We start from the raw sequence: 115343 nt of genomic DNA on the forward strand, positions 1-115343 counted from the left end.
TCAGACATTACTGCACCTGTTGCTGCAACAACTTGAGCGTTCTCGCCAACATAAGGTACGAAGTTTAGGTAAGCTACGAATTCGTTAACAACCAGTTTCTGACCGATGAAAGAACCAGCAACTGTTGCTTCAGCCCATGGCACACCGATTAGGAATGCTAGAGGAGCGAATAGCCAACCTAGAAGAAGTTCTAGAGTTAGGTTTTCCATACCGAACCAACCGCCAACGCCACCTAGGATACCGTTGATTAGAGCGATTAGACCGATGAATGCTAGTAGCATTGCACCTACGTTTAGAGCTAGTTGTAGACCAACTGAAGCACCGCCCGCTGCTGCGTCGATAACGTTAGCTGGCTTGTCGTCACCACCGTCGATTTCCGCGCCTAGATCTTCTTGAGGCTTGTCAGTTTCAGGTTTGATGATTTTAGCAAATAGAAGACCACCAGGTGCTGCCATGAATGATGCTGCTACAAGGTACTCTAGAGGTACACCCATAGATGCGTAACCTGCTAGTACACCACCAGCAACAGACGCTAGACCACCACACATTACTGCAAATAGCTCAGACTGAGTCATTTTTGGTACAAACGGACGTACCACTAGAGGCGCTTCAGTTTGACCAACGAAGATGTTAGCTGCTGCAGACATTGACTCGGCACGTGAAGTACCTAGTGCTTTTTGTAGACCGCCACCAAGAATCTTGATAACCCATTGCATTACACCAATGTAGTAAAGTACAGAGATAAGCGCAGAGAAGAAGATTAGCGTTGGAAGTACTTGGAAAGCAAAGATGAAACCGATACCGTCAACAGAGAAGTTAACTAGGCTGCCGAATAGGAAACCAGTACCGTCTTTACCGTAGTCGATAACGTTCTGTACACCAGCAGAGAAGCCAGCTAGTAGGTCACGACCCCATGGTACGTAAAGAACGAAACCACCGATGATGAATTGGATAGCAAAAGCGCCACCCACAGTTCTTAGATTGATAGCTTTGCGGTTATCAGACAGTAGTAATGCAATTCCTAGCAATACTGCCATACCGACTAGGCTCATAAACAGGCTCATAGTTTATGACTTCCTTATATGTTATTTGTTGGCGTGTTACAAAATGGAGCTCAAAAGCGGGGGCAATTATACTCATCCGTCCATTGATAAAGTAATGCCGTCCTCACAGTTTCTAATAAGATTCATCATGCGTTCACTCATTAACGTGAACGAGATCACCATTCAAGCGTTCTACACTCACCAAATGAACAATTTCTTTCGAAATTATTCACAAATGTTGAAGGCAAAATTGCTATTTTTCCAAACGATTTCAGCAATCGTTTGCTCTGGCAATCCTTTCAAGCTTGCGAGACAGGACAATATTTCACCTAACATCTTAGGATGATTGTTCTTGCCTTGGTACCCATTTAATGGCATGTCCGGAGAATCCGTTTCCAAGACGATATTTTCAACAGCCAACTGCGCAACAGCCTGCCTAGTTTTCATCGCTCTCGGATACGTAATAACCCCACCCACACCAATGTAAAAACCGCACTCGACAAATTGCATAGCTTGCTGATAGCTACCAGAAAAACCGTGCAATACACCGCCAAACTTGAACTGCTTCTGCTTAAGAATCTGTAGCAAACGGTTATGCGTTTTTCGGCTATGTAAAATGAGAGGTAGCTTAAACTCGATAGCCAGTTCGACTTGCTGAACGAAAAGCCGCTCTTGCAGTTCCATGTCGACATCAATCATGGCATCTAAACCACACTCTCCTACCGCGACACATAAATCCTGTTGCCGTTCTAATAGTAGACGCAATTCGGTAACTTGGTGCTCACTTTGCTGATTTAAAAATAAAGGGTGCATTCCAAGCGCGTAGTAGACGCCGGTGTGGTGCTCTGCGAGAGATATCACTTTTTGCCAGTTAGACATGCCTATGGAAGGCAATAAGACGCGCTCGACTTGATGCCTTCGAGCCGTTTCTAAATGGTCAGCAAAGTGTTCAGAAAAGCACTCAAAATCAAGGTGGCAGTGCGTATCAAAAAGGCGCATCATCGCTGCGCCTTTTTGGTAGTTTCTACTGAGGATTGTTCTGGTTCACTTCGGTAAGGAACACAGCTACGTTTATGCTCTGGTGTCAATCCCAATGACAAACACCACTGATCGTACTTAGCTAACCATCGTTTAAACCAGCTCAACATTTCAGCGCCTTCTATTACTGTTCTTCTCGTTTGAAAACTAACTCTGTTGGTGTTGACTCATCTTCAACAAAGTAATAGCCCGCAGTGTCAAATTTCGTTAAATCAGCCACACTAGAGATACGTTGCTCAATGATATAACGCGCCATCATGCCCCGTGCTTTTTTAGCGTAAAAACTGATCACTTTATACTGGCCGTTTTTACAATCTTTAAAGACAGGCGTGATCACCTGCGCGTCCAACAACTTAGGTTTTACTGCTTTAAAATATTCATTTGATGCTAAGTTGATAAGTACATTGTCACCTTGGGCACTAATCGCCTCATTGAGCTTATCGGTAATCACATTGCCCCAAAACTGGTACAAGTTGCTCCCTTTACCATTGGCGAGTTTGGTGCCCATCTCTAAACGGTAGGGTTGCATCAAATCTAGAGGTTTTAACAAGCCATAGAGACCCGATAGCATGCGCAGATGTTTTTGCGCGTATTCAAAGTCATCTTCACTTAGTGACTCCGCATCCAATCCCGTGTACACATCCCCTTTAAACGCGAGAATTGCTTGGCGTGCGTTGTCAGTCGTGAACTCTTCACTCCACTCTTGAAAACGGCCTACATTCAAATCAGCAATCTTATCGCTGACCTTCATTAAGCTGGCGACATCTGCAGGAGTCAGCTTGCGACAAACATCAATTAACTGTTTGGAATATTCAACTAACTCCGGCTGAGTAAACTTCTCAATCGCCAGAGGAGATTCATAATCTAACGTTTTCGCAGGAGAAACGACAATTAACATGACTTTATACTCTATCCATTTATCTGTTTTATTGAGTTTAGGGTACAAAAAAAGCCATGCGATGTCTGCATGGCTTTTTGAATCGTAGTAATAGGTTTTATTTATTACCTAACAAACGCAACAAATATGACGACTATAACTAGTCTTTGTTGCTTTTATCCCAGATACCATCTTCAAGTTGAGACTTTAGCTCAGGGAAGTCGTTTGAATCAAACGTAGGGACTTTGCCTTCATCAAGTTGACGATTGTAATCTTTAGCAAGTTTGATCACGATGCCAGACAACAGAAGAATAGCAATCAAGTTGACTATCGCCATCAAGCCCATTGAAACATCAGCAAGAGCCCACACTACTGGTAGAGAAGCGACTGCACCAAACATCACCATGCCAAGCACGATAATACGGAAGATGCCAAGACCTGCTTTATGGTTGTGCTCTAAGAAAATCAAGTTAGTTTCAGCGTAAGAGTAGTTAGCAATAATAGAGGTAAAGGCGAAGAAGAAAATCGCTACCGCAACAAAGATACTACCCCAGTCACCAACCTGAGAACTCAACGCCGTTTGAGTCAGCTCGATACCGGTAATTTCACCGTGAGGAACATATTCACCAGACATTAGGATGATGGCAACCGTAGCTGAACAGATAACGATCGTGTCCATAAATACGCCCAACATCTGTACATAACCTTGAGAGGCTGGGTGTGGCGGATATGGCGTTGCTGATGCAGCCGCGTTAGGTGCGGAACCCATACCAGCTTCATTTGAAAATAGACCGCGTTTAACACCGTTAATCATCGCCTGAGCAATGGCATAACCTAAACCACCTGCAGCCGCTTCCTGTAAGCCAAACGCGCTCTTAAAGATTAACGTCAGAACCGCAGGAAGCTTTTCGATGTTAATCACCATGACAAACATAGCGAGAAGTAGGTAAGCCAGCGCCATAACAGGAACAATCAGTTCTGCGACACGAGCGATACGCTTGATACCGCCAAAAATAACAATCGAAGATAGCAGGACAACCACAATACCAACGTAAGTATCATCCCAACCGAATGCATTGTGCATTGCATTGGCAATAGAATTGGCTTGTACCGCGTTGAAAACCAAACCAAACGCAATGATTAAGAATACCGAGAAGAGAACCCCCATCCAGCGCATACCTAGGCCTTTTTCCATGTAGTATGCTGGGCCACCGCGGTAGTTACCGTCATCATCTTTGGTTTTGTATAGCTGAGCTAGGGTACTTTCCGCAAACGAAGTTGCCATACCCAGCATTGCGATTAGCCACATCCAGAAGATAGCGCCAGGGCCACCTGCGGTCAGAGCAACGGCAACACCCGCCATGTTACCCGTGCCAACACGCGCCGCTAAACTCGTACAAAGTGCTTGGAAAGATGAGATACCTGCTTTATCAGCTTTACGGCTGTTTTTCAGTACCGAGAACATGTGACCGAAGTGGCGAAACTGGATGAAGCCCAAGCGGACTGTAAAATAAATTCCCACACCGACCAGAAGATAAACAAGAATTGAACCCCAAAGCAGGTCATTCATTAAATTAATTAAGTCTGTCATAACATCCTCATATTGAGATTTCGCTGATCTCTGCTTCCCAGCCATCCATCTAACTGCCCCACTAAGTGTCAATATTGCTTAGCGTTGATATAGTTGTTCTATGCAGTTTAGACCTGTAAAACTCGCCTCATGCTTCCATTTTACGTATCAGCGTATTTTTTGACGGGCGGATAATGCAGCGAAGAAGAACAAAAATCAATATGCAAATGGATGTATTTATTTGTTATTTTTCACTATATAGTCACCAACAATTAACACATAACAATGCATTTTCCACACAAAAACAAAACAATTACTCTAAAAAATTACAACAACCAACATATTCCGAAACATATTATTTTGATGAGCATTTCATCATTAAGATTCCTTACCACGCAAGGCGTTGAGTTAATGTAACAAGGTATAAATCACCTAGACCTATTCTGCTCATAGACACATAGCCAACTGACTCTCACCAAGATGAAGCGTTGTACAGCGAGTTAACAACCTAGCGATGGCAAATTAGCGCCAACTTGCCACCTAACCGAACAAAAAACAACCAATCACACCCTTTCAATTTGTGACTCGCTAGCACAATATCAGCAAAAACTTCATTGAAACGTAACAAATGAGAAACGAATCAAGGTTACGGTTGATTTAGATATGGTATTAAAAAATGACCCCATTTAGAGGGACAAAAATCATAACGAGGTAGCTTATGGAAGGCTTAAACTTTGAAGAAATGTACGAACAGGATTTTCCAAAAGGACGAGTTGGCCGTTCAAAACCGGTTAAGCGTAAATGGCGAGAGATCGAAGCGATAAAAGATCGTCAGCGACTACAAAGAGAGTTAATGGATATGGATATCGGCTTTGATGATTTAGAGAAAGTTGAATTATAAAAAAGAGGCGATTTCGCCTCTTTTTTACTTTTTTATATTAAATGCACTCGTGTTCGGTTTGATGAACACGTTCGGCTAACTCTTTGTACTGTTCAGCAATTGTAGTGCCAAAGACAGGATCATCTTCACAAACACTCCATTGCTGTTCTACGGCCTGCCAATCCTGCACCGTAAACTTATCAATCAGATAAGGGAATATCGACTTCTCTTCTATTTCTAGGTGCGCTTTCTGTGAGTCCAGAAAACCCTCTAGTTGCTCGATAAACATATCTTGGGGGATCACGGCGTCCTGCAACACCATATCGACAACACCAAGAAACTCATGAGTCTTCTTGGACAAGGTCTCGTGCTCTAACTCCAGATTATCGATTTGGTGGTGGTGACCATAATGCTCTGTGTAGTAGTGATACAGAATGTCTTCTTTAGGGTGGTGAACTTTTTCTGAATGGTTAGCGAGATAGTCAACTAACTCTCTTAATACACGATAATTCACCGGGCGTTCACTTTTCAACTGCGTTAACTTATGACGTAGCAGAGCAAGTAAACGAACCATATAGCCATGCTCTCGACGTATCCTTTCAATCATCATAGCGACTCTCCTTAACACCTACATTTAATAAGTGTATAAGAGAACCGCTCTTCCCGCCTTGATAATGACCAAAATTTAGACAAACATCGAACAATATGAGACGGTCAGTCCACTTGTAGCGGCAAGCGCCATTCAATAGGCGTCAATCCTTGCTGAATCAATATCTGATTTGCTTGTGAAAAATGGCGACAGCCAAAAAAGCCTCGATGAGCAGAAAGCGGAGATGGATGAGGACCTGCCAAGACAAAATGCTTAGTGCGATCAATAAATCGACCTTTTTTCTGTGCATGCGCTCCCCAGAGAAGGAATACAACACCACTTTGATGTTGATTAACGGCTTCTATAACTCTGTCTGTGAACGTTTCCCACCCTGACTTAGCGTGAGAATGTGCCTTTCCTTGCTCTACCGTTAATACCGTATTCAATAATAAAACACCTTGTTCAGCCCAGCTTTGCAAATAGCCATGGGCTGGCACGTCAAACCCTTCGATATCTTGAGCGAGTTCTTTATACATATTGACAAGTGAAGGCGGTGTTTTTACACCAGGAAGAACAGAAAAACATAATCCGTGAGCTTGATTAGGGCCATGGTAAGGATCCTGCCCCAAAATCACCACTTTCACATCGCCAAACTCAGTCGATTTAAACGCGTTGAACACATCTTTCGCTGGAGGATAAACTACTTTGCCCGATGCTCTTTCACTTTCTACAAACGCTAAAGTCTGTTTAAAGTAATCTTGCTGTTTTTCAGCTCCGATAACATCGTGCCATGTGAGTTGAGACTTCATCCTCTATTCCTTCTACCTAAAACTTGCGCTTCAATTGTCGCAAAATAAGTAGAAGGAACAAAGAGAAGATTACTGCTTCTGTGGTGTACGGTAGTGACCCTGCCCCGTAATGTGACGATTTGGCGTAGGGTAACGAACAGGACGCGCAGCAGTATAAAAAGAAGAATAAGGCATAATGAACTCTCCATTGCATTGAACACAGAACAAGCCATGAAAAATTAATGCCAACATTTTCTTTTATTCAGTTTCACTTAATGCCTGATGATGAAACTCTCTTAGTTTGGCGATTTCTTGCGACCAAATTTCCGGGTCAATGGTCTCTAGAATCAGAGGTATACCATCAAATCTTGCATCTTTAGCAATATACTCAAAGCAGTGCCAGCCTATCTCTCCAACGCCTAAAGAGTGATGGCGGTCTACTTTGCCGCCTAACGCTATTTTTGAGTCATTAATGTGCATTGCCTTTAAATAGCGCATACCGACGATAGAATCGAACTCAGCAAACGTCGCGTCACAAGCAGCAAAACTACTCAAATCGTAACCTGCCGCAAATGTATGGCAGGTATCAATACAGACCCCCACACGCGATTTATCCTCCACCTGTTCAATAATCTCTGCTAGATGTTCAAATCGCCATCCCAAGTTGGTTCCTTGACCCGCCGTATTTTCGATAACGGCAACGACATCTGGAACCGCTTGGTGTGCAAGATTAATAGACTCGGCAATACGAGATAAACACTCTTCTTCTGAAATTTTCTTTAAGTGACTCCCAGGGTGGAAGTTGAGCAATGTTAGACCAAGCTGATGACAGCGCTCCATTTCATCAATAAACGCAGCCCGAGACTTAGCGAGTTTGTCCTCTTCAGGCGCACCCAAATTAATCAGGTATGAATCATGTGGCAATATCTGCTGCGCAGAAAAACCGAGCATTTTGCAGTTTGCTTTAAAAGCCGAGATGGTTTTCTGATCCAATGGCTTGGCCACCCATTGCCTCTGATTTTTCGTAAACAGAGCAAAAGCATTCGCGCCGATTTCACGAGCTCTGAGTGGAGCTTGATCAACACCACCCGCCGCAGAGACATGAGCACCAATAAATTTCTTTCCGTTGCTATTTTTTATCATTGTCATTTAATCACTTTACACTTTCAGAATGGCTACCAATTAACAAGTATTTAGTGCACTAGGTTCAATTTTTCAGCTAATTTTGTAGTAAATTTACAACAAAATGGTCACTTAAAAATTTTTTATACATTCAAATATATTGTAACCATGTTGTTTTTAAAGATTTTATTGATTTAGAACAATAAAATAACCTTCAATTATTTAATGTTTTTAGTTGTTATTTGACATAAATCAATACTATCATAGTGGATATTAGCTATATAATACGTAGCTCAACAAAATTCGAAAGTTAACACCAATTAACCACTAAGTGGACTAGGAGATAGTAATGATCCAAGGTATTCAAATCACTAAAGCAGCAAACGACGATCTACTTAACTCAATCTGGCTACTAGACAGCGAGAAAAACGAAGCACGTTGTGTTGCAGCAAACGCAGGCTTTGAAGCAGATCAAGTTGTTGCGATCAACGAACTTGGCGAGTACGAAAGCCGCGAAGTTGCTATCGAAACAGCACCACGCATCGAAGGTGGCCAACACCTAAATGTTAACGTTCTTAAGCGTGAAACTCTTGAAGATGCTGTTGCTCACCCAGAAAAGTACCCACAATTGACTATCCGCGTTTCTGGCTACGCAGTTCGTTTTAACTCACTAACAACTGAACAGCAACGTGACGTAATCGCACGTACTTTCACTGAGTCTCTATAATCTCAGTTTTTGAATTCGAAAAGGCGCTCATTGAGCGCCTTTTTTAATGTTTGCTCTATCTAAGCCACACGAGTGTAAGATACATTAACCCTATTCTTCCGCCACAGAATTGACAAGATGCTATTAGAAGGTATCGAAACCTTACTCGTTTTAAGCAAGGCGAAAACCATGAGCCGCACGGGCAGTCTGCTCTACATTAGCCAATCGGCCGTGAGTAAACGTATTGCCAATTTAGAAAGCAAGCTCGGTAAAAAACTGATCGTGCCAGATGGACGCAATGTTCAACTCACTCAGGATGCCCTCAATCTCATCAATAGTATTGGACCCGCTTTTAACGAGCTTCAGGGACTGATCAATGATCAACAGGTCATGGCGGATCAAAGCATGTTAAAACTCGATTGCTCGGAAACGTTGGTCGCGGGCTATTTGTCGACGGTTATCGCGGACTACTTTCAAATTGATCCCTATCTGACTCTAACCACTAACCACACACCAAGGATCGTTGAGCACGTTCAATCTGGGAAGGCGCACATTGGTGTATGTGCCGGTCATCTTTCCAAACAGAACAATCTGATGCAGTTTCACTTGATTGATGAAGCCTTCTATATCGTATCGAATCAAAAGCTTGCCGCCCTACCCAATACGATCATCACCAATGATCTTAATAATCCAGCGAACAGTTACCAACTCGATATTTTAACCCGTCTTAATATCAAGCCGATCATGCAGATGGACTCCTATTCAGCCGCCGCTCAACTAGCAATACAAGGAATAGCGCCAGCTTTAGTCCCAATCTCGGTGATCAAGGCGATGAAAATTGAGCCCAAATACTGCTCTCATTTCGAACAATTGAGCTCTCTATACCGCCCGATCCATATTTGCTGTCGAACGTCGTCTTATCAAAATCCAAGGATCAGAACATTGATAACAACCATTGCTGATGCTGTTCCCAAAGCAGCTTCAGTGCCATTAGCATAGACATGGTAATCACCAGAGGGCGGATCCATTTCTGCCCTTTGGTCACCACAACCTTTGCGCCTAGTTGTGCTCCGATAAATCCTCCTATCGCCATGACTAAACCGATCTCCCAGACAGGTAAGCCTGCCAGAACAAAAAACAGTAGCGCGGCAATATTAGACGTGAAGTTAAGCACCTTGGTTCGAGCGGTCGCATCCACCAGCGAAAAATGACCCAAAGCCACAAAACAAACGGTAAAGATAGAACCAGTTCCCGGACCAAAAAATCCATCATAGAATCCCACGCCTCCGCCAACGGAAAAGGCGAACATAGCTTCAGAGATCTTTGCCTGCCCTGAATACTGCTTGGTTTTTGGGGTAAGAAGGAAGTAGAGTGAGATAGCAACCAACAAAATCGGGATTAGGCTTGTTAAGACGCCAGCGTCGATATATTGCACCGCCTCAGCACCTACGGCTGAACCGATAAACGTACATGCTATCGCCAAACGCATTTCTTTAATGCTCACTAGGCCATTACGTACGAAATACCAGCTTGCGGAGAAGCTGCCAAACGAGCTTTGTAGTTTGTTGGTTGCTAGCGCTTGCGTAGGCGGAACACCAGCGGCAAGAAGTGCAGGCAGCGTAATTAAACCTCCGCCCCCAGCCATTGCGTCAATAAAGCCAGCAGTAGTCGCTGCGATGAAAAGAATCGTCAGTATTTCGAGTGTTAGTTCCATTCTCAATCAATTGGTTATCAAATATCTGTTAATCAAAATATCATCAAGTTAACAATTCACTTAGAGAAAGATTCGACTATAACCCATTCCATATTTTCAACAATGTTGAAATAAAAAAGCCCGCTCAAATGAGCGGGCAATGAGGTTGTCATATAAGCTCTGTTGCGAGCCTACTGATTTTTATTTCGCTTCGTTCGCCGCGACTCTTGCGTGCAGCTCTTGAACTGAAGTTACCGACGTTTTCGCGTCTGCAGTGTGTGCCATACACACTGCAAAAGCGGCGTTTAGCGTCGTTGTGTAGTTGACTTTCTCTGCCAGTGCGCCACGACGTAGTACTTTAGAATCCTCAATCGCTTGACGACCAGAAGCCGTGTTGACGATATAGGTGTACTCATTGTTCTTGATACGGTCAAGAATGTGTGGACGACCTTCGTGTACCTTGTTCACTAGACGAGGGTTAATACCCGCTTCACCTAGAATTACCGCTGTACCGTGCGTTGCATCTAGTTGGTAACCAAGCTTAGTGAGTTTAGAAGCAAGGTCCACTACACGCTGCTTATCGCCTTCACGAACAGACAGTAGCGCACGACCACCTTCAGGGTAAACCGCGCCACAACCAAGTTCTGCTTTAGCGTAAGCTTCAGCAAACGTTGCGCCGACACCCATCACTTCACCAGTAGAGCGCATTTCAGGGCCTAACAGTGGGTCAACACCAGGGAATTTGTTGAATGGTAGTACAACTTCTTTCACTGAGTAGTATGGTGGGATGATCTCTTTAGTGAAGCCCTGAGACTCTAGAGATTGCCCCGCCATAACACGCGCAGCGATTTTCGCTAGTGGTGCACCTGTTGCTTTCGATACGAATGGAACAGTACGTGCAGCACGTGGGTTGACTTCAATTAGGTAAACTTCGTTGTCTTTCACTGCGAACTGAGTGTTCATTAGACCACGTACACCAAGTTCGAATGCTAGCTTCTCAACTTGCTCGCGCATCTTGTCTTGGATTTCTTGGCTTAGCGTGTAAGCAGGAAGTGAACATGCCGAGTCACCTGAGTGAACGCCCGCTTGCTCGATATGCTCCATGATACCGCCGATAACCACACGCTCACCGTCACAGATAGCATCGATATCAACTTCCGTTGCATCATCTAGGAAACGGTCAAGAAGAACTGGCGACTCGTTCGATACGCTAACCGCTTCATTGAAGTAACGACGTAGGTCTTGCTCATCGTATACGATTTCCATCGCACGACCACCAAGTACATAGGAAGGACGTACAACAAGTGGGAAGCCAATTTCTTTCGATTTCTCAACCGCTTGTTCCATAGTCGTTACGGTCGCGTTTTCTGGCTGTAACAGGCCTAAACGCTCAACGGCTGCTTGGAAACGCTCACGGTCTTCGGCACGGTCGATTGCATCTGGGCTAGTACCAATGATAGGCACACCCGCAGCTTCAAGTGCACGAGCCAGTTTAAGTGGAGTCTGACCACCGTATTGAACGATAACGCCTTTTGGCTTCTCAACACGCACGATTGAAAGTACATCTTCCAGTGTTACAGGTTCGAAGTACAGACGGTCAGACGTATCGTAATCGGTAGAAACGGTCTCAGGGTTACAGTTCACCATGATAGTTTCGTAACCATCTTCACGTAGAGCTAGTGAAGCGTGAACACAACAGTAGTCAAATTCAATACCTTGGCCGATACGGTTTGGACCACCGCCAAGAACCATGATCTTATCTCTATCTGTCGGCTGAGCTTCACATTCGTCATCGTAAGATGAGTACATGTAAGCCGTATCAGATGAAAATTCAGCCGCACACGTATCTACGCGTTTGTATACTGGGTGAATATCATACTGGTCACGTAGACGACGGATTTCGCTTTCCGATACACCTAGGATTGAAGATAGGCGAGCATCAGAGAAACCTTTGCGTTTCATCTTACGCAGAACATCTTCCGTTAGACCAGCGAAGCCACCCGCTTTAACTTGGTTTTCTAGGTTAACAAGTTCTTCAATTTGAACAAGGAACCAACGGTCAATTTGCGTTAGGTTGAATACGCCATCAACTGACATACCTGCACGGAATGCATCAGCGATGTACCAGATACGCTCGGCACCAGCTTCTTTCAGCTCATGGCGAATAGTTGTTAGTGCGTCTGGCGCATCTAGGTCAACCATCTCGTCAAAACCATTTGCACCAACCTCTAGACCACGAAGTGCTTTTTGTAGAGATTCTTGTTGGTTACGACCGATCGCCATAACCTCACCAACAGACTTCATCTGAGTTGTTAGACGGTCGTTAGCACCTGCGAATTTCTCGAAGTTAAAACGAGGAATCTTTGTAACTACGTAGTCGATAGTTGGTTCGAATGATGCTGGAGTTGCGCCACCCGTGATGTCATTTTGTAGCTCATCAAGCGTAAAACCAACAGCCAGCTTCGCTGCAATCTTCGCGATTGGGAAACCCGTTGCTTTAGAAGCTAGAGCAGAAGAGCGAGATACACGAGGGTTCATCTCGATGATAACCATGCGGCCATCTTTCGGGTTGATACCAAACTGTACGTTAGAACCACCAGTTTCAACACCAATTTCGCGCAGTACCGCTAGAGATGCGTTACGCATCAGTTGGTATTCTTTGTCTGTCAACGTTTGAGCTGGAGCAACTGTAATTGAGTCACCCGTGTGGATACCCATTGGGTCGAAGTTTTCGATAGAACATACGATGATACAGTTGTCCGCTTTATCACGCACCACTTCCATCTCGTACTCTTTCCAACCGATTAGAGATTCATCGATTAGAAGTTCGTTTGTTGGAGAAAGGTCAAGACCACGACGACAAATCTCTTCGAACTCTTCTTTGTTATACGCGATACCACCACCGGTACCACCCATAGTGAATGAAGGACGAATAATACAAGGGAAGCCAACCATATCCAGTACAGCGTAAGCTTGTTCCATTGTTTTCGCCGTATCAGCACGTGGACACTCAAGGCCGATAGACTTCATCGCTTTATCGAAACGAGAACGGTCTTCTGCTTTATCGATAGCATCAGCCGTTGCACCAATCATCTCCACACCGAACTCGGCAAGGACGCCGTGCTTCTCTAGGTCTAGTGCACAGTTAAGCGCTGTCTGACCACCCATCGTTGGAAGCACCGCATCTGGACGCTCTTTTTCGATGATCTTACGCACGACTTCCCATTGAATTGGTTCAATGTAAGTTGCATCCGCCATGTCTGGGTCAGTCATGATGGTTGCTGGGTTCGAGTTAACAAGAATTACTCGGTAACCCTCTTCACGCAGTGCTTTACATGCTTGAGCACCAGAGTAGTCAAACTCACATGCCTGACCGATAACAATCGGGCCTGCACCTAGAATTAGAATACTTTTTATGTCAGTACGTTTTGGCATTCTCTACTACTCCGAATTAAGCGCTGTGTTGTTTGATTAGTTCGATAAAGTGGTCAAATAGCGGAGCCGCGTCATGTGGACCTGGGCTTGCTTCTGGGTGACCTTGGAAGCTAAATGCTGGCTTATCCGTACGGTGGATACCTTGAAGAGAGCCATCAAATAGTGACACGTGAGTTGCACGTAAGTTCTCAGGTAGTGTTGCTTCATCCGCTGCAAAACCGTGGTTCTGAGAAGTAATCATAACAACATTGCGGTCTAGGTCTTTAACTGGGTGGTTAGCACCATGGTGACCGAACTTCATCTTCACAGTCTTCGCACCAGAAGCTAGTGCTAGGATTTGGTGGCCAAGACAGATACCAAAGACTGGCAAACCTTTTTCTAGGAATACTTTTGTCGCTTCAATTGCGTAAGTACATGGTTCTGGGTCACCTGGGCCGTTCGATAAGAATACGCCATCAGGATTCAGAGCTAAGACTTCTTCCGCTGAAGTTTCCGCAGGAACAACGGTTAGGCGGCAGCCTCGGTCAACAAGCATGCGGAGGATGTTGCGTTTCGCACCGAAGTCGTAGGCAACAACATGATATGGCAACTCGCTATCGTCTTGCGCTTCAGGAAGTCCACCCTCAAGCGTCCACGAACCCTGTTTCCATTGGTACGCTTCTTTTGTTGTAACTTCTTTCGCAAGGTCCATACCTTTTAGGCCAGGGAATTCTTTTGCTTTAGCAAGAGCTAGAGCCTCGTCTAAGTTGTTACCAGCGACGATACAACCGTTCTGTGCACCTTTTTCACGCAAAATGCGAGTCAGTTTACGCGTATCGATATCAGCAATGCCGACGATATTTTGCGATTTAAGGTAATCAGAAAGGGATTGTTCGTTACGGAAGTTAGAAGCGATAAGAGGAAGATCGCGAATCACAAGGCCTTGTGCGTGGATTGAAGAAGATTCTTCGTCTTCGGTATTAGTACCGGTATTGCCAATGTGAGGATAAGTAAGGGTGACGATCTGTTGGGAATAGGAAGGATCAGTGAGGATTTCTTGGTACCCCGTCATCGAGGTATTAAAAACAACTTCACCAACGGATATACCATCTGCTCCAATGGAAACACCGCGGAACACTGTCCCATCTTCTAGGACTAACAGTGCTGATTTACTCAAGACAACCTCCAGAATAAAAATGCAAAAATAATAAATTTAACTGCAAATTTGCCTTCCTTGGCGCAATAAAAAAGCGCAAATAGGTATTTTAGACAAATTGGCGGTATTCTAAAGACGCTTGCGGTTCGTGTCAACATAGACATGAAAATAAATTTACTATTTAAAGTAGTTAAAACAAAAAATGGTTTTAGACCCCTAAAAAAACAAGTTTAGTCGCGATTAGCAATCGTGTTTATGAAAATAGGGTGAATCTCACTAACCATAACAGATTTCAGATCACACTTTTTTAGCCATGATTTACGCAAACGTTGCACCACTAAAGTTAACCTACACTTTTAAGGGGTTAATGCCAATAAATGACAATAATCGCCAAAAACACAACTAAACTCAACTACTCACTGCACTTAAATAAAGGGTATAGCTGACCCTAACTATGGACAGATACAAAAAGCGCCGGGACAACCCAGCGCATAATTATTTAATATTGGTTTATTGATTTGATCGTATTGACCCATTCACCCCAAATTAGAGTTCATTGAGTCCAAGTACATCTGTCATTGTATAAAAACCGGCTGGTTTCTCTTTTAGCCATACCGCCGCTTTCACAGCACCGTTGGCAAACGTCATTCTATCGGTCGCCTTGTGCGTAATCTCAACACGTTCACCAATATCAGCAAACATAGCGGTATGTTCACCAATGATGTCGCCTGCACGAATGGTTGCGAAGCCGATTTCATCTTTTGTACGTTCACCCGTAATACCCTCACGTGCGTATACGGCGACGTCATTCAGCTTATTGCCCATCGCTCCAGCAATTGCTTCGCCCATACCGATAGCAGTCCCTGAAGGAGCATCGACTTTATGTCGGTGGTGCGCTTCTACAATTTCGATATCGCAGTAATCACCCATTACTTTGGCGGCTTTCTCTAGAAGTTTAAATACTAGGTTAACGCCAACCGAGTAATTTGGTGCCATCACAACAGGGATCGCTTTAGCATGCTGATCAATCATTTCACGCTCTTGATCTGAAAATCCGGTTGTCCCGATCACAATGCACTTTCCGTGTTGCTTACAAAGTTCAATATTCGCCAGCGTGCTCGCGGGTGCGGTAAAGTCAATGATCACATCAAAGTTATCGACCTCTTTTGCTAGGTCATCTGTCAGAAAAACATCGAGCTTTCCTTCACCGCATAATTCGCCAATATCCACACCTACTAATGATGATTCAGGGCGTTCTGAGCCAGCTGCCACTTGAGCTTGCTGGTTTAAGTAAGTCGCTTTAACTAGATTGCGGCCCATACGACCCGCTGCTCCTGCAATTGCAATACGTACCATTGCATTTTCTCCATTCTTCGAATAGTTGTTCTTATAGCCAATTGGATAAAACTAACAGCATTAATAGGCGATGGCTAGTCGACTATGAAGTGCAAGTTAGCAAAACTCTTTTACTACTCGCTCTAGAACCGGAACATTGGCTTCAGGGAAGGTGTAATTAACAAGTTCATCTATCGCTACCCACAAACCCTGTTGCCCCTCTTTACCGTAGGGTTCACCTTCAAATTGAGTGACTGTAATGAAATCAAATTTGAGTGACTTATCCGGATAATCAAACTCCAAGTGTTCAAAAGGTTGCTGCTCAGTAGTCGTAATACCAATTTCTTCTTCAAGCTCTCGAATCATGGCCTGCTCGATGGTTTCACCCTGTTCAACTTTACCGCCAGGAAACTCCCAGAAGCCCCCTTTATGCTTGTCATCTGGACGTTTTGTAATGAATACCTGTGATTTATCGAGGTTAAAAATAATACCCGCGACAATATGGATTCTTTTCATCTGACTTCCTAATTACTTTTTTTGCCATACCCTGCAACGGGGCAGACTGTTCTAATTACAAACATTAGATACAAAAAGAGCCGCAAAAGCGACTCTTTATATTATCAATTTTCCATAGCAGCACGCGTTAAGGACAACAAGGCAATGCGGAGTTTACGTAAGTAAATAGGCACTGCCGACACTATCCTCAACCAAGACAAAACATTAGTTTATTTGTCCGTGACACTGCTTGTATTTTTTACCGCTACCACATGGGCATGGTTCGTTACGTCCCACTTTACGTTCATCACGAACGACCGGTTGGTGACCACCTTGCGAATCATCATTATCAGACAACTGATTATCAGCAGACGCATGTTGAGCTTGCGCACGTCGAGCGGCTTCTTCAGCTTGAGCACGACGCTGAGCTTCCATACGCTCTACTTCTTCTTGCTGTTGAACACGGACCTTAGAAAGAATCGTGATCACGTCAGATTTTAGAGAATCAAGAAGACCTTCAAACAGTTCAAATGACTCACGTTTGTATTCTTGCTTAGGGTTCTTCTGTGCATAGCCACGTAAGTGGATACCTTGACGAAGATGATCCATCGCCGCTAAGTGTTCTTTCCACAATGTATCTAGCGTTTGTAGCATGACAGATTTTTCAAAGTTACGGAGCACTTGCGCACCGACCACTTCTTCTTTCTGTTTGTAAACGGCTACCGCGGTATCTAGGATCTTCTCGCGCAATGCTTCTTCGTACAGTTTGTCGTCTTCCTCAAGCCACTGTTTGATTGGGGCATCGAGGTCAAAGTCATTTTTAAGACGCTCTTGAAGACCTTCAATATCCCACATATCTTCCAGAGATTGTGGTGGGATGTACTCATCAATCGTTGCAGACAGAACGTCAACGCGGTTTTGTTCGATCATTTCGCTGATGTCTTCAACATTCATCAGTTCATCGCGAAGTTCGTAAACAACCTTACGCTGGTCATTCGCCACGTCATCGTATTCTAGCAACTGCTTACGGATATCGAAGTTGCGACCTTCCACTTTACGCTGAGCTTTCTCAATCGAACGAGACAACATCTTAGATTCAATCGCTTCACCCTCATCCATACCACTTTGGATCAGGCTTGCCATACGATCAGAGGTGAAGATACGCAGCAGTGAGTCTTCCATCGATAGGTAGAAACGAGAAGAACCTGCATCACCTTGACGACCAGAACGACCACGTAACTGGTTGTCGATACGGCGAGATTCATGACGCTCTGTACCAATAATATGTAAACCGCCCGCTTCAAGAACTTGGTCGTGAACCACTTTCCATTCAGCTTTAATTGCATCAATCTGCTCTTGTGAAGGATTTTGCAATGCCTCCACTTTCGCTTGCCAGCTACCACCCAACACGATGTCGGTACCACGACCAGCCATGTTTGTCGCGATGGTGACTGCACCAGGAATACCTGCTTCTGCAACGATCTCAGCTTCTCGTTCGTGGAACTTGGCGTTCAGAACATTGTGCTTAATTTTGGCTTTCTTCAATGCGTTAGAAAGAAGCTCAGATTTTTCAATCGAAACCGTACCCACTAGAGATGGCTGACCTTTCTCAACACGTTCTTTAATGTCTTCGATGATCGCGTTGAATTTTTCCGCTTCGGTACGATAAACCACATCTGGCATATCATTACGAATCATTGGTTTGTTGGTTGGAATAACAACCGTTTCAAGACCATAGATAGACTGGAATTCGAACGCTTCTGTATCTGCGGTACCTGTCATACCTGACAGTTTTTCGTATAAACGGAAATAGTTCTGGAAAGTGATCGATGCCAGAGTCTGGTTTTCATTCTGGATCTTCACGCCTTCTTTTGCTTCTACCGCTTGGTGTAGACCTTCTGACCAACGACGTCCTGGCATTGTACGACCAGTGTGTTCGTCAACAATAACCACTTCACCATCATCAGTAACGATGTAATCGACGTTTTTCTCAAACAGTACGTGAGCACGCAGAGCTGCGTTCACGTGATGCAGTAGACTGATATTGGTTGGAGAGTAAAGTGTGTCACCCTCTTCCATCAGTCCATTTTTGATCATTAGCTCTTCAACAAATTCTTGACCCGTTTCAGTCAAGTGAACTTGCTTAGACTTCTCATCTACAGTGTAGTGACCGTCACCGCGGTACTCTTCTGAATCTTCTTTATCTTGTTTTTGTAGCTGTGGGATCAGAGTATTAATGCGAGTGTAGAGCTCTGAGCTGTCTTCAGCAGGACCTGAAATGATCAGCGGCGTACGCGCTTCATCAATCAGAATCGAGTCCACCTCATCGACAACAGCAAAGAAGCGTTCACGCTGTACGCGGTCTTCCGCACGGAAAGCCATATTATCGCGTAAGTAGTCGAAACCAAATTCGTTGTTTGTGCCGTACAGGATATCGGCTAGGTAAGCTTGCTTCTTCTCTGGTGGCGCCATGTTAGGCACGTTCACACCAACAGTCATACCTAGGAATTCGAATAAAGGACGGTTTGTTTCTGCATCACGTTTGGCTAGATAGTCATTCACCGTTACAACGTGGACACCTTTACCAGGAAGGGCATTTAAGTAGGCAGGTAAGGTTGCTGTCAGTGTTTTACCTTCACCTGTACGCATTTCTGCGATTTGGCCTGCGTTCAGTACCATACCACCGATGAGCTGAACGTCGAAATGGCGCATGCCATAAACACGCTTAGATGCTTCACGTACCGTTGCAAAAGCTTCTGGTAGTAATTTATCTAACGTTTCACCTTGTTCTAAACGCTGACGGAACTCAACCGTTTTAGCTTTTAACTCTTCGTCAGATAGAGCTTCAAACGTTGGTTCGTAATTATTAATCTCTTTTACAATTTTTCTCAGGCGTCGCAGTGTTCTGTCATTGCGACTGCCAATTACCTTTGTCAGTAGCTTAGTTATCATTTGCTATGAATCTCTCTTTATTTAGATCGGGCCCGATCTATTTCAATGCCTTCAGTCTCTAACAGTTTTTTACTAAGAATACTGAGATAAATCACGTAACTCAGATATTGAGATGAGAACTCTAGATTTCAAGGCTTATATCACTATAAGTGGCGCATAGTTTATGAAATTTTGCCTCCGACAACCAATAACAAGGTGATTTGTTTGAAGCATTCTTTATTTTTTGACGTTATATGATGGAAGTTTATTCGTTACCTCCCCTATCTTCGTTCCAATCCTTTGACTAAAATAGGGCTGACTATGGAACTTGAGGCTCATTATGAGAGACCATCGCCCGACGTTAGGTGACGAGATCATTGCCGATTCACGACTTTCACAGCTCCAACAGCACGCGAAAGAGATCATGACGATCAACAAAGAATTAAAGGCAATTCTGCCCAGAGGCGCGGAAGATCATTGCCGGGTGGCAAACATTCGCGACAATCAACTGATCCTCGAAGTTGCCAGTGCAGGGATCAAAATGAAGATCGACTATGAGCGTTTGCATATTCTTAATCAATTACGAGCAAAAGGTTTTGCTCGCCTCATTGGTGTGACGGTGCAGATCAACCCAGATCTTTATCGAAGTCGTGAAGAGAAAAAAGAGATATCAAAGCCTCGCGACCCTATCTCTGAAACAGCCGCTCAGTACTTAGAAATGATTGCCAGCGGTGCATCACCTAAAGTTAAGGCTCGTTTGGAGAGCTTAGCGAAGCTTGCTAAGAAAGATTAGTTTTATTGCAGGCATAAAAAAGCCAGACTCTCGTCTGGCTTTTTTAGCAATTTTTTACGCTAAAACCACATTAGGTTCAGCAAAAGCGACTGGTGAGGTAGCTTCTTCTTCGAATGTTACCCACTCCCAAGCTTCTTGATCAGCTAGAACAGAGCGAAGTAGTTGGTTGTTCAGACCATGGCCTGATTTGAACGCACGGAACTCACCAATAATTGGATGACCACACATGTAAAGATCACCAATTGCATCAAGAACTTTATGCGTCACAAACTCATTTTCGAAACGAAGACCTTCTTCATTCAAGATACGGTACTCATCGAGCACGATAGCGTTATCGAAGCTACCACCTAGAACTAGGTTCTGTGATTGAAGGTATTCAATATCACGCATGAAACCAAACGTACGTGCACGAGAGATTTCTTTCACGAAGCCTTGAGAAGAGAAGTCAAACAACAAATGTTGCTCATCTGCATCAATCGCTGGGTGATTAAATTCGATTTCGAAATCCATGCGGAAACCATCGAAAGGAACAAACTCAGCCCATTTATCGCCATCTTCAAAACGTACTGGCTTCTTAATGCGGATAAAGCGTTTCGCCGCGTTTTGCTCTTCAATACCAGCCTGTTGCAATAAGAATACAAACGGGCTCGCACTGCCATCCATAATTGGAATTTCTGGCGCGTCGACTTCAACAACGATGTTGTCAATGCCCATGCCAGCAAGAGCCGCATTTAAGTGCTCTACTGTAGAGATACGTACGCCTTGATCATTCACCAGCGCTGTACATAGCATTGTATCGCGAACAGATTCTGGATCCGCAGGAAAATCAACCGGTGGATTTACATCGGTACGGCGGTAAATAATGCCTGTATTTGCAGCTGCTGGGCGAAGAGTAAGTGTGACTTTACGACCAGAGTGGAGACCCACACCAGTTGTTTTCACTATTTCTTTCAGAGTACGTTGTCTGATCATCTACTTTGCCTCAGTAAAAATGCTACAAATCACGGTCAATGGTGATATTGACCGTGCATGCTACCACAAAATTGAACAGTGTCAAATTGCGATTGTATTAGTCAGCTTGACGACGTAAGAAGGCTGGAATATCTAAGTAGCCGCTTTCTTTGTCCGCTTTCGGCGCTGCACTTTGGCTTGCACTCGAACCAGACGACGCAGATGTCGTTGGCTGAGGAGTCACCTGTGGCTTGTCTTGCAAAGTTGGTGCCGTTTTCTCTTCCACTTTATTGACGGTTACATGCTGAGATGTCACCGCTTGTGGTTGAGTCTGTGGCTGAGCAACTGGCGCAACTTTCGCCTTACCGCCCGCAACTAGCGTGATGTCAGGTTTCTTCTCGTTACCAATACCCGTAGCAACAACTGTTACACGAATTTCATCTGCCATATCAGGATCAAGTGAAGTACCGATAACAACTGTAGCGTTATCTGATGCAAAAGCTTTTACTGTATTACCTACAGTTTCAAACTCGTCTAGACGCATATCTAGACCCGCAGTGATGTTCACAAGTACACCACGTGCGCCAGCAAGATCGATATCTTCAAGCAGCGGGCTTGAAATCGCCATTTCAGCCGCTTCTTCTGCACGGTCTTCACCTTTTGCAACACCGCTACCCATCATCGCATGACCCATTTCCGACATAACTGTACGTACGTCAGCAAAGTCGACGTTAATCATGCCAGGACGAGTAATCAGCTCTGCAATACCCTGTACTGCATTCTTCAATACATCGTTAGCACTCGCAAAGGCTTCAAGTAGTGTGATACCACGACCAAGTACTTTGAGAAGCTTTTCATTAGGAATCGTGATTAATGAATCCACATGTTTAGAAAGCTCTTCAATGCCTTGTTCAGCAAACGCTAGGCGTTTCTTGCCTTCAAAGCTAAATGGCTTAGTCACTACAGCAACAGTCAAGATATTGAGCTCTCTTGCTACTTCTGCAATTACTGGGGCTGCACCTGTACCAGTACCACCACCCATACCAGCTGCGATAAATACCATATCGGCACCACTCAGCTCTTCTTTAATTCGATCACGATCTTCGAGAGCTGCGTCACGCCCGACTTGTGGGTTTGCACCTGCGCCAAGTCCTTTTGTGATATCACCACCAATCTGAATAACGCTATTCACGCTGGTTTTACGAAGTGCCTGAGCATCAGTATTAATACTAATAAACTCAACACCTTCGATGGATTCACGTACCATGTGTTCAACGGCGTTACCGCCACCGCCACCAACCCCAACGACTTTAATTACTGCATCGTCAGACATTTCCATCATCGGTTCAAACATGTGTTATCTCCGTTTTTCCTGCTGCTCAGGTTAAAACTCTTTTTGTATCCAATTACGCAAACGACCAAATAAACCCGTTACAGAGGCACGAGAGGGCTCGTTATACTCAGTATCATCATTTACTCGTGCATCTCTTGCGTAATGAAGTAAACCAACTGCCGTAGAATGATACGGCTCTTTAACGTAATCAGTTAAGCCACTCACCTCTAACGGTTTGCCGACTCTAACTTGGTTGCGGAATACACGTTCCGCACATTCTACCAAACCTTCAATCTGTGCCGCTCCTCCTGTGAGCACCACTCCTGCGGCTAGGTGATGTTTAATCCCTTCTTCGCGCAGTTTTTCTTGTACGGTATCGATAGTTTGGTTAACCAGTCCCATAAGCTCAGTATAACGAGGCTCAATCACTTCAGACAAAGTCTGTCTTTGTAAACTGCGTGATGGGCGTCCGCCTACACTTGGAACGTTAACTGTATCATCTTTACTGACTAACTCACTTAGAGCACAGCCATATTTCACTTTAATTTCTTCAGCATCACTAACTGGGGTGCCGAAGGCAAAAGCGATGTCACTTGTCACTGCATTGCCAGCGTATGAAAACACTTCGGTATGACGCAATGCGCCGCCAGTCCAAATGGATACATCCATCGTACCAGCACCGATGTCTACAACACAAACACCAAGCTCTCGTTCATCTTCAGTGATCACAGCATTACTCGCTGCTAACCCTGAATAAACCAGATGCTCAACTTTGAGTCCACAACGCTCGACTGCTTTTATGATATTTCTCGCCATATCATTGTGACAAGAGATCAGGTGCACGCTCACTTCCATGCGCACTCCTGATAAACCTAGCGGATTTTTTATCCCTTCTTGATAATCAATCGTAAATTCTTGAGGGATAACGTGCAGAATGCGCTGTTCGTCACCAATCTTAATTGATTTGGCAGTATGAATCGCACGATCCATATCTTCTTGAGAAACCTCTTCATCCGAAATGGTTCCCATGCCTTTCTCAATTCGGCTAGCAATGTGACGCCCTGAAAGGGAGATAAACACATTCGTGATATCGCATTCTGCCATCAGCTCTGCTTGATCGACCGCTCGCTGAACCGATTTAACCACCGATTCAAGGTCATTCACGCCACCTTTATCCATCCCGCGGGAAGGACTGCTGCCTGCGCCAATAATATTGATTTGACCATCAGGCAATACTTCACCCACGAGAGCCGATACGGTTGCAGTGCCTATATCAAGACCAACAATAATGCTGTCATCAGCGGTCTTAGTCATCTGTATTCTCTTGCTCTAACTCTTGTTCTGGGAACCATCCAATTGAAGCTCCCGTATCATACCTGAGGTCGATGTAGCTTACTCGCTGAGCATCGCTACCCAAATTCTGATAAAGCGACACAAAGCGCTCTATCCGTTCCTGTAGTGACTCTTTGCCTAGCTCGAGGCGAATTCCGTTATCTAGGATAATCTGCCAAGCTCGGCGTTCATTCAACACCAAGGAAGTAATCGTTAAGTTAAGTGACTGAAACTTTGGACTGATCTCTCGCCACACTCGCAACACTTCTTCGCTACTGTTTTGAGGTCCATAAAGTTTTACTCGCTCTTCATCCAATTTGGCTATGTCACCGTCAAAAACTTGCCCATCTTCATTGAGTAGTGCATTGCCATTCCAGATAGCCTCTGCATGAAACTCAGTAAGAAAGACTTTAACCGTGTCAGGCCATTGTTTACGAATTGAGGCATGTGATACCCAGGGGATAGACTCGGCCATATTTTGTAGCACGTTAATATCCTGCGACATAAACGTCCCAACATGATCAAGCTGAGCAAATGCTCGCTGCACATCAGCTGCTGAAACGTAATGTAATTCACCCTGGAGTACGATTTTAGATAGTGGAAGACGCTGGTCGTCCCACATCCAAGAGATCGTAGAGTAAAGGAGAGAGCCTATTAACAACAACACCACCAGCAAGAATGCGCCACCTAGAGCGTGTTCTTTTACTAGTGGTTTAGAGGTTAAACGACGGCCTTCATTAAAAGCACTTTTAATCAAAGTCCATAGTCCTTGCCAATTAGCTCGCTTATTTTCCCTATCTCAATTCGTATATAGAGGCAAAAGCACTTACTTTAACCTTCGGATTATACTGGCGTCATAGAAAGTATCAAACACTGAAATTAAGAAATCGCCACTTAAAACGCAATAAGTGACGCAATTAGTCAAAATTCAATGTTTAATTCAAGCTTGAGACATCTTATCGATATTTAACTCAAGAGCTTCGAGCTGTTTCGCTACCTTACCAACATCACCCGCACCTTGAGTTAGTACTAAGTCACCATCTTGTAAAACATTAGCGAGAACTGAAGGTAAAGCCTTGCTATCTGGAACAAAAATCGGATCAATCTTACCGCGACTGCGAATAGTCCTACATAAAGAGCGTCCATCGGCTCCCGAGATAGGTTTCTCTCCTGCAGAATAAACATCCAACATGATCAGAACATCAACTTGTTCGAGTACATTGGCGAAATCATCGTAAAGATCTCGTGTTCGGCTATAACGGTGAGGCTGAAAAATCATAACGAGACGTTTATCCTGCCAACCATTGCGCGCAGCTTGAATGGTCACATCAACTTCCGTTGGATGATGTCCATAATCATCGACCAGCATGGCCTGACCATTACCGGTATTGAACTCACCAAGGTGTTCAAATCGGCGTCCTGTACCTTGAGTTCCGGCCATGGCTTTTAGAATAGCTTCATCACTGATGTCATCCTCAGTAGCAACCGCGATTGCCGCAGACGCATTCAGTGCGTTGTGCCTACCAGGAATATTGAGAGTAATATCTAAATCCGGTTTGCCATGGCGAATAACGGTAAATTTGCCTTGTTGCCCTTCTTGTCGGTAATGGGTAATACGTACATCCGCATCCTCAGAGAAACCATAGGTGATCACCTGACGGCTAATGCTTGGAACCAGTTCTCGTACAACAGGATCATCAATGCATACGATCGCTTGACCGTAAAATGGAAGGTTGTGAAGAAAATCGATAAATGTCTGCTTTAGAGTCTCAAAATCACCACCATAGGTATCCATATGGTCAGCTTCGATATTGGTAACGATGCTGACCATTGGCTGAAGGTGTAGGAATGAAGCATCACTTTCATCCGCTTCTGCAATTAAAATACGGCTCGAACCCAAACGGGCGTTAGTTCCCGCACTCTTAACAAGACCGCCATTAACGAACGTTGGATCTAAGCCAGCTTCTGAGTAAATTTGTGTGACAAGTGCAGTGGTGGTGGTTTTACCATGTGTACCAGCAACCGCTATGCCGTGGCGGAAGCGCATTAGCTCAGCAAGCATTTCAGCGCGACGAACGACCGGAATACGTGCTGCGCGCGCTGCAATTATCTCTGGGTTTTCTTCATTGATGGCAGTTGAAACAACGACAACACTCGCCTCTGAAACATTTTCTTTTGCATGGCCAATAAATACTGTCGCGCCTTTCTTAATCAGACGTTCTGTCGTCACATTAGCCGCAATATCTGAACCAGAAATTTGATATCCTTCATTCAGTAATACTTCGGCAATACCGCTCATACCTGCACCACCAATACCAATGAAGTGAATGCATTTTACGCGGCGCATCTCTGGCACCATAGCTCTAATCTGAGCCAAATCTTGAGTATGTTTAACTGTCATGATTCTTTCTCGTTATTTCGTCAGTGCAATAATGGCTTCAGAGACCACACTATCTGCATCTAACTTAGCAGCGTCTCGTGCTTTCTTTGCCATATCCAGCAAAGCCGCGCGATCTAACTGTTGAATTTCGTTCGCAAGTTTCTCTACGGTGAGTTCAGGCTGCTCAATCATTTTTGCTGCGCCACACTCTACCAAATGGTCAGCATTTAAGGCCTGTTGTCTATCTTTATGCATAAACGGGATAAAGATAGCCCCGACACCCGCTGCGGATACTTCAGATACGGTCAGCGCACCTGAGCGACACACAAGTAAATCGGCCCATTGATAAGCTGCGGCTACATCATCGATAAACTCGACCACTTCCGCGCTCTCGACTTGATGCTCGGCGTATGCTTGCGCCACTTCCTGCTGGTTGTTTTTACCAGCCTGATGGCGAATCTGATAGCCAGCGCCAAGCTTAGCCATCACTTCAGGTAACGTTCGGTTAAGGATCTGAGCACCTTGGCTGCCTCCCATAACCAAAATTCTGATATCACCATCACGCAGACTCATTCGGCTAGCAGGCGGTTCAATTGCCACCACATCTTCACGTACAGGGTTACCAACAACTGGTGCCGCAGGGAAAGCCCCTGGGAAAGCCTGAAAAACCTGACGAGCTATCTTAGATAGCCATTGATTTGTAAGCCCCGCGACTGCGTTTTGTTCATGCAGAACAACAGGAATACCAAGTGACCATGCAGCGATTCCGCCCGGCCCACTTACGTAGCCCCCCATACCAAGAACGGCATCTGGCTTCCAACGCTTCATATGAGCTCTAGCCTGAAACACAGCATTGATAATCTGCAATGGTGCGGCAATTAATCGACCAATGCCTTGACCGCGTAGACCTTTTACTTTGATAAAGTCGATCTCGATACCGTGTTTCGGTACTAAATCCGCTTCCATACGATCAGCCGTACCCAACCAGCGAATATCCCAACCTTGCGACTGAAGCTTTTTCGCTACGGCAAGTCCCGGGAAAACATGGCCGCCGGTCCCGCCAGCCATAACCATTAATCTTTTATTCGTTTTCATCTGTATTTAACTTTTGTTCTTGTGTTTCTGCACTACCCAATCGGCACTCATGATCGATACGCAGTAAAATGGAAACGGCAACAGCCATGACGATCAAACTCGAACCACCATAACTGATCAGAGGTAACGTCAAACCTTTGGTGGGTACCATACCCGCAGCGGCACCGACGTTTACTAGAGTTTGGAAAGCAAACCAAATCCCGATACCAAATGCTAAATAGCCACCAAAGAGTTGGTTGTTCTCAAATGCCTTACGACCAATATAAATCGCTTTTAACACCAAACTAAAAATCAGCATCAATACCAGTATAACCCCCACATAACCTAACTCTTCGGCAAGCACGGCGAAGACAAAGTCAGTATGCGCTTCTGGTAGATATTCCAATTTTTGAATTGAGTTGCCTAACCCTTGGCCGAACCACTCGCCACGGCCAAATGCCATCAAAGATTGAGTTAACTGATATCCGCTGCCAAATGGGTCATCCCACGGATCCATGAAAGAGGTAACACGGCGCATTCGGTAAGGTTCAATATAGATAAGCGTTGCAACAGCAACCAAACCTACGACCATCAAAGCAAGAAACTGAGTCAGCTTGGCTCCAGCAATAAACAACATACCAAACAGAGTAACCAACATCACGATGACGGTACCTAAGTCGGGCTGGAGCAACAGTAAACTCGCCAACGTTGCAAAGACGATGATCGGCTTGATAAAACCGCCGAAAAAGCTCGACCGAACTTCTTCACTCTTTCGCACTAGATAACCAGACATGAAGATGAACAACGACAGTTTGGCGACTTCTGCTGGCTGTAAGTTAAACAATCCTAATGGAATCCATCGCGAAGCACCGTTGACCGACTTACCCGCAACGAGCACGACGATGAGTAGTCCGATTGAAAGCAACAAAAGCCAAGTACTGAACTCTAACCAACGCTTGATCGGGACTTGGAGGATAACGGCCGAGGCGGAGATGGCCAGCACCAAGAAAATGGCGTGGCGAAACATAAAGTGAAAAGGTTGGTCAGTTAGCCGAGAACTGATTGGAAACGAAGCAGAGGTCACCATCACCAGCCCAGTCAGCATCAACCCCAAAGAGATCCATACTAACTGTCGGTCATACAGGGCTTCGGGTGACGATGTGGTCACCCAACGTTTGATGCTGCCAAAAACGTTTCGAATTTGCATAGTTCCCTACGTTATTTATGCGTAAGCTTTCGCTAGCTCAGTGAATGCATCTCCACGAGCCATAAAATTACTGAACTGGTCAAAGCTGGCACAGGCTGGAGAAAGTAATACCATATCTCCAGCAATCACATTGGGTGCTAACCACTGAATGATCTCTTCCATATTGTCAAAACGCTGAGCGCTTGGATGAAGCGGCATAAACTGGTCACCGTCCTCACCAAAACAGCACAATTGAAGCTTCAGAGGCTTGAGTATCGGTTCTAACTGGGAGAAATCAGCACCTTTACCGACACCACCCACTAAAAGATACAGAGTACCTTCCAGTTCAAGACCTGCCAATGCTGCCATAGTGCTGGCGACATTCGTCGCTTTCGAATCATTGACCCACTTAACACCACGATTATCGGCAACCACTTGGCAGCGATGTGTCAAACCGCTGTAAGATTTCAACGCAGCTAAGCCTTTTTCGATATCAACGCCGACTTGCGCTAACAAGGCTAATACCACTAATGCGTTGGCAACATTATGACGACCAACAAGTGAGAGTTCCGACGTAGGGCAAATAAGCGTGCCATTTACTGAAATATACTCGATACCATGCTGCGCAGTGACGGCAAACTGGGTTGGCTCAACCAGACTAAATTCGATCACGTTGTGTCCATCATGGTCTGGGTAGGTTTGTTTATCGTCAGCGTTGACCACACAAGCTTCAGCATGCTCAAAGATGCGCAACTTTGCTTGGCGATAATCTTCCATACCTTGGTAACGATCCATATGGTCTTCGGATAGATTCAAAAACGCCACCGCTTTTGGCGCTAGTGAGCGCGTCGTTTCTAACTGGAAGCTGGACAGTTCTAGAACATATAAATCCGCATCCAACGCGAGAAGATCTAACGCAGGCACACCAATGTTGCCACCTACACCGACTTTAAGACCCGCCGCTTTAGCAACCTGCCCTGTCCAATCCGTGACTGTACTCTTACCATTCGAGCCAGTAATGGCGATCACTGGTTTATCGACTTGCCACGCAAACAGCTCGATATCGCCAACAACAGGGATATTCTTGGCGAGCACCTGCTGAATTTCGGGCGTCGCTAAAGCAATTCCGGGATTAGTCACAACCAGATCAGCGTCAAGTAGCCAGTTCAGATTCCAACTTCCACTATGTAGTTCAATCCCCTGAGGTAAGGCTTCACTGCCCGGTGGGTTTTCACGCGTATCGATAACGCGAACATCTAGCGTTTTCTGTAATGAGGTTAAGTACTTAACGACAGAGAGCCCGGTGATACCGAGCCCTACAACAACGACTTTCTCAATACCTTGCCAACGATCCGTGGTCATGGTGTGAACTTCCTTATCGAACTTTAAGCGTTGCTAAACCAACAAGAACAAGAACAATAGAGATGATCCAAAAACGAACGATCACTCGTGGTTCAGGCCAACCTTTTAGCTCGTAGTGATGGTGAATGGGTGCCATACGGAAAATACGTTGACCACGCAACTTATAGGAACCGACCTGTAAGATTACAGAAAGCGTTTCCATTACAAAAACACCACCCATAATCACTAAAACAAATTCCTGACGAACCAACACTGCAATAGTACCAAGCGCACCACCTAAGGCGAGTGAACCCACGTCACCCATAAACACTTGCGCAGGGTAAGTGTTGAACCATAGGAAACCAAGTCCTGCGCCCACTATGGCGGTACAAACGACCACTAGCTCCGACGCTTGCGGGATGTAGGGAATATGGAGGTAATTCGCAAAGTTGACGTTGCCCGTCGCCCAAGCAATAGCCGCAAAACCGGCTGAAACTAACACCGTTGGCATAATCGCTAGGCCATCCAGACCATCGGTCAAGTTCACTGCATTACTGGTACCTACAATAACGAAGTAAGTCAGTACAATGTACATCAAGCCAAGTTGAGGCATGATCTCTTTGAAAAACGGTACCACTAGCTGAGTTGCTGCGGTGTCTTTACCATGCGCGTATAGAGCAAAAGCGACAACCAACGCAATGGCAGACTGCCAAAAGTACTTCCAGCGAGCAATCAAACCATCGGTGTTTTTACGCACGACCTTGCGGTAGTCATCAACAAACCCGACTGCACCGTAACCAATAAGAACAGCCAAAACTGCCCATACATAAGGATTTGAGAGATCCGTCCATAACAGAACCGTCGTTACGATGGCCGTCAGAATCATTATCCCGCCCATTGTAGGCGTACCGCGTTTGCTGAAGTGAGACTCAGGGCCTTCATTTCGAACCACCTGACCGATCTGCAATAACTGCAAACGGCGGATCATGATTGGCCCCATCCACAATGAAATACCTAACGCGGTCAGTACACTCACAATCGCACGAAACGAGAGGTACTCAAATAATCGGAAGAATGAAAAATATGGCTGTAGCAGCTCCGCGAGCCAAATAATCATGTATACATCTCCTTGACAGCAGTAGCGACTTTACTCATTCCAGCACTATTTGCCCCTTTGACTAGCAGTGTTTGTGGTTCTTGATGCTGTACTATCTGCTGTTTAATATAATCAATCATGCTCTGATGGCTATCAAAATGAAGACCATCACACTCATTGCTGATCGCTTTTGCATCAGCACCATAAGTGAGCACGTGTTCGAATTTGAATGGGGCTGCATGTTCTCCGACTTGACGGTGAAGTGCAAGACTTTCATCGCCTAACTCAGCCATATTACCCAAAATTAACCAACGAATTCCGTTGAAGCTCGCCAACAGATCCGCCGCGGCTTTCATCGCAGGTACGCTGGCATTATAACTATCGTCAATAAGCTTGATCTTGTCGTTGAGCTCAATCACCTCAACTCGACCTTTAACCTTGCTTAAATGAGCCAATCCGGTTTGTACCATTTCTAGATTGGCGCCAAGCTCTAACGCCAATGCTGTCGCCGCCAATGCATTAGCAACGTTGTGTTGACCAACAATGCCAAGTTTGACTGCAATCTCTCCAACCGGTGAAACCAGAGTAAAGCTCGCTTCACCACTCGCATTAAGCCCGATCTCTTTGGCAAAGTAGTCGGCATCTGAATCAACAACTGAAAAACGTTTTACCTGTTTGTCAGCGAGAACATCTTGCCAGTAATCTCCACCATGACTGTCTAAGTTGATAATCGCGACCGAGCCAGGTTTTAATCCTTGATAGATTTCACCTTTCGCTTGTTTTACGCCATCAAGAGAGCCAAAGCCTTCTAAGTGCGCCGCAGCAACATTATTGACTAACGCAACGTCTGCTTTGACCAGATTGGTCGTGTAAGCAATTTCTCCGATGTGATTCGCGCCCATCTCAATAACGGCATAGTCATCTTCAGGCGTTGAACGCAGCAACGTTAGTGGAACACCGATGTCGTTATTGAAATTCCCAGCGGTAAACAAAACTCGTCCTTGCTGCGCCATAATGCTCGCAACCATCTCTTTGACGGTTGTTTTACCGGCACTGCCGGTGATCGCAACAGTAGGAGTCTGACAAGCATGATGAACCAGTGAACCAAGCTGACCCAAAGCCAGTTTAGTATCTTTGACCAACAGTTGCGGAACATCACTGTCCACGACCCGACTGACCAACAGAGCACCTGCACCTGACTCTACCGCTTTTGCAACAAAGTCATGGGCATCAAAACGTTCGCCAACCAGTGCAACAAACAACGCACCAGTTTCAATCTCTCGTGTATCCGTTGATACAGATTCTATTGCCGTGTCATTACCAATTAGCTCAGCATCTAATGCTTCTGCGATTTGGCTTAACATCAAGGTAATCATAACGACGCCTCCAAAAGTTGTAGCGCAGACTCTCGGTCTGAATATTGGATAGTTTTGTCCGCCATCACTTGATAATCTTCATGCCCTTTGCCAGCCAGTAAGATAATGTCCAACTCGCTGCTATGAGCGAGGGCATGCTTGAGCGCATCAAATCGATTGTGCTCAATAATGGCTTGTTGGGGGTTATGCATTCCTTCCAGCATATCCTCTACGATTGCCGCAGGAGATTCACTACGTGGGTTATCATCGGTCAATATCACTTTATCTGCCAGACTTTCACCAATCGCAGCCATCATTGGACGCTTACCCTTATCACGATCACCACCACAACCAAAGATTGCCCATAGCTTGCCATGGCAATGAACACGAAGCGCTTGCAATGCTTTTTCTAATGCATCTGGGGTGTGCGCATAATCGACCACGACTTTCGCTTTGCCCTTTGCTGTAAATAGCTCCATTCGACCGAGTACTGGTTTTAAGGAACCAGCCACATCAAACAACGCTTGTTTGTCGATACCAAGTGCAAGTAGTGCGGTTAAGGCCACTAAGACGTTACTCGCATTGAATTCACCGATAAGAGCGACCGTAAATTCACCACGCCCAAACATCCCATCAATGGATAACGTTATTCCTGCTTCGCTATAACTTACACTTTGAGCCCATACTGCATTCGGGTAATCCGTTGGCTGAAGAGAAACCGCAATGGCCGAATCTAGGCGTTGAATCCAACAAGCCCCGACTTCGTCATCAACGTTAATCACCGCCGCTTTGCACTGATGTTGGCTAAATAGCGAAAACTTTGCCTCTGCATACTCTTCCATCGTGCCATGATAATCGAGATGATCACGACTAAGATTAGAGAACACGCCAACTTCAAACGGCAGAGTTTTAACGCGCCCTTGAACCAAGCCATGTGAAGAAACTTCTAACGCGGTGTATCGCGCTCCCTGCTCTTCTAATCGATACAGAGTTTGCTGAATTTCTACCGCATTTCCTGTCGTGTTGGCTGCGGGTTGCAGGTCGGAGAGAAAACCATTGCCTGTGGTACCCATTACTGCCGCTTTCTGACCAACAAGATCAAGCCACTGCGCCATAATCTGGGTAATCGTGGTTTTACCATTCGTTCCCGTTACGCCAATGAGCTTGTTTCTGTCCAGCGGATAAAGTTGGCTAGCGAGAGCGGATAGATGCTGATTGAGTTGGCTGATATAGACAACACTCACTCCAGAGACATTCGTTACCTCACCATGAGGATGCAACTCACACGCCTCAGCAATCACCGCATTTGCACCCAGTTCTATTGCTGAAGGGATAAAACGTCGACCATCAACGGCATGACCTTTAATCGCAACAAACGTCGTGCCTTGAGTGACTTTGCGGCTATCGAGTTCTAGTCGTTGCACGACCATACTGGCACTATCTTCAGCAGAAATATCCAACCACGGGGAAAGTAAGGCGGCTAAGGTCAGTTCCTTGGACATATCAAACTCACTTAATCTTGTTTAAATTTGTTTTCGTCAGGCGCTACATTCAATATCTGTAACGTCCCTTTTAATATTTCAGCAAAGACGGGGCCTGCTACAGAACCACCGTAGTAGTTATCACCTTGTGGTTCGTTGACCACCACAACCAAAGCGACTCTTGGATCGCTGGCTGGCGCTACGCCCGCAGTATAGGCAAAATATTCATCACCATAACCACCCGCTATCGCTTTACGTGAAGTACCTGTTTTTGCGGCAACTCGGTAACCAGGTACTGCTGCTTTCGTCGCTGTACCGCCAGGTTGTGTAACCGTTTCGAGCATCGCCAGTACTTTTCGAGCATTTTCTCTATCGATAACTTGTTTTGACAGATCTTGCTGATTGTTCTCGATAATATGAATGGGCTGATACTGACCTAAATTACCCAACGTGGCATAGGCATGAGCCAATTGAAGTGGCGTGATAGTGAGACCATAACCGAATGATAAAGTCGCGATTTCAAATTTTGACCAGCGACGACGATTAGGGAAAATCCCCTGTGTTTCACCAACTAGGTTGAGCCCTGACACTTCACCAAAACCCACCGAACTATACATACCTAACAAGGCTTCGAGTGGCATTTCTAACGCCAGTTTAGCCACCCCGATATTACTCGACTTTTTAAGAATGGTGGTTAAGTCAGCCTTACCGACTTTTGAGGTATCACGGACACGGCTTCCGCCAATTTGCATGATGCCGTCACCGGTATCAATCACCGTTTTGTCATCGGCAACACCGTTCTCTAAAGCCGCCAAAACAACAAAAGGCTTTACCGTTGAACCAGGTTCAAACGCATCGGTAATAACTCGGTTACGCATTTTGGCAGACTGAAGGTCTGAACGATTATTTGGGTTGTAAGAAGGAGCATTAACCATCGCCAAGACGGCTCCCGTTTTCACATCAAGGATAACGGCAGAACCCGAGGTTGCACGATAGTCAGCAACCGCCTGCTTAATGGCTCGGAACGCGATCGCCTGAATACGCTGATCAATAGTCAGCTCTAACGGCTTACCTTCTTCACGCTCTTCCAGGGAAATGTTTTCTACCACGCGTCCATAACGGTCTTTACGAATAATTCGTTTGCCTGCTTCACCAGTCAGCCATTTATCATAGCTGCGCTCAACACCTTCAAGACCATGACCATCAATCCCAGTCACCCCGACTAAGTGGGCACTTACCTCACCTGCTGGATAGTAACGTCTTGACTCAGCCTTTAGTCCGATGCCTGAAAGTTTCAATTCGCGAATGTAGTGCGCCATTGCAGGACTAACCTGACGCTGAAGGTAGATAAAGCGACGGTCTTTGTTGTCATTAATCTTATCGATCAGGCTTTGACGCTTAACGCCTAACACGTCAGCAAGTGCATACCAACGGTTTATATCGTCTAGACCACCCGCTTTGAAAATGGCCACTGGGTCCGCCCAAACCGCCTCAACAGGCACACTCACCGCTAAAGGTTCGCCATTGCGATCAGAAATGATGCCGCGAGCTGAATGCAGTGTTTTGGCACGAACCGAACGTAAATCACCCTGCTTGATCAAGTTGTCAGGTTCAATAATTTGGATATAAGCGATACGACCAGCAAGTGCTGCAAAGGCGCAAAAAACAAAAAATAGCACTACATAGAATCGCCAACGGATAAGATGAGTTGGCTGCGGCTCGGCTTTAGGCTCAGCGTGTTTTTCTTTCTTGCTCATGGGAGGTTAATAATGACTTCTTTATCGGAATCTGGACGCTTCATTTCCAGCTCTTGTTTTGCCACGGCTTGTACGCGGCTGTGCTCGGCTAATGCAGTTTCTTCAAGTAACAAATTACGCCATTCATTATCAAGCCTCTCACGTTCAACTAAGGCCTGATCTTTTTCGGTAATGGCTTGGCGTGTGTGGTGAGTAGTAAATACAACGCCCATCGCACTGGCAAAAATCAGCAAGAGGAAGATTAGCGGCACACGACCAACACTCAAAAGATCGAGTGCAATCAGCTTAGCGAGATTGGGCGTTGACTTACTCATTGTTTGTTATAGCTTTTCTGCAATACGTAGCACGGAACTGCGTGAACGTGCATTGTGTTCAACTTCTTGTTTTGACGGTTTAATTGCCTTACCTACCGCTTTTAAGTTCGCACTGCCTAAAGCTTTGATCTGCTCTTCAGTCATTGGGATACCGTGAGGCACTTCTGGTCCTTTACTCTCTTTACGAATAAAGCGTTTTACCATGCGGTCTTCCAGAGAGTGGAAGCTAATTACTGATAGTCGACCTTGAGGGGCAAGAATCTTTGCCGCACCTTTAAGCGCCGTATCGATTTCTTCTAACTCACTATTGATGTAAATACGGAAGGCTTGGAAAGCACGTGTGGCTGGATGCTTTTTCTCTTTGAAACTTTTTGGTGCTGCGTCTGAAATCAACTTGGCTAACTGACTTGTACGTGTCAGCGGTGTGTTTTCTTCATTTTCACGGTAGGCTACGATCGCTTTGGCAATGCGACGCGCATGCTTATCTTCACCAAACTCGCGGATAACCCAAGTAATATCATCCAAGTCAGCTTCCAGCAGCCATTGTGATACAGGGATACCGGACGTTGGATCCATTCGCATATCCAGTGGACCATCTTTCATAAAGCTGAAACCACGCTCAGCATCATCAAGTTGAGGAGACGAAACACCCAGATCCAGCAGGACACCATCCACTTTACCAACCAATCCATACTCTTCGGCATAGTCCGCCATACCAGAGAAAGGACCATGAATAATGGTAAAACGAGGATCGTCAATCTTGTTTGCTTCAGCGATAGCTTGTGGGTCACGGTCGATACTGTAAAGGCGACCATTTTCGCCCAACTTAGACAATATCGTACGGCTATGACCGCCACGACCGAATGTACCATCGATATAGATACCGTCAGGCTTTATTGCTAAGCCATCAATCGATTCATGAAGGAGTACGGATATGTGTTTAAATGCTTCGGTCATAGTTATCTCATGTGGCTGTCGCATTGACGGATTCAGATTCTCCAGTGTACTGATTTAGCGGCGTATCGCCACTATTAGCACATGAGAACTCGTGATTTAGCGCCAAGTTTAATGGTTCGGAAATAAATTTGGTCAATTAAAAGCAAAAAACCCATCATAACAACAAAGTTACGATGGGTCTCGAATAGGTGGAGCCGACACATAAGCCGGGTTCTGTTCCGCTTGCGCGGCGGTAGCCATTCGTCTAGGCCAGCAATCGCTCACTGGCTCGAGCAACCTACCCGCCTCCTTACGCGAGCAACGCAATGTGGAGGCCTATTTGGTCTTGCTTCAGGTGGAGTTTACCCTGCTACGAACTATTACTAGTCGTCCGGTGCGCTCTTACCGCACCCTTTCACCCTTACCTGTGCCCTAGGGCCATCGGCGGTCTTCTCTCTGCTGCACTTGTCGTAGGCTTGCGCCCCCCAGGCGTTACCTGGCACCTTGCTCTATGAAGCCCGGACTTTCCTCCCCTCTGTCAGTCTCCCGAAGGACGTCAACGTCAGTCTCCCAAAGGGACCTCAACGTCAGTCTCCCGAAGGACATCAACAAAGCAGCGACTACCCAGTCAGCTCCGAGGGCGGATTGTATAGACTAATCCACTAAGTGTCTAGCGAGATCACAAATATGATGCAAACGAGGCGTTAAGTGGTCAAGGAACAGACAGAACACGTTACTTCGCGAGATAAAAACTCTTAACTAAAGTTCTCCAATCCCCACTTATACAGCGCATTTTTCTTCAGGTTGTATATTTCTGCGGCCAATGCTGCGGCTTTTTTAAGGGGTAACTCTTTGGTCAAAATCGCCAGTGTACGAGTCGCTTCCTCTGGCAAGCTCTCTTCTTCACTCGAACGGTAACCATGAATCAACAGCGCCATTTCACCACGCTGCTGATTCTCATCAGCTTTAACCCATTCCACCAATTCACCCAGTGGCATGCCTTGAATAGTCTCAAAGGTTTTGGTCAGTTCACGGGCAAGAACCACTTCTCGCTCAGGCCCCAAAATGTCTAGCATATCCGCAAGTGAATCTAGGATGCGGTGAGGGGATTCGTAGAATACGCAGGTACGTTCTACTTTGGCGATTTCTAGGAACTTATCTTTCCGTCCCTTGCTTTTCGCAGGTAAGAACCCTTCAAAGCTGAATCTGTCAGAAGGTAATCCCGATGCGCTAAGCGCGGTAATCACCGCGCAAGCCCCAGGCAGTGGGACAACTTTAACGCCCGCCTGACGACATTGCGTGACAAGATGGTATCCTGGATCACTAATTAATGGGGTACCGGCATCAGAAACGAGTGCAATTGAGTGCCCAGCTAACAATTTGTCGACTAAGACTTGCGCTTTTTGTTGTTCATTATGATCATGGAGAGCATAAGTTTTAGTTTGAATATTGAAGTGAGAAAGCAACTTACCGGTATGACGTGTATCTTCTGCGGCAATAAGATCGACATTAGATAGCACTTCAATCGCTCGCTGAGTAATATCGCCCAGATTGCCAATTGGTGTAGGTACGATATAAAGGGTAGGAACCTCAGTTAGTAAGGTTTTGTTATCTGTCATTTGTTTACCATCACTTCAACGATTAATATAGACACAATTTTATACGGAATTAACAAAGAGCTCATGGCCATGAAAAACCACAAGCGTCTCAGTGTAACACGCTTACTGACTCCTGTAGCACTTGCTGTCACATTGGCAGCGTGTTCTTCTGCTCCAAAGGCGCCAACGAGTGTCGATATTACCCTCGACCCAAATCAGCCAATCCAGACCTATCTGATGCGTGCTGATAGCAGCCAAGGAAGCCTACAAAACGATTGGCTAATCATGGCACTGAAAGCCTCTGTCGATGCTGGAGACGCAACTCAAGCGGAGCTATTGATGAAACGCTTAGCTCGTCAATCTTTAACCGATATGCAGCAAGCCGAGTGGCAACTCGCTCGTGCAGAACTGCTTGTTGCTCAAAATCAGCACCAAGAAGCGCTCTCACAACTTAATTTCAGACCATCGTGGCAACTTGCCGATGAACAGTGGCTAAGCTACCACCAACTTCGCGCATCCCTATTCACTAAACAAGGTGATTTTTACAATGCCACTCGTGAACTATCGTTGAGCAGCGGCTACTTACCTGAAAGTGAGCAAGCTTTTGTTGCACAAAGTATCTGGAATAATTTAGGCCAATACACAGGAACTCAACTTGACACCTTCAAGCAACAAGAGACTGACCCAGTTATCGCTGGTTGGCTTGAAGTGACTGGCTTTACCAAAAACTATGCGAGCAACCTACCACTGCTGAAAAGCAGCTTAGAACAATGGTTAGCGGCGAATCCAACTCACCCTGCATCGCTATACACTCCGCAGGCAATTAATGAAATTTTGTCTCTTGAACTCGTTAAACCCGTCAACACAGCGCTACTGCTACCACTAAGTGGCAAGTTTGCTCAACAAGCTAAGTTAATTCGCGACGGCTTCATCCTTGAGATGATGAATGACAAGGAACGAGATCCTAACGCAACGCTCACGGTGATTGATACCAATGCAACAAGCGTAGCTGAATTAGAGTCTACCTTAGTTGAAAAGCAAATCGATTCAGTTGTAGGCCCGTTACTTAAAGAGAACATTGAGAAACTACAACAAGCTCAAGCAAACTTTACTTCAAGTTTACCGATGCTTGCGCTTAACATCCCTGATAATGTTGAAGCGGGAAACAACACTTGCTATCTCGCCCTTTCGCCTGAACAAGAGGTTGCTCAAGCTGCAAAACACTTAGCCAAACAAGGCTACCAATACCCGCTCATCCTTGCTCCTAATGGACGCTTAGGCTCACGTGTCGTGGATGCGTTTAAGGAAGAGTGGAGCAAATACAGTGACAACAAGGTGGCGGTAAACCTCTTTGGGGATAAACGCCAACTGCAACGTGACATCAATAAAGTATTCGGTTTGCAAGATAGCCAGCAACACATTGCTCAGATGGAATCGTTACTTAGTATCCCGCTGGAAAGCCAACCACGCAGTCGCCGCGATGTCGATGCAGTCTACATCGTTGCAAGCAGTGCTGAGCTAACGTTAATCAAACCATTTATCGAAGTAGCGATTAACCCAGATACGATCCCACCGAAACTCTACTCTAACTCACGCAGCAATAGTGGCCGTCAGCAGTACGAAGATCTAACTGGTGTGATGTACAGTGATATTCCACTATTGATTCAACCAGATGCTAGCCTGAAAGCGCAGATGGATAAATTATGGCCGAAAGATTCTAACGCAGAGAAGCGTCTGCAGGCCCTTGGTATGGATGCTTACCGCTTGATGGAACATCTACCTCAAATGAAAGTCGTTCAAGGCTACTCTATCGAGGGAAATACTGGCTTACTAAGTATCGACGATAACTGCGTCGTACAACGTGAGATCAGTTGGGCGGAGCATAGTGCCAACCAATAAAAGAGAGCACGGACAACACTACGAAGCCGCAGCACAAAAGTATCTTACTGGTTGCGGCCTCTCATTAATTGAGCGAAACTTCCTAGCCAAAGCTGGCGAGATAGACCTCATTATGCGCGATGGTACAACTATCGTCTTCGTTGAGGTACGCTATCGTAAAAGCCAGTCGTTCGGACATGCTGCGGAAACCGTCACGCCTAGCAAGATGCGCAAGCTAATAAAAACCGCAAATGTATGGCTAATGAAGAACGGCTTATCCGTTTACTCGACAGATTTTCGCTTTGACTTGGTGGCGATTCATAACCATGGCCACCAAATCGAATGGCTCAAAAACGTAATAACTCAAGGATAATCGATGCTAGACAGCATTAAAGACAGTTTTACTGAAAGTATTCAAATTCAAATTGCCGCAGCAGAAGCATTGCCTGATGCTATTACACATGCCGCACAAGCTATGGTTGCTAGTCTTCTTAATGGCAACAAAATCCTGTGTTGTGGCAACGGTGGCTCATCCTCGAACGCACAACAGTTTGTTTCTTGCCTTTTAAACCGTTTTGAAACTGAGCGCCCTAGCCTGCCTGCAATGGCCTTAACCGCCGATAACACGACGCTTACCGCAGTCGCAAACGACTACCACTACGAAGAGATTTTCTCTAAGCAAGTTCGCGCATTTGGTCAGACAGGTGACATTCTGCTGGCTATTTCGACCAGCGGGAATAGCAAAAATATCATCAAGGCGATGGAAGCTGCGGTGACAAGAGACATGACTATCATCGCCTTAACAGGCAAGGATGGCGGTGAAATGGCAGGATTATTGGGTGAGAACGATGTGGAGATTCGGATCCCATCTCACAGAACCGCAAGAATTCACGAAGTTCATATGGTGACGCTACACTGCTTATGCGATCTTATCGACCAAGTATTGTTTCCTGCACACGAAGACTAAATGATGAATTGGTTTAAACCTCTACTCTTATCTCTATTGCTCCTCAATCTCACCGGTTGCGCTGGTCTATTTGTTGCTGGCGCAGCAACGACCGCAGCAATCGTTATTGACCCTCGAACAACACAAGAGATCTGGAACGATAATAATATTGAGTTTGAAGTCGCGGGTATTGGTAACAAGCCCCCATTCAGAGGCAACGCCCGTATTACTGCCAGTTCATACAACGGCACCGTGGTTTTGATGGGACAGGCAAACAGCGATCAACTCAAGCAAGAGTTTGAATCACAAGCACGTAAAATCAAAGGCGTGAAAAACATTCACAATCAGCTGCGTGTGAAAGCACCCTTGTCTGTGGGCGAGATTAGCCACGATAGTTGGATAACGACTAAAGTGAAATCCGCTTTGCTGGCAAACTCGGAACTTAACGGTGTAAAAATCAAGGTGATCACCGAAGACAAAGAAGTCTTCTTACTCGGTTATGTTTCTCAGCAACATGCTGACATTGCAACCGAGTTAGCGCGCAACATCTCTGGTGTAAAACAGGTTGTACGTGCCTTTCACCAGCAGAGCTGAGCACAACAAATTGAGATGAAAAAAAGCAGCGCATCAGCGCTGCTTTTTTTATTTGACTACTCTTAGGCTTGGACGCCCTTTGGTCGGTCTTGGAGGCTCATCATCAGAGTTGAGGGACTCTCGTTCCACACTCTCGTCAGCAACAGACAAAGCGTTCTCTTCATCTTGTTCCTCATAGATCCCTTCTTCTTCATATTCGCCCATGTAAGCTTCTTCGGGTTCAAACATGGTACCTGCACCATTTTCACGGGCATAGATAGCTTGAACAGCATACAAAGGAACAATAACAGAATGGGGACGACCACTAAAACGAGCATTAAAGGTGATCGCTTCGTTTCCTAGCTCCAAGTTACCCACCGCTCTAGGAGCGATATTTAGGATGATTTGTCCATCTTGAACAAACTCCATCGGTACTCGGACACCTGGCAGTTCTGCTGCCACCACAACATGTGGCGTTAAATCGTTATCCACCAGCCAATCATAAAACGCACGAAGCATATATGGTCGGCGTGGTGTCATATTAACAATATCCATCGTCTCGCCAATTAACGAGCTAGACGCATTTCACGTTCAGCTTCCGTTAGAGAAGCTAGGAATGAATCACGTTCAAATACACGATTCATGTAAACTTTAAGCTCTTTAGAACCTGGACCAACTAGATCAATACCAAGTTGAGGTAGACGCCATAGTAATGGTGCTAGGTAGCAGTCGATTAGGCTGAATTCTTCGCTCATGAAGTACTCATACTCAGCGAAAACAGGGCCTAGAGTTAGCAGGTCGTTGCGCAGCTTGTTGCGAGCAGCTTCTGCTTCATCAGCAGTGCCTTTTACAATCTTTTCAGCAAGCGTGTACCAGTTTTTCTCGATACGGAAGATCATTAGACGGCTGTTACCACGAGCTACTGGGTATACAGGCATCAATGGCGGATGAGGGAAACGCTCATCTAAGTATTCCATGATGATCTTTGAGTCGTAAAGCGCTAGTTCACGGTCAACAAGTGTTGGTACTGTCTTATATGGATTAAGTTCGATAAGTTCAGCAGGTAGATTTGCTTCATCAACAAGCTCTACTTCTACACTTACACCTTTCTCTGCTAGAACAATACGAACCTGATGGCTATACATATCAGATGCACTTGAAAATAGAGTCATCACAGAACGTTTATTGGCAGCTACAGCCATGGAGCCCTCCAGCACACTTACAAAATAAAAACAATGGAGGCTAAGCCTCCATTGTTAAGTTAAAAATTTGGGAATTAGCACGGTATCGTAGCACAATTAGTGCACATCACGCCAATACTCTTTCTTCAGCAATACAACAACGATTGTAAAGATGATTAAGAAGCCCATAACCCACCAGCCAAGAGCGTGACGCTCAAGCTTCACTGGGTCACCTGAGTACTCAAGGAAGTTCACCAAATCGCGAACTGCATTGTCGTACTCTTCACGGTTAAGTTCACCGCTGCCATCAGCTTCTACGCCAACAACTTTTGTCACTTCTTTACCATCAACGACATGCGTTTCGTAAACTGGCTTAGGAATACCTTGTAGCTCTTCAAGAACGTGAGGCATACCAACGCTTGGGAAAACAATGTTGTTCACGCCAAACGGACGGCTTGGATCCTCGTAGAAAGAACGTAGGTAAGTGTATAGCCAATCTGTACCACGAACACGAGCAACAAGTGTTAGATCTGGCGGTGGAGCACCGAACCATTTCGCCGCTGACTTCTCTGGAATTGCGTTCTCCATCAAGTCACCCACTTTTGCTTCTGAGTCGAAGATTAAATTGTCTTTTAGCAAATCTAGAGGAATACCGATGTCACGACCAACTCGCTCGTAACGTTGGTATTGCGCTGAGTGACAGCCAAAACAGTAGTTCATAAACAGCTTTGCACCGTTTTGTAATGAAGCTTGGTCACTCAGATCGTTGTTTGCTTTTTCTAGTGGTACCTTCGCACCCGCTGCCATAGCCAGTGACGGCAGCATTGCAAATAAAATTACAATCCATTTTTTCATTTGAATGTCACCCTTTCTGGTAGTGGCTTAGTCGCTTCGTTCTTACTGTAGAAGTACAGCAGTACGAAGAACATGAAGTAAGCTAAGCTGAAGATCTGAGCTAGCAGCGTGTATGTTGGTGTTGCTGGCAACGCACCAAGCACACCCAACGCAATGAAGCTGATCGTAAACTGGATGATATTAAATAAATGGAACTTACTACGGTAGCGGTAAGAACGCACACGACAACGGTCTAGCCATGGTAGTACGAATAGAACCACAATCGATGCACCCATTGCGATAACACCAAGTAGCTTGTCTGGAACCGCACGCAGAATCGCGTAGAACGGAGTAAAGTACCAAACAGGAGCAATGTGCTCAGGTGTTTTCAGTGGGTTAGCCGCTTCAAAGTTAGGTGGCTCAAGGAAGTAGCCGCCCATCTCTGGGTTGAAGAACAACACGTAACAGAATAGGAACAAGAATCCTGCTACACCGACCATATCCTTAACCGTACCGTATGGGTGGAAAGGAATAGAATCAATGATGTCGTACTTCTTAGTGTAGTAATCGTGGAATTTAAACTGAGTCTGGTAATCGTCGCCCATCGTGCCTTTTGGCAGTTTAGTTTCAATACCATCAGGGTTGTTTGAACCCACTTCGTGCAGAGCTAGAACGTGTAGAACGATCAACAGCAACAGTACGATTGGTAGTGCGATAACGTGTAGAGCGAAGAAACGGTTAAGCGTCGCACCAGAGATAACGTAGTCACCACGAATCCAAAGTGTTAGGTCATCACCGATAACAGGAATTGCACCAAACAGAGAAATGATTACCTGTGCACCCCAGTAAGACATCTGACCCCATGGTAGTAGGTAGCCCATGAATGCTTCTGCCATCAACACGAGGAAGATTAGCATACCGAAGATCCATAGTAGCTCACGAGGCTTCTGGTAAGAACCGTAGATTAAGCCACGGAACATGTGCAGGTAAACAACAACGAAGAATGCCGAAGCACCCGTTGAGTGCATGTAACGTAGCAACCAACCGTACTCAACATCACGCATGATGTATTCGATTGACGCAAACGCGCCATCACCAGACGGTACGTAGTTCATTGTTAGCCAAATACCCGTTAGGATTTGGTTAACCAATACAAGCATCGCTAGCGAGCCAAATAGATACCAAAAGTTAAAGTTCTTTGGCATCGGGTACTCAGAAAGGTGCTTCTTGTACGCATTCATTGCGGGTATGCGTTTTTCTACCCAATCAAGTAGAGCTTGCATTATGCCTCCCCTTCTTCGTCAACACCGATAAGGATTCTGGTATCACTTAGGTACATGTGTTTTGGAACAACTAGGTTAAGTGGTGCTGGTACACCTTGGAATACACGACCAGCCATGTCGAACTTAGAGCCGTGACATGGACAGAAGAAACCAGACTTAACACCCTGAACTTGTTCAGCAAAACTGTCAGGTAAATAGGTTGGAGAACAACCAAGGTGCGTACAGATACCAACAGCGACAAAATACTCAGGCTTAATTGAGCGGTAAGCGTTTTGAGCATAAGTTGGTTGCTGTTCTTCTCCAGACGCAGGGTCACGTAGTTGACCATCAATTGCTTTCAGTCCATCGACTACGGTTTGTGCACGACGTACAACCCATACAGGTTTACCACGCCACTCGACACGTACCATCTGCCCTTCTTCAAGTTTACCGATATCAACTTCAACAGGGGCACCCGCAGCTTTGGCTTTTTCACTTGGGTTCCAAGATTTAATAAAAGGAACGGCGACAGCAGCTGCTCCCAAACCACCAACAACAGCTGTTGTAGCAGTTAAGAAACGTCTGCGACCGTTATTTAAAGGCGCATTGCTCATCCAAACATTCTCCCATTTGCTCCTTGTGGATTATTGTTATTCCGCTTAAAGAGCATGGCTAACAAAATACGAATTTAGTTGTATTTATTTGATGGGAAATGATAAATAAAACCCTACTTTTTGACAAGATAAAGCTACCTTTTTGTAACATTTGTGAGGCGAATCGCCAGTGACGTCACAAAAGCGGCGTAAGTACGACAAATCAAACAGTAAGTACGGGTGACAAAGGATTTTTTTGGGGCGGAAAAACAAAAAAGCCTGACATAATGCCAGGCTTTTTGGTGCCACATCCAATGCAAGCATTGGAAGCGAATCTTTTCGAAAAAAGATTAACGCTTAGAGAACTGTGGACGACGACGTGCTTTACGTAGACCAACTTTCTTACGTTCAACGCAACGAGCGTCACGAGTAACGTAACCAGCTGCACGTAGAGTAGGACGTAGAGACTCATCGTATTCCATTAGAGCGCGAGTGATACCGTGACGGATAGCACCAGCTTGACCAGAAATACCGCCACCTTTAACAGTAACGTATAGGTCTAGTTTCTCAGTTAGTTCAACTAGCTCAAGAGGTTGTTTAACAACCATGCGAGAAGTTGGACGACCGAAGTACTCATCAAGACTACGCTTGTTGATTACGATGTTGCCGCTGCCTGGTTTGATGAAAACACGCGCAGCTGAGCTTTTGCGACGGCCAGTGCCGTAGTATTGATTCTCTGCCATTTTCGAAATCCCCGATTAGATGTCTAGTACTTGTGGTTGTTGAGCAACATGGTTGTGCTCAGCGCCAGCGTAAACTTTAAGCTTACGGTACATAGCACGGCCAAGAGGACCACGTGGTAGCATACCTTTAACCGCTAGCTCAAGAGCCATCTCTGGCTTACGATCAATTAGCTTCTCGAAGCTGATTGATTTTAGGCCGCCAGGGAATTCAGAGTGACGGTAGTAAATCTTACCTTTAGCCTTGTTACCAGTTACAGTAACTTTCTCCGCGTTTACAACGATGATGTAATCACCAGTGTCAACGTGTGGAGTGTATTCAGCTTTGTGTTTGCCACGTAGGCGAGATGCAATTTCACTTGCTAGACGGCCAAGAGTTTTACCTTCAGCGTCTACAACGTACCAGTCGCGTTTTACAGTTTCTGGTTTAGCAACGAAAGTTTTCATGCTAATAATAACCCGTTCAATATTTAAATTTACACTTAAGGAGCAAGCTTGCTCCCACTGACTAAGAGTCCAGTCAACACCCCTTCGAGTGGTTGGCACTCTCGACCCGTTATGTCGAAATACCTTCGATAATCAAGGTCTGCAGTAACGGTGGGTCGCAGGATTATAGAGAAGTCAGTTGAAAAAATCACCTTTTTTTGGATAAAAATTTCATTTTTTTTCAAGCTCAACCCTTTAACCACAAGCCCGCTAAGCTAAATGCTCTTTCGCCAAATAATCATGGCTTTGCATTTCAATCAATCTCGACTGACAACGTTTGAACTCAAACTCAAGTAAACCACCGGCATAAAGCGCCTCCAATTCCACTTCAGCCGAGATAATAAGCTTAACGTTACGCTCGTAGAACTCATCAACTAAGGCGATAAAGCGGCGAGCTGCATCATCGATGCTTGCGTTCATCTGCTGAACATCAGCCAATAGCACGGTATGGTAAATACGCGATAGCTCTATATAGTCATTCTGGCTACGCGCAGATTTACATAACTGAGCAAAGGTGGCATGAAGCACACCTTCTGACGCTTGCACCACCTCAATCTGACGGTGATTAATGTCTATGACACTCACCCCTTTCTTACCTTCGCCAACCAGTTGCTCATAGTAGTGACAAAGGTTCTTATTGGCTTGCTCATCGAGGGGGGAGTGATAGATTTCTGCTTGTTCAAGTGTTCTCAAGCGATAATCAATACCACTATCTACATTAAGTACTATGCAATTTGCCTGAATCAGTGCAATCGCAGGGAGAAATCGAGCTCTCTGTAATCCGTTTCGGTAAAGGTCTTCTGGCGGAATGTTTGATGTCGCAACCAAAATGACACCACGCTTAAACAGTGCTTGAAACAGAGTCCCCAAAATCATGGCATCGGTAATATCTGAAACAAAAAACTCATCAAAACAGATGATCTCGGTTTCTGCCTTGAATTTATCAGCAACCAACTCGAGTGGATCATTAACATCCCCAAGTGCGTTCAACTCATCATGTACGCGGTACATAAAGCGGTGAAAGTGAACTCGCATTTTTTTGTTGGTTGGAAGTGCATCGAAAAAGGTATCAACTAGATAGGTTTTACCACGCCCAACCCCACCCCAGAAGTAAAGACCTTTAGGCGATTCTGGAAGCTTAGGCTGTTTATTACTGAACCAAGTTTTCCACCCTGATGGTTTTTCTATCGGGGTTTCTAGGTATTCAATGAATTCATGATAGAGCTTATCTAAGGCGGTTACCGCTTGTAACTGAGCAGCATCTTTCTGAAAACCGTGTTCTTTTATATCTTTGTTATAGATTTCTAGTGGCGTCATCGCTTCGATACCTAATGAAGAAGACTGTTAAACTGCTATGTAGAGCACATGCATTTTTCTTTATTGGCTTAAGCACTCATAGTACCATGTGATTTGAACATGTGTAACTAACCAGTAAAAAACATGTTAAATAACAATGATAAGGAGCAATTATGCCTTGGATTTACGCCCTTGTAGGCTTGCTTGTTGGGATGCTTTTAGGCGCTGTCATTTCACGTCTTACGACGCCCGGATATAAGAAGCAGAAGAACGTTCAGAAAGATTTGGATAAGGCCAAATTTGAATTAGAGCAGCAAAAACAAGATCTTGCTGATCATTTTGCACAGTCTGCTGAAATGCTCGACTCACTAGGTAAAGAGTACACTAAGCTTTATCAACACATGGCTAAAACCTCTGCGGAGTTACTGCCTAATCTTCCTGAACAAGACAATCCGTTTATCAAGAAGATTAGTCAACAATCAGAGGGCGATTCTCACGTTTTCGATTCTGATTCTACGGTTCAACCTCTTAGCGAAGCTCCAAAAGACTACGCAGCAGGTTCAACTGGATTACTAAAAGATCAGAAAAAAGAAATTCTAGACTCACAAGATGTGGTCTCTGCTAAAGCGTCATAACCCAATCGTTCTTTTGTGATGAACTTTACATCGTTTTTTGAGTCTTAAATTCCGATAAGTGCCCCTTTAATTCTTCTTGTGCGTATAAACGTTTGAATTTTGGGGGCTTAACTATATAGGAGTATCCGATGAAAAAACCTTTGCTTGCCTTAACCGTTCTCTCCCTAAGCCTAAGTTCAATCATCACGCCAATGCAGGCGACTGCTGCTTTACCGTTTACGGTTGATGGTGAACAACTGCCAAGCCTCGCTCCGATGCTTGAGAAAGTCACTCCCGCCGTAGTCAGTATCTCAGTTGAAGGCACTCAAGTGTCTCGCCAACAAATCCCTGAACAGTTTCGCTTTTTCTTCGGTCCTGATTTTCCAACTGAACAACTGCAAGAAAGGCCATTCCGTGGTTTAGGTTCTGGCGTGATTATCGATGCCAAGCAAGGCCATGTAGTGACTAACTACCACGTGATTAATGGTGCGGAAAAAATTCGCGTCAAACTTCACGATGGCAGAGAATATGACGCAGAATTGGTCGGTGGCGACCAGATGTCTGATGTTGCCCTGTTAAAGCTCGAAAAAGCGAAAAATCTTACCGAAATCAAGGTTGCAGATTCAGACAAGTTGCGAGTTGGCGATTTCACTGTTGCGATTGGTAATCCATTTGGTCTTGGTCAAACCGTGACATCTGGCATTGTCTCTGCACTGGGTCGCAGTGGTCTAAACATCGAGAACTTCGAAAACTTTATCCAAACCGATGCGGCGATCAACAGTGGTAACTCTGGTGGTGCTTTGGTCAACCTAAAGGGTGAGTTGATTGGTATTAACACCGCGATTCTAGGACCAAATGGTGGCAACGTCGGAATAGGTTTCGCGATTCCTTCCAATATGATGAATAACCTCACTGACCAAATCTTAGAATTTGGTGAAGTGAAGCGCGGTATGCTTGGTGTTCAAGGTGGTGAGATTACCTCTGAACTTGCAGAAGCCTTGGGCTATGAATCAAGTAAAGGTGCGTTTGTCAGCCAAGTGGTGCCAGACAGTGCAGCCGATAAAGCCGGCATTGAGGCTGGCGATGTGATCGTCTCGGTTAATGATAAAGCAATTAACTCATTTAGCGAACTTCGAGCTAAAGTCGCCACACTGGGTGCTGGTAAAAAGGTAACGCTGGGTGTCGTCAGAGATGGTAAGCAGAAGTCTTTTGATGTCACCCTTGGTGCGCAAACCAATGTTAAAACCACAGCCGACAAACTTCACGAAGGTTTGGCAGGGGCAGAGCTCACCAACACAACGGCCAGTGATAAAGTACAGGGTGTCAAGGTGTCAACCGTCGAAAAAGGTTCCAATGCGGAAGCTTATCAGCTGCAAAAGGATGACATTATCATCGGTGTAAACCGTCAAAGAGTGAAAAACTTAGCGGAGTTTAGAAAAATAGTTGAGAAACAGACAGGTGTTCTTGCACTCAACATTCAGCGTGGTGAACGAAGCATTTACCTTGTTATTCGTTAAATAACATTTCACTCAAAACGCGATATCGCTTTGAAAGGACAGCAGCTCAACCTGCTGTCCTTTTGTTATTTTCTCATCTAATGCTATTCTTCACCGACTAAAACACTTTATGACTATTGATGAGGAAAGCATGCTGCAATTCGTATTGCGTTCTGTAGGTTTGGGACTCGCTACCGCCGTCCTGCTATTGATCGCGGTTCCATCCTTGCGTTCCAACCTTGTTCCTGCAACGGTACAAACCAGCAATATTGATAGCACTCAGGTACAGATTTCATTCAATCAAGCCGTCCGTAAAGCGGCTCCTGCCGTGGTCAATATCTATAGCCGTAAGTACACCGAAGAAGACCGTTCGAAATTACTCACACAAGGGCTTGGATCGGGAGTCATTGTTAGTGAAAAAGGCTACATCATTACTAACTATCATGTTGTTGCTCAAGCCGACCAAATCATTGTCGCTTTACAAGACGGTCGAATAGCCGCGGCGCAGCTGGTTGGTAAAGACAGACGTACTGACATTGCCGTACTGCGTGTCGAAGGCGAAAACCTGCCAGTCATTCCTTTGAATCCAGACTACTCGCCAAAAGTTGGTGATGTTGTGTTGGCTATTGGAAATCCATATAACCTCGGCCAAACCACCACATTCGGTATTATTTCAGCGACAGGTCGTTCTTCAATTAGTGCAGACGGACATCAAGCCTTTATTCAAACAGATGCCGCGATCAACGAGGGTAACTCTGGAGGGGCTTTGGTCAATACTCAAGGTGAATTGGTCGGTATCAATACTGCTTCATTCCAGCAGGCAACGGAGTTGGAAACCTACGGTATCTCTTTTGCGATTCCTTTTGCACTCGCCAATAAAATAATGCAGAAAATTATTGCTGACGGTCGCGTTATTCGCGGCTATATCGGCATTGACGGGCAAGATATTAACTCAGTGACCTCTCGCCTGTTAGGTAGCGAACATCTCGGTGGAATTGTGGTTCTTGGGGTTGATCCTAACGGCCCTGCAGCGGAAGCTGGTTTTGAAGAGCAAGACATCATTCTTAAGATTGACGGACAAAAAATTAATGGCCGCCAGAGCGTCATGGACATAGTCACTGAACTTCGTCCTGGCACTGTCGTTGATGTTCTAATCCTGCATAAAGGACAAGAGAAGACACTTAAAGTTACGATAAAAGAAGATACCCGCGAATAACCGTGATGGTCATTCTACTTGGATAAGAAAAAACCCATGCCATGCATGGGTTTTTTTATCACTCTTGAACGTCAGGCTCTATGTCGCCAGAGCCAGCGGTTTCAATTTCAATCCGCGTCACTCTTTGTAGACCACGAGGTAGTAAACCACCACGTCGTCCTCTTTCGCCACGGAAGTTTTCTAGATCCGATGGTCGAAGACCGAGCTTGCGTTTACCTGCATAAAGCGTCACGGTGCTCTGCTGTGGTAGAGAAATCAAGTGAGAAACAAACTCTTCACGATCTTTGGCTTTTGCCGCCGGTATGTTGATGATCTTGTTACCTTTACCTTTGCCAAGCTGAGGAAGGTCTTTGATCGGGAACAGCAGCATACGCCCTTGGTTCGTGATCGCTAAGATCTCATCACTATCCAAATCTCCAATCGCTTTTGGTAGCAGTACCTCTGAGTTTTGAGGCAAGCTCACTAATGCTTTACCACTGCGGTTCTTCGACAATAGGTCGCTGCCTTTACACACAAAGCCATATCCGGCATCCGAGCCAACTAACCATAGTTGATCTTCTTCGCCCATGACAACATGGCGAATACTCGTCCCAGCATTGACATTCAGACGCCCTGTAATCGGCTCACCCTGAGTTCGTGCAGATGGTAGCGAGTGTGACTCTAGTGAGTAACTACGTCCATCACTGCCTAAGAATACCGCTTGCTGGTTACTCTTACCGCGCGCATGGGCAAGGTAATTGTCACCAGACTTGTAGTTCAGTGTGCCAGCATCAACATCGTGACCTTTCGCGTGACGAATCCAGCCTTTCTCAGAAAGAACAACCGTGATTGGTTCACTAGGTACAAGATCTCTTTCAGTCAATGCTTTCGCTTCAGCGCGTTCAACCATCGGTGAACGACGGTCATCGCCGTATTTTTCAGCGTCAGCTTGAATCTCTTTCTTAAGTAGAGTGTTAAGACGACGCTCAGAACCTAGCAGTAACTCTAGCTTATCACGCTCTTTTTCTAACTCTTCTTGTTCACCACGGATCTTCATTTCTTCTAGCTTGGCTAGGTGACGAAGTTTGGTGTCTAGAATCGCATCGGCTTGAATATCCGTGATGCCAAAACGTGCCATCAGCACGGCTTTTGGATCATCTTCAGTACGGATAATCTCAATCACTTCATCAAGGTTTAGATAGGCAATCAACAAACCTTCTAAGATGTGTAGTCGAGCAAGAACTTTATCTAATCGATATTGTAGACGGCGACGAACGGTTGTACGGCGGAATTCGATCCACTCAGACAGAATCTGAACTAATCCTTTCACCTGAGGACGGTTATCAAGACCAATCATGTTGAGGTTAACACGGAAGTTCTTTTCTAGATCCGTCGATGCAAACAAGTGATTCATCAACTGATCGCAATCCACTCGGTTGGAACGCGGTACAACAACAATTCGTGTCGGGTTTTCATGATCAGACTCATCACGAAGATCATCGACCATCGGCAGTTTTTTCGCACGCATCTGGCCAGCGATTTGCTCTAGAAGCTTGGCACCTGACACTTGGTGAGGAAGAGAGGTAATGACAATCTCATTGCCCTCTTTGTGCCAGACCGCACGCATCTTAATGCTGCCTCGTCCAGTGCGATAAATCTTATCTAGATCTGCCTTTGGAGAAATGATCTCTGCTTCAGTCGGATAATCAGGACCTTTAACAAAGTTCATGATATCGGCAAGTTCTGACTTTGGATTGTCGATCAAATGGATCGTTGCATCCGCCACTTCACGTACGTTGTGAGGTGGAATATCCGTTGCCATACCAACAGCAATACCTGTCACGCCATTGAGTAGAATGTGAGGCAAACGCGCTGGTAACATTTGCGGCTCTTTCATTGTGCCGTCAAAGTTAGGCTGCCATTCAACCGTACCCTGCCCTAGTTCTCCTAACAGTACCTCAGCAAACTTAGATAGTTTAGCTTCGGTATAACGCATCGCAGCGAACGATTTAGGATCATCTGGCGCACCCCAGTTACCTTGACCATCCACTAATGGGTAGCGGTAAGAGAATGGCTGAGCCATAAGAACCATAGCTTCATAACATGCTGAATCACCATGTGGGTGATATTTACCTAACACGTCACCAACGGTACGGGCTGACTTTTTGTACTTAGCAGAGGCTGAGAGACCCAACTCTGACATTGCGTAAATAATGCGTCTCTGAACCGGCTTTAAACCATCACCAATGTATGGCAAAGCACGATCCATGATTACGTACATTGAGTAATTTAGATAAGCGTCTTCAGTGAACTTGCGCATTGGCAACTGTTCAACGCCATCATATGTAATTTCTGTCGACATTCGTTAAACCTCTGCCATATCGCCGTTGCTTTGCAACCAAGAGCGACGGTCATCCGCTCGCTTCTTACCTAGCAGCATATCCATCATTTCCATCGTTGCTTCGCTATCGTCAATCGTTAACTGAACCAAACGACGAGTGTTGGGATCCATGGTCGTTTCACGTAGCTGAAGTGGGTTCATTTCACCCAGACCTTTGAATCGCTGCACGTTGATCTTGGCTTTCTTCTTCGACAAACGCTCTAAAATGCCTTCTTTCTCATCATCATCAAGCGCATAGAAAACCTCTTTACCACAGTCGATACGATAGAGTGGAGGCATCGCGACATAGATGTGCCCCGCTTCAACTAGCGAACGGAAATGGCGTGTAAACAATGCACATAGCAAAGTTGCGATATGAAGACCATCCGAGTCCGCATCGGCAAGGATACAAACTTTACCGTAGCGAAGACCGTCTAAGTTCTCGGTATCAGGATCGATACCTAATGCCACAGAGATGTCATGAACTTCCTGAGACGCTAAAACCTGATCAGGCGAGACTTCCCAAGTATTCAGGATCTTACCTCGTAGCGGCATTACCGCTTGAAACTCACGATCACGCGCCTGTTTAGCAGAACCACCTGCCGAGTCACCTTCGACAAAGAAGATTTCAGTGCGGTTTAAGTCCTGAACGGAACAGTCCGTCAACTTACCTGGCAAAGCAGGGCCTGAAGCGACTTTCTTACGTACAACCTTTTTACTCGCGCGCATACGACGATGTGCGTTGGCGATACAGACTTCTGCCAGTTGCTCAGCTAACTGAGGCTTTTCATTCAACCACAGGCTAAATGAGTCTTTAACGACACCAGAAACGAATGCCGCTGTCTGACGTGAAGAGAGTCTTTCTTTAGTTTGACCAGCAAACTGCGGATCTTGCATTTTCACCGACAATACGTAAGAACAACGATCGAAAACGTCATCCCCCGTCAGTTTCACGCCACGCGGCAGCAGATTACGGAACTCACAAAATTCACGCATTGCATCTAGCAAGCCTTGGCGTAGACCGTTAACGTGAGTACCGCCTTGTGCCGTAGGAATCAAGTTAACGTAACTTTCGGTGATCAGTTCACCACCTTCTGGTTGCCAGATCACGGCCCAGTTAGCAGCCTCGGTTTCAGCAGAAAACTCACCGGTATAAGGTTCTTCTGGTAGAACCGTGTACCCTTTGACACCTTCAGCTAGGTAGTCTTTAAGGCCATCTTCGTATAACCAACTGTAATCTTTGCCATTTACCTTATCGCTAAAGGTAATTTCTAAGCCAGGACAAAGAACCGCTTTTGCTCGTAGGTTATTGACTAGACGTGTAACAGAAAAATTTGCTGAATCGAAATACTTCGTATCCGGCCAGAAGTGAACACTGGTACCTTTGTTGCGACGCCCACAAGTGCCAGTCACGGTTAGGTCAGATACTTTCTCGCCATGTTCAAATGCAATTTCATACACTTGCCCATCACGACGAACGGTCACTTCAACACGCTTAGACAGCGCGTTTACTACCGAGATACCAACACCGTGTAAGCCACCTGAAAATTGGTAGTTTTTATTCGAAAACTTACCACCAGCGTGCAGCTTACATAGTATCAGTTCAACCCCTGAAACTTTCTCTTCAGGGTGGATATCTACAGGCATGCCACGACCATCATCGATCACTTCAAGTGATTGGTCGGCATGTAAAATTACTTGAACCTTTGAAGCGTGTCCGGCTAGCGCTTCATCGACACTGTTGTCGATGACTTCTTGGCCCAAGTGGTTTGGGCGCGCTGTATCCGTATACATCCCTGGTCGGCGACGTACTGGCTCCAAACCATTAAGAACCTCAATGGCCCCAGCATTATATTGTTCAGTCATAATACGGAATTTCGTTTTAGGTAATAAAAGGTTTACTTGGCAGGCGATTTAAATGCGTCGGCTTAAATGGCAACCTTGTCGGGTATCCGCAAGGTTAACGACGAAAATCCAAACACTTCAAATCCACACAAGTACTGGTGAGACATAGTCTGGAACAGACCCAATTATGTCAAGAGAGATAAGTAAGTAACAAGTAAAATTATGACTCTTCCCTCAATGAATATGTCATTGAGGGCGAAAGACGTTAGGTTCATCAAAAACTAACAAGACAGATTAAAGCGACAAGAATTCGATGATCTTAGCCGGATAACGCTCGAAGTTGACGAAGCTGTGATCACCACCTTGCTCGACGGTCTGCTTAGCACCACAAAAATGTTGCACTGCTTGACGATAATCGAGAACTTCATCCTCGGTTTGCTGGAGCAACCAAAAGTCCGACGGCGTTTTAATAACCGGAGTGTCGAGTTGCTTAAGTTGATCAATATGGTGATGCTCTAAAACATAACGCTCTTGGGTGTACGGGTTTTCTTGCTCACCAAGAAAATCCGCAAGCAGCTCATAAGGCTTGACCGCTGGGTTGACCACGACCGCTTTAAAGGCAAATTGCGCATTGAGCCACATCGAAAGATAACCACCAAGCGAGCTTCCTACCAAGCCAATCTGATAGTCATCTTTATATTGATTTACAATATCCAACAGATGCTGTGCAGCTTGCTCAGGAAAACAAGGTAAACGCGGTATCACTACCTTAATATCAGGACGATACTGTTCACAGTACTCTCGCATTACATTTGCTTTGAGTGATAATGGTGAACTGTTAAAACCATGAATATAAAGTAGTAAAGACGGTTTCATTTCCTTTCCTCAATAGCCAGCTGAAGTGAAATCAGGCTGGAAACTGCCAGCTGGTAAGCGTTTTACTTCTGTCGACACACTGCCATCGGCATGTAACTCAAGTTCACGCCAGCCAGGGGAAAGCGTATCCAACGCAAAGTCATCGCTATTAGGTTTAAACTGAACACAAGTCGATGGCGTAGCCATCACTCTCGCACCTTTATACACAACATTCATATCTTGATGCACATGACCACATAACACCGCTTTAACGCTGCTGTGTTTGTCTACCACTTGCCAAAAATCTTCAGCATCTTTCAATGTATGTTGATCTAACCAACGGCTACCAACCAACAGGGGATGATGGTGCATTAAAACGAGCGTATAACGCTCTGGATATTCGGTGAGCTTTTCATCAAGCAGTGTCAGTTGTTGATCGCTCAAGCGACCATGAGGTACACCGACAACCTGAGAATCAAGCAATATCATTTGCCACTTTTCACCGAGCAAGACATGTTCAACCTGTTGAATTTGAGGAGAAGGTAAGACCGAACCCATGCTCGGTTTAAAGTCATGATTGCCCGGTAACCAGAAACATGTTTTCTCAAGTGGTGCAATGCCTTGCTCGAATCTTTGATAGGAGCCAGCAGAGTGATCCTGAGAGATATCACCCGTTGAGAGAATCGCATCAAACGATCGCTTCTCCTGCACAATAGCGGCAATAACTGCACTAAAACTATCGAGAGTTTTAACACTGAGCAGGCTACCGTCCGCTGGCTCAAATAAATGAGTATCAGTAATCTGGAGTAGCTTTATACTGCCGCTATCTAAGGAACTTGACGTTACTTTCAAAACTAAAACCTAAATATTCAATGGAGTGCGACTGATACCCTGTTTCAAACAAAATGACAGCCAATCACCGAGAAAACGATTGAGTTGTACCTTTTCATCTTGTTGCAGCATCTTATCATTCGGGTAGTCGTATCGAGCATTCACACGTTTAAGATGTTCACAGCTACAAACTTCTGCTACGCGAGCATCGTGGTAGAGCCTGACAGACATTGTTGGCAATGGAAATACTGGAACGTCATCACTTTGACAAATGTCGACCAAAGTTGTGTACTTTGTGACTTCGACCACTTGAATCTGATACGTCATATAAGCAGCTTGATAGCAGCGCACGTCACCGACACTCGGCTGATTAGGCAGCAAAGCGTTCAATTTCGCGTAATTTGTCTCATATGTGCGCATCAGGTCAGATAAATCAACATGATACGGTTTTTTTAGTGCTAGTTGCGCCATTGTCTCTTCAAACGTTGCTGGTTAAGCTCCAACCATTGCAATGCAATAATGGAGGCACCATTTTCAAATTTCCCATCAATAACCCATTGGTAGGCTTGCTGGCGGGATACCACATGAACTCGAATATCCTCACCTTCATAGTCTAAACCATGAATCCCATTCGCTGTACTCGCATCAACTTGACCCACATACACATCAAGTTTTTCGGAACAACCGCCTGATGAAGGGTAATACGAGGTGACTTTCTCTAACTGACCTACTTCAATACCGGCTTCTTCTACCGCTTCACGTCGAACAACACTTTCAGCGTCTTCTTCGCGGTCTATCATGCCTGCGACGATTTCAAGCTGCCAAGGGCTGTCATGTTCAAGGGCGCCAACACGGATCTGTTCAATCAATACCACCTCGTCTCTAATCGGATCGTAAGGTAGCATCGCGGCTGCGTGTCCACGCTCGAACATTTCGCGCTCGATAGTTTCACTCCACCCACCTTCAAACAACTTATGTTTGAAGCGGTACTTAATCATTTTAAAAAATCCCTGAAACAGTGTTTCTTTTGAGATTATTTCCACATCTTGGCGAGTAAACTGCTTATGTTGCTGGTCAGACTGTTGCATTTGGCACCTCTCTGAGTGAATCTTATAGTTTACTCAGACCTAAGCGTAACTTCCAAGGACGTGGCTCAACTTTTCATACAATTTTTGCAGTTTAATTTAAATTGATGAATTATATTTATTGCACGGCTGGATAGTTAAGTGTAAAACTTTGCAAAGTTTTCGAGTGAATTGGCATCAATTGAGTTAAACTCTTGATGACTAATATTTTTCGTTTTTTGGCAGGAATTGAACCTATGAAGAAACTGCTTCCACTAGTTATCAGTGCAGCACTAGGCAGCCTAAGTACTCATGCTTTCGCTGATACTCTGGCAGACATTTACAATCAAGCAAAAGAGAATGACCCTCAACTTTTGCGCAAAGCTGCTGAACGCGATGCAAAGTTCGAAGCAGTAGCAGAAAACCGTGGAGAGTTATTACCAGAAATTAGTCTAACCGCAGGTTACAACCTAACACGTGGCGACACGGATTGGGACTCAGGTAGTACTAGCGACAACGATAAGAATGCCCTAACAGCTGGCATCAACTTCTCGCAAGAACTTTACCAACGTTCTAGCTGGGTGAATTTGGACATTGCAGAGAAGTTGGCACGCCAAGCAGATGCGTCTTACGCTGCAGCACAGCAAGCTCTGATTCTGCGTGTTGCAACCGCGTACTTTGATGTATTGCGAGCACAAGACAACCTTGAATTTGTTCAAGCAGAAAAAGCAGCGGTCGGTCGTCAGTTAGAGCAAACTAAACAACGTTTCGAAGTAGGTCTTTCAGCTATTACTGACGTTCATGATGCACAAGCTCAATACGACGCAGTGTTAGCAGATGAAGTTATAGCACAAAACGATTTAGTGAACAGCTACGAAGGTCTACGTGAAATTACTGGTCAAGAACACTCTAACCTTGATGTTCTTGATACTAAGCGCTTCTCTGCTAGCCGTACTTCAACTGCTATTGATACGTTAGTTAATGAAGCTCAAGAGAAAAACTTAAGCTTGCTATCTGCACGTATCGCGCAAGATGCAGCCAAAGACAGCATCTCGCTAGCAAGCTCTGGACACCTACCATCGCTAACACTGGACGGTGGATACAACTACAGTGATATTTCAGACAGCATCAACTCAGACGGCACAACCAATAACTTTAACATTGGCGTCAATCTGAATGTTCCACTTTACACTGGTGGTAAAATAAGCTCAAAAACCAAGCAAGCGGAATACTCCTATGTTGCTGCTAGCCAGCAACTAGAAGAAACTTACCGCAGTATTGTGAAAGATGTTCGCGCATTCAACAACGACATCAGCGCATCAATTGGAGCGCTGCGTGCTTATGAGCAGACCGTTGTTTCAGCACAATCAGCCCTTGAAGCAACAGAAGCGGGGTTTGATGTTGGTACACGTACCATTGTTGACGTTCTAGATTCAACTCGTCGTCTATACGATGCCAATAAGAGCCTGTCTAACGCTCGTTACAACTACATTCTAAGTGTCCTTAAGCTACGTCAAGCCGTTGGTACACTAAGCGAGCAAGACATCCTAGATGTTAATGCGGGTTTGAAGACTGCGAGCAAATAGCGCACTAATAATTCGATAAAAAAGGCTTGCTCCATTGGAGCAAGCCTTTTTATTTCTATCTGTCTGAGTTAGTAGACGGTATCTATCTTAACGTTTTTCTCAACTAACCAATCCACTTTGTCTTCGCGTTTGATATGTAATGCCACGTCAACTGGTTGATCCAAATCGAGGGGAATTTGCCACACAAACACCACTTCCCACTGGTTCTGATTATGGGTGCGTAGTTCGAGTAAATCTCCGTCGATAATCCAGCTCTGATCACCTTGCTGAATGGATACGCTTTCAACATCTAGCTCCGCTGGTAAGGGTTTGTCAGATTCTAGATAGAGCGCACCATGCAGAGTACTGTCTTGCACTTCGCCAATGGTTGGCATCTTATTGATCCAAAGATTACTTTTGAGTACTACAGTGGTATCGGCGAATTCCAACTGGTTGCCTTGCTCCCAGCCTACAGGTTGTGAAGTACAGCCCACCATTAACGCCACACCGAGTGAGAGTGCTGCTAACTTTTTCATTTGATTCACCTTTGTCGTTCCGAGTGGTGTTGTAACCATTCTTTCAAGATATGAATATCATTTTCATACTCATTCTTTATTTCTTCAACCCAATCGTCGATGTTTTCCCACCAAGTTGGAAAATCTGGCGATTGCGCTTTCTGCGCCACGCTCTGAATATGCTTTAATCCAATAGAGCCTGCCGCTCCTTTAATTTTGTGAGCTTCTGAAACTATACCTTCCTGATGCTTGGCGACCATGTTTGAGTCCAACACTTGCAAGTACTCTGGCATCATCTCTTCAAACATCTCTATGCTGCTAAGTACAGGCTCTGGCCCAACAATACTGACGTAGGACTCAAGCATATCTAGGTCAAGTATACGAGAATAGATCTCTCCACCTTCGGCGATAACTTCGGGCTCGACGGTTTCATACTTGGTTTGCTCTACCTCTCCTTGAGTAAACTTAGCCAGAACCTCTTGCACCGCAGTCACTGAAAGAGGTTTACTGATCGCATCATCCATCCCTTTATCAAGATACTCTTGTTTGTTCTTGAGGACATTGGCCGTCAAGGCTACCAATGGCGGCAGATCCGAGTATGTGCGTCTAAAGTATTCTGCAACATCAAACCCGGTCATGTCTGGTAGCTGGATGTCTAGGAACACCAAGTCGTAAATTTCAGGATCAAACATCTCCATCGCTTCCATACCTGTCATGGCAACAGAGACTTCATGCCCCATACTCTCTAGCAGCGAGCGGGCAACCGTAATATTGAGCTCAATATCCTCAACCATAAAGATATTGAGTTCTTGCGATGGTGCAGCCACTGCTGATAAAGACTCTTCAACTTCTGCCAATGGCACACTGATAGTGACGGTGAAAGTACTACCAAATCCTTCTTCACTCGATACGGTAATATCGCCGTTCATCATATTGATTAGCTGCTTTGACACGGCAAGACCGATACCGGTTCCAACTGCATGGAGGTTGTCTTTCCCAGACTTGACCTGATAGTACATGGCAAAGATTTTTTCGAGCTCAGCCTCTGGGATACCGATACCGCTATCCTCTATCTCCATCGTAATATGAGCGTGTTGGTCTTCTATCTCGGAGCTGACCGTCATCACCACACCACCCTCTTTAGTAAACTTCATCGCATTGCTGATGAGGTTCCAAAGTACCTGACGAAGACGAGTCGCATCGACTTCAATCGCACTCGGCAGTTCGCTCAGACGTTCCAGATCAAAGCGCAGCCCTTTCTGCGACGCCATCAATGCAGAGATGCTCTCCATTTCTGCGACAAATTCTTCAAAATTAAGTGTCGATGGATAAAGCTCGAGTTTGCGGCGGTCGAACTTGTCCATATCAATAATGTCGTTGAAGATATTGCCCAAGGTAATAGCACTGACGTTAATGGTCTGCATATGATTACGCTGCTCTTCGGTAAGTTGAGTATCAAGCAGCATTCGACTCAAACCAACGATACCGTTAAGAGGGGTGCGTAGCTCATGACTGATTGTCGATATAAATGTTGTTTTATCTCGGCTGGCTTTTTCTAGCGATTCTTCATGGCGTTTACGCTCTGTGATATCACGACCAAAACCCACCAGACCTAAGTGACGCCCCTCTTTGCTGTAGAAAGGGACTTTACGCAATTCGAAATAGTTTTTACGTCCATCGGGATACTCAAGCCACTGCTCATAGGTTAGCGCTTGATTATCAGAGAAAACTTTCTGGTCTGTATCAACAATTTGTTGAGCGACTTCTTTGCTGTAAACATCCCAAGGTGTCAGACCGACCAGTTGACTCTCTTTCTTACCCGTCAGCTCTTCCATTGCTCGGTTACAGCCGGAGAAAACGCCCTCTGCGTTGCGGTAATAGATAAGGTCAGGAGAAGCATCAATAAACGAACGTAGCAGCGCGGTTCTCTCCGCCAGTTCTACCTGTGTTTTCTCACGCTGATAGACCTCATTCTCCAGATCTTTCATCGCTTCTTCACGCGCTTCTTCGGCTTTAATACGCTCTTCAATTTCTTGATTGAGCTTGGCAATGTTTTGTTGAAGCTTGTGGTTGAGTTCCTGATCTCGTGAACGCATATCTTTCAATTTCGAGACAAGCTTGGAGAGACGTTGGCGCGATTCTTCCAGTTGATCGACAACCACCGATAGAAAATACACCGCCCAAGGAGTAATTAATAAGCCAAAGAAAACTGAGCGTACGATGTCGATGTCATCGACGTGCCCACTTAAAACAAGAGTAATTCCGACTTGGACAACAACAGCAAGTGCCACCAAGGCCAAAGCAAGAAGAATAGAAAAACGCAGGATGCCCAGTTTGACTAACAAATCGACATAATACTGAGCAAGATTTTTAATCGGCTTCATTGAGAACTCCGCACGGTAACAGTCGTTAAATATTACCTGTTTTCACTACCGACAGCTAAAGGAATCCTTCCAACAAAAAGTGCTAATTCTCTGATGTGTGATGCACACAGGTCTGATTGCGACCGTTGGCTTTTGCTTGGTACAAAGCACTGTCAGCCAAAGCGACAATCGTTTCGCTGCTGGTCATCGGTTTAGGCACAATCGAGACAAGACCGATACTGGTCGTGATCTGGTTGGATACCTCAGATTTCTGATGCTCTAGACCAAGTTCAGCCACACCTTCATGAATACGCTGAGCCACTAATAGTGCACCTTCTGTGGTGGTATTTGGCAAGATGAAACCAAACTCTTCCCCGCCATAACGAGCCACGCAATCGCTTGAGCGGGTTAGCACTTTCTTAAATACTTCCCCCACTTTGATCAGTGCTTCATCACCGCGTTGATGACCATAAAAGTCGTTGTAACCTTTAAAGTAATCAATATCACACAAGATAATCGTGAGTGGCTGCTGCTCGCGGATATGGAGATACCAAAGTGTTTCAAGTTGTTCATCAAAGCGACGGCGGTTTGAAATCTGAGTCAATCCATCAATAAAGCTCAGACGCTCTAACTCTTGATTGGCCTCTTCCAGTTTTTGTTCCGCTAGGTAACGCTCTGAAACATCACGGGCCATGATCAGCACACCATTGGTTCCAGAAGCAGGATCTCTGAATGGAGATTTCACCACGTCATACCAAATATATGCGCCCTTACTGCTGATCACGCGATCGATATAGCGCAACGACTTACCTTCATAGAGCACCTTTTTATCCGTTTCTGATAGTCGTTCGTAGCTATCATTTGGGATTACATCCTGCAGACGTTTGCCAATCAAATCATCAACTTCGGCAATTCCTAACGCTTTCACAAACGGCTGATTACATGCCTGATAGACCATGTTTTCGTTAAAGATACCGATAGAATCAGGGCTTGATTCGAGGATGTTTTGTAAGATCGTGTCGCGTTGTGCCAGCGCGACTTCAGTATCTCGGCGCTTCTCCATCTCGTCGCGCAAGTTTTTCTGCATATCGTGCCAATCCGTCACATCGTGGCTAATACACAGTGTGCCTAGCTTTTCTCCATCAGATGACAGCAAGATATTCTGATAACTTTCGAGCAAGCAGCTACGACCATCTGGCGTCACTGTCCAACGTCTTTGACTTGCCCGACCCTTAATCACACCTTGGATATCGGCAGTCCCCTCTTCTTCGCGATTATGCCAAAAGCGCTGAAACGCTCGGTTAGTTGAGATGATCTGGCCGTCATTGTTCTTGATAAAGACCAACTCAGACAAGTTGTCGAACGCACTTTTGATCATTGAAAGTGAATTGATCTCTTTCTTTAGTTCTTGATCGGTTAAATGATGCGGAGAGAAATAGAGTAACCAAGTCGTGCGGCGGCGAAACAGAGTTTTATGCCCAGAGACATCAAGTTTAATCGCTCTGGTTTGCGAAATAGGCCAGCTCAACATATGTGAAGAGAAACGCGAACCGGCAAACGGGGAGGTAATAGAAAGCAGAAACTGAGGTGTCACTAAATCAGGTAACATAAAGCTCTTACCCACTTTACGCACCCCTAAAACTTGGGTCGCAGCTGGGTTAGCAAGCATTAATTCACCAGTCTTACTGTCGATTAACAGCAATGCGTTGGGTGTTGTCTCGAGTAGTTCAATCAGGTGCGCCTGATTTTTCGCATAGATAGCGATTGCTGCAAAAGTAGCAAGTAGGATGACAACAAAGTCAAAACCGTGCCCGCGGGTAGAGTCCCACAACCAAACTAATACTTGCTCCATTTATAACTCTGACTCAATGAATAATCTTTATAAGGGTACAAAAGATATCAGCTTATTGCTTAATTATCAGCCTTTAATATCGGCCTTGTGTATTCAAATGGTTGATTTATCAAAGAGCCTTGCGCCCCTAACTGGTGTAGAGAACGACCGATCTCAGTCATGGCTAACCAACGGTTTTCACACCATAAAGGTGCCAACAACGTAGGTCTACGTGCTGCTGAGGAGACACGGTGATACACCACTTCGGGAGGTGTCATACGTATTAGCTCACTGGCAATCGACACGTATTCTTCGAGCTCTGGAGCTGACAACTTGCCCGCTTTCCATGCTTTGGCCATGGTGCTGCCTTCGACAATATGAAGACCATGAAGTTTAATGCCGTCCGTGCCAACCGCCAAAACTTGCTTCAGTGTCGCGATATTGTCTTCGCGTGTTTCTCTGGGTAAGCCCACAATCAGGTGCGTACAGACTTTGATGCCAAGTGCGCGCGCACGCTGGGTAATTTCAGCGTAACATTCGAAATCATGGCCTCGGTTGATGCGTTTTAGCGTCTGATTGTTTGCCGTTTGCAAACCGAGTTCCAGCCAGATTTCGTACCCTTGTTCGACGTAATTTGCCAACAGTTCAAGGACGGCATCAGGGACACAGTCAGGGCGAGTACCCACGCACAATCCCACAATGTCAGCCGCTTTCAATGCTTGCTCGTACATGTTTTTAAGAACCTGTACTTCGGCATAAGTACTGGTATAAGCCTGAAAATAGGCAAGGTAGCGCTTCGCTCTAGAAATCTCTCCAGCTCGATCGGTTAGCTGCTCATGGATACTTTTTATTTGCGCATCTTCATCAGCGAACGAAGCGACATTGCAAAATGTGCATCCACCGCGGCCAATAGTGCCATCTCGATTTGGGCAGCTGAATCCACCGTGCAGTGTCAGTTTATGAACTTTTTCCCCGTACCTTCTCTGTAAGTCTTGTCCAATAGTGTTGACCAGCTCGTGAAGTTGCATCTTTACCCTTGCCTAAAGCGAAATAAATATCATTAAGATCTATGTAATTTAATTACAATATTGAAAGCAATTTGGGAATAAATGTAACGCTTTCAAACGGGGTTGGTGTTATGCAAAGTCAATAAACATGCAGAAATAATGTGCCTCAAGCCAATTGTTAAGCAAAAGTTAAACATAATATCAATTTATAACGCAAAAAATCTGGGCAACAAGCACGACTTTTGATTGCATTTTGTGCTGAGTAAATTGTAGGATACTTACAGATTTTGCTGCATTTTGTGTTTTTTATTACATTAAAGTTTGGCAAAACATCGGTGAACTCCTATTCCTACCTATATAAATCACTAGATTGTGATACAAAAAAACTGGATTTCACCAAGGATTGTTTTTCTCGCCATATTTTTCAGCGAGAGACGGAATGGAATCAAAGTCGCCAGCTAGGCTGACTTCGAATCATAAAAATAAAGGACAGGACGTAGAACTAGTTTCGACTAGCCCAATTGCGCCTATTTGAACTGGAAGGATGTATCCATGGTAGATAGAGAGCAAACTTCACAAGGTCTGTACACTCCTGAATTGGAGCATGACGCTTGTGGTATCGGTTTTGTTGCTCACTTAAAAAACCGTAAATCGCACGAAGTAGTTACGCAAGCTCTTGATATGCTTGCAAGGATGGAGCACCGTGGTGGTCAAGGATGTGATCCTTGCTCAGGTGACGGCGCTGGTATCTTGCTACAAAAACCACACGAATTTCTGTTAGAAGAAGCCGTTAAGCTTGGTATCAAGCTCCCTTCTTTCGAGAAATACGGCGTTGGTGTGGTGCTTTTCCCAAAAGACGAACACAAACGCGCGCAATGTCGCGATATCCTAGAACGTAATGCTAAACGTCTAGAGCTCGATGTTATCGGCTATCGTGTCTTGCCAACAGACAACTCAATGATCGGTGCTGACCCTTTAAGCACTGAACCGCAATTCGAACACGTATTCATCTCTGGTGGCCCTGGCATCACGCCTGAAGAGCTAGAGCGTAAACTGTACGTACTGCGTAACTACACAGTTCGAGTCTGTCTAGAAAGTGTCTCTAACATTGGTGATGATTTCTACATCAACTCAATGTCATACAAAACACTTGTCTACAAAGGTCAGCTGACAACAGAGCAAGTACCACAGTACTTCCTCGATCTACAGAATCCAACGATGGTGACCGCACTTGCGCTGGTTCACTCTCGTTTCTCAACCAACACTTTCCCGAAATGGCGCTTAGCTCAACCTTTCCGTTACATCGCTCATAATGGTGAAATCAACACCGTTCGCGGTAACCTAAACTGGATGAAAGCACGCGAGGCGATCATCGAATCAGACCTGTTTACTCAAGCTGAAATCGATATGTTGTTGCCTATCTGTCAGGAAGGTGCTTCAGACTCATCTAACTTCGACATGGCGCTAGAACTTCTGGTTCTTTCGGGTCGTAGCCTGCCACACGCATTGATGATGATGATTCCAGAAGCGTGGCAAGAAAACAAAAACATGGATCCAACTCGTCGTGCGTTCTACCAATACCACGCAAATGTCATGGAACCATGGGATGGCCCTGCTTCAGTCTGTTTCACAGACGGTGTTCAAGTAGGTGCAACTCTTGACCGTAACGGCCTTCGCCCTTCTCGCTACACAGTGACAAAAGATGATTTCTTGGTCATGGCGTCTGAGTCAGGCGTTGTGGATATTGCACCAGAAAACGTCGAATTCCGTGGTCGCCTACAGCCGGGTCGTATCTTCGTTGCTGACCTAGAGCAAGGACGTATTATTTCTGATGAAGAAGTAAAAGACGGCATTGCATCAGCACAACCTTACGAAAAATGGGTAGCAGAGAATCTTCTCAGCCTGAAGAAACTGCCGGATGCGAGCAACGAATTCAGCCAACCGTCACCTGAAAAGCTTCTGCACAAACAGCAAGCATTTGGGGTGAGCTCAGAAGAAGTGAACGAGATCATCGTTCCTATGGCTCGTGATGGTAAAGAGCCGCTGTCGGCTATGGGTGCCGACTGGCCACTTGCGATCCTTTCGCATCAGTCGCAACATCTTTCAAACTACTTTAAGCAGTTGTTTGCTCAGGTAACTAACCCGCCTATCGACCCGATTCGTGAGCGTATGGTTATGTCTCTGAATACTTACCTAGGTAAGGATCAGAACCTTCTTGCTGAGTCACCACTGCACTGTCAAAAAGTTGAGCTTGAATCGCCAGTACTTTCAAACTCTGAGCTTGAAAAACTGCGTGCTATCGATAACGAGCACTTACAAGCTAAGACGTTAGATATCGTATTCCAAGCAAGTGAAGATGAAGGCAAGCTAGAGCGTGCACTGAAGCGTATCTGTCAATATGCAGAAGATGCCGTAATCGACGGTTACTCAATCATCTTGCTAACAGACCGCGCGGTAAACTCTAACCACGCAGCGATTCCAGCAATGCTCGCCGTTGGCGCTGTGCACCATCACCTGATCCGTAAAGGTCTCCGTGCTAAGTGTGACATCGTTATCGAGACAGGTGATGCTCGTGAGACGCACCACTTTGCGACTCTGATTGGCTACGGGGCAAACGCAATCAACCCATACCTAGTTATTGAGACTATGGTTGAACTGCAACGAACCAAAAAACTGGATCCTGAAACCAACATTCGAGAACTGTTCGAGAACTACCGTAAATCTATCAACGGCGGTCTATTGAAGATCTTCTCGAAAATGGGTATTTCAACCTTGCAGTCTTACCACGGTGCACAAATTTTTGAAGCTCTGGGTATCAGCAAGTCTGTTGTCGACAAGTACTTCACTGGTACGGTTTCGCGTATCCAAGGTCTTACTATTGATGACATCGCCAAAGAAGTGCTTGTACGTCACCGTATTGGCTTCCCAACACGTGAAATCCCTGTTCAAGTACTGGATGTTGGTGGTGTTTATCAATGGAAACAACGTGGTGAAAAACACCTGTTTAACCCTGAAACTATTTCACTGCTTCAACAATCAACTCGTAACAAAGACTATGTTCAGTTTAAGCAATATGCGAAAGCGGTTGATGATCAAGGCGATAACGCAGCAACGCTACGTAGCCAGCTCGATTTTGTTAAGAATCCAGCAGGTTCTATCCCGCTAGAAGAAGTGGAGCCGATCGAAAACATCCTTAAACGTTTTGCTACCGGTGCAATGTCATTTGGTTCGATCTCTTACGAGGCACACTCGACTCTCGCAGTCGCGATGAACCGCATTGGTGCTAAATCGAACTCAGGTGAAGGTGGTGAAGACCCTTCTCGTTTCGAACGTAAAGAGAATGGTGATTGGGAGCGTTCAGCAATCAAACAGGTTGCTTCAGGTCGTTTCGGTGTGACGTCTTACTACCTAACTAACGCCGATGAGCTACAAATCAAGATGGCTCAAGGTGCTAAGCCGGGTGAAGGTGGTCAGCTACCTGGTGATAAGGTTGATGACTGGATTGGTGCGACTCGTCACTCCACACCAGGTGTTGGTCTAATCTCTCCACCACCTCACCACGACATCTACTCAATTGAGGATTTGGCTCAGCTAATCTTTGATTTGAAAAACGCCAACCGTGCTGGCCGAGTTAACGTCAAGCTGGTATCAGAAGCAGGCGTAGGTACGATTGCCTCTGGTGTAGCGAAAGCGAAGGCGGATGTGGTTCTTATCGCTGGTTTTGATGGTGGTACAGGCGCATCACCAATGTCTTCGATTCGCCATACAGGTCTACCTTGGGAACTGGGTCTAGCAGAAACACACCAGACACTACTGAAAAATGGTCTGCGTAACCGTATCGTAGTTCAGTCAGATGGTCAGATGAAAACACCACGTGACCTAGCGGTAGCAACACTGCTTGGTGCTGAAGAATGGGGTATCGCGACAGCGGCACTGGTTGTTGAAGGTTGTATCATGATGCGTAAGTGTCATAAAAACACCTGTCCTGTTGGTATCGCAACTCAGAACAAGACTCTACGTGAACGTTTTGATGGTCGTGTTGAAGACGTCGTAACCTTCTTCCAATACATGGCAGAAGGCCTACGTGAAATCATGGCAGAGCTCGGTTTCCGCACCATCGATGAGATGGTTGGTCAATCGCAGAAATTGAAAGTTCGCGAAGATATTGGTCACTGGAAATACAAGAACCTCGATCTGTCTCCAGTACTGCACATTGAGCATGCCCGTGAAAACGATGGTGTCTTCAATCAGACTGAACAGAACCACAATTTAGAACAGGTTCTTGACCGCAAACTGATTCAAGCGGCAATCCCTGCGCTTGAGAAAGGAGAAGCGGTTAACGCTGAGTTCCCAATCATTAACACTGACCGTTCTGCGGGTACCATGCTATCGAATGAAATTTCGAAAGTGTACAAAGACCAAGGTTTACCAAAACCAATGAACGTTAAGTTCACAGGTTCTGCTGGCCAATCATTTGGGGCATTCCTAGCAAAAGGAGTGAAGTTCGAAGTTGAAGGCGATGCGAACGACTACTGGGGTAAAGGTCTATCCGGCGGTACGCTGGTTCTTTACCCAGACTCGAAGTCAACCATCGTCGCTGAAGACAACATTGTAGTAGGTAACGTATGTTTCTACGGTGCAACTTCAGGTGAGTCATACATTCGTGGGATGGCTGGTGAACGTTTCTGTGTTCGTAACTCAGGTGCAAAAGTTGTTGTTGAAGGTATCGGTGACCACGGTTGTGAATACATGACTGGCGGTGTTGCTGTCATCCTAGGTTCAACAGGTCGTAACTTTGCAGCAGGTATGAGTGGCGGTGTCGCTTACGTTTGGGATAAGTCTGGTGACTTTGAAACTAAGCTGAACCCTGAACTTGTCGACCTAGATCCAATCGAAGCTGAAGATCGTGAACTACTAAAAGAGATGCTCACTAAGCAGGTTCAATTCACAGGAAGTGAAGTAGCGAAGTCTTTCCTCGACAACTTTGAAGCAAGCCTAGAAACCATGGTTAAGGTTATGCCGCGCGACTACAAAGCGGTACTTCAAAAGCGTAAGGCAGCAGCTGAACAAGCACAAACGGAACAAGTGGAGGCAGTATAATGGGTAAGCCTACTGGATTTTTAGAACATGGTCGTGAGCTTCCAAAGAAGCTCGACCCATCAGTTCGTATTGAAAACAACAAAGAATTCGTTCTAAACGAAGAGTTTGGCGACAAAATCAATACTCAGGCTTCTCGTTGTATGGATTGTGGTGTGCCTTTCTGTCACAGCGGTTGTCCGATTGGTAACATTATTCCTGAGTTCAATGACGCGGTTTACCGTGACAGCTGGGAAGAAGCATGGAATATCCTAAGCTCTACTAACAACTTCCCTGAATTTACAGGTCGTGTATGTCCATCTCCATGTGAGAGTGCATGTGTTTTGGGTATCAACCAAGATCCAATCACCATCTGTAATATCGAGAAAACCATCGTAGAAACAGCGTACCGTGAAGGGTACGCAAAACCTAAGACACCTCGTTCACGTACAGGTAAAACCGTCGCTATCATCGGTTCTGGCCCTGCGGGTCTAGCCGCAGCAGAGCAATTGAACAGCGCTGGTCACTCAGTCACGGTATTCGAGCGTGACGAAAAAGTTGGCGGCTTACTGCGTTTTGGTATCCCTGACTTCAAACTGGGTATGGACGTGATTGATCGTAAGATCAACCTTATGGCAGACGCGGGCGTCGAGTTCAAGGTCAATCAACATATCGGCGTTGACATTAACGCTCAGCAACTACGTCAGGAGTTTGATGTTGTTCTGCTTACTGGCGGTTCAACGGTTCCTCGTGATTTGCCAGTACCAGGCCGTGAGTTAAAAGGCGTTTACTTTGCGATGGAATTCCTAGCTCAGAACAACCGCCGTGCTAACGACATGGATCTGAAAGGTGAAGAGATTCACGCTAAAGACAAGCATGTTGTCGTCATCGGTGGTGGTGATACTGGTTCTGACTGCGTGGGTACCTCAAACCGTCACAAAGCAGCAAGCGTAACTCAGGTAGAGATCATGCCGATCCCACCAGAAAAGCGCCCTGTAAATATGCCTTGGCCGCAATATCCAATGATCATGAAAACAACCACTTCGCACGAAGAAGGCTGTGAACGTCATTGGAACATTTTGACCAAGGAATTTATTGGCAACGATAAAGGTGAAGTGACGGGTCTGCGTATTGCTGACATCGTGTGGCAAGATGCACAACCGGGTCAACGCCCAGAGTTTACAGAAGTTGCTAACTCAGAGCGTATCATCCCGTGCGACATGGCGTTCTTGGCTATGGGCTTCTTACATCCAGAGCCAAACGGTGTTTTGGCACAGCTGGATGTTAAGCTAGATGAACGTGGTAACGTGGCGACCGACGGTTTTGCAACTAACCAAAAAGGTGTGTTTGCCGCCGGTGATATGCGTACAGGCCAATCTCTGGTTGTTCGCTGTATCAATGAAGGTCGTGAGTGTGCAATCGCTATTGATAGTTATCTAATGGGTAACTCAAATCTTGAAGCGAAAGCCGACTCATTAATGCTTTCCGCATAAAGTGAGCCACCTAGATGAAGAATTTTATTAGATTCTAGGTGGTTTAGAATAACCAATCATTCCTTCCAAACTTTTCCATTTGACCAGTACATTGTGCTGGTCTTTTTTATTTCCCTGACATTCAAATGTTGCAAAATTGTAACAATCAAAATTCTAACCAACTGAATTATATAGATAATTACAGCGTATTCCGTGGTAAATTGTATATTAGCGTGATTTTCCACCAAGAACTTGACCTTTTTCATAATAACCTATACGTTGTGAAGTCGATGAAAATGAATTCGTCAAATTTTGTTAAATGTTTTAAGAACATTTACTGCATATCTATACGATATATAACAATTAAAATGAATAGTTAGTCATAAATACCAACCCTTTAAATGTTGGTAGTTCTGTCGGGATGACAGAGAAGCAAAGGGAGAATTGCAATGGCTCTATACGATCCTAGTCTCGAGAAAGACAACTGTGGATTTGGCTTAATTGCACATATGGAAGGTGAGCCAAGCCATAAACTGGTACGTACCGCTATTTCAGCACTTGATCGCATGACCCACCGTGGCGGCATCGCGGCTGATGGCAAAACGGGTGACGGATGTGGTTTATTACTACAAAAGCCCGATTCATATCTACGTCTTATTGCCGAAGAAAATGGCTTTAAGCTTGGTAAACAATATGCCGTTGGCATGATTTTCTTTAACCAAGACCCAGCCAAAGCACAGCAAGCAAAAGACATTATCAATCAAGAACTTGCCCAAGAAACGCTTACTGTATCTGGCTGGCGTGACGTGCCAACCAACGCAACAGTACTCGGCCCCATTGCCGCAGATTCTTTACCAACCATTCAGCAAGTTTTTATTTCAGCCCCTGCTGGCTGGCGTGAACGCGATATTGAACGTCGCCTATATATCGCCCGCCGTCGTATTGAAAAACGCATTGTTGATGATAGTGAATTCTACGTCTGTAGCCTTTCCACACAAGTCATAGTGTACAAAGGTCTATGCATGCCAGCCGACCTGCCAAGGTTCTATCTCGACTTGGCAGACCTGCGTATGGAATCTGCTATCTGTTTGTTCCACCAGCGTTTCTCGACGAACACTCAGCCTCGTTGGCCACTCGCTCAGCCATTTAGATATCTGGCTCACAATGGTGAAATCAATACGATTCAAGGCAACCGACAATGGGCTCGAGCACGAGCGTACAAATTCGCGTCACCACTGCTACCTGACCTGCAAACCGCTGCACCCTTCGTTAACGAAACAGGTTCAGACTCATCAAGCTTAGACAACATGCTCGATCTGTTTCTAGCTGGGGGTATGGATATCTTCCGTGCGATGCGAATGCTAGTTCCGCCAGCGTGGCAAAACCACCCTGATATGGATCCTGACTTGCGTGCTTTCTATGATTTCAACTCCAAACACATGGAGCCTTGGGATGGTCCAGCTGGTATCGTCTTATCCGATGGTCGTTACGCCGCATGTAACCTTGACCGTAACGGCTTACGTCCTGCTCGTTATGTCATTACAAAAGATAAGTTAATCACGTTAGCGTCTGAGGTTGGTATCTGGGACTATGCTCCCGATGAAGTCGCAGAGAAAGGACGAGTGGGTCCGGGCGAACTTTTAGTTATTGATACTCGCCGTGGAAAACTTTGGCAATCAAGTGAGATCGATAATGACCTCAAAGATCGCCACCCATACCGTGAATGGATGGAAAATAATGTCCATAAACTCACGCCATTCTCTAAGTTGCCAGAAGACCAAGTGGGCGAACGTAGCTTCGATGAAGATGAACTAAAGACCTATCAAAAGCAGTTTGCGATGAGCAACGAAGAGGTTGATCAGGTATTGCGTGTTCTTGGCGATATGGGACAAGAAGCGGTCGGCTCAATGGGTGACGATACGCCAATGGCGGTGTTGTCTTCTAAAGAGAGATTAATTACTGATTATTTCCGTCAGAAATTCGCTCAGGTAACCAATCCACCGATCGATCCACTTCGTGAAAAACACGTCATGTCATTGGCGACCAGTGTCGGCCAAGAGATGAACGTATTCTGCGAGACCGACGGTCACGCTCATCGTGTAACGTTTGATTCACCGGTTCTACTTTACTCTGATATGCAGCAACTACTTGAGTTAAGTGATGAGCACTACCGTAGTACAGTACTAGACATCAACTACAACCCTGACGACAAAGACCTTGAACAAGCGATTCTTGATCTTTGTGATCAAGCAGAGCAAGCGGTTCGCGAAGGAACCGTTCTCGTCGTTCTCTCAGACAAAACACTACAAAAAGGCCGATTACCGATCCCAGCAGCCATGGCTGTAGGGGCAGTACAAAGCCGATTGATCGATGCAAACCTTCGCTGTGACGCCAATATCATCGCTGAAACAGGCACTGTGCGAGACCCTCACCAATTTGCGGTACTGCTTGGTTTCGGTGCCACGGCGGTTTATCCATATCTGGCTTATGAAACCTTAGCGAAAGTCATTGATGATGGCGCTATCACCAAGAGCTATAGACAGGTGATGCAAAACTACCAGAGCGGCATCAACAAGGGTCTGTACAAGATCATGTCGAAAATGGGTATATCAACCGTTGCCTCATATCGTTGCTCTCAACTGTTTGAAGCGGTAGGTCTAAGCCAAGATGTTGTCGATCTCTGCTTCAAGGGAGTCACAACCCGAATTCAAGGGGCGAACTTCGAAGACTTCGAGCAAGATCTTTACAATCTATCTCGCAAAGCATGGACGAAACGTAAGCCAATTGAACATGGTGGATTGTTGAAATACGTTCACGGCGGCGAATACCACGCCTACAATCCAGACGTCGTAGGTACGCTACAACAAGCGGTAAAATCGGGTGACACTTCTGATTACCGAAGCTTTGCTAAGCAGGTAAACGAACGTCCCGTTGCTATGCTGCGTGACTTAATGCATCTGAAGAGATCGTCAACGCCGCTGCCATTAGAAAAAATTGAACCGAGTACCGAACTCTTCAAACGTTTTGACTCGGCGGCGATGTCAATCGGTGCATTGAGCCCAGAAGCTCATGAAGCCCTAGCAACCGCGATGAACCGTTTAGGCGGTTACTCAAACTCAGGCGAAGGTGGTGAAGATCCAAGACGTTTTGGAACCGAGCGAAATTCACGCATAAAACAGATTGCTTCTGGTCGTTTTGGTGTGACACCACACTATCTGACCAACGCAGATGTTCTGCAAATCAAAGTAGCACAAGGAGCAAAACCGGGTGAAGGTGGGCAGTTACCGGGACATAAAGTCACGGCTGAGATCGCGAAACTGCGTTACTCAGTACAAGGGGTAACACTGATTTCTCCACCACCACACCACGATATTTACTCTATCGAGGATCTAGCTCAGCTGATTTTCGACCTAAAACAGGTCAACCCAGAAGCACTGATTTCGGTCAAACTGGTTTCAGAGCCGGGCGTCGGCACCATTGCGACGGGGGTTGCCAAGGCATACGCCGATTTAATTACCATCTCAGGTTATGACGGTGGTACTGCGGCTAGCCCATTAACGTCAGTCAAATATGCTGGCAGCCCTTGGGAACTAGGTCTTGCAGAAACTCAGCAAGCTTTAGTTGCCAATGGTCTACGCCATAAGATTCGTCTTCAAGTCGATGGTGGCTTGAAAACTGGACTTGATGTCGTTAAAGCTGCAATTCTTGGTGCGGAAAGCTTCGGTTTCGGTACTGCGCCTATGGTTGCTATGGGTTGTAAATTCTTACGTATCTGTCACTTGAATAACTGCGCGACTGGCGTTGCGACTCAAGATGACACCTTACGCAAAGAGTACTTCAAAGGCCTGCCGGAAATGGTGATGAACTACTTTATCGGCCTTGCTGATGAAGTACGTGAGTTACTTTCACAACTGGGGGTTGAGAAACTTACTGACTTAATCGGTCGCACCGATCTCTTGGAAGCCGTTGAGGGGCTAACAGCGAAACAGAGCAAGCTAGATCTTTCTGGTATTCTTGAATCACCAGTATCGCCACAAGGCCACCCTCTTTACTGGACCGAATCAAATGCTCCATTTGATAAAGCTGAATTGAACCAAAAGATTGTCTCGGATGCACTTGAATCTATTGAGGCATGTCAGTCTAAAGATTTGTTCTACAAAGTGATTAACACTGACCGTTCTATTGGCGCACGTTTATCTGGTGAAATCGCGAAACGCTATGGCAATCAAGGTATGGCAGCAAGCCCAATTAGGCTACACCTAGACGGTACTGCTGGTCAGTCATTTGGTGTCTGGAATGCTGGCGGTGTTGAACTTTACCTGACAGGCGATGCGAACGACTACGTGGGTAAAGGTATGGCTGGAGGCAAAATTAGCATCAAGCCTCACCAAGGCACTACCTTCCAGTGTAATGAAGCAACGATTATTGGTAACACCTGTTTGTATGGCGCGACTGGCGGAAAACTTTTCGCGGCAGGTACGGCGGGTGAGCGATTTGGTGTCCGTAACTCAGGTACGATTGCCGTGATCGAAGGCGCAGGTGACAACGCTTGTGAATACATGACGGGCGGTATTGTCGCTATCCTTGGTGCTACCGGGGTTAACTTTGGCGCGGGTATGACAGGCGGTTTCGCTTACGTGCTTGATGAGAACGAAGAGTTCCAAGGACGAGTAAACCAAGAATCTGTCGAAGCGATTGCGCTATCGGATCTTTATATCCACCAAGAACACCTCCGCGGTTTGATCGCTGAGCACCTAGAAGAAACTGGCTCAGTCCACGCGGAAAACATCCTAGCGAACTTTGATGAATGGATTCCGAAGTTCTACTTGGTTAAACCGCAGGCAGCAGATTTAAGTACTCTGCTTGGTCATCAAAGTCGCAGTGCGGCAGAACTTCGCGTTCAAGCGCAGTAATCATGGAGGATGTTTGAATCATGAGTCAGAACGTATACCAATTTATCGATGTTCAGCGCGTCGATCCTGCGAAAAAACCGATTAAGATTCGTAAGATCGAGTTCGTTGAAATTTATGAACCCTTTACTAATCAGCAAGCTACCGCTCAGGCAGATCGCTGTTTAGACTGTGGTAACCCTTACTGTGAATGGAAATGTCCGGTTCACAACTACATTCCTCAGTGGCTAAAGTTAGCCAATGAGGGGCGAATTCTGGAAGCGGTAGAACTCTCTCACCAGACCAACAGTCTTCCAGAAGTTTGTGGACGCGTCTGCCCGCAAGATCGTCTCTGTGAAGGTTCTTGTACCCTAAACGAGGACTTTGGTGCGGTCACTATCGGTAATATCGAAAAGTACATCACCGACAAAGCCTTTGAAATGGGCTGGAAACCGGACATGTCTAAAGTAGTTTGGACAGATAAAAAAGTCGCGATTATCGGTGCAGGCCCTGCAGGCCTTGCCGCTGCGGATATCTTGGTCCGAAACGGTGTGAAGCCGGTTGTCTTCGACCGCTACCCTGAAATTGGTGGCCTACTTACGTTTGGTATTCCATCGTTTAAGCTTGAAAAAGGCGTGATGGAAAACCGTCGTCGAGTATTCACTGAAATGGGCGTTGAGTTCCGTTTGGGTGTAGAAGTCGGTAAAGACATCGAGATGCAGCAGCTTGTCGATGAGTATGATGCCGTCTTCCTAGGTGTAGGTACCTACAAAAATATGCGTGCCGGACTTGAGAATGAAGATGCTCAAGGCGTCTACGATGCCTTGCCTTTCCTTATCTCCAATACCTATAAAGTGATGGAGTTACCAAGTGAAGAGGCATTTATCGATATGGCTGGCAAAAAGGTCGTTGTCCTAGGTGGTGGTGATACCGCGATGGACTGTGTTCGAACTTCGATTCGTCAAGGCGCCTCAAACGTTATCTGTGCGTATCGTCGTGATGAAGAAAACATGCCTGGCTCTCGTCGAGAAGTGAAAAACGCGAAAGAGGAAGGCGTTAACTTCATGTTTAACTTACAGCCTCTCGGGGTCGAAGTTGATGCCAGTGGCAAAGTCTCTGGTGTTAAAGTCGTTAAGACTGCACTAGGTGAACCCGATGACGCTGGACGACGTCGTCCTCAACCCGTAAAAGGCAGTGAACACGTGCTTGCTGCTGACGCTGTAATCATGGCGTTTGGCTTCCAGCCGCATCAAATGTCATGGCTAGCACCTTTTGGCGTCGAGCTCGATGACTGGGGGCGTATTAAAGCGCCGTCGGATCAGGAGTTTATGTTCCAAACCAGCAATAAGAAAATCTTTGCTGGTGGTGACGCGGTTCGTGGTTCTGACTTGGTTGTAACAGCCATCGACGAAGGACGTAAAGCGGCTGAAGGTATTCTCGACTTCCTAGAAGTTTAACCTCTCATAACCATGAAAAAGGATCCTATTTTTGGATCCTTTTTTTATTTAAAACATATAATTATCTGACCAGTTCCAATACTAAGGAATCCAAGATGAAAAAAGGGGCTCTCCTTTCTTTGACCCTACTCGCCTTAACTGCATGCAGCCAAGGAGTCACAACCATGACAGATCGCACTTCTCTCCCTTGTGGTGACAAACCTAACTGTGTCTCAACTCAAGATGTACGAGAGAAGCATCAGCTTGCACCATTTACTTTAGCGAGCAACACCAGTATTGATGCCATCGAAGCTGCCGCGCTGCAATTACCCGGAGCTAAAACAGCCGTGAAGGAGCAGGATTATCTTCGTATTGAATGCACCTCAAAGATCATGCGCTTTGTTGATGACCTCGAATTACGCATTGAAGGTGGACAGTTGTTGGTACGCTCTGAATCTAGAGTGGGTTACTCCGACTTTGGCGTTAACCGTAAGCGCGCGGATCAACTCCGTACCCTTCTGAGTGAGAAAGGGCTCATCCAATAACATTCAGAATTTGACGTAACAAAAAGCCGAAGCAAGTGCTTCGGCTTTTCTCTATATAGGATTACTGCTGAGTATCATCTCGGAAGACAACCAGTCGCTTCGGAGCGACTTTGCCATCTGCGTTGACTTCAGCCACACCGATGAAGAGCTTCTCTTCTCCAGATGTCATGCGAAGTGGAGTACCTTCTGGTGCGCCAAACACTTGTACTGGCATACCGTGCTGAACAAGATCGGTAAGCTCTGCGTTAAGGTTAACTTCCGGCAGATCTTCTACTGCGGTATCCATTGGCAATAGCAGTGGATCAAGTAGGTCTTTCGGTGCAATTTCCTCACGTTGAGCTTGCTCAAGCAACTCATTCAGTTGCTCTAGCGTCACCATCTTCTCGTAAGGGTAATTTGCAACCGCGGTACGACGCAACATAGTGACATGAGCACCACAACCAAGCATTTCACCTAGGTCATCAACGATTGTGCGAATGTAAGTACCTTTCGAACAGTGTACTTCCATTTCCACTTCATCACCTTCGAAGCGATGCAAGATGATTTCATAAACCGTGATCTTGCGAGATTCTCGCGGTACTTCAATGCCTTGACGCGCATACTCGTACAAAGGCTTACCTTGGTACTTGAGCGCAGAGAACATTGAAGGCACTTGATCAGATTCACCACGGAACTTATCGATACAAGCGAGCAGCTTATCCATATCAACGTTGATAGGACGCGTTTCTACCACTTCACCGTCAGAATCAGAGGTATCGGTTCTCTCACCCAGCTTAGCAATCACACGGTAACGCTTGTCGGAATCAAGCAAAAACTGCGAGAACTTGGTTGCTTCACCGAGGCAGATCGGCAGCATACCTGTCGCTAGGGGATCCAGTGCACCCGTATGACCTGCTTTTTCAGCAAAATAGATTCGCTTTACTTTCTGCAGTGCATCGTTCGATGAGATGCCCGTTGGTTTATCCAACAGAATCACACCGTTAATTGGACGACCTTTACGACGACGAGCCATTAGCTGTCTTCCCCAGTCTGTTCTTCTTCACGACCTGAGTCTCTTTGCTTACGCTTGTCTTCGCTAACCACTTCAGAAACAAGGTTCGACATACGCATACCTTCAACCAAGGTGTTGTCATAGTAGAAACGAACTTCTGGCGTTAAACGCAGACGGATACGCTTGCCTAGCATCATGCGGATATGAACTTCATGCTCACGCAATGCTTCAAGGCATGACTCTGGTGTTTGCTCACCAACACAAAGGAAGGTTACAAATACTTTTGCATACGCTAGATCACGTGACACTTCTACATCAGAAATCGTCACCATGCCTAGGCGTGAATCACGAACTTCGCGCTGAAGGATCAGAGCGAGTTCTTTTTGCAGCTGCTGTGACACTCGCTGCGTGCGGCTAAATTCTTTTGACATATCTTTTCTCTTATTAGAAAGAATGGGGGGATGGTCGTAACCAGCCCCCCATGGCGTATTCAACAACCAATTACAGCTTATCTTAAGAAGATCTTGCTCGTAATTTTAGTCAATTAGTCAAGAGTACGTTTAATCTCAACGATTTCGAATACTTCGATCTGGTCACCAACGCGAACATCATTGTAGTTCTTAACGCCGATACCACACTCGTAGCCATTCTTAACTTCTTGAACGTCATCTTTAAAGCGACGTAGTGATTCTAGCTCACCTTCGTAGATAACAACGTTATCACGTAGTACACGGATAGGGTTGCTACGCTTAATTAGACCTTCAGTAACCATACAACCAGCGATTGCGCCCAGTTTCGGTGACTTAAACACGTCACGTACTTCAGCAAGACCAATGATCTCTTGCTTGAATTCTGGAGCAAGCATACCGCCCATTGCTTGTTTAACTTCATCAATCAATTGGTAAATGATTGAGTAGTAACGTAGGTCAACACTTGCAGCTTCAACCGCACGACGCGCAGAAGCGTCAGCACGAACGTTAAAGCCAAGGATGATAGCGTTTGAAGCTTCAGCTAGAACTACGTCAGTTTCTGTAATACCACCAACACCAGAACCCACAATGTTTACTTTCACTTCGTCAGTCGATAGTTTCAGTAGTGAGTCTGCAATCGCTTCAACAGAACCTTGTACGTCAGCCTTCAGTACTACGTTCAGTTCTGCAACTTCACCAGCAGTCATGTTAGAGAACATGTTCTCTAGTTTAGATTTCTGCTGACGTGCAAGTTTCACTTCACGGAACTTACCAGCACGGTAGTTAGCAACTTCACGCGCTTTACGCTCATCACGTACTACAGTCGCTTCGTCACCTGAAGAAGGCACACCTGAAAGACCTAAGATCTCTACAGGGATAGAAGGACCCGCTTCTGTGATTTCTTTACCAAGCTCGTCACGCATTGCACGAACACGGCCGTACTCTTGACCACAAAGAACGATATCACCTTTGTTTAGTGTGCCTGACTGAACAAGTACTGTAGCAACTGGACCACGACCTTTATCTAGTCGAGATTCAACAACTACACCAGACGCCATACCTTCTTTCACCGCTTTAAGTTCAAGAACTTCAGACTGAAGAAGGATTGCTTCTAGAAGACCGTCAATGTTAGTGCCCTGTTTCGCAGAGATGTGAACGAACATGTTCTCACCGCCCCACTCCTCAGGAATTACGTCGTACTGAGCTAGCTCATTCTTAACGTTGTCTGGGTTTGCGTCTTCTTTATCGATCTTGTTAACCGCAACAATCAGTGGAACGTCTGCCGCTTTCGCGTGCTGAATCGCTTCAACTGTTTGTGGCATAACGCCATCGTCCGCTGCAACAACAAGAACAACGATATCCGTCGCTTGAGCACCACGAGCACGCATAGCTGTAAACGCCGCGTGTCCAGGAGTATCAAGGAAGGTGATCATGCCGTTGTCTGTTTCTACGTGGTATGCACCGATGTGCTGTGTAATACCACCTGCTTCACCAGACGCAACGTGTGTGCGACGAATGTAGTCAAGCGTAGACGTTTTACCATGGTCAACGTGACCCATGATAGTAACAACTGGTGCACGAGGAACAGCTTCAGCGTTGTTGTCACGATCTGACAGTACCGCTTCTTCCAGCTCATTCTCTTTACGCAGAATAACTTTGTGGCCCATTTCTTCAGCAACTAGCTGAGCCGTCTCTTGGTCGATAACTTGGTTGATAGTCGCCATTGCGCCCATCTTCATCATCACCTTGATAACTTCTGTGCCTTTAACCGACATCTTGCTAGCAAGTTCAGATACAACGATTGTTTCGCCGATCACAACGTCTGCTTTAGCAACAGTAGCGGTCTTATCGAAGCCTTGCTGCATTGAAGCTGGCTTAGAAAGTCTGCCTTGCTTACGACCTTTACCACCACGTTGGTTGCGGCTAGGACGAGGTGGCTCTTCATCTAGAGAAGATTTCTTTTTCTTCCTGCGACGAGCGCCTTCTTCTCTACGGTCAGCAGCATCTTCTGCTTCACGTGCATACGAAGAAGTAGTCACATGGTAGTCAGAGTTTTCAAGCTCTTTCTTCTTCTGTTCTTCTTCATTCCAACGAGCTTCATTTTCTTCAGCTAGTTTACGAGCTTCTTCAACAAGCTTTGCAGCTTCTTGTTCAGCTTTACGTTGGGCTTCTTCTTCCTGACGACGTTTTAGTTCGTCAGCTTCTTTTTTCGCTTGCGCATTAGCGTCCGCATTTTTTGCATTCATGTCTTTCTTAGCCTTATCAGCTTGTACGCGCTTTGCCTTTTCTTCTGCGTCACGTTTTGCATCCGCTTCTCGCTTCGCTTTCTCATCGGCCTCGCGTTGTGCTTTCTCTGCAGCTTCACGTTTTGCTAGCTCTTCAGCCTCACGCTTCGCAAGCTCTTCAGCTTCACGCTTTGCTGCTTCCTCAGCCTCACGTTTTGCGTCGTCTTCGATAATGCTGCGCTTCACATAAGTTCGCTTCTTGCGTACTTCTACTTGAACATCCTTACTCTTGCCGCCACCAGCATTTACGCTAAGTGTGCTGCGAGTTTTACGCTGTAGAGTTAAACGAGTTGGCTCAGATTCACCCGTGGTGTCACCGTGCTCTTTCTTTAAGTGAGTCAAAAGTTTCTGCTTTTCTTCATCAGAAACCTGATCACTGCTCGCTTTGTTCATACCAGCATCAGCAAGTTGTTCAATTAAGCGGTCCACTGGAGTTCCAATTTCTTCACTCAGTGCCTTAACAGTAATTTGTGTCATGCCGCTTTCTCCTTGCTGAAAATTATGCTTCGTCGCCGAACCAACAGATGTTACGAGCTGCCATAATCAGCTCACCCGCACGCTCTTCGGTCAGGCCTTCAATACCTTCAAGATCATCGATGCCCTGATCAGCTAGGTCTTCTAGTGTTGATACACCTTTAGCTGCCAGTTTAAATGCCATCTCACGCTCAAGACCTTCAAGGCCTAGTAGGTCTTCTGCTGGCTCAACGCCTTCGAAAGACTCTTCTTGTGCTAGCGCAAGAGTAGTTAGTGCATTCTTAGCACGATTACGTAGTTCTTCGACTAGATCTTCATCTAGACCATCAACTTCAAGTAGTTCGTTAACTGGAACGTAAGCAACTTCTTCTAGAGTTGAGAAGCCTTCTTCAACAAGCAGTTGAGCAAAGTCTTCTTCGATATCTAGGTGCTTCATGAAGCTATCAATAGCAGCTTGAGACTCTTCAGCATGTTTCTTGTGAAGGTCTTCTACTGTCATTACGTTAAGTTCCCAACCAGTCAGTTGAGATGCAAGACGTACGTTCTGACCGTTACGGCCGATAGCTTGTGCTAGGTTGTCCGCTTCAACTGCGATATCCATAGCATTCGCATCTTCATCTACGATGATAGAAGCAACGTCTGCAGGCGCCATTGCATTAATTACAAATTGCGCTGGGTTATCGTCCCAAAGAACGATATCGATACGCTCACCACCAAGCTCGCCAGAAACGGCTTGTACACGTGCACCGCGCATACCAACACACGCACCCACTGGGTCAATACGTTTGTCGTTCGTTTTCACTGCGATTTTTGCACGAGAACCTGGATCGCGAGCTGCACCTTTAAGCTCAATGATCTCTTCCGCAATTTCAGGAACTTCAACACGGAATAGCTCAGCAAGCATTTCAGGCTTAGAGCGAGTAACAAATAGCTGGAAGCCACGCGCTTCTGGAGCCACTTTGTATAGTAGACCACGTACACGGTCACCTGGACGGAAGTTTTCACGAGGAAGTTGGTCATCACGTAGGATTACCGCTTCCGCGTTGTTACCTAGGTCAAGAACAACCGTTTCACGGTTTACTTTCTTAACTACGCCAGTCACAAGTTCACCTTCATTGTCGATGAACTGTTCAACGATTTGTGCACGCTCTGCTTCACGTACTTTTTGTACGATAACTTGTTTCGCAGTTTGAGTCGTAATACGGTCAAATGTTACAGACTCAATATCATCTTCAACGTAATCACCTAGTCGAACTTCTGCATCATCGTACTGAGCAGCTTCTAGAGAGATTTCCTTCGTTGGATGTTCAACGTTTTCTACTACTAACCAACGACGGAAAGTTTCGAACTCGCCTGTTTTACGGTCAATTTGAACACGAACGTCAATTTCGATTTCGTGTTTTTTCTTAGTAGAAGTTGCTAGAGCAATTTCAAGGGCTTCAAAGATACGCTCACGAGGTACCGCTTTCTCATTCGATACCGCTTCTACTACCGCTAAAATTTCTTTACTCATTTTAAATAGCCTCTAAGACTTTAATTAAAATTTAGGGATCAGGTTAGCTTTTGAGATATTGCTTAGTGCAAACTCTTCTTCATTACCATCAACAGTAACAGAGATAGTTTCACCATCCACTGAGTGGATTACACCTTTCCACTTGCGACGGTTGCCTACAGCCATCTTCAAAACGATGCTTACCTCGTGACCAATAAATTGTTCATAGTGTGCAGCTTTGAAAAGTGGTCTTTCTAAACCTGGTGAAGACACTTCAAGGTTGTAAGCCACTGTGATTGGATCTTCAACGTCCATAACCGCACTTACTTGACGGCTAACTTCCGCACAATCTTCGACAGTAATGCCGTTTTCGTGGTCGATAAAAATACGCAACGTTGAATGCTCGCCTGCGCGAATAAATTCTAATCCAACTAACTCATAACCTGATGCAGCTACAGGAGCTTCAAGCATTTCAGTAAGTTGTCTTTCTAAACCAGTCATTTTAACCACTCCAGAAACAAAAAAAGGGCTCACAGCCCAATTTAAATTCCAAGCAAAGCTCTAAATTTCCCTTCAGAAATTTAGATAACAAAAAACCCCGAAAAGTCGGGGTTTTTTGTTGCTGGACCCTGATACGTTAAGCAAAATCATTGTCGCTTAACTCGCAGTATCGCTACTGCGCAAACTTGTCCAAATCCTAAGAGGATTGGTTGCGGGGGCCGGATTTGAACCGACGACCTTCGGGTTATGAGCCCGACGAGCTACCAAGCTGCTCCACCCCGCGTCCGACTTGTCGAGCATTATACGCTCTCCAAGGTGTTTTACAAGTTTGTAAATCAATGGTGCCGAGAGAGGGACTCGAACCCTCACACCTAAGGCACTAGCACCTCATGCTAGCGTGTCTACCAATTTCACCATCTCGGCAGCTAATTCTATTTCTCAGCTAGAAAATAGCTTATTGAGGAATTTCACTACCTTGAGGGGCAGGAATTTCACTCGCATCGTCAGCTTGCTGGATAACTTGACCTTGTGTTGGGTCAACCCACTGAGATTCAGTTTTGTGTGTAGACATATTGCCTAGCACCAAGCTGAGGACGAAAAATACTGTTGCAAAAATTGCAGTCATTCGGGTTAGGAAATTACCTGAGCCGCTTGCGCCAAACACTGTGTTTGATGCGCCTGCACCGAATGAGGCTCCCATATCTGCGCCTTTACCTTGTTGAATCAACACTAGGCCGATTACACCAACCGCTGCCAACAGGTAAATCACAAGTAGAACTGTAAACATTATTTCCACCTATGTTCCAAATTGTTGAGCCAGCGCCGCTCGAAAACATTACTTTTCAATAGGTTTTTGAACAAGGCTAGCGACCTCCTTATCGAAGGCCGAGCAATACTAGCGAAACACGCTAATGCTGACAAGTAGATTTTTGCAAAAAATTAGCCACTGGCCGCCAAGCGGTCAAAAAAAGGACAAAACGATAATTTTTCATCCTTTTTCTGTGGCGAACAAAGCTAAAGTTCTGAAAATTCTCTGCTGTATTCGATCAAACCTGTGCGCTGATTTAGCTCTCCTTCCACTAAACCTAGCACCTGAAATGCACCTTGAGGGACATCCCACTGACAACGCATATTATGCTTTTCGCTTGCTTCAAAGCCAAATCGAGCATAATAAGCAGGATCACCAAGTACCACGCAAGCTGGGTAGTCAAACTCCAGTAAAGAAGCTAATCCTTCTTTTACGAGATCGGCTGCAATGCCCTTGTTTCGGTAATCGTGACGAACAGCTAGTGGCGCTAATCCCTGCCAGTTTAGGTCTTCACCGTCTAATGTGACCGGACTAAACAGTACATAACCCACGACTTCACCTTCATCGTTGCAAGCAACAAGCGACAATGTACGGCGACCATTTTCTCTTAGTGTCATCACTAAGTTCGCTTCTGCTTCAGTGTCGAAGGCTCCTTTTAGAAGTCTATCGACCGCCAGAATATCTGCTGGTGCTTCAGTTCGAATAAGCATTTACAACCTCTTTGTGTGTTGAAGGCGATTGTAAGCCTTTTTGCACAAATTCGGCTAGCTGATTTAACAAGGTCTGAACAGCTTTCGGCAATGAATCAAGATCGACACTGTCCATCAAGTTTTTAACTTCCAAACCCAATTCCGTATCACCTTCTATGGTTAGGCGACGCTGGAAAAACAGGGTATCAGGATCTTCTTTGCGTCCCGCAATCAAAACTAAGTCATTCAGATTGCCTCCAAACAACACATCTTCCTTCACACTTTTATCACCAACAACAAGCTGTTCGTCTTGATAGCTAATTAGCCAACTCAGCTGCATATCTTTTACTTCAACTTTTAACCACTTATCTTCAAGGAATTCGAAATCCCCATCTTCAAGAGCCTCTTTAAACACCGTTTTTAGCCCTTCAAGCAAGGCTTTTTTTTGTACAGATTGAGGCAATAAGTGGACTGGAGATCGCAAAATTGATGCAGCGTTTTGAACTAGTTGAGTGCGAATCTTGTTAATCACGCGAATTATCCGTTACTTTGTGGGTTGGAATTGCTCATCATAAAGTATGTTTAACTAACGATTCCTGTTATTTGTCAAAGAATCTGCGTGATGCCTGAAACTCTTTAAACTACAGGCAATGACAGTTATAGTTATTACATCATTCATATTCACAATCGATGTGAATCACAAGCTCTGTTGGAGAGTTGGAAAAACTTGATGCTATCGCAACAATTACAGCACTGGTTTAAAGAAATAACGGCTAACAGCCCGTTTTTTTTCGCTATCTTAGATAACCAGCATAATTATGCCGTGGTTAACGGGCGCTATTGTGATATCGCAGGTCTTACTCCTCCTGAACTGGTTGGTATGAGTGACAGCCAGATCATGGGGCAACAGTTTTATAATCATCTCAAGCCTTATTATGATCGCGCTTTTAAAGGCGAATCGATCGAAGCTGAGATGACGATGGGTGATCTCGATTTAGAGACTAGCCTGCATTTCAATATCTCACCACTGAATACCGATGGTAAGATCGAGCACATCATCTTTCATGCTCTCGACACCTCTGAAAAACAGATCCTGATTCGCTCTTTGGAAGAGTCAGAAGGTAAGTTTTCGACTTTAACCTCTCTGGTTCCTGAGGGAATCATGTTAGTGGAAGACGATTGCATCATATCAGCAAATCCTGCTGCGTTAAGATTACTTGGTTTTGAGTCGGTACAAGATGTACTCGGAGAAAGCCTTTCACGGCTATTTGTCGATGAAAAAACAAAAACGGTTTTTTCTAGCTCATTAGTCAGCTCACTAGGTGAAGCGCCATTAACGTGTCTGACTGGTCCTCGCTGTGGATTTGAACGCAAAGTCCAGCTCTTGGCTGACGCTACAATGATTCTCGGTAGTGATTCCCAACTGGTTTTGATCCAAGATGCAGATTCGACACCTAAGAAGCTCTCTCCAACACAGCACGAAGATGCGCATGTTGACTCACTCACCGGCTTGTATAACCGTTTCGGATTCACCAAACGTTTAGAGCAACTGATTCACAACGATACACCGTTGATCATGCTCTATCTTGATATCGATAACTTCAAAAATATCAACGACTCACTTGGCCACCATATTGGGGACAAAGTGATCAAGGAAGTCTCTTCTCGTCTTAAGCGCCTTTTACCTCCACATGCGGTTTTAGGGCATTTAGGAGGAGATGAGTTCGGCATCATACTGCCTGAACCTGATAATAATCGCATGGCAGAAATGCTGTCAGAACGCATTATCTCTCTCGTGAATCAACCATTTGATCTACACCATTTCAGCAAGCGACTTGCATGCTCTATTGGTAGTGTCGCCTACCCTGGCGATGGCAACGATGCTCGTATCTTGCTGCAAAACGCTGACACAGCAATGTATGAGGCGAAGGATCGTGGTCGTAACCGGCTGATCAAGTTCAACGATCAGATGAACAAAGAAGCTCGCATGCGCCTATGGCTGGAAATCGAATTACAGAAAGCGCTGCAACAAAATGGACTTGAGGTGTGGTATCAACCTAAAGTCAATGCGCGAGACTTCAGTATCAATGGTGCTGAAGCACTGATCCGTTGGAAGCATCCCGTGGAAGGCTACATTAGCCCTGGTGCATTTATTCCTGTTGCGGAACGAGCTGGCTTGATCGAACATCTAGGTCGAGTGGTCATGCGCGAGGTCTTTACCACAGTCAAACGCTGGAAGCTGCAAGGTATTTTACCGGGTCGAGTGGCGATCAACCTCTCCCCTGAACAATTTGGCAATCCTAAGTTAATCGACTATATGGAAAAGTTGCTGCGCACAACAGAGTTAGATCCAAGCTGTATTACTTTTGAGCTGACAGAAAGTGCGGTGATGAGTGATAGTGAGCACACTCTACAAATGTTGAATGCAATTAAGCGACTAGGTTTTGCTCTATCAATCGATGACTTCGGAACAGGCTATTCATCGCTCTCCTACTTAGCGAGATTCCCAATCGATGAACTCAAAATTGACCGAGCATTTATCTCTGATATTGATACGCTGCCTAAACAAATCACAGTCATAGAAAATATCATCAATCTAGGTAAATCACTCAATTTGACTGTCGTCGCTGAAGGTGTAGAAACCCAGCAACAAGCGACTCTGCTGTCTAATCTAAACTGTAACTCAATTCAAGGCTTCCACTTCCATCGCCCTCAGCCAAGACAAGAGGTTGAAGAGCTATTTGCACAAAACCGTCGCCACAAAAACTAACCCTAAGTGATTATTTCACTTAGAAACTCACTCAAACCTGCCTTATATCAAATTCGCCATTCATAATTCTTCATAAAATGCTCAGCAATTTTATGAGACAGTCTGGTAAGAGCAATGGAACTCCTATGCCCTGCAGGTAACTTGCCTGCACTAAAAACTGCAATTGATTGTGGCGCTGATGCGGTTTACATCGGTTTTAAAGATGATACCAATGCCCGTCATTTTGCGGGCTTAAACTTTACAGGTAAGAAACTGGAAAAAGCTGTTCAGTACGTTCATGACCATAAGAAGAAGATTCATGTCGCTCTCAACACTTTCGCTCATCCAGACGGATTTTCCCGTTGGACCGATGCGGTCGACCGTGCTGCGGATAATGGCGTAGATGCCCTGATTGTGGCAGATATCGCGGTACTTGATTACGCATCTCAAAAGTATCCGGACTTAGAACTTCACTTATCAGTGCAGGCCTCGGCAACAAACGTCGCGGCGATCGATTTCTACAAGAACAACTTTAACGTCAAGCGCGTTGTTCTACCTCGTGTTCTTTCGATTCATCAGGTGAAACAGCTATCACGTAATATCACCAGCGATGTCGAACTAGAAGTGTTTGCGTTTGGCAGCCTATGTATCATGTCTGAAGGCCGCTGCTATCTCTCCTCATACATGACAGGAGAATCACCAAACACAGTGGGGGCGTGTTCGCCGGCCAAATATGTTCGCTGGCAAGAAACCGAGAGTGGGCTCGAGTCTCGCCTCAACAACATTCTTATCGACCGTTACAGCGAAGGTGAAAACGCAGGTTATCCGACCTTATGTAAAGGCCGTTTCACCGCCGATCTAGAAGAGCAAACTAAGGCTTATCATGCGTTGGAAGAGCCAACCAGTTTGAACACCCTTTCTATGCTCCCTGAGCTGTTTGCCGCGAACGTAGCCTCGGTAAAAATCGAAGGACGCCAACGCAGCCCTGCCTACGTAGAGCAGGTAACACGTACTTGGCGAGCCGCTATTGATCGCTACTTAACAAACCCTGAAGGCTACCAAGTCGAAGCGGCTTGGGATGCGACCCTAGCAAACGTGTCAGAAGGTAAGCAAACAACACTCGGTGCATACCACCGCAAATGGCAGTAGAGGTCAATATGGAAAAAAACATGAAATACGCGCTTGGCCCACTACTCTATTTCTGGCCAAAGCAGGATGTCGAAGCTTTTTATAATCAGGCTAAAAGCAGTTCAGCAGATATCATTTATTTGGGTGAAAGTGTTTGCTCTAAACGACGTGAAATGAAACCAAATCATTGGTTTGATATTGCGAAAGAGCTTAACTCTGCCGGCAAACAAGTTGTCCTTTCGACCATGGCTCTTCTCGAAGCGCCGAGCGAGGTCAGCATCATGAAGAAGTACATCGATAATGGTGATTTCGCGATTGAAGCCAATGATGTTTCCGCTATTCAGCTTGCTTCCGAACGCAAAGTTCCATTTGTTGTTGGTCCCGCGGTTAATACCTATAACGCCCACACACTGAACCTATTTCTTAAACAGGGCATGACCCGTTGGTGCATGCCTGTCGAGCTGTCACGTGAGTGGCTGAGCAAAGTACTAACCCAATGTGATGAGATTGGTATTAAGGGTAAGTTCGAGGTCGAAGTCTTCAGTCATGGCTACCTACCTTTGGCCTACTCAGCTCGATGTTTTACCGCAAGAGCAGAAAATCGTGCCAAAGACGATTGTGAGACCTGCTGCATTAAATACCCAACAGGCATTCAAGTAAGCAGCCAAGAAGGACAGGAAGTGTTCAACCTGAACGGTATCCAGACTCAGTCAGGCTATTGCTATAACCTGATCAACGATCTGCCAAGTATGCAAGGATTGGTCGATGTCGTACGCCTGAGCCCACTTGGCCTCGATACCTTCTCGCAAGTTGAAAAATTCCGCGCGAACGAGAGTGGTCAAAGCCCAGGTCAAATCGATAGCCGTCAGTGCAACGGTTACTGGCATCAACTGGCTGGTCTAGAAGTGAAGAACGTCTAGTTGAATTTATGACACATGATAAAGGGCTCGAATGAGCCCTTTTCTCTATGCGGTGACCTGTTCGGTCGATGTCACTTTTAAGCGCTTGAGATCTTTCCACAGCATCGTCATCACCACTAAACTGAGTGCAATGTTAGACAATGGGTACGCAATCCAGATACCCGGCACACCAAACAACTTAGGCATCAGGTACAAGAAAGGCAACTGCACCAGCATATTACCAACAGTAACAAACATCGCTTTACTCCCCTTGTTGATCGCTTGGTAGTAAGCACCAGCAACCACTAAGAAGCCGTCAAGAGCCATAGAAAACATGTGCAGACGAATTCCCATCACCGTATGTTCCATCAACTGTGCGTCATCCTTATTAAAAACAGAGACAAATTGAGTTGGGAATAGATTGAGTAGTACCACAAATACACCACCCACTATCACCGCTGAATACATCGCAACTTTTAGAAGTTTGCGGATGTTTTGTTGGTTTCTCGCCCCATGGTTGTAGCTGACCAAAGGCTGCATACCATTTGCAATACCTTCTGCAGTGAGATAATAGACGGTGACGATATAACCTAGTATGGCGTAAGCGCCAATCATCAACTGATCGCCATATTGAGCAAATAGTGCGTTGTGCAGTGCAACCATCATAGAACCATAGGCATACATAAAGAAACTGGATGCGCCAATCGCAAAGATGTTGGGGATGATAGCCAGCTTTAAGCGTAAATCAGCCCACTTCAAACGCAATCTCGCATAAGATGAGAAGAAGTAAGCCAAACCCGATACGGTGACCACACCTTGTGCAATAGCGGTAGCTATCGCGGCACCGGTCAACTCCCAGCCCAACACAGCAATCAAGAGGTAATCTAAGGCGATGTTAACGAATGCACCAATGACCATAAGCATGGTCGCAATATTTGGGCTTTCATCATTGCGAAGTAAAAAAGGCATCGCAATCGAGCCCAGAGTAAAAATACAGGCACCAATCAAGATGTGTAGGTATTGTAACCCCAGCTCAAATACTCGGCCTTCAGCTCCCTGCCAACGAAGAAAATCATCTGCGAGAAGATAGAGAACGACCGAGACCACAGGCACCAAAGCGGTAAGTAGCAGTAATCCCGTCGCGAGGATCTGTTTTGCACCTTGGTTATCTTTTTTTCCTTGTTGTATTGAAACGAGTGCTCCGGTTCCCACACCAACCAGCATACCTAGCCCAAGAATCGAACCAATCATAGGCCAAGCGACGTTAATGCCCGCTAAGCCATCAGCACCAACATAGCGACCGATGAAGACGCCATCAACGACTTGATATAGACCGTTGACCAGCATTGCTGCCACGGTAGGTATCGTGTATTTCCAAAACTGTTTATAAATGGATGTTTGCATTTTCTCACCACTAGTTAGCATGGCTAACTAAATAGATAAATTTTTCTGACTTCGAGCTAATTATTTAAGTGCTTTTTCTAACAAGCTAATCAAATGGCTGTTTTCAACCTCAGTCAGTTTGCTGCTAATAGACTCCGCGATCCTGCGGTAAACCACTTGTTCAAGCGAAAGGTCTTTAATGACCTGCTCCGTTAGAACGACTCGCTTAGAGCGTCCATCTTCATTACATGATATCCGTGAAACTAAGCCTTTATTCTGCAATCGTGCCACCATATTCGAGGCGGAAGGCTTACTCACTTTCATCTCTTGAGCTAAATCGGTGATGCGAATCCCCTGAGCGTGTTCTTGTATCACTCGAAGATAATCGTATTCATTAAAACTCAGGTTTGATAACGCATCTTCTTTGGCATGAACTCGCCACGCTTTGGAACAGAATCGTTCCAGTTCCATTAAGCTATTTTCTAGAGTCATTGGCTGTATATTTAGTTAGCAAGACTAACTATTTTAGTCTTCGTTTTTCCATCTGGCAATAAAAAAGCCGCTGCAAAGCAGCGGCTATCGGAACTCACATCATCAATGTTTATTCTGTCTCAAGCGCTTTGGCTTTATTCTTGGCAAGATGCTCAGCTTTAACTTGATTGTAAATTCGGCTAAGTTCTAAGAACGAATAACGATGTTCTACATACTCAAATACGTTGAACGAAATCGCCAGTTTGTATAGCGATATGGCGCTCGCAAAATCACCTTCAGCTTGATAGCGCTTACCCAAGTAGAAGTAAGCCTCTGTTAGACGCTGAGCCAAAACAGTATTGTCTCTGGTGCCTGCTAAAATGGCTTTAAAGGCCTGATCTTCAGACACTTCTCCAAGCGTAATGGCAACCAGCACCCAACCCCATTGCTCATCACGAGTCTGGTAGACTTTGAGTAGCTCTTCACGAGCGACATCCGGTTGCTTTTCCTGCTTAATGATATAGCGCCACAAAGCACGAAATGGATCGCTTGGATCCTCATCGTAATGCTTTTGCATATCTTCTAAAGCGAGGTCAATCCGATCACCATAGTAAAGCGCAATGGCACGGTTGCGTGCGGCATAAGAATTATCCGGATCTAACTCTAAGGTAGAATCAAAGGCATCGTACGCAGCATCATACTCACCTACTTGGGTAAAATAAACGCCAAGTAAATTAAACAGATCTGGCTGAGCAGGATTAAGAGCAAGTGACTGATTGTAATCTAAACGAGCGAGATCTCTCAGACCAACACTGTCATAGTAGTTACCGCGTTCATAAAGCATTTTGGCTCGAACATCATTCGAAAGATCGGGTCTTTGTAAGAGTTGAGATAAACGCGCAATCTGAACTTCTTGCTGCACACTGGCTTGCAAAGGAACCGCCATTGGTGGGTATAGCCACTGAGCGTTGTTGCTTGAGGTCGATGCACAGCCTGCCGTAATAGCTAAAGCGAGACTAAGCGTAGCGGTTTGAAACCATTTCACAGATCGATACTCCTGTTACTGAGTTTGCACTCAGAGTAATCCGCAATAAAAAAGGGAGCGTAATGCTCCCTTTATAACATGCTTTTAGCGTAATAAGCTAATTAGCCTATCGAGCTCGCATTATGCGTCTGTAGCAGGTTTTTCTTCAGTAACGACTTCTTCAGTCTGTTCTACCGCTTCTTTCATGCTTAGACGAACGCGGCCCTGACGGTCGATTTCAAGAACTTTAACTTGAACTTCTTGACCTTCAGCAAGGTAGTCAGACACTTTTTCTACACGCTTGTCTGCGATTTGAGAAATGTGTACAAGACCATCTTTACCAGGAAGAATCGTAACGAAAGCACCAAAGTCAGCTAGACGTGCAACTTTACCTGTGTAGATACGACCTACTTCAACTTCAGCTGTGATCTCTTCGATACGGCGAATCGCTTCTTTTGCTGCTGCGCCTTCTGTTGCTGCAATCTTAATTGTACCGTCATCTTCGATTTCGATAGTTGTACCCGTCTCTTCAGTTAGAGCACGGATAACTGCACCACCTTTACCGATAACATCTTTGATCTTCTCTGCGCTGATCTTCATTGTGTGAATACGCGGAGCGAACTCAGAGATATCTTCACGAGCACCAGAAATCGCTTCATCCATTACAGATAGGATGTGCTTACGTGCACCTTGCGCTTGGTTAAGAGCAATTTGCATGATCTCTTTAGTGATACCTTCGATCTTGATATCCATCTGAAGTGCAGTGATACCTTCGTTAGTACCTGCTACTTTAAAGTCCATGTCACCTAGGTGGTCTTCGTCACCAAGGATGTCAGAAAGAACAACGAAATCATCGCCTTCTTTCACTAGACCCATCGCGATACCCGCAACAGAGGCTTTGATTGGTACACCAGCATCCATAAGAGCTAGAGACGTACCACATACAGAAGCCATTGAAGATGAACCATTAGATTCAGTGATTTCTGATACAACACGTACTGTGTATGGGAATTCATCGATAGATGGCATTACAGCTGCAATACCACGCTTAGCCAGTTTACCGTGGCCGATTTCACGACGCTTAGGAGAACCTACAAAACCAGTTTCACCTACACAGTATGGAGGGAAGTTGTAGTGTAGTAGGAAGTGATCTTTACGCTCACCAGTTAGCTCATCGATGATTTGAGCATCGCGCTGCGTACCTAGAGTCGCAGTTACTAGTGCCTGAGTCTCACCACGAGTGAATAGTGAAGAACCGTGAGTACGTGGAAGAACGCCAGTACGAACGTCTAGAGCACGAACCATGTCTTTCTCACGACCGTCGATACGTGGGTTACCAGCAATGATGCTGCGACGTACAACTGTCTTCTCAAGATCGTGGAAGATAGTGTGGATTTCTTTGGTGTTTGCTTCTGGATCTTCAGCAAGTAGCACTTCGTTAACTTCTGCCGCGATCTCGTGAATACGACCGTAACGAGCCATCTTTTCAGTGATTTGGTAAGCTTCAACAAGCTTAGCTTCTGCTAGTTCAGCAATTCGAGAAGTCAGTGCTGTGTTTTCTTCAGGTGCAACCCAATCCCAAGCTGGAGTAGCAACTTCAGCAGCGAACTCGTTGATTGCAGAGATAACAGTTTGTTGTTGATCGTGACCGTAAACAACCGCTGCAAGCATCTCTTCTTCAGTTAGGTTGTCAGCTTCTGATTCAACCATTAGAACTGCAGATTCAGTACCCGCAACAACAAGGTCAAGCTTAGATGTTTCTAGCTCAGTGTTGCTTGGGTTTAGTACTAGTTGACCGTCAATGTGACCAACACGTGCAGCACCAATAGGACCGTTGAATGGGATACCAGAGATAGCTAGCGCAGCTGAAGTACCGATCATTGTAACGATGTCAGGTTGAACGTCTGGGTTTACAGACATAACCGTTGCGATTACTTGAACTTCGTTTTTAAACGCATCTGGGAATAGAGGGCGAATTGGACGGTCGATTAGACGAGCAGTCAGAGTTTCACCTTCAGATGGGCGACCTTCACGCTTGAAGAAACCACCAGGGATTTTACCTGCAGCGTAAGTACGCTCTTGGTAGTTAACCGTTAGAGGGAAGAAGTCTTGACCTTCAACCGCTTCTTTTTTACCAACAACAGAAACAAATACTGCTGTGTCATCCATAGTTACCATAACGGCAGCTGTAGCTTGACGAGCGATAACGCCAGTTTCTAGAGTAACTGTGTGGTTACCGTACTGGAACGTTTTAACAACTGGTTTTTCGAACATTGTTATTCCTTTCTCTAAGCACGTGCTTAGATTGAGTTAATTAAATTACTCAAGGCATTACGAATCGCGACTAGTAAAAGAATACTGCGGGCAATAGCCTTTTAATAGTCGCGACCTTTTGGCCGACATCGGTGACTGTAATGCAAAAAGTATTGTGGAGATAAAACCACTAAGGTGGTTATAGCCGGACGTAGTATAAACTACTTAGCAGAGGTTTGGCACATTTTAGGCCACAAAAAAGGGGCGTATAGCCCCTTTTTCGACAAACTGTTCTATGCAGCCGCTGATTAGCGACGTAGGCCTAGACGCTTGATTAGATCTTGGTAACGAGAAAGGTTTTTGCCTTTCAAGTAGTCAAGAAGCTTACGACGGCGAGAAACCATACGTAGAAGACCACGACGGCTGTGGTGATCGCCTTTGTGCGCTTTGAAGTGACCTTGTAGGTGGTTGATAGAAGCTGTAAGTAGAGCTACTTGAACTTCTGGTGAACCTGTATCGCCTTCAGTTTGAGCGTATTCTGCAACGATTGCTGCTTTAGTTTCTGCATTCAGAGACATAATTCTCTCCTAATAAGAGTAAGTTTAAATTTGTAGCAGCCAATCTCTGATTCAGCCGCTACGCGAAGCGCGGATTATATGAGATGTATATAGGTTAAGCAACTGCTTTTTACGAACGTCGCTTCGAGAATAGGAAAGTCTCGTTATCCAATCGCGAAGTGTTCTCAAAGGGCGAAGCCCGTTCCCATCTAGCCCTTTTCTGTTACACTTAGCACCATTCAATTAGACCCATGTCAATTAACAGGATTCATTATGAAAATCGGCATCATCGGTGCAATGGAACAAGAAGTTTCCATCCTTAAACAAGCAATTGAAAACCGCCAAGAAGTAAGCAAAGCAGGCTGTACTTACTTCTCTGGGCAGATCAACGGTGTGGATGTCGTTTTGCTTCAATCCGGCATTGGCAAAGTATCAGCAGCGGTTGGCACCACAATTTTACTAGACGAGTACCAACCTGACGTGATCATTAACACTGGCTCTGCGGGTGGTTTTGATTCTAGCCTCAACGTTGGTGATGTTGTGATTTCAACTGAAGTTCGCCACCACGATGCCGATGTGACGGCATTTGGCTACGAAATGGGACAAATGGCACAACAACCAGCGGCATTCATTGCAGATGCAAAACTGATGGATGTGGCAGAGAAAGCGCTATCACAAATGGAAGATAAGCACGCAGTTCGCGGCCTAATCTGTACTGGTGACGCTTTTGTATGTAGTGCGGAACGTCAGGCATTTATCCGCAAACACTTCCCATCGGTTGTCGCGGTAGAAATGGAAGCCGCAGCGATCGCTCAAACTTGTCACCAGTTCAAAGTTCCTTTCGTTGTGGTGCGTGCAATCTCTGATGTGGCAGACAAAGAAGCAGGTATGAGCTTTGATGAGTTTCTTCCGCTAGCCGCTCAAAGCTCCTCTGAAATGGTTATCAAGATGGTTGAACTTCTAAAGTAAGTTAAAGAGACATCATGGAAGATCTGTTTCAGCAACTCTACTCAAATGGTGCGCTCCTCGTATTGTGGGGCGCTTTATTATGCCATCTGATATTACCCTTTCCCCGCGAAGCTCATCCTGCCATTTTGTGGCATAAATTCGCCGAGCAATTGGCCGATAAAGTCAATGTAAACAACAGCTACCAGCAAAGTATTATCTCAGGCGGCTTAGCTTGGCTACTGATGATTCTGCCTATGCTAGCCGTTTTAATCGCGTTAAAGCCATTGGTTTGGCAACCGCAACTTTTTGAGCTGGCTTTTCTCCTTCTTGCCATTGATTGGCGCAATACAGATAAATTTACCGCTCAATTCGTTGCCGCTCTCGCCCGAGAGGACAAAGAGCAAGCAAAGATGCTGATTAAGCCGCTGATAAATCGCGCCACCGAGCCTTTATCGCTACTCGGACTTGGCAAAGCCGGCTCTGAAACCTTGATTATGTCTTACGGACGCAATGTCGTTGGCGTGCTGTTTTGGTATGCCATTGCGGGCGGTATTGGCGCTTTTGGCTATCGAATGTCGGTCGAACTGGCTCGTGCTTGGTCCCCTTCAAGACAAAAGTTCTCGCCGTTTGGATTGACGGCTGTGCGTGCTGTCGCCGTCCTCGACTTTATCCCTTTGCGACTATTTGCGCTCATGATCGTCGTCGGTCACCGAGCAAAAGCCTCTGTTCAACTCATTCAACAGCAAGCAAGCTCTTGGCCTCTTCCAGGACCGGCTTGGCTGATCGTCGCTGTAGGTGGTAAGTTGGAGTTATCTTTGGGTGGCCCTGCCATCTACGACGGTAAAAAATCCGTACGCGCTAAGCTTGGCGGTCGTATTGCACCATCTGCGATACATGTGGCCCAAGTTCAGAAGATGTTGGCTTGGCGCATGTTCACTTGGATCATTATTCAAAGCCTGCTTATGGGCATATTTTATCAAGGTATTTAGATGCGCCTTATCGTTGCCAGTTTGGCTGCACTGGTTATTCCTAGCCTTTTCGCTGCACCCGTCGAGCGGGTCATTAGTTTAGCGCCACATGCCACAGAGATTGCGTTCGCGGCAGGACTGGGGGACAAGCTTGTTGCGGTCAGTGAGCGTAGCGACTATCCCGAGCAAGCCAAAACGCTGGAAAAAGTGTCCAATTATCAGGGTATAAAAATCGAGCGAATCATTGCTCTTCAACCAGACCTAGTTATCGCTTGGCCCGCAGGTAACCCAAACGGTGAGCTGGAGAAGCTAAAGCAGTTTGGCATCAATATTTATTACTCACAAACCTCGTCTCTTAGCGATATCGCTAATAATCTCGAACAGTTAAGTGAATACTCAGACGATCCCAATATAGGCAAACAAGCCGCAGCCGACTTTAGACAACAGTTAGAAAAGCTTAAAAACGAGTACCACACAGAAACACCTGTTCGCTACTTCTATCAATTAAGCGCCCAACCCATCATCACCCTCGCCCAAGAGAAATGGCCAAGTGAGGTATTCACATTCTGCGGGGGCGTCAACGTCTTCGCCGACAGTGTCGCGCCTTATCCTCAAGTTGGGCTGGAACAAGTTATCATCAGTAACCCAGAAGTCATCTTCTCTTCTGAACATGCTATTGCCGATGGCAATATGTGGCAGAAATGGGCAAACCAACTTGATGCAGTTCAAAATAAGCATGTCTGGTCATTAAACTCAGACTGGCTAAACCGACCGACGCCGAGGACACTGTTAGCGGTCAAACAAGTTTGCGAGTATTTTGATAACGTTAGGCGAAAACACTAACGGTCAATGGTGATATCTCGTACAATCCAGTCTCACTTTTATTCGCAACTTTTTAGTAAGAGATTTTAGTAACATGGACTCCATGCTGCTTTATTTGATCGACTTGTTCGGTACAGCTATTTTTGCCATTTCTGGCGTTCTACTTGCAGGCCGCTTAAAGATGGATCCATTTGGTGTCACCGTATTGGGCAGTGTTACTGCTATTGGTGGTGGTACGATTCGCGATATGGCTCTTGGAGCAACCCCAGTATTCTGGATCACTGACACCAACTACTTGTGGACTATCTTAATTACCTGTTTGCTCACGATGCTCATCGTTCGACGACCAAAACGCCTAGCTTGGTGGGTTTTACCGGTGTGTGATGCGATTGGATTAGCAGTCTTTGTCGGCATTGGTGTAGACAAAGCAATGCATTATCAAGACTCAGCGCTGGTCGCTATCATCATGGGGGTAATAACGGGTTGTGGCGGCGGCATCATTCGAGATGTATTAGCGCGTGAAGTCCCAATGGTACTGCGAAGTGAAGTCTATGCGACTGCGTGCTTGATTGGTGGCGTATTCCATACCACAGCCTTAGCGATTGGCTATGATAGCGATACCGCTTTCCTCGCGGGTGTAGCTTCTACTCTGATTATTCGCTTAGGCGCTATTCGCTGGCACCTTTCGTTGCCGACATTTGCTTTGAACAGATAAACACTAGAAGCTAGAATTTTTTTGAAAGGTTGACGTTAAGGCGTCAACCTTTTTTCTGCATTTTTGAACGCTGTATCAGATATCGATTCGCCACTACAACGTGCACCTATTGAAACGCGGCGCTCTAAAAAACAAAGGCCGCCTAAGCGACCTTTGTTTACTTATTTCTGCACTCGACGCAGAACTTCTTTCAATGCATCGAAGTCATTGGCGAGGTCTTCAGACAGCAAATCCATCACTGCATGTTTTGCTAGAGGGCCAGGCAGGTCAATATCTGTACCTAAAATATCGTCAACCACTTCCTTGAACTTCGCTGGATGTGCCGTACAGAGGAATAACCCTGTCTCACCTTCTTGTAGCTGCTCTTGCAGCACTCGGTAGGCGATCGCACCGTGCGGTTCACACAGATAACCTTGTTGGTACAGCTCTTTTACTGATTCCGCGCTTTGCTCATCACTCACCGCACCTTTGCCTAACGTCTCTAAGCCCCAATCTTTCACTTGGCATAGCTCTTCGATACGCGGCCAGTTGTTTGGCTGACTCACATCCATCGCGTTTGAAGTCGTTGCAACCGTTGGTTTTGGATCCCACTTACCCGTTTCTAAGTAACGTGGCACGGTATCGTTAGCGTTAGTCGCAGCAATAAAGCGCTTAATCGGCAAACCTAGAGCTTTTGCTAACAAGCCGGCTGTCAGGTTACCAAAGTTACCACTTGGTACCGATACCACGAGGTTTTCACGCTGCTCTTTGCTTAGTTGAGAAGCGGCCTCAAAGTAGTAGCAGATCTGAGCCATTAGGCGGCTAATGTTAATTGAGTTAGCGGAGTTTAAGCCAATCTCTTCACGCAGAGCGGCGTCATCGAAAGCTTGCTTAACGAGCGCTTGGCAAGCATCAAAATCACCATCGATAGCAACCGTGTGAATGTTGTTGCCAAGCGTACAGAATAACTTTTCTTGCAGAGGGCTAATTTTGCCTTTCGGATAAAGGATAACAACGTTGATATCTTCCATCCCGTAGAAAGCGTGTGCCACTGCCGCACCTGTATCACCAGACGTTGCTGTCAGAATCGTGATTTTACCACCATTAGAAACAGCGGCTAACGACTGAGCCATAAAGCGGCCGCCGAAATCTTTAAACGCTAGAGTTGGGCCGTGAAACAGTTCAAGGGCATAAACACCCTCTTTGACTTGCTTGATTGGTGCAGGAAATTGGAACGCTGCATCAACCATTGAATTTACTTTTTCTTCTGCTAATTCATCACCAATCAGTGCTGATAGAATCTTAGTACTACGTGAAACAAAGTCTTCAGCTAAAAGAGCATCTACATCGTCAAACTTAGGCAGTTCTGATGGAAAAAAAAGGCCTTGGTTACGACCTAATCCTTGGCGCACGGCTTGGCCAAAGGATACTTGTTCGTCATTTTCTTTTATGTTGTACAGCTTCATAGCTCACTTCCTGTTACGTTCGAACCTTGCTTGTTGAGACGACAAACATGGACGAATCCTTCTTCATTTTGTACGTAGTTTTGTTCAAGCCAGCGTGCCACACGCTCAGCGACATCTTCATCTTTACAAATACTAAATAGCGTTGGGCCACTACCTGAAATACCCGTCGCCAAAGCACCGGCTGCGACAGCGTATTTACGCGCTTCAGCAAAACCGGGTAACAGTTTCTCACGATACGGTTCAGCGATCACGTCTTTGATCATTTTCGCTGCCAGTTCAGGCTGATTAGAGTGGCAAGCATGTATAAAGCCTGCGAGATGACGACCGTGGGCGATAATATCCTGACGGCGATATTGTGATGGCAGAATTGCACGCGCTTCGGCAGTCGAGACCTTGATACCCGGATAAGCCATTACCCAATACCAATTGTCAAAACAAGGCACTTCTTGACTGATAATGCCTAACTCCTCCAACATCAACTGTACGCCGCCAAGGTAACATGGTGCGACGTTATCGTAGTGAACACCACCAGATATCTGTCCTTCCATTTCCCCCATTAATGCAAGCAACTCAGTTTCGTTAAGAGGTTCGCCATGGAAACGGTTCAGCGCATCCAAAGCAGCCACAATGGAACAAGCACTTGAGCCTAATCCAGAGCCAATAGGCATATTCTTTTCTAGAGTCATCTCTAGGGGCAGAAGCTCTTGACCTTTCTTATCTAGCTCGCGAGCAAATACACGCCAGCAGTCATAAACAATATTCTCTTTTGGGTTTTCAGGTAGTTTTGAGACAAAGCTACCTGCTGTTTTTAGGCTAAACGGCTCATCACCTGATTTAACCATAACTCGGTCACCCAGTAGCGTGCCATCAATGGGGGACACTGCCGCCCCCAAAACATCGAAACCAACGCTCACATTACCGATTGACGCAGGAGCATAAACAACGACATCCATACCTCGACTCATTTCTTTATACTCCTAATTTCCAGCCTAATGTACGCATCACATCAGCAAACACACCTGCCGCTGTCACTTCAGTACCCGCACCGTAACCACGTAATACTAATGGAATAGGCTGGTAGTAACGGCTGTAAAACGCCAACGCATTTTCACCATCTTTAATCTTAAACATTGGGTCGTTTTCATTGACCGCTGCGATGCTTACTCGACATTCACCATCGGAGATTTCACCCACGTAGCGTAGCACTTTTCCTTCTTCTGCTGCTTGAGCAGAAAGTTGTTGGAAATAAGCGTCAGCTTGAGGTAAACGCTGCATAAACTCTTCTATAGTGCCTGAGTCATCAAAGCCTGGTGGCAGAGCTTGGTCAACAATGACATCTTCCAACTCTAAGTTCATACCTGCTTCACGAGCAAGAATCAGTAGTTTACGTGCTACGTCCATACCCGACAGGTCATCGCGTGGATCTGGCTCTGTAAAACCACTCTCTTTGGCAATATTCGTCGCTTGGCTAAGTGTCATGCCTTCATCCAACTTACCGAATATAAATGACAGTGAACCAGACAAGATGCCACTGAAACGTTCCAGTTCGTCACCCGCTGAGATAAGGTTCTGTAGGTTTTCAATAACAGGCAGACCCGCACCAACGGTTGTTTCGTACATCAATTTGCGGCGTGAGCTACGCGCAACATCACGCAATTGATGGTAGTAAGACATACTCGCGGTGTTCGCTTTTTTGTTCGGCGTCACCACGTGGAAACCAGCAGCTAAAAAGTCTGCATATTGATTCGCGATTAATTCACTAGAAGTACAGTCAACCAACACTGGGTTGATAATGTGGTTGCGCTGTACCAACGAGATTAAGCGTGCCAGGCTGAACTCTTCTGACGCATCTTTCATACGATCACGCCAGTGTTCAAGTGGAAGCCCTTCGCTATCCAACAGAAGACCTTTACTGTTTGCCAAACCACAAACTCGTAAGATGATGCCTTTTTCAGCCAATTTCGCTTGCTGACGATCAATCTGATCCACCAGTTCGCCACCCACACCACCAACACCAACTACAAACACATCGAGGAAGTGTTTTGAGTTGAATAGGTTTTCGTGACAGGCTTTGATGGCTTCTGAAATCTTATCTTCTGGGATCACGGCTGAGATAGCACGCTCAGATGAGCCTTGTGCAATTGCAACAATATTAACGTTAACTTCGGCTAACGAAGAGAAGAATTGAGATGCCACACCACGAGAAGTGCGCATTCCATCACCCACTAACGTTACGATCGCGACATCATTAAGGAACTCAACCGGCTCCAACAGGCCATCTTTCAGTTCAAGCTCAAAAGCATCACCAAGCGCTTGCTCTGCGATTGCCTGATCTTGAGCTTCAATACAGAAACTGATGCTGTATTCTGAAGAAGACTGAGTAATCAAAACGATCGATACACCCGCAGAAGACATCGCACCAAATACGCGGCTAGCCATGCCAACCATGCCTTTCATACCAGGGCCAGATACGTTAACCATCGTCAGGTCACTGAGAGTTGTAATACCCTTGATCGCTAGATTATCTTCACCCGTGTCTTGGCCAATGAGCGTGCCCGCACCTTGTGGGTTAAAACTGTTTTTGATCAGACAAGGAATATGGAATTGGGCGATCGGCGCGATGGTCTTAGGGTGCAGTACAGACGCACCAAAGTACGAAAGCTCCATTGCTTCTTGGTAGCTGAGAGATTTTAATAGACGCGCATCCGCTACTAAGCGAGGGTCACAGTTATAAACGCCATCAACATCAGTCCAGATTTCACAACAATCGGCACGAAGACACGCGGCCAAAACCGCTGCTGAGTAGTCCGAACCATTACGTCCTAACGTCACTAACTCGCCTTCGTCATTACCCGCAGTAAAGCCAGGCATGATGTTTACATGGCCTTGTGGAAGAGGATTCTGACGGAAGTTTTGAGTAGAGATTTCAACATCAACCATCGCTTCAAGATGATCACCACGAGCAAATAAGTATTGCACAGGGTCGATCAGACTGGCTGGTTGGCCTTTCGCCTCTAATACCGCTTTCATAAGCTGAATAGAAACTCGCTCACCTTTACTAATGATACGTGCGTTGACGTTGTCAGGGCACATACCCAGCAAGTTTATGCCATGAACGAACTGGCGTAGCTGAGATAGAGATGTTTTAACTTGATTGTCGTAAGCACTGCCATTGATGTTCGGCAGCACTTGCTTGATGTCTTGGTAAAGGTCGCGGAAAGAATCCTCAAGCTCGGCGATTTGCAATTCTGCTTCGCCATTTTTTAACGCCCCTTCAATGACAGAAACTAATTTATTGGTCGTCTTGCCTGGTGCTGAAAGCACGACTGCGACTTCTTCTTGTTGAGCATTATTAGCAATGATATCTGCTGCTCGTAAAAAACGATCAGCATCGGCTAATGATGATCCTCCAAACTTTAAAACTCGCATCCCTTCCTCCAAATGTCTTAAATTGACATAAAAAAAGGCCTGTATCTTGTGGGATACAGGCCTTTTTTATGATTTTCTTTCGCTTAGCAGCCTGCCCCAACAATAGCGATGTCGGTAATAATAATGGTTGTGGTCATTACTAGGCTTTGGTGCTGCATAAAATTAGTTTTCTATAACGATGTGTGTTTGCTTACCCATACGTGTAACCTATTTTTCATCCTCACGTCAATGAAAAGTTACTATTTTTTGTTCACACTCCGACTCTGCAGTCTTTACACGATGTAACCAACTTTCTCATTATTCCAACAACCAATGAAACCACAGGCACATATCATAATAACTAATTGCTATATAAAAGTTGCATCTAGTCCGGAAGTTTTATGCTTTAATTAGTTTTGCAGTGGAATGCAGACAACAGCAAAGGAGTGGCATATGAAAACAATATTTAGCCTATCAGTGCTACTTTGCGCCTGCTCGTCATTTGCTGCTGAGTTACCCGTACTCCCTTCCCAACAAAACGTTTCACCACACAAGCTTTTCATTTCCAGTACAAATGACAACAATGACTTTGATTCATGGAAAATAGACGGTGGTTATTCTTATAACATTTTCAGCAAGGTCGACCTGTACGTAGGTGCTCGTTTAAACAATAGCGAACGAGCAAACGAGACCGGTTTTTTGAGTGGCGTAAGTTACCAATTGACACCAAGATTCTCGGTAAAAAGTACCCTTCACTCCTACAGTGATGACACTCTGAGTGATGGTAAAGAATCGACAATTGCAGCAGAAGTTTCGAGTCGTATGAAGCTGACTGAAAATCTAGATATTCATGCCACTCTCGACTATCAAGAGTGGCAAAAAGGGATTGAAGTTGGTCTTGGATTTCGCTTCTAGTTCCAATCTAACAATTCAGTAGACATTAACACACCATTCCAATCGGCATAGATGTAATCACCTGGCTGAATCATTTGGTTGTGTATTGTTAAGGTGACGTTGATTTCACCGACATCGCGTTTTTCTGTCTTAAACGGGCAAGCACCCAAGGCTTTAACCCCTAAATCCATTTCGGCCATTGCTGCAACATCGCGTACAGCACCATTAACGATGACACCTTCCCAATTATTATCAATTGCTAGAATAGCTAATTGATCACCAAGCAAAGCTCTTTGACATGAGCCATGCCCATCGACCACCAGCACTTTGCCTGTACCATCCTGACTGAGCATTTCACGAACCTTTGAGTTATCGTGATAGCAACGAACAGTGACAATTTCGCCAAAGAATGCATCCTTGCGACCGAAGCTATGCAACGGCAGCTCGAGCAAGGTGACTTTATCCGCATGTTTATCACAAATATCAGGGGTAATATCTTTCATTTTTCCTCCTTGAACTTCTAAAAAGTAAATCCTTTATCTGCAACGGGATAGCCAGTCGCCAAGCAACACCGTTGTCTGTTTTTGTTCTAGGCACGAGATAAGGTAGAGCTTATCTCGTTGCACAAAATAGATGGCATTTTGGCCGTACTTACGCCCTAGCTCAATGGCTCGAGATTGGCTTACAGCGGCGGCGAAACTCTCTTCGTTCCACGAGAAATCCTCGTTGCCAACATTGACCGACATACACCAAGTATGGCCTATTTCTGCTGCTAAGTACTGATTATTTCGATAATTCTCGTCCGGTGAGAGCCAAACACTCTTCGGATTCCAAGCTGTTATGATGGCAAAATTTTCGTACTTGATCTTACCTTCGAAACGAAAATAGGGATCACAATAGGCTTGCCATAGCTTTGCATCAATTATCATAAAACCAACAGTTTTACATTTACTGGACACTATTAATATTTGTTACATTCTAACTCTTGATATAAATCAACAAAGTGATTGGAATTAACACTTCTACGTTGTTAGCATGCTGTTAACATTATAGAATCCGCCTCAAAGACTAGTAGGATTCAGAGGATAAAGGACCTCTAAGGGTAGAAAAGAAGTACCACGGATGGCGGGCAATCAAAGAGAGTGTATTTTTACAGTCTTTGGTTTATTATCAACATCACATTACCTGTATGTTATGTTTTTGCCTAGAATTTATTCTATTAGCACAAATTTTTCACAAGTTTAGGTACCGCCAATGCAAACCCCGCACATTCTTATTGTCGAAGATGAGCAAGTAACTCGTAACACTCTTAAGAGTATTTTTGAAGCAGAGGGATACGCTGTTTTTGAGGCCAGTGACGGTGAAGAGATGCACCAGGTGCTGTCTGATAACCAAGTTAACTTGGTCATTATGGACATTAACCTACCAGGCAAAAATGGTCTATTGCTGGCTCGTGAGCTACGTGAGCAAGCTAACGTTGCGCTCATGTTCTTAACAGGCCGCGACAACGAAGTTGATAAGATCCTTGGCCTAGAAATTGGTGCTGACGATTACATCACTAAGCCATTCAACCCGCGTGAATTGACTATCCGTGCTCGTAACCTACTAAGTCGTTCGATGAATTCAAGCGTCGTTAGTGAAGAGAAGCGTAGCGTAGATAAATACGTTTTCAACGGTTGGGTTCTGGATATCAATAGCCGCTCACTTGTTAGTCCAAGTGGTGATGGTTACAAACTGCCTCGCTCAGAGTTCCGTGCACTACTGCACTTCTGTGAGAACCCAGGCAAGATCCAGACTCGTGCTGACCTGCTTAAGAAGATGACTGGCCGTGAGCTTAAGCCACACGACCGTACTGTTGACGTAACTATTCGTCGCATCCGTAAGCACTTCGAATCTGTTTCAGGTACACCTGAAATCATCGCAACCATTCATGGTGAAGGCTACCGCTTCTGTGGTGACCTAGAGGACTAATTCACCGCTGAATCAATTAGCAAAATGGAGCCAAATGGCTCCATTTTTCTTTGCTATAAAAAATGCTCACCGACTGGTGAGCATTCTCTTGGCAATAGATAGTAAGGTTAGCCCCTACCACCTTTAATCGCATCGATGATTTCAGTCGTTGAACATCCATCTTCAAAGTTAAGTACTTTAACCTCACCGCCGTTGGCAATCACTTCCTTACCACCAGCAATATCTTCAGGTTTGTAATCACCACCTTTCACCAGCAGATCAGGAAGCACTTCTGAAATTAAGCGCTGTGGAGTATCTTCACCAAATGGCACAACCCAGTCCACTGCACCTAAACCTGCAAGTACAGCCATACGGCGATCCGTTGGGTTCACAGGGCGACCTGGGCCTTTTAGGCGTTTTACTGACTCATCCGTGTTAACCGCAACAATAAGACGATCACCCAATTGAGCGGCATGGTTAAGGTAAGAGACGTGACCAGCATGAAGAATATCGAAACAACCATTGGTCATCACAACCTTCTCACCACATGCTTGAGCCTTTTTAACCGCTTCAATAAGGGCATGCTCAGAAATAACACCAAAATCGGTGTCTTGGCTACCATGAACGGCTTCAGCCAACTCGATAGTCGAAACGGTAGACGTACCGAGTTTACCGACAACTACGCCCGCAGCAGCGTTTGCAAGCGCACATGCTTCATCTAGAGGCTTACCAGCCGCAACAGAGGCAGCTAGAACAGAAATAACCGTATCTCCCGCACCTGTCACGTCGTACACTTCTTTTGCTTGTGTTGGTAAATGGAACGGCTCTTGACCACGACGAAGCAGCGTCATGCCATGCTCACTACGAGTAACAAGCAGGGCTTCGAAATCAAACTGTTCAATTAGCGCTAAGCCCTTCTCAACCAACTCTTCATTCGACTTAACTTTACCGACAACATGCTCAAATTCAGCCATGTTTGGGGTCAGTAGAGTCGCGCCACGGTAGCGTTCGAAATCCGCCCCTTTTGGATCGATAAATACTGGCACGTTTGCAGCACGCGCTTTTTGAATAAACTGCTGTACGTGCTCCAAAGCACCTTTAGCGTAGTCAGACAAGACAACTGACTTCACTTTTGGTAGCGCTTGCTCCATACGATCCAGAATCAGCTCAGCATCAACATTTTCAAACTTGTCTTCAAAGTCAAGACGGATAAGTTGCTGACCACGGCTAAGAACGCGGAGTTTAGTGATAGTTGGGTAGTTTGGCAGTCCCACAAAATCACATTTCACTTTCAATGCAGAGAGAGTTTCGTTGAGAACTTTGGCAGGTTCATCAATCCCTGTTAAACCAACGATATGAGCATGTCCACCAAGTGAGGCAATATTCATCGCTACGTTAGCAGCACCACCTGGTCGCTCTTCGTTATTTTCTACTTTAACTACAGGTACTGGAGCTTCAGGTGAGATACGGCCTGTAGGACCATACCAATAACGATCTAGCATTACATCGCCGATAATTAGCACACCAGAATCACTGTAGTTCGGTAGGATTGGCTTCATTGTGGATCTCCAAATTCTAATTCGGGCAAGAGTTTAACATAGTGTTTTAGTGGTCAAAACCTATTCGAGCCACTCGTGCCATAGTTTAGTCACCAATTCACGCTCATTGATGAATTTATCTTCAGCAACATCTGCATCAAGGTTCAAAAGATTACGATGATGGATTTGGTCACGCATGGTGGTATAAGCACCGGTCAATGCCATCGCATCCTGCTCCTCCATGATGCCTTGTGCCATCATGCTCTCAAAGATTCGAACGTTATCACTCCAGCGGGTCAGCTTTGGTTTTTGCTGACTAAAGCGTAGTACAAGGTACTGAGCGAGAAACTCGACATCCGTGATGCCTCCTGGATCTTGCTTGAGCATAAAGCGACCTGCCTTTTTCCCACCCAGATGGTCGCGCATCTTCACTCGCATCTCCGACACTTCTTTCCTCAAAGTGGCTTCGTCTCGTTCCAGTGAAAGAATTTCGTGACGGGTCTTTGCAAATGCCTGCTGTAATAATTCGTCACCATATATCATTCGTGCGCGAACGAGCGCCTGATGCTCCCACGTCCAAGCTTCTTCTCGTTGATATAGGTCGAACGCATCGCTAGGACTAACCAGCAAACCAGAAGCTCCAGAAGGACGTAAGCGAGTGTCCACTTCGTACAAGATCCCTGATGCGGTTCGGGTTGAGAATATATGAATGATTCGTTGTGCCAATCTGAGATAAAACTGACGGCCATCGATTTCTTTCTTACCATCGGTATAGACAGTCGCAGGACAGTCATGCATAAAGACGATATCGAGATCTGAGTTGTAGCCTAGCTCCCAGCCACCAACCTTGCCATAGCCAATGACGGCAAAGCCTTTTCCACTCCGTTCTTTAAGATGAGTCGGCTCTCCATACTTTTCAGCCATCTGCAACCACGCCTGCCCAACCACAGACTCAACAATCGCCTCCGCCAAATAGGTTAAGTGGTCACTTACTTTCATTACTGGCAGAACACCCGCGATATCGGCTGCGGCAATACGCAAGATACAAATCTGCTTAAACTGGCGCAAAGCTTCCATCTGTTGCTCCATATCATCTTCAGGGATACGGGCCAAAAAGTCTCGCAACTCAGTGCGGTAACTCTCCAGTGGAATTGGGTTATACAATTGTTGTGGGTCGATCAACTCATCAAGCAAAATCGGGTAGCGCCCCAACTGCTCGGAAATCATAGGACTGGCCGTACATAAACGGACTAACTGGGTTAACGCAGCATTGTGCTCATCTAACAGCTCAAGGTACGTTGTTCGCGTAACAATGTTGTGCAACAAGTGCAGTACTCGAGGCAAACCAAACTTGGCGTCTTGATGAGAGTAAATAGCAGCGAACACTTTTGGCATCAAGCGATTAAGAACTTCACGACCACGTGGCCCAAGGGTCTTTTTCGCTAAATCTTGTTTAAATTGCATGATGGTGCAGGCCATAGTCTGGGGCGATTCAACTGCCATATCCTGCTCAAGAATATTCTCGATAACATCTTGTTTTGCTGCCATATCCCATAGTTCAACAAAATGCTGAGCAATGTCTTGCTGTTCTTCTTCATCGTCTCCGATCAGCGCAGCAAACACACCATGGACATTCGCCATGTGCGTTTCTACATCCGCGATAAGATCGGCCCAAGCACCGTACCCCATGGCAACCGCAAGCTGCAATCGCTCGGTTTCACATTCCGGCAGAGTCTGAGTTTGTTTGTCCGCCATCGCTTGAAGCAAATTTTCCAATCGACGTAAGAACTTGTAGGCCTCTCTTAAAGCCTGCGTTTCTGGTTTGGTAAGTAGCTCTAACTCTTCAACGGCATCAATTGTGACGAGCAGTCCGCGCTGACGTAGACTTGGCTCTCGACCACCTCTTATCAACTGAAATACCTGGGCAATAAACTCAATCTCACGAATACCACCAGCACCGAGCTTAATGTTATTGCTGAGACCACGACGGCGAACCTCGCTGCTGATCATAGACTTCATCCGTCTAAGAGACTGAATCGCACTGAAATCGATATAGCGACGGAATACAAATGGGCGCAGCATTTGACGCAATTCTTGATATTGCGGGTACATCTCACTGCCCATGACCCGTGCTTTAATCATTGCGTAGCGTTCCCAATCACGCCCCTGCTCCTGATAGTAATCCTCCAAAGCAGCATAGCTCATTACCAACGGACCACTGTCACCAAAAGGACGAAGGCGCATATCAACCCGATAACAGAAACCATCAAAGGTCTGCTGATCAAGGGCTTTAATGATGCGCTGACCTAAACGAGTAAAAAACTGAGCGTTCGCAATGCTGCGGCGTGTTCCTTGCGTCTCACCATTTTCTGGATAGGTAAAGATCAAATCGATATCGGAAGAGAAATTGAGCTCTCCTCCCCCAAGCTTACCCATGCCAATGATTAGCATTGGCTGAGCCTCGCCCTGAGCATTCATCGGCGTTCCCCACAGTTCACAGCAAGCATCGTACTGCCAATGATACGTCTCGAAAATCATCGCTTCGGCAAGCTGGGATAAATGAGTAAGGCTCTCTTCTAGTGACCACGAAGCGGTGAAATCACGCCAAGCAATGTACACCATTTCTCTGTTGCGGAATTGTCTCAGGACTCGATGTCCCTGCATTTCATCACTGCATTCACTCAGCATACCGGCCAATCTTTCTCGATATTGCTCGTAGCGCGAATTCTCTGCCAACATTTGTGGCAACAATTGCTGAAGTTGCTCATCTGCCACCAACGTATTACAGACAAACTTACTTAAACCTGCGACGTAGCTAAGTTGCTGTGTTAAAGAGTCTGGCCAGTGTGAAATTGCATCAGATTGAAATAATGATTCGGTCGCAGACTGGGAGATGGAGACAAGACTTTCTGGCAGTTGCATGATTCTTCCTTGTGATAGAAATACCAGTTGAGTGAAAGGTAACGCTCTATTTATACCAATAAAAAACGCCCACTAGTAGCAAGTGGGCGTTTATTGCAATTAAGTTGAGAAGCTACACCTTAAATGAAGTGATTTTCTTATCCAGTTCCTCAGCATTTTGCTGCATGATTTCTGATGTTTCGAGCAACTCTGAAACCACAGTAACCGATGCTTCTACAAGCTCTCGTACATTCGTCAGGTTTTGACTCATCTCTTCCGCAACACTGCTCTGCTGACCTGCTGCGGTGGCGATTTGGAAGTTCATATCATTGATTTGATTTACCTGACTCACGATACCATCCAATTCGCTACCCGCGTTGGTCACCAATTCCACACCTTCAGCGGCTTCAACCACACTCTTTTCCATCAGTTCAACCGCAGAGTTGGCACTTGTTTGTAGCTGAGAAATCATCTCTTGAATTTCAACGGTCGCCTGCTGAGTACGCTGAGCAAGGTTGCGCACTTCGTCGGCAACAACCGCAAAGCCTCGACCCGCTTCACCCGCACGTGCCGCTTCAATCGCAGCATTGAGCGCTAACAAGTTCGTTTGCTCAGAGATCCCTTGAATGGTACCCACCACACTGCCAATGGAATCGACACTCTCTTCTACTTGATTGACTGCCTGTGCTGAAGCTGAAATATCTTTAGAAAGCTCACTGATTTTCAATACCGTATCTTGGACAAAACGTTGACCTGTCGCGGCTTGTCCAGACGCGCTTTCAGTCAGTGATGAAGCGTTTTGAGCGTGACCTGCGACAGTTTGGACCGTCGATGTCATTTCGCTCATCGCCGTGGCTAGCTGATCAATCTCATTAAACTCTTCCTGCGCAGACTCCTTGGTTTCTGACATACTTAATGTCATCACTTCCGTCAGTCCTGCGAGCTCTTGAGACGCATCGATTTGCAAGCGGATCATTTCCTGTAGCTGAACGCGGGTTCTTTCAAGCTCACGCGCAACATCACCATATTCATCCTTACATTCCATCTCAATAGGAACAGAAAGGTCTCTGGCCGCCATTAATTTAATTGACTCGCTTAGGTATTGGGTTTGACGTAACATAACCCGTGCAGCGAATAAAAGGAGAACGACGAAAACAACAATCATGGCAACAGTTTGCCAAGCCACCTGTACTAGGTAGGCTTCATAATGCTGTTGCGCGACTTGAGCGTCTTGAGTTGCTGCAAGAAGAGCGTCGTAGAAGACACTCGCGTCCCATAGTTGCTTTCCGATGATCAGTACTGTACTGAACACCATTAGCATCACCATTTTAGGAACCAGTCGAATATCCGTGATAACTCGTTCCCACGGCTTAAATGCCATCTTGGTCATTGTCCGTTCTCCAATAAATGAAATTTTTTGATTTCAGTGCTTTATACTAGAGTGATGCAGCGACTCCACTCCCTCGAACGCGCTGATTATGATTTTTTTCGAGCCTCGTATGAAAAGAGATATTACCAAAGACGACACTAAACCGATGAGCTTGTTGTCACTGATCCTGTCATTTATGGCGCTATTTGTGATCTCGGGCTTATTGTTCTTTCCACTCGCCCCAGAAACTCGACAAGTATTTATCGGCTTAGACTTTATTATCTGTAGCATTTTCATCCTACAACTCAGCATAGATATGATCCGTGCGACAGATCGTGTGCAATTTTTGAAACGTCATTGGATCGATTTTCTTGCCAGTATTCCAATGATAGAACCTCTTCGCTTTGCGCGCATATTTCATATCATGCGTGTCATTTTGGTTATTCGTTCTAGTCGGTACTTGTTAAAGCAGCTTCTCAGCAATAGACGTGAAACTACGCTAGCTTCTATCCTATTGCTTATGGTTGTACTGCTAACGGTGGGATCCAGCATGATGCTGTTTATTGAAGGCTCGGATCCTGATGCCAATATTCAGACTGGGGGGGATGCTCTATGGTGGGCGCTGGTGACGATCTCTACGGTAGGATATGGCGATCATTACCCAGTGACAAATAGCGGTAAGTTGCTGGCATCCGGTTTGATCATCTGTGGTGTCGGCCTATTTGGTATGATCACAGGTTTGATTACCTCGTTGATCACTTCGCCAAATAAAGTCCAAACAAAACGCTCTGAGAACAAAGAGCGATTGCTGGTCGAGCTGGTCGAGAAACAAGATGAGATTCTAAAACGTTTAGACCGACTCGAGCAGCAACAGCAATC

General features: G+C 45.5%; 95 protein-coding genes, 2 tRNA genes, 1 other RNA gene and 1 other annotated feature (2 of these 99 cut by a window edge). Of the genes, 27 read left to right on the forward strand and 71 right to left on the reverse strand.

Features of this window, described 5'->3' with window-relative positions; all coding sequences use genetic code 11:
- The 5 genes from ACQEXP_RS09410 to ACQEXP_RS09430 form a co-directional block, all read right to left on the reverse strand.
- Positions 1-1064, reverse strand: partial view of a NupC/NupG family nucleoside CNT transporter gene (locus ACQEXP_RS09410; protein ID WP_269376624.1) — the 5' portion only. 199 nt of this gene lie to the left of the window's left edge; 1064 of the gene's 1263 nt are visible here — the first part of the coding sequence; its start codon is at positions 1062-1064; its stop codon lies beyond the left edge, outside the window.
- A gap of 204 nt (positions 1065-1268) precedes the next feature.
- The gene (locus tag ACQEXP_RS09415; protein WP_426969692.1) at positions 1269-2042 is read right to left on the reverse strand and encodes a TatD family hydrolase; all 774 of its coding nucleotides are present in this window, start codon (positions 2040-2042) and stop codon (positions 1269-1271) included.
- Positions 2042-2191 (reverse strand): DUF5363 family protein, encoded by a 150-nt coding sequence (locus ACQEXP_RS09420; protein WP_269376623.1) that lies wholly within the window; start codon positions 2189-2191, stop codon positions 2042-2044. Before ACQEXP_RS09420 ends, ACQEXP_RS09415 begins: the two co-directional genes overlap by 1 nt.
- 14 nt (positions 2192-2205) lie before the next feature.
- Positions 2206-2979, reverse strand: a complete 774-nt coding sequence (gene yaaA / locus ACQEXP_RS09425) for a peroxide stress protein YaaA (RefSeq protein ID WP_426969587.1) — start codon at positions 2977-2979, stop codon at positions 2206-2208.
- A 139-nt stretch (positions 2980-3118) separates the two neighbouring features.
- Positions 3119-4549 (reverse strand): alanine/glycine:cation symporter family protein, encoded by a 1431-nt coding sequence (locus tag ACQEXP_RS09430; RefSeq protein WP_269376621.1) that lies wholly within the window; start codon positions 4547-4549, stop codon positions 3119-3121.
- Positions 4550-5246: 697 nt separating this feature from the next.
- Here ACQEXP_RS09430 and ACQEXP_RS09435 point away from each other — a divergent pair.
- Positions 5247-5429, forward strand: a complete 183-nt coding sequence (locus tag ACQEXP_RS09435; protein ID WP_269376620.1) for a DUF3545 family protein — start codon at positions 5247-5249, stop codon at positions 5427-5429.
- Positions 5430-5466: 37 nt separating this feature from the next.
- Here the strand turns inward: ACQEXP_RS09435 and ACQEXP_RS09440 are convergent, their stop codons facing one another.
- The 3 genes from ACQEXP_RS09440 to nfo form a co-directional block, all read right to left on the reverse strand.
- Positions 5467-6018: a hemerythrin domain-containing protein gene (locus tag ACQEXP_RS09440; protein WP_269376619.1), complete on the reverse strand. Its 552-nt coding sequence runs from the start codon at positions 6016-6018 to the stop codon at positions 5467-5469.
- 104 nt (positions 6019-6122) lie between these two features.
- The gene (gene ung / locus ACQEXP_RS09445) at positions 6123-6806 is read right to left on the reverse strand and encodes a uracil-DNA glycosylase (protein ID WP_269376618.1); all 684 of its coding nucleotides are present in this window, start codon (positions 6804-6806) and stop codon (positions 6123-6125) included.
- A 237-nt stretch (positions 6807-7043) separates the two neighbouring features.
- Positions 7044-7934, reverse strand: coding sequence for a deoxyribonuclease IV (gene nfo, locus ACQEXP_RS09450; RefSeq protein WP_426969590.1), 891 nt, complete (start codon positions 7932-7934; stop codon positions 7044-7046).
- A gap of 322 nt (positions 7935-8256) precedes the next feature.
- Here nfo and grcA point away from each other — a divergent pair, with 322 nt between their 5' ends.
- The gene (grcA, locus tag ACQEXP_RS09455) at positions 8257-8634 is read left to right on the forward strand and encodes an autonomous glycyl radical cofactor GrcA (protein ID WP_269376616.1); all 378 of its coding nucleotides are present in this window, start codon (positions 8257-8259) and stop codon (positions 8632-8634) included.
- Between the two features lie 117 nt (positions 8635-8751).
- Positions 8752-9612 carry a LysR family transcriptional regulator gene (locus ACQEXP_RS09460; RefSeq protein WP_426969592.1) on the forward strand — a complete coding sequence of 287 codons (861 nt, stop codon included), beginning with the start codon at positions 8752-8754 and terminating at the stop codon, positions 9610-9612.
- Here ACQEXP_RS09460 and ACQEXP_RS09465 read toward each other — a convergent pair.
- The 6 genes from ACQEXP_RS09465 to secA all read right to left on the reverse strand — a co-directional run bounded on the left by ACQEXP_RS09465 (position 9548) and on the right by secA (position 19658).
- Positions 9548-10327: a TSUP family transporter gene (locus tag ACQEXP_RS09465; protein ID WP_269376614.1), complete on the reverse strand. Its 780-nt coding sequence runs from the start codon at positions 10325-10327 to the stop codon at positions 9548-9550. The two genes, ACQEXP_RS09460 and ACQEXP_RS09465, sit on opposite strands and share 65 nt — an antisense overlap.
- 180 nt (positions 10328-10507) lie before the next feature.
- The gene (gene carB / locus ACQEXP_RS09470) at positions 10508-13741 is read right to left on the reverse strand and encodes a carbamoyl-phosphate synthase large subunit (RefSeq protein ID WP_269376613.1); all 3234 of its coding nucleotides are present in this window, start codon (positions 13739-13741) and stop codon (positions 10508-10510) included.
- 16 nt (positions 13742-13757) lie between these two features.
- Complete coding sequence (gene carA, locus ACQEXP_RS09475) at positions 13758-14897, reverse strand: glutamine-hydrolyzing carbamoyl-phosphate synthase small subunit (protein WP_269376612.1); 1140 nt, start codon at positions 14895-14897, stop codon at positions 13758-13760.
- A 525-nt stretch (positions 14898-15422) separates the two neighbouring features.
- On the reverse strand, positions 15423-16232 hold the full coding sequence (gene dapB / locus ACQEXP_RS09480; RefSeq protein ID WP_426969595.1) for a 4-hydroxy-tetrahydrodipicolinate reductase: 810 nt from the start codon (positions 16230-16232) through the stop codon (positions 15423-15425).
- A 96-nt stretch (positions 16233-16328) separates the two neighbouring features.
- The gene (gene mutT / locus ACQEXP_RS09485) at positions 16329-16727 is read right to left on the reverse strand and encodes an 8-oxo-dGTP diphosphatase MutT (protein WP_426969597.1); all 399 of its coding nucleotides are present in this window, start codon (positions 16725-16727) and stop codon (positions 16329-16331) included.
- Positions 16728-16931: 204 nt separating this feature from the next.
- A complete protein-coding gene (gene secA, locus ACQEXP_RS09490; RefSeq protein ID WP_269376609.1) occupies positions 16932-19658 on the reverse strand; it encodes a preprotein translocase subunit SecA in 2727 nt (908 codons plus the stop codon).
- Between the two features lie 319 nt (positions 19659-19977).
- Here secA and ACQEXP_RS09495 point away from each other — a divergent pair, with 319 nt between their 5' ends.
- Positions 19978-20430, forward strand: coding sequence for a DUF721 domain-containing protein (locus ACQEXP_RS09495; protein ID WP_269376608.1), 453 nt, complete (start codon positions 19978-19980; stop codon positions 20428-20430).
- Positions 20431-20484: 54 nt separating this feature from the next.
- On the opposite strand, the gene lpxC is transcribed toward ACQEXP_RS09495, so the two are convergent.
- The 16 genes from lpxC to rsmI form a co-directional block, all read right to left on the reverse strand.
- Positions 20485-21402, reverse strand: a complete 918-nt coding sequence (gene lpxC, locus ACQEXP_RS09500; RefSeq protein WP_269376607.1) for a UDP-3-O-acyl-N-acetylglucosamine deacetylase — start codon at positions 21400-21402, stop codon at positions 20485-20487.
- 97 nt (positions 21403-21499) lie between these two features.
- On the reverse strand, positions 21500-22735 hold the full coding sequence (ftsZ, locus tag ACQEXP_RS09505; RefSeq protein WP_269376606.1) for a cell division protein FtsZ: 1236 nt from the start codon (positions 22733-22735) through the stop codon (positions 21500-21502).
- A 30-nt stretch (positions 22736-22765) separates the two neighbouring features.
- A complete protein-coding gene (gene ftsA, locus ACQEXP_RS09510) occupies positions 22766-24028 on the reverse strand; it encodes a cell division protein FtsA (protein ID WP_269376605.1) in 1263 nt (420 codons plus the stop codon).
- Positions 24021-24803: a cell division protein FtsQ/DivIB gene (locus tag ACQEXP_RS09515; RefSeq protein WP_331416231.1), complete on the reverse strand. Its 783-nt coding sequence runs from the start codon at positions 24801-24803 to the stop codon at positions 24021-24023. Before ACQEXP_RS09515 ends, ftsA begins: the two co-directional genes overlap by 8 nt.
- A gap of 183 nt (positions 24804-24986) precedes the next feature.
- Positions 24987-26447 (reverse strand): UDP-N-acetylmuramate--L-alanine ligase, encoded by a 1461-nt coding sequence (gene murC, locus ACQEXP_RS09520; protein WP_269376602.1) that lies wholly within the window; start codon positions 26445-26447, stop codon positions 24987-24989.
- Between the two features lie 12 nt (positions 26448-26459).
- On the reverse strand, positions 26460-27521 hold the full coding sequence (murG, locus tag ACQEXP_RS09525) for an undecaprenyldiphospho-muramoylpentapeptide beta-N-acetylglucosaminyltransferase (RefSeq protein ID WP_426969601.1): 1062 nt from the start codon (positions 27519-27521) through the stop codon (positions 26460-26462).
- Positions 27508-28707 carry a cell division protein FtsW gene (ftsW, locus tag ACQEXP_RS09530; protein WP_269376599.1) on the reverse strand — a complete coding sequence of 400 codons (1200 nt, stop codon included), beginning with the start codon at positions 28705-28707 and terminating at the stop codon, positions 27508-27510. The genes murG and ftsW overlap by 14 nt, the downstream gene beginning before the upstream one ends.
- 15 nt (positions 28708-28722) lie before the next feature.
- Positions 28723-30048: a UDP-N-acetylmuramoyl-L-alanine--D-glutamate ligase gene (murD, locus tag ACQEXP_RS09535; RefSeq protein ID WP_426969603.1), complete on the reverse strand. Its 1326-nt coding sequence runs from the start codon at positions 30046-30048 to the stop codon at positions 28723-28725.
- Positions 30049-30061: 13 nt separating this feature from the next.
- Positions 30062-31144: a phospho-N-acetylmuramoyl-pentapeptide-transferase gene (gene mraY, locus ACQEXP_RS09540; protein ID WP_269376597.1), complete on the reverse strand. Its 1083-nt coding sequence runs from the start codon at positions 31142-31144 to the stop codon at positions 30062-30064.
- The gene (locus tag ACQEXP_RS09545) at positions 31141-32499 is read right to left on the reverse strand and encodes a UDP-N-acetylmuramoyl-tripeptide--D-alanyl-D-alanine ligase (RefSeq protein WP_426969605.1); all 1359 of its coding nucleotides are present in this window, start codon (positions 32497-32499) and stop codon (positions 31141-31143) included. Before ACQEXP_RS09545 ends, mraY begins: the two co-directional genes overlap by 4 nt.
- Positions 32496-33980, reverse strand: a complete 1485-nt coding sequence (murE, locus tag ACQEXP_RS09550; protein WP_426969607.1) for a UDP-N-acetylmuramoyl-L-alanyl-D-glutamate--2,6-diaminopimelate ligase — start codon at positions 33978-33980, stop codon at positions 32496-32498. The genes ACQEXP_RS09545 and murE overlap by 4 nt, the downstream gene beginning before the upstream one ends.
- A gap of 11 nt (positions 33981-33991) precedes the next feature.
- Positions 33992-35716 (reverse strand): penicillin-binding transpeptidase domain-containing protein, encoded by a 1725-nt coding sequence (locus ACQEXP_RS09555; protein WP_269376594.1) that lies wholly within the window; start codon positions 35714-35716, stop codon positions 33992-33994.
- Positions 35713-36030: a cell division protein FtsL gene (gene ftsL / locus ACQEXP_RS09560; protein WP_269376593.1), complete on the reverse strand. Its 318-nt coding sequence runs from the start codon at positions 36028-36030 to the stop codon at positions 35713-35715. Before ftsL ends, ACQEXP_RS09555 begins: the two co-directional genes overlap by 4 nt.
- Positions 36031-36036: 6 nt before the next feature.
- Positions 36037-36987: a 16S rRNA (cytosine(1402)-N(4))-methyltransferase RsmH gene (rsmH, locus tag ACQEXP_RS09565; RefSeq protein WP_426969609.1), complete on the reverse strand. Its 951-nt coding sequence runs from the start codon at positions 36985-36987 to the stop codon at positions 36037-36039.
- Positions 36988-37173: 186 nt separating this feature from the next.
- An RNA gene (gene rnpB / locus ACQEXP_RS09570) (RNase P RNA component class A) lies at positions 37174-37602 on the reverse strand.
- Between the two features lie 119 nt (positions 37603-37721).
- Positions 37722-38585, reverse strand: coding sequence for a 16S rRNA (cytidine(1402)-2'-O)-methyltransferase (gene rsmI, locus ACQEXP_RS09575; RefSeq protein WP_426969611.1), 864 nt, complete (start codon positions 38583-38585; stop codon positions 37722-37724).
- A 63-nt stretch (positions 38586-38648) separates the two neighbouring features.
- Here rsmI and ACQEXP_RS09580 point away from each other — a divergent pair, with 63 nt between their 5' ends.
- From ACQEXP_RS09580 to ACQEXP_RS09595, 4 genes are read left to right on the forward strand one after another with little or no spacing between them, the layout of a single operon-like run.
- Entirely contained in the window at positions 38649-40463 is a 1815-nt protein-coding gene (locus ACQEXP_RS09580; protein ID WP_426969613.1) for a penicillin-binding protein activator, read from the forward strand.
- On the forward strand, positions 40450-40815 hold the full coding sequence (locus ACQEXP_RS09585; protein ID WP_419723647.1) for a YraN family protein: 366 nt from the start codon (positions 40450-40452) through the stop codon (positions 40813-40815). The genes ACQEXP_RS09580 and ACQEXP_RS09585 overlap by 14 nt, the downstream gene beginning before the upstream one ends.
- A 3-nt stretch (positions 40816-40818) precedes the next feature.
- Positions 40819-41409 carry a phosphoheptose isomerase gene (locus tag ACQEXP_RS09590; protein ID WP_138972527.1) on the forward strand — a complete coding sequence of 197 codons (591 nt, stop codon included), beginning with the start codon at positions 40819-40821 and terminating at the stop codon, positions 41407-41409.
- A gap of 3 nt (positions 41410-41412) precedes the next feature.
- Positions 41413-41982, forward strand: a complete 570-nt coding sequence (locus tag ACQEXP_RS09595; RefSeq protein WP_426969694.1) for a BON domain-containing protein — start codon at positions 41413-41415, stop codon at positions 41980-41982.
- Between the two features lie 48 nt (positions 41983-42030).
- On the opposite strand, the gene sspB is transcribed toward ACQEXP_RS09595, so the two are convergent.
- The 8 genes from sspB to zapE all read right to left on the reverse strand — a co-directional run bounded on the left by sspB (position 42031) and on the right by zapE (position 48374).
- Positions 42031-42516: a ClpXP protease specificity-enhancing factor gene (gene sspB, locus ACQEXP_RS09600; protein WP_426969615.1), complete on the reverse strand. Its 486-nt coding sequence runs from the start codon at positions 42514-42516 to the stop codon at positions 42031-42033.
- Between the two features lie 11 nt (positions 42517-42527).
- Complete coding sequence (sspA, locus tag ACQEXP_RS09605; protein ID WP_269376588.1) at positions 42528-43163, reverse strand: stringent starvation protein SspA; 636 nt, start codon at positions 43161-43163, stop codon at positions 42528-42530.
- Between the two features lie 96 nt (positions 43164-43259).
- Positions 43260-43997 carry a cytochrome c1 gene (locus tag ACQEXP_RS09610; protein WP_269376587.1) on the reverse strand — a complete coding sequence of 246 codons (738 nt, stop codon included), beginning with the start codon at positions 43995-43997 and terminating at the stop codon, positions 43260-43262.
- Positions 43994-45259, reverse strand: a complete 1266-nt coding sequence (locus tag ACQEXP_RS09615) for a cytochrome b (RefSeq protein WP_269376585.1) — start codon at positions 45257-45259, stop codon at positions 43994-43996. Before ACQEXP_RS09615 ends, ACQEXP_RS09610 begins: the two co-directional genes overlap by 4 nt.
- Entirely contained in the window at positions 45259-45852 is a 594-nt protein-coding gene (gene petA, locus ACQEXP_RS09620) for a ubiquinol-cytochrome c reductase iron-sulfur subunit (RefSeq protein WP_138972531.1), read from the reverse strand. Before petA ends, ACQEXP_RS09615 begins: the two co-directional genes overlap by 1 nt.
- A gap of 329 nt (positions 45853-46181) precedes the next feature.
- Positions 46182-46574, reverse strand: a complete 393-nt coding sequence (rpsI, locus tag ACQEXP_RS09625) for a 30S ribosomal protein S9 (protein ID WP_005436094.1) — start codon at positions 46572-46574, stop codon at positions 46182-46184.
- A gap of 15 nt (positions 46575-46589) precedes the next feature.
- A complete protein-coding gene (gene rplM, locus ACQEXP_RS09630; protein WP_138972532.1) occupies positions 46590-47018 on the reverse strand; it encodes a 50S ribosomal protein L13 in 429 nt (142 codons plus the stop codon).
- Between the two features lie 249 nt (positions 47019-47267).
- A complete protein-coding gene (gene zapE / locus ACQEXP_RS09635) occupies positions 47268-48374 on the reverse strand; it encodes a cell division protein ZapE (RefSeq protein ID WP_426969618.1) in 1107 nt (368 codons plus the stop codon).
- Positions 48375-48526: 152 nt separating this feature from the next.
- On the opposite strand from zapE, the gene zapG reads away from it, so the two are divergent.
- The 3 genes from zapG to degS all read left to right on the forward strand — a co-directional run bounded on the left by zapG (position 48527) and on the right by degS (position 51679).
- Entirely contained in the window at positions 48527-48988 is a 462-nt protein-coding gene (gene zapG, locus ACQEXP_RS09640) for a Z-ring associated protein ZapG (RefSeq protein WP_269376583.1), read from the forward strand.
- A 128-nt stretch (positions 48989-49116) separates the two neighbouring features.
- Positions 49117-50484 (forward strand): DegQ family serine endoprotease, encoded by a 1368-nt coding sequence (locus ACQEXP_RS09645; protein ID WP_426969619.1) that lies wholly within the window; start codon positions 49117-49119, stop codon positions 50482-50484.
- A 130-nt stretch (positions 50485-50614) separates the two neighbouring features.
- The gene (gene degS / locus ACQEXP_RS09650) at positions 50615-51679 is read left to right on the forward strand and encodes an outer membrane-stress sensor serine endopeptidase DegS (RefSeq protein WP_269376580.1); all 1065 of its coding nucleotides are present in this window, start codon (positions 50615-50617) and stop codon (positions 51677-51679) included.
- Positions 51680-51737: 58 nt separating this feature from the next.
- Here degS and parC read toward each other — a convergent pair whose 3' ends face one another.
- The 6 genes from parC to nudF form a co-directional block, all read right to left on the reverse strand.
- Positions 51738-54020, reverse strand: coding sequence for a DNA topoisomerase IV subunit A (gene parC, locus ACQEXP_RS09655; RefSeq protein WP_269376579.1), 2283 nt, complete (start codon positions 54018-54020; stop codon positions 51738-51740).
- 3 nt (positions 54021-54023) lie between these two features.
- A complete protein-coding gene (parE, locus tag ACQEXP_RS09660; RefSeq protein WP_138972538.1) occupies positions 54024-55904 on the reverse strand; it encodes a DNA topoisomerase IV subunit B in 1881 nt (626 codons plus the stop codon).
- 273 nt (positions 55905-56177) lie between these two features.
- Complete coding sequence (gene yqiA / locus ACQEXP_RS09665; RefSeq protein ID WP_269376578.1) at positions 56178-56759, reverse strand: esterase YqiA; 582 nt, start codon at positions 56757-56759, stop codon at positions 56178-56180.
- 9 nt (positions 56760-56768) lie between these two features.
- The gene (cpdA, locus tag ACQEXP_RS09670) at positions 56769-57590 is read right to left on the reverse strand and encodes a 3',5'-cyclic-AMP phosphodiesterase (RefSeq protein ID WP_269376577.1); all 822 of its coding nucleotides are present in this window, start codon (positions 57588-57590) and stop codon (positions 56769-56771) included.
- Between the two features lie 9 nt (positions 57591-57599).
- Positions 57600-58040: a DUF1249 family protein gene (locus ACQEXP_RS09675; RefSeq protein WP_239960737.1), complete on the reverse strand. Its 441-nt coding sequence runs from the start codon at positions 58038-58040 to the stop codon at positions 57600-57602.
- Positions 58028-58657 (reverse strand): ADP-ribose diphosphatase, encoded by a 630-nt coding sequence (nudF, locus tag ACQEXP_RS09680; RefSeq protein ID WP_269376576.1) that lies wholly within the window; start codon positions 58655-58657, stop codon positions 58028-58030. Before nudF ends, ACQEXP_RS09675 begins: the two co-directional genes overlap by 13 nt.
- A 233-nt stretch (positions 58658-58890) precedes the next feature.
- Between nudF and tolC the strand changes: the two genes are divergently transcribed.
- Positions 58891-60219, forward strand: coding sequence for an outer membrane channel protein TolC (gene tolC, locus ACQEXP_RS09685; protein ID WP_426969621.1), 1329 nt, complete (start codon positions 58891-58893; stop codon positions 60217-60219).
- Positions 60220-60287: 68 nt separating this feature from the next.
- On the opposite strand, the gene ACQEXP_RS09690 is transcribed toward tolC, so the two are convergent.
- The 4 genes from ACQEXP_RS09690 to ACQEXP_RS09705 all read right to left on the reverse strand — a co-directional run bounded on the left by ACQEXP_RS09690 (position 60288) and on the right by ACQEXP_RS09705 (position 65935).
- Entirely contained in the window at positions 60288-60734 is a 447-nt protein-coding gene (locus ACQEXP_RS09690; RefSeq protein WP_269376574.1) for a hypothetical protein, read from the reverse strand.
- A 5-nt stretch (positions 60735-60739) separates the two neighbouring features.
- The gene (arcB, locus tag ACQEXP_RS09695) at positions 60740-63097 is read right to left on the reverse strand and encodes an aerobic respiration two-component sensor histidine kinase ArcB (RefSeq protein ID WP_269376573.1); all 2358 of its coding nucleotides are present in this window, start codon (positions 63095-63097) and stop codon (positions 60740-60742) included.
- Positions 63098-63179: 82 nt separating this feature from the next.
- Positions 63180-64928: a diguanylate cyclase domain-containing protein gene (locus tag ACQEXP_RS09700; protein ID WP_426969623.1), complete on the reverse strand. Its 1749-nt coding sequence runs from the start codon at positions 64926-64928 to the stop codon at positions 63180-63182.
- A gap of 59 nt (positions 64929-64987) precedes the next feature.
- The gene (locus tag ACQEXP_RS09705; RefSeq protein ID WP_426969625.1) at positions 64988-65935 is read right to left on the reverse strand and encodes a TIGR01212 family radical SAM protein; all 948 of its coding nucleotides are present in this window, start codon (positions 65933-65935) and stop codon (positions 64988-64990) included.
- A 531-nt stretch (positions 65936-66466) separates the two neighbouring features.
- Here ACQEXP_RS09705 and gltB (ACQEXP_RS09710) point away from each other — a divergent pair.
- From gltB (ACQEXP_RS09710) to ACQEXP_RS09730, 5 genes are all read left to right on the forward strand, one after another.
- A complete protein-coding gene (gltB, locus tag ACQEXP_RS09710) occupies positions 66467-71014 on the forward strand; it encodes a glutamate synthase large subunit (RefSeq protein WP_269376570.1) in 4548 nt (1515 codons plus the stop codon).
- A complete protein-coding gene (locus tag ACQEXP_RS09715) occupies positions 71014-72483 on the forward strand; it encodes a glutamate synthase subunit beta (protein ID WP_426969627.1) in 1470 nt (489 codons plus the stop codon). The genes gltB (ACQEXP_RS09710) and ACQEXP_RS09715 overlap by 1 nt, the downstream gene beginning before the upstream one ends.
- A gap of 428 nt (positions 72484-72911) precedes the next feature.
- Positions 72912-77375 (forward strand): glutamate synthase large subunit, encoded by a 4464-nt coding sequence (gene gltB / locus ACQEXP_RS09720; RefSeq protein WP_426969629.1) that lies wholly within the window; start codon positions 72912-72914, stop codon positions 77373-77375.
- A 20-nt stretch (positions 77376-77395) separates the two neighbouring features.
- Entirely contained in the window at positions 77396-78808 is a 1413-nt protein-coding gene (locus tag ACQEXP_RS09725) for an FAD-dependent oxidoreductase (RefSeq protein WP_269376567.1), read from the forward strand.
- Between the two features lie 95 nt (positions 78809-78903).
- The gene (locus ACQEXP_RS09730) at positions 78904-79332 is read left to right on the forward strand and encodes a DUF1499 domain-containing protein (RefSeq protein ID WP_426969630.1); all 429 of its coding nucleotides are present in this window, start codon (positions 78904-78906) and stop codon (positions 79330-79332) included.
- 61 nt (positions 79333-79393) lie between these two features.
- Here the strand turns inward: ACQEXP_RS09730 and truB are convergent, their stop codons facing one another.
- The 10 genes from truB to ubiT form a co-directional block, all read right to left on the reverse strand.
- On the reverse strand, positions 79394-80344 hold the full coding sequence (truB, locus tag ACQEXP_RS09735) for a tRNA pseudouridine(55) synthase TruB (protein WP_269376565.1): 951 nt from the start codon (positions 80342-80344) through the stop codon (positions 79394-79396).
- A complete protein-coding gene (gene rbfA / locus ACQEXP_RS09740) occupies positions 80344-80754 on the reverse strand; it encodes a 30S ribosome-binding factor RbfA (RefSeq protein ID WP_138972553.1) in 411 nt (136 codons plus the stop codon). Before rbfA ends, truB begins: the two co-directional genes overlap by 1 nt.
- Positions 80755-80867: 113 nt before the next feature.
- Positions 80868-83555, reverse strand: a complete 2688-nt coding sequence (gene infB, locus ACQEXP_RS09745; RefSeq protein ID WP_426969633.1) for a translation initiation factor IF-2 — start codon at positions 83553-83555, stop codon at positions 80868-80870.
- A gap of 22 nt (positions 83556-83577) precedes the next feature.
- The gene (nusA, locus tag ACQEXP_RS09750; RefSeq protein ID WP_426969635.1) at positions 83578-85065 is read right to left on the reverse strand and encodes a transcription termination factor NusA; all 1488 of its coding nucleotides are present in this window, start codon (positions 85063-85065) and stop codon (positions 83578-83580) included.
- Positions 85066-85089: 24 nt separating this feature from the next.
- Entirely contained in the window at positions 85090-85545 is a 456-nt protein-coding gene (gene rimP, locus ACQEXP_RS09755; protein ID WP_269376563.1) for a ribosome maturation factor RimP, read from the reverse strand.
- A gap of 206 nt (positions 85546-85751) precedes the next feature.
- Positions 85752-85828, reverse strand: a tRNA-Met gene (locus ACQEXP_RS09760).
- A 56-nt stretch (positions 85829-85884) separates the two neighbouring features.
- Positions 85885-85968: transfer RNA gene (locus tag ACQEXP_RS09765), tRNA-Leu, on the reverse strand.
- A gap of 31 nt (positions 85969-85999) precedes the next feature.
- A complete protein-coding gene (secG, locus tag ACQEXP_RS09770; RefSeq protein ID WP_138972557.1) occupies positions 86000-86332 on the reverse strand; it encodes a preprotein translocase subunit SecG in 333 nt (110 codons plus the stop codon).
- A 227-nt stretch (positions 86333-86559) separates the two neighbouring features.
- Complete coding sequence (locus ACQEXP_RS09775; RefSeq protein ID WP_331416198.1) at positions 86560-87063, reverse strand: N-acetyltransferase; 504 nt, start codon at positions 87061-87063, stop codon at positions 86560-86562.
- Entirely contained in the window at positions 87047-87574 is a 528-nt protein-coding gene (gene ubiT / locus ACQEXP_RS09780; RefSeq protein WP_138972559.1) for a ubiquinone anaerobic biosynthesis accessory factor UbiT, read from the reverse strand. Before ubiT ends, ACQEXP_RS09775 begins: the two co-directional genes overlap by 17 nt.
- Positions 87575-87772: 198 nt before the next feature.
- On the opposite strand from ubiT, the gene ACQEXP_RS09785 reads away from it, so the two are divergent.
- The 3 genes from ACQEXP_RS09785 to ACQEXP_RS09795 all read left to right on the forward strand — a co-directional run bounded on the left by ACQEXP_RS09785 (position 87773) and on the right by ACQEXP_RS09795 (position 91839).
- Positions 87773-89812 (forward strand): sensor domain-containing protein, encoded by a 2040-nt coding sequence (locus tag ACQEXP_RS09785; RefSeq protein WP_269376561.1) that lies wholly within the window; start codon positions 87773-87775, stop codon positions 89810-89812.
- Positions 89813-89926: 114 nt separating this feature from the next.
- Positions 89927-90940 (forward strand): ubiquinone anaerobic biosynthesis protein UbiU, encoded by a 1014-nt coding sequence (gene ubiU, locus ACQEXP_RS09790; RefSeq protein ID WP_426969637.1) that lies wholly within the window; start codon positions 89927-89929, stop codon positions 90938-90940.
- Between the two features lie 20 nt (positions 90941-90960).
- Positions 90961-91839 carry a U32 family peptidase gene (locus ACQEXP_RS09795; RefSeq protein ID WP_426969638.1) on the forward strand — a complete coding sequence of 293 codons (879 nt, stop codon included), beginning with the start codon at positions 90961-90963 and terminating at the stop codon, positions 91837-91839.
- A gap of 45 nt (positions 91840-91884) precedes the next feature.
- On the opposite strand, the gene ACQEXP_RS09800 is transcribed toward ACQEXP_RS09795, so the two are convergent.
- The 5 genes from ACQEXP_RS09800 to rpsO form a co-directional block, all read right to left on the reverse strand.
- Entirely contained in the window at positions 91885-93222 is a 1338-nt protein-coding gene (locus ACQEXP_RS09800; RefSeq protein WP_426969640.1) for an MATE family efflux transporter, read from the reverse strand.
- Between the two features lie 60 nt (positions 93223-93282).
- Positions 93283-93693, reverse strand: coding sequence for a MarR family winged helix-turn-helix transcriptional regulator (locus tag ACQEXP_RS09805; protein ID WP_269376557.1), 411 nt, complete (start codon positions 93691-93693; stop codon positions 93283-93285).
- 109 nt (positions 93694-93802) lie between these two features.
- Positions 93803-94717, reverse strand: coding sequence for a lipoprotein NlpI (gene nlpI / locus ACQEXP_RS09810; RefSeq protein WP_426969642.1), 915 nt, complete (start codon positions 94715-94717; stop codon positions 93803-93805).
- Between the two features lie 120 nt (positions 94718-94837).
- A complete protein-coding gene (gene pnp / locus ACQEXP_RS09815) occupies positions 94838-96970 on the reverse strand; it encodes a polyribonucleotide nucleotidyltransferase (RefSeq protein ID WP_426969644.1) in 2133 nt (710 codons plus the stop codon).
- A 287-nt stretch (positions 96971-97257) separates the two neighbouring features.
- Complete coding sequence (gene rpsO, locus ACQEXP_RS09820; RefSeq protein WP_005472830.1) at positions 97258-97527, reverse strand: 30S ribosomal protein S15; 270 nt, start codon at positions 97525-97527, stop codon at positions 97258-97260.
- Between the two features lie 252 nt (positions 97528-97779).
- Here rpsO and mtnN point away from each other — a divergent pair, with 252 nt between their 5' ends.
- The 4 genes from mtnN (at position 97780) to ACQEXP_RS09840 (ending at position 100959) form a co-directional block, all read left to right on the forward strand.
- Complete coding sequence (gene mtnN, locus ACQEXP_RS09825) at positions 97780-98475, forward strand: 5'-methylthioadenosine/S-adenosylhomocysteine nucleosidase (RefSeq protein ID WP_269376554.1); 696 nt, start codon at positions 97780-97782, stop codon at positions 98473-98475.
- A gap of 14 nt (positions 98476-98489) precedes the next feature.
- On the forward strand, positions 98490-99443 hold the full coding sequence (locus ACQEXP_RS09830) for a cobalamin biosynthesis family protein (RefSeq protein ID WP_269376553.1): 954 nt from the start codon (positions 98490-98492) through the stop codon (positions 99441-99443).
- Positions 99444-100265, forward strand: coding sequence for a vitamin B12 ABC transporter substrate-binding protein BtuF (btuF, locus tag ACQEXP_RS09835; RefSeq protein ID WP_426969646.1), 822 nt, complete (start codon positions 99444-99446; stop codon positions 100263-100265).
- A gap of 73 nt (positions 100266-100338) precedes the next feature.
- Positions 100339-100959 carry a TRIC cation channel family protein gene (locus ACQEXP_RS09840; RefSeq protein WP_269376551.1) on the forward strand — a complete coding sequence of 207 codons (621 nt, stop codon included), beginning with the start codon at positions 100339-100341 and terminating at the stop codon, positions 100957-100959.
- A gap of 161 nt (positions 100960-101120) precedes the next feature.
- On the opposite strand, the gene thrC is transcribed toward ACQEXP_RS09840, so the two are convergent.
- From thrC to thrA, 3 genes are read right to left on the reverse strand one after another with little or no spacing between them, the layout of a single operon-like run.
- A complete protein-coding gene (gene thrC, locus ACQEXP_RS09845; protein WP_269376550.1) occupies positions 101121-102404 on the reverse strand; it encodes a threonine synthase in 1284 nt (427 codons plus the stop codon).
- Entirely contained in the window at positions 102401-103357 is a 957-nt protein-coding gene (gene thrB, locus ACQEXP_RS09850; protein WP_426969695.1) for a homoserine kinase, read from the reverse strand. Before thrB ends, thrC begins: the two co-directional genes overlap by 4 nt.
- Before the next feature lie 16 nt (positions 103358-103373).
- Positions 103374-105833 (reverse strand): bifunctional aspartate kinase/homoserine dehydrogenase I, encoded by a 2460-nt coding sequence (gene thrA / locus ACQEXP_RS09855; RefSeq protein WP_331427092.1) that lies wholly within the window; start codon positions 105831-105833, stop codon positions 103374-103376.
- 28 nt (positions 105834-105861) lie between these two features.
- Positions 105862-105981, reverse strand: a sequence feature (Thr leader region).
- Positions 105982-106265: 284 nt separating this feature from the next.
- Between thrA and ACQEXP_RS09860 the strand changes: the two genes are divergently transcribed.
- Complete coding sequence (locus ACQEXP_RS09860) at positions 106266-106727, forward strand: hypothetical protein (RefSeq protein ID WP_269376548.1); 462 nt, start codon at positions 106266-106268, stop codon at positions 106725-106727.
- On the opposite strand, the gene ACQEXP_RS09865 is transcribed toward ACQEXP_RS09860, so the two are convergent.
- Positions 106724-107209 (reverse strand): putative 4-hydroxy-4-methyl-2-oxoglutarate aldolase, encoded by a 486-nt coding sequence (locus ACQEXP_RS09865; RefSeq protein WP_269376547.1) that lies wholly within the window; start codon positions 107207-107209, stop codon positions 106724-106726. The two genes, ACQEXP_RS09860 and ACQEXP_RS09865, sit on opposite strands and share 4 nt — an antisense overlap.
- A gap of 33 nt (positions 107210-107242) precedes the next feature.
- On the reverse strand, positions 107243-107635 hold the full coding sequence (locus ACQEXP_RS09870; protein ID WP_426969647.1) for a DUF3293 domain-containing protein: 393 nt from the start codon (positions 107633-107635) through the stop codon (positions 107243-107245).
- Between the two features lie 325 nt (positions 107636-107960).
- Between ACQEXP_RS09870 and arcA the strand changes: the two genes are divergently transcribed.
- Positions 107961-108677 (forward strand): two-component system response regulator ArcA, encoded by a 717-nt coding sequence (arcA, locus tag ACQEXP_RS09875; RefSeq protein WP_138971825.1) that lies wholly within the window; start codon positions 107961-107963, stop codon positions 108675-108677.
- A gap of 107 nt (positions 108678-108784) precedes the next feature.
- Here the strand turns inward: arcA and hldE are convergent, their stop codons facing one another.
- The 3 genes from hldE to ACQEXP_RS09890 form a co-directional block, all read right to left on the reverse strand.
- Positions 108785-110215: a bifunctional D-glycero-beta-D-manno-heptose-7-phosphate kinase/D-glycero-beta-D-manno-heptose 1-phosphate adenylyltransferase HldE gene (gene hldE, locus ACQEXP_RS09880; protein WP_269376544.1), complete on the reverse strand. Its 1431-nt coding sequence runs from the start codon at positions 110213-110215 to the stop codon at positions 108785-108787.
- Positions 110216-110275: 60 nt separating this feature from the next.
- Positions 110276-113116 (reverse strand): bifunctional [glutamate--ammonia ligase]-adenylyl-L-tyrosine phosphorylase/[glutamate--ammonia-ligase] adenylyltransferase, encoded by a 2841-nt coding sequence (gene glnE / locus ACQEXP_RS09885; RefSeq protein WP_426969649.1) that lies wholly within the window; start codon positions 113114-113116, stop codon positions 110276-110278.
- A gap of 112 nt (positions 113117-113228) precedes the next feature.
- Positions 113229-114485, reverse strand: a complete 1257-nt coding sequence (locus tag ACQEXP_RS09890; RefSeq protein WP_269376542.1) for a methyl-accepting chemotaxis protein — start codon at positions 114483-114485, stop codon at positions 113229-113231.
- A 109-nt stretch (positions 114486-114594) separates the two neighbouring features.
- Here ACQEXP_RS09890 and ACQEXP_RS09895 point away from each other — a divergent pair, with 109 nt between their 5' ends.
- Positions 114595-115343, forward strand: the 5' portion of a protein-coding gene (locus ACQEXP_RS09895; RefSeq protein ID WP_269376541.1) for a potassium channel family protein. It continues 16 nt past the right edge of the window; only the first 749 of its 765 coding nucleotides appear in the window; its start codon is at positions 114595-114597; its stop codon lies off the right edge, out of view.

Origin of the sequence: Vibrio sp. TRT 1302 (assembly GCF_050113875.1) — a bacterium.
Classification (GTDB): Bacteria; Pseudomonadota; Gammaproteobacteria; order Enterobacterales; family Vibrionaceae; genus Vibrio.

Coding starts and splice junctions, on each gene's coding strand:
- ACQEXP_RS09415 (WP_426969692.1), bottom strand. CDS start 2,042: ATGCGCCTTTTTGATACGCACTGCCACCTTGATTTTGAGTGCTTTTCT.
- ACQEXP_RS09420 (WP_269376623.1), bottom strand. CDS start 2,191: ATGTTGAGCTGGTTTAAACGATGGTTAGCTAAGTACGATCAGTGGTGT.
- yaaA (WP_426969587.1), bottom strand. CDS start 2,979: ATGTTAATTGTCGTTTCTCCTGCGAAAACGTTAGATTATGAATCTCCT.
- ACQEXP_RS09430 (WP_269376621.1), bottom strand. CDS start 4,549: ATGACAGACTTAATTAATTTAATGAATGACCTGCTTTGGGGTTCAATT.
- ACQEXP_RS09435 (WP_269376620.1), top strand. CDS start 5,247: ATGGAAGGCTTAAACTTTGAAGAAATGTACGAACAGGATTTTCCAAAA.
- ACQEXP_RS09440 (WP_269376619.1), bottom strand. CDS start 6,018: ATGATGATTGAAAGGATACGTCGAGAGCATGGCTATATGGTTCGTTTA.
- ung (WP_269376618.1), bottom strand. CDS start 6,806: ATGAAGTCTCAACTCACATGGCACGATGTTATCGGAGCTGAAAAACAG.
- nfo (WP_426969590.1), bottom strand. CDS start 7,934: ATGACAATGATAAAAAATAGCAACGGAAAGAAATTTATTGGTGCTCAT.
- grcA (WP_269376616.1), top strand. CDS start 8,257: ATGATCCAAGGTATTCAAATCACTAAAGCAGCAAACGACGATCTACTT.
- ACQEXP_RS09460 (WP_426969592.1), top strand. CDS start 8,752: ATGCTATTAGAAGGTATCGAAACCTTACTCGTTTTAAGCAAGGCGAAA.
- ACQEXP_RS09465 (WP_269376614.1), bottom strand. CDS start 10,327: ATGGAACTAACACTCGAAATACTGACGATTCTTTTCATCGCAGCGACT.
- carB (WP_269376613.1), bottom strand. CDS start 13,741: ATGCCAAAACGTACTGACATAAAAAGTATTCTAATTCTAGGTGCAGGC.
- dapB (WP_426969595.1), bottom strand. CDS start 16,232: ATGGTACGTATTGCAATTGCAGGAGCAGCGGGTCGTATGGGCCGCAAT.
- mutT (WP_426969597.1), bottom strand. CDS start 16,727: ATGAAAAGAATCCATATTGTCGCGGGTATTATTTTTAACCTCGATAAA.
- secA (WP_269376609.1), bottom strand. CDS start 19,658: ATGATAACTAAGCTACTGACAAAGGTAATTGGCAGTCGCAATGACAGA.
- ACQEXP_RS09495 (WP_269376608.1), top strand. CDS start 19,978: ATGAGAGACCATCGCCCGACGTTAGGTGACGAGATCATTGCCGATTCA.
- lpxC (WP_269376607.1), bottom strand. CDS start 21,402: ATGATCAGACAACGTACTCTGAAAGAAATAGTGAAAACAACTGGTGTG.
- ftsZ (WP_269376606.1), bottom strand. CDS start 22,735: ATGTTTGAACCGATGATGGAAATGTCTGACGATGCAGTAATTAAAGTC.
- ftsA (WP_269376605.1), bottom strand. CDS start 24,028: ATGACTAAGACCGCTGATGACAGCATTATTGTTGGTCTTGATATAGGC.
- murC (WP_269376602.1), bottom strand. CDS start 26,447: ATGACAGTTAAACATACTCAAGATTTGGCTCAGATTAGAGCTATGGTG.
- murG (WP_426969601.1), bottom strand. CDS start 27,521: ATGAAAACGAATAAAAGATTAATGGTTATGGCTGGCGGGACCGGCGGC.
- ftsW (WP_269376599.1), bottom strand. CDS start 28,707: ATGCAAATTCGAAACGTTTTTGGCAGCATCAAACGTTGGGTGACCACA.
- murD (WP_426969603.1), bottom strand. CDS start 30,048: ATGACCACGGATCGTTGGCAAGGTATTGAGAAAGTCGTTGTTGTAGGG.
- mraY (WP_269376597.1), bottom strand. CDS start 31,144: ATGATTATTTGGCTCGCGGAGCTGCTACAGCCATATTTTTCATTCTTC.
- ACQEXP_RS09545 (WP_426969605.1), bottom strand. CDS start 32,499: ATGATTACCTTGATGTTAAGCCAAATCGCAGAAGCATTAGATGCTGAG.
- murE (WP_426969607.1), bottom strand. CDS start 33,980: ATGTCCAAGGAACTGACCTTAGCCGCCTTACTTTCCCCGTGGTTGGAT.
- ACQEXP_RS09555 (WP_269376594.1), bottom strand. CDS start 35,716: ATGAGCAAGAAAGAAAAACACGCTGAGCCTAAAGCCGAGCCGCAGCCA.
- ftsL (WP_269376593.1), bottom strand. CDS start 36,030: ATGAGTAAGTCAACGCCCAATCTCGCTAAGCTGATTGCACTCGATCTT.
- rsmH (WP_426969609.1), bottom strand. CDS start 36,987: ATGACCGAAGCATTTAAACACATATCCGTACTCCTTCATGAATCGATT.
- rsmI (WP_426969611.1), bottom strand. CDS start 38,585: ATGACAGATAACAAAACCTTACTAACTGAGGTTCCTACCCTTTATATC.
- ACQEXP_RS09580 (WP_426969613.1), top strand. CDS start 38,649: ATGGCCATGAAAAACCACAAGCGTCTCAGTGTAACACGCTTACTGACT.
- ACQEXP_RS09590 (WP_138972527.1), top strand. CDS start 40,819: ATGCTAGACAGCATTAAAGACAGTTTTACTGAAAGTATTCAAATTCAA.
- ACQEXP_RS09595 (WP_426969694.1), top strand. CDS start 41,413: ATGAATTGGTTTAAACCTCTACTCTTATCTCTATTGCTCCTCAATCTC.
- sspB (WP_426969615.1), bottom strand. CDS start 42,516: ATGGATATTGTTAATATGACACCACGCCGACCATATATGCTTCGTGCG.
- sspA (WP_269376588.1), bottom strand. CDS start 43,163: ATGGCTGTAGCTGCCAATAAACGTTCTGTGATGACTCTATTTTCAAGT.
- ACQEXP_RS09610 (WP_269376587.1), bottom strand. CDS start 43,997: ATGAAAAAATGGATTGTAATTTTATTTGCAATGCTGCCGTCACTGGCT.
- ACQEXP_RS09615 (WP_269376585.1), bottom strand. CDS start 45,259: ATGCAAGCTCTACTTGATTGGGTAGAAAAACGCATACCCGCAATGAAT.
- petA (WP_138972531.1), bottom strand. CDS start 45,852: ATGAGCAATGCGCCTTTAAATAACGGTCGCAGACGTTTCTTAACTGCT.
- rpsI (WP_005436094.1), bottom strand. CDS start 46,574: ATGGCAGAGAATCAATACTACGGCACTGGCCGTCGCAAAAGCTCAGCT.
- rplM (WP_138972532.1), bottom strand. CDS start 47,018: ATGAAAACTTTCGTTGCTAAACCAGAAACTGTAAAACGCGACTGGTAC.
- zapE (WP_426969618.1), bottom strand. CDS start 48,374: ATGACGCCACTAGAAATCTATAACAAAGATATAAAAGAACACGGTTTT.
- zapG (WP_269376583.1), top strand. CDS start 48,527: ATGCCTTGGATTTACGCCCTTGTAGGCTTGCTTGTTGGGATGCTTTTA.
- ACQEXP_RS09645 (WP_426969619.1), top strand. CDS start 49,117: ATGAAAAAACCTTTGCTTGCCTTAACCGTTCTCTCCCTAAGCCTAAGT.
- degS (WP_269376580.1), top strand. CDS start 50,615: ATGCTGCAATTCGTATTGCGTTCTGTAGGTTTGGGACTCGCTACCGCC.
- parC (WP_269376579.1), bottom strand. CDS start 54,020: ATGTCGACAGAAATTACATATGATGGCGTTGAACAGTTGCCAATGCGC.
- parE (WP_138972538.1), bottom strand. CDS start 55,904: ATGACTGAACAATATAATGCTGGGGCCATTGAGGTTCTTAATGGTTTG.
- yqiA (WP_269376578.1), bottom strand. CDS start 56,759: ATGAAACCGTCTTTACTACTTTATATTCATGGTTTTAACAGTTCACCA.
- ACQEXP_RS09675 (WP_239960737.1), bottom strand. CDS start 58,040: ATGGCGCAACTAGCACTAAAAAAACCGTATCATGTTGATTTATCTGAC.
- nudF (WP_269376576.1), bottom strand. CDS start 58,657: ATGCAACAGTCTGACCAGCAACATAAGCAGTTTACTCGCCAAGATGTG.
- tolC (WP_426969621.1), top strand. CDS start 58,891: ATGAAGAAACTGCTTCCACTAGTTATCAGTGCAGCACTAGGCAGCCTA.
- ACQEXP_RS09690 (WP_269376574.1), bottom strand. CDS start 60,734: ATGAAAAAGTTAGCAGCACTCTCACTCGGTGTGGCGTTAATGGTGGGC.
- arcB (WP_269376573.1), bottom strand. CDS start 63,097: ATGAAGCCGATTAAAAATCTTGCTCAGTATTATGTCGATTTGTTAGTC.
- ACQEXP_RS09700 (WP_426969623.1), bottom strand. CDS start 64,928: ATGGAGCAAGTATTAGTTTGGTTGTGGGACTCTACCCGCGGGCACGGT.
- ACQEXP_RS09705 (WP_426969625.1), bottom strand. CDS start 65,935: ATGCAACTTCACGAGCTGGTCAACACTATTGGACAAGACTTACAGAGA.
- gltB (WP_269376570.1), top strand. CDS start 66,467: ATGGTAGATAGAGAGCAAACTTCACAAGGTCTGTACACTCCTGAATTG.
- ACQEXP_RS09715 (WP_426969627.1), top strand. CDS start 71,014: ATGGGTAAGCCTACTGGATTTTTAGAACATGGTCGTGAGCTTCCAAAG.
- gltB (WP_426969629.1), top strand. CDS start 72,912: ATGGCTCTATACGATCCTAGTCTCGAGAAAGACAACTGTGGATTTGGC.
- ACQEXP_RS09725 (WP_269376567.1), top strand. CDS start 77,396: ATGAGTCAGAACGTATACCAATTTATCGATGTTCAGCGCGTCGATCCT.
- ACQEXP_RS09730 (WP_426969630.1), top strand. CDS start 78,904: ATGAAAAAAGGGGCTCTCCTTTCTTTGACCCTACTCGCCTTAACTGCA.
- truB (WP_269376565.1), bottom strand. CDS start 80,344: ATGGCTCGTCGTCGTAAAGGTCGTCCAATTAACGGTGTGATTCTGTTG.
- rbfA (WP_138972553.1), bottom strand. CDS start 80,754: ATGTCAAAAGAATTTAGCCGCACGCAGCGAGTGTCACAGCAGCTGCAA.
- infB (WP_426969633.1), bottom strand. CDS start 83,555: ATGACACAAATTACTGTTAAGGCACTGAGTGAAGAAATTGGAACTCCA.
- nusA (WP_426969635.1), bottom strand. CDS start 85,065: ATGAGTAAAGAAATTTTAGCGGTAGTAGAAGCGGTATCGAATGAGAAA.
- rimP (WP_269376563.1), bottom strand. CDS start 85,545: ATGACTGGTTTAGAAAGACAACTTACTGAAATGCTTGAAGCTCCTGTA.
- secG (WP_138972557.1), bottom strand. CDS start 86,332: ATGTTTACAGTTCTACTTGTGATTTACCTGTTGGCAGCGGTTGGTGTA.
- ACQEXP_RS09775 (WP_331416198.1), bottom strand. CDS start 87,063: ATGCTTATTCGAACTGAAGCACCAGCAGATATTCTGGCGGTCGATAGA.
- ACQEXP_RS09785 (WP_269376561.1), top strand. CDS start 87,773: ATGCTATCGCAACAATTACAGCACTGGTTTAAAGAAATAACGGCTAAC.
- ubiU (WP_426969637.1), top strand. CDS start 89,927: ATGGAACTCCTATGCCCTGCAGGTAACTTGCCTGCACTAAAAACTGCA.
- ACQEXP_RS09795 (WP_426969638.1), top strand. CDS start 90,961: ATGAAATACGCGCTTGGCCCACTACTCTATTTCTGGCCAAAGCAGGAT.
- ACQEXP_RS09800 (WP_426969640.1), bottom strand. CDS start 93,222: ATGCAAACATCCATTTATAAACAGTTTTGGAAATACACGATACCTACC.
- ACQEXP_RS09805 (WP_269376557.1), bottom strand. CDS start 93,693: ATGACTCTAGAAAATAGCTTAATGGAACTGGAACGATTCTGTTCCAAA.
- pnp (WP_426969644.1), bottom strand. CDS start 96,970: ATGTTCGAAAAACCAGTTGTTAAAACGTTCCAGTACGGTAACCACACA.
- rpsO (WP_005472830.1), bottom strand. CDS start 97,527: ATGTCTCTGAATGCAGAAACTAAAGCAGCAATCGTTGCAGAATACGCT.
- mtnN (WP_269376554.1), top strand. CDS start 97,780: ATGAAAATCGGCATCATCGGTGCAATGGAACAAGAAGTTTCCATCCTT.
- ACQEXP_RS09830 (WP_269376553.1), top strand. CDS start 98,490: ATGGAAGATCTGTTTCAGCAACTCTACTCAAATGGTGCGCTCCTCGTA.
- btuF (WP_426969646.1), top strand. CDS start 99,444: ATGCGCCTTATCGTTGCCAGTTTGGCTGCACTGGTTATTCCTAGCCTT.
- ACQEXP_RS09840 (WP_269376551.1), top strand. CDS start 100,339: ATGGACTCCATGCTGCTTTATTTGATCGACTTGTTCGGTACAGCTATT.
- thrC (WP_269376550.1), bottom strand. CDS start 102,404: ATGAAGCTGTACAACATAAAAGAAAATGACGAACAAGTATCCTTTGGC.
- thrB (WP_426969695.1), bottom strand. CDS start 103,357: ATGGATGTCGTTGTTTATGCTCCTGCGTCAATCGGTAATGTGAGCGTT.
- thrA (WP_331427092.1), bottom strand. CDS start 105,833: ATGCGAGTTTTAAAGTTTGGAGGATCATCATTAGCCGATGCTGATCGT.
- ACQEXP_RS09860 (WP_269376548.1), top strand. CDS start 106,266: ATGAAAACAATATTTAGCCTATCAGTGCTACTTTGCGCCTGCTCGTCA.
- ACQEXP_RS09865 (WP_269376547.1), bottom strand. CDS start 107,209: ATGAAAGATATTACCCCTGATATTTGTGATAAACATGCGGATAAAGTC.
- ACQEXP_RS09870 (WP_426969647.1), bottom strand. CDS start 107,635: ATGATAATTGATGCAAAGCTATGGCAAGCCTATTGTGATCCCTATTTT.
- arcA (WP_138971825.1), top strand. CDS start 107,961: ATGCAAACCCCGCACATTCTTATTGTCGAAGATGAGCAAGTAACTCGT.
- hldE (WP_269376544.1), bottom strand. CDS start 110,215: ATGAAGCCAATCCTACCGAACTACAGTGATTCTGGTGTGCTAATTATC.
- glnE (WP_426969649.1), bottom strand. CDS start 113,116: ATGCAACTGCCAGAAAGTCTTGTCTCCATCTCCCAGTCTGCGACCGAA.
- ACQEXP_RS09890 (WP_269376542.1), bottom strand. CDS start 114,485: ATGACCAAGATGGCATTTAAGCCGTGGGAACGAGTTATCACGGATATT.